At 64.8% G+C, this 115343-nt stretch carries 100 protein-coding genes and 2 pseudogenes (2 of these 102 running past the window's edge); 41 read left to right on the top strand and 61 right to left on the bottom strand.

All coding sequences use genetic code 11. From position 1 onward, the window contains the following. From BTH42_RS07715 to BTH42_RS07655, 13 genes and pseudogenes are all read right to left on the bottom strand, one after another. Nucleotides 1-512 carry the start of a LysR family transcriptional regulator gene (locus BTH42_RS07715; protein WP_178392132.1) on the bottom strand. It extends 865 nt beyond the left edge of the window, so 512 of the gene's 1377 nt are visible here — the first part of the coding sequence; it begins with the start codon at nt 510-512; its stop codon lies off the left edge, out of view. Nucleotides 513-590: 78 nt separating this feature from the next. Then, nucleotides 591-1451 carry a fumarylacetoacetate hydrolase family protein gene (locus BTH42_RS07710; RefSeq protein WP_075297527.1) on the bottom strand — a complete coding sequence of 287 codons (861 nt, stop codon included), beginning with the start codon at nt 1449-1451 and terminating at the stop codon, nt 591-593. A gap of 12 nt (nt 1452-1463) precedes the next feature. After that, the gene (locus BTH42_RS07705) at nt 1464-2243 is read right to left on the bottom strand and encodes an SDR family oxidoreductase (protein WP_075297525.1); all 780 of its coding nucleotides are present in this window, start codon (nt 2241-2243) and stop codon (nt 1464-1466) included. 47 nt (nt 2244-2290) lie between these two features. Continuing rightward, nucleotides 2291-3319 (bottom strand): amidohydrolase family protein, encoded by a 1029-nt coding sequence (locus BTH42_RS07700; RefSeq protein WP_075297523.1) that lies wholly within the window; start codon nt 3317-3319, stop codon nt 2291-2293. Between the two features lie 41 nt (nt 3320-3360). Then, on the bottom strand, nt 3361-4284 hold the full coding sequence (locus BTH42_RS07695; RefSeq protein ID WP_075297521.1) for a VOC family protein: 924 nt from the start codon (nt 4282-4284) through the stop codon (nt 3361-3363). An 82-nt stretch (nt 4285-4366) separates the two neighbouring features. Continuing rightward, nucleotides 4367-5263 (bottom strand): phosphate/phosphite/phosphonate ABC transporter substrate-binding protein, encoded by an 897-nt coding sequence (locus BTH42_RS07690; RefSeq protein WP_143751994.1) that lies wholly within the window; start codon nt 5261-5263, stop codon nt 4367-4369. Between the two features lie 16 nt (nt 5264-5279). Beyond that, complete coding sequence (locus tag BTH42_RS07685) at nt 5280-6269, bottom strand: ABC transporter substrate-binding protein (protein ID WP_075297519.1); 990 nt, start codon at nt 6267-6269, stop codon at nt 5280-5282. Nucleotides 6270-6288: 19 nt separating this feature from the next. Continuing rightward, entirely contained in the window at nt 6289-7155 is an 867-nt protein-coding gene (locus tag BTH42_RS07680) for an HpcH/HpaI aldolase/citrate lyase family protein (RefSeq protein ID WP_075297517.1), read from the bottom strand. Between the two features lie 22 nt (nt 7156-7177). Next, nucleotides 7178-8218, bottom strand: a complete 1041-nt coding sequence (locus BTH42_RS07675) for a hypothetical protein (RefSeq protein ID WP_075297515.1) — start codon at nt 8216-8218, stop codon at nt 7178-7180. 384 nt (nt 8219-8602) lie between these two features. After that, a complete protein-coding gene (locus BTH42_RS07670; protein ID WP_075297513.1) occupies nt 8603-8938 on the bottom strand; it encodes a DUF4148 domain-containing protein in 336 nt (111 codons plus the stop codon). 170 nt (nt 8939-9108) lie between these two features. Then, a pseudogene (locus BTH42_RS07665) lies at nt 9109-9905 on the bottom strand (YhcG family protein); the annotation flags it as partial. A gap of 390 nt (nt 9906-10295) precedes the next feature. Further along, the gene (locus tag BTH42_RS07660) at nt 10296-10631 is read right to left on the bottom strand and encodes a hypothetical protein (RefSeq protein WP_075297502.1); all 336 of its coding nucleotides are present in this window, start codon (nt 10629-10631) and stop codon (nt 10296-10298) included. Nucleotides 10632-10811: 180 nt separating this feature from the next. Continuing rightward, nucleotides 10812-12107, bottom strand: a complete 1296-nt coding sequence (locus tag BTH42_RS07655) for an adenylosuccinate synthase (protein ID WP_075297500.1) — start codon at nt 12105-12107, stop codon at nt 10812-10814. Nucleotides 12108-12250: 143 nt separating this feature from the next. Here BTH42_RS07655 and gcvA point away from each other — a divergent pair, with 143 nt between their 5' ends. Continuing rightward, nucleotides 12251-13150, top strand: a complete 900-nt coding sequence (gene gcvA, locus BTH42_RS07650) for a transcriptional regulator GcvA (protein ID WP_075297498.1) — start codon at nt 12251-12253, stop codon at nt 13148-13150. Between the two features lie 264 nt (nt 13151-13414). On the opposite strand, the gene BTH42_RS35360 is transcribed toward gcvA, so the two are convergent. Continuing rightward, nucleotides 13415-13552: a hypothetical protein gene (locus tag BTH42_RS35360; protein WP_178392131.1), complete on the bottom strand. Its 138-nt coding sequence runs from the start codon at nt 13550-13552 to the stop codon at nt 13415-13417. Between BTH42_RS35360 and BTH42_RS07645 the strand changes: the two genes are divergently transcribed. Next, nucleotides 13551-14789 carry a porin gene (locus tag BTH42_RS07645; RefSeq protein ID WP_075297496.1) on the top strand — a complete coding sequence of 413 codons (1239 nt, stop codon included), beginning with the start codon at nt 13551-13553 and terminating at the stop codon, nt 14787-14789. The two genes, BTH42_RS35360 and BTH42_RS07645, sit on opposite strands and share 2 nt — an antisense overlap. Before the next feature lie 103 nt (nt 14790-14892). On the opposite strand, the gene BTH42_RS07640 is transcribed toward BTH42_RS07645, so the two are convergent. The 9 genes from BTH42_RS07640 to BTH42_RS07600 form a co-directional block, all read right to left on the bottom strand. Then, nucleotides 14893-15867: an ABC transporter substrate-binding protein gene (locus tag BTH42_RS07640; RefSeq protein ID WP_075297494.1), complete on the bottom strand. Its 975-nt coding sequence runs from the start codon at nt 15865-15867 to the stop codon at nt 14893-14895. 147 nt (nt 15868-16014) lie between these two features. Next, nucleotides 16015-17082, bottom strand: a complete 1068-nt coding sequence (locus BTH42_RS07635; protein ID WP_075297492.1) for a LacI family DNA-binding transcriptional regulator — start codon at nt 17080-17082, stop codon at nt 16015-16017. A gap of 131 nt (nt 17083-17213) precedes the next feature. Continuing rightward, nucleotides 17214-17606: a RidA family protein gene (locus BTH42_RS07630; RefSeq protein WP_075297490.1), complete on the bottom strand. Its 393-nt coding sequence runs from the start codon at nt 17604-17606 to the stop codon at nt 17214-17216. Beyond that, the gene (locus BTH42_RS07625; protein ID WP_075297488.1) at nt 17603-18193 is read right to left on the bottom strand and encodes an NADPH-dependent FMN reductase; all 591 of its coding nucleotides are present in this window, start codon (nt 18191-18193) and stop codon (nt 17603-17605) included. Before BTH42_RS07625 ends, BTH42_RS07630 begins: the two co-directional genes overlap by 4 nt. 75 nt (nt 18194-18268) lie before the next feature. Next, nucleotides 18269-19444 (bottom strand): ABC transporter substrate-binding protein, encoded by a 1176-nt coding sequence (locus BTH42_RS07620; RefSeq protein WP_075297486.1) that lies wholly within the window; start codon nt 19442-19444, stop codon nt 18269-18271. Between the two features lie 55 nt (nt 19445-19499). Continuing rightward, entirely contained in the window at nt 19500-19856 is a 357-nt protein-coding gene (locus BTH42_RS07615; RefSeq protein WP_075297484.1) for a cupin domain-containing protein, read from the bottom strand. Then, a complete protein-coding gene (locus BTH42_RS07610; RefSeq protein ID WP_075297482.1) occupies nt 19853-20830 on the bottom strand; it encodes a zinc-binding alcohol dehydrogenase family protein in 978 nt (325 codons plus the stop codon). Before BTH42_RS07610 ends, BTH42_RS07615 begins: the two co-directional genes overlap by 4 nt. A 55-nt stretch (nt 20831-20885) precedes the next feature. Beyond that, nucleotides 20886-21659, bottom strand: a complete 774-nt coding sequence (locus BTH42_RS07605; RefSeq protein ID WP_075297480.1) for an SDR family NAD(P)-dependent oxidoreductase — start codon at nt 21657-21659, stop codon at nt 20886-20888. Nucleotides 21660-21672: 13 nt separating this feature from the next. Further along, the gene (locus tag BTH42_RS07600) at nt 21673-22560 is read right to left on the bottom strand and encodes a dioxygenase (protein ID WP_075297479.1); all 888 of its coding nucleotides are present in this window, start codon (nt 22558-22560) and stop codon (nt 21673-21675) included. A 367-nt stretch (nt 22561-22927) separates the two neighbouring features. On the opposite strand from BTH42_RS07600, the gene BTH42_RS07595 reads away from it, so the two are divergent. The 5 genes and pseudogenes from BTH42_RS07595 (at nt 22928) to BTH42_RS07575 (ending at nt 28179) form a co-directional block, all read left to right on the top strand. Continuing rightward, a complete protein-coding gene (locus tag BTH42_RS07595) occupies nt 22928-24475 on the top strand; it encodes an LVIVD repeat-containing protein (RefSeq protein ID WP_075297477.1) in 1548 nt (515 codons plus the stop codon). 82 nt (nt 24476-24557) lie between these two features. Further along, the gene (locus tag BTH42_RS07590; protein WP_075297475.1) at nt 24558-25925 is read left to right on the top strand and encodes an FAD-binding oxidoreductase; all 1368 of its coding nucleotides are present in this window, start codon (nt 24558-24560) and stop codon (nt 25923-25925) included. A 147-nt stretch (nt 25926-26072) separates the two neighbouring features. Further along, nucleotides 26073-26954 (top strand): 3-keto-5-aminohexanoate cleavage protein, encoded by an 882-nt coding sequence (locus tag BTH42_RS07585; RefSeq protein WP_075297473.1) that lies wholly within the window; start codon nt 26073-26075, stop codon nt 26952-26954. Nucleotides 26955-27064: 110 nt separating this feature from the next. Next, a pseudogene (locus BTH42_RS07580) lies at nt 27065-27409 on the top strand (transposase); the annotation flags it as partial. Nucleotides 27410-27687: 278 nt separating this feature from the next. After that, entirely contained in the window at nt 27688-28179 is a 492-nt protein-coding gene (locus BTH42_RS07575) for a thioesterase family protein (protein WP_075297469.1), read from the top strand. Nucleotides 28180-28232: 53 nt separating this feature from the next. Here the strand turns inward: BTH42_RS07575 and BTH42_RS07570 are convergent, their stop codons facing one another. Further along, on the bottom strand, nt 28233-29195 hold the full coding sequence (locus BTH42_RS07570; protein WP_075297467.1) for a response regulator: 963 nt from the start codon (nt 29193-29195) through the stop codon (nt 28233-28235). Between the two features lie 569 nt (nt 29196-29764). Here BTH42_RS07570 and BTH42_RS07565 point away from each other — a divergent pair. Next, entirely contained in the window at nt 29765-30520 is a 756-nt protein-coding gene (locus BTH42_RS07565) for a hypothetical protein (protein WP_075297465.1), read from the top strand. 99 nt (nt 30521-30619) lie between these two features. Here BTH42_RS07565 and BTH42_RS07560 read toward each other — a convergent pair whose 3' ends face one another. Continuing rightward, entirely contained in the window at nt 30620-31294 is a 675-nt protein-coding gene (locus BTH42_RS07560) for an HAD family hydrolase (RefSeq protein ID WP_075297463.1), read from the bottom strand. A gap of 482 nt (nt 31295-31776) precedes the next feature. Between BTH42_RS07560 and BTH42_RS07555 the strand changes: the two genes are divergently transcribed. Further along, nucleotides 31777-32937, top strand: a complete 1161-nt coding sequence (locus BTH42_RS07555) for a porin (protein WP_075297461.1) — start codon at nt 31777-31779, stop codon at nt 32935-32937. A 44-nt stretch (nt 32938-32981) separates the two neighbouring features. On the opposite strand, the gene BTH42_RS07550 is transcribed toward BTH42_RS07555, so the two are convergent. Continuing rightward, nucleotides 32982-33863: a LysR family transcriptional regulator gene (locus tag BTH42_RS07550; RefSeq protein ID WP_075297459.1), complete on the bottom strand. Its 882-nt coding sequence runs from the start codon at nt 33861-33863 to the stop codon at nt 32982-32984. 124 nt (nt 33864-33987) lie between these two features. On the opposite strand from BTH42_RS07550, the gene BTH42_RS07545 reads away from it, so the two are divergent. Further along, nucleotides 33988-34740: a TerC family protein gene (locus BTH42_RS07545; RefSeq protein ID WP_075297457.1), complete on the top strand. Its 753-nt coding sequence runs from the start codon at nt 33988-33990 to the stop codon at nt 34738-34740. Between the two features lie 169 nt (nt 34741-34909). Here BTH42_RS07545 and BTH42_RS07540 read toward each other — a convergent pair whose 3' ends face one another. From BTH42_RS07540 to BTH42_RS07525, 4 genes are all read right to left on the bottom strand, one after another. Next, on the bottom strand, nt 34910-35677 hold the full coding sequence (locus BTH42_RS07540; RefSeq protein ID WP_083654701.1) for a DUF2894 domain-containing protein: 768 nt from the start codon (nt 35675-35677) through the stop codon (nt 34910-34912). Between the two features lie 103 nt (nt 35678-35780). Continuing rightward, a complete protein-coding gene (locus BTH42_RS07535) occupies nt 35781-36443 on the bottom strand; it encodes an OmpA family protein (protein WP_075297455.1) in 663 nt (220 codons plus the stop codon). After that, nucleotides 36440-39580, bottom strand: a complete 3141-nt coding sequence (locus BTH42_RS07530; RefSeq protein WP_075297453.1) for a DUF802 domain-containing protein — start codon at nt 39578-39580, stop codon at nt 36440-36442. The genes BTH42_RS07535 and BTH42_RS07530 overlap by 4 nt, the downstream gene beginning before the upstream one ends. 10 nt (nt 39581-39590) lie before the next feature. Further along, nucleotides 39591-40589 carry a DUF3348 domain-containing protein gene (locus tag BTH42_RS07525; RefSeq protein WP_075297451.1) on the bottom strand — a complete coding sequence of 333 codons (999 nt, stop codon included), beginning with the start codon at nt 40587-40589 and terminating at the stop codon, nt 39591-39593. A 251-nt stretch (nt 40590-40840) separates the two neighbouring features. On the opposite strand from BTH42_RS07525, the gene BTH42_RS07520 reads away from it, so the two are divergent. The 4 genes from BTH42_RS07520 to BTH42_RS07505 all read left to right on the top strand — a co-directional run bounded on the left by BTH42_RS07520 (nt 40841) and on the right by BTH42_RS07505 (nt 46216). Continuing rightward, complete coding sequence (locus BTH42_RS07520) at nt 40841-42073, top strand: FAD-binding oxidoreductase (RefSeq protein WP_075297449.1); 1233 nt, start codon at nt 40841-40843, stop codon at nt 42071-42073. Nucleotides 42074-42477: 404 nt separating this feature from the next. Further along, nucleotides 42478-44727, top strand: a complete 2250-nt coding sequence (locus BTH42_RS07515; RefSeq protein WP_075297870.1) for a TonB-dependent siderophore receptor — start codon at nt 42478-42480, stop codon at nt 44725-44727. Continuing rightward, a complete protein-coding gene (locus tag BTH42_RS07510; protein WP_083654689.1) occupies nt 44727-45536 on the top strand; it encodes a tetratricopeptide repeat protein in 810 nt (269 codons plus the stop codon). Before BTH42_RS07515 ends, BTH42_RS07510 begins: the two co-directional genes overlap by 1 nt. Further along, complete coding sequence (locus tag BTH42_RS07505; protein WP_075297448.1) at nt 45533-46216, top strand: Fe2+-dependent dioxygenase; 684 nt, start codon at nt 45533-45535, stop codon at nt 46214-46216. Before BTH42_RS07510 ends, BTH42_RS07505 begins: the two co-directional genes overlap by 4 nt. Nucleotides 46217-46334: 118 nt before the next feature. Here BTH42_RS07505 and mctP read toward each other — a convergent pair whose 3' ends face one another. Then, nucleotides 46335-47816: a monocarboxylate uptake permease MctP gene (mctP, locus tag BTH42_RS07500; protein WP_075297446.1), complete on the bottom strand. Its 1482-nt coding sequence runs from the start codon at nt 47814-47816 to the stop codon at nt 46335-46337. After that, complete coding sequence (locus tag BTH42_RS07495; RefSeq protein WP_075297868.1) at nt 47813-48010, bottom strand: DUF3311 domain-containing protein; 198 nt, start codon at nt 48008-48010, stop codon at nt 47813-47815. Before BTH42_RS07495 ends, mctP begins: the two co-directional genes overlap by 4 nt. A 238-nt stretch (nt 48011-48248) precedes the next feature. On the opposite strand from BTH42_RS07495, the gene BTH42_RS07490 reads away from it, so the two are divergent. From BTH42_RS07490 to BTH42_RS07460, 7 genes are all read left to right on the top strand, one after another. Next, entirely contained in the window at nt 48249-49667 is a 1419-nt protein-coding gene (locus BTH42_RS07490; protein ID WP_075297444.1) for a cache domain-containing protein, read from the top strand. Beyond that, entirely contained in the window at nt 49664-50314 is a 651-nt protein-coding gene (locus BTH42_RS07485; RefSeq protein ID WP_075297442.1) for a response regulator transcription factor, read from the top strand. The genes BTH42_RS07490 and BTH42_RS07485 overlap by 4 nt, the downstream gene beginning before the upstream one ends. 41 nt (nt 50315-50355) lie before the next feature. Then, on the top strand, nt 50356-50898 hold the full coding sequence (locus BTH42_RS07480; RefSeq protein ID WP_075297440.1) for a hypothetical protein: 543 nt from the start codon (nt 50356-50358) through the stop codon (nt 50896-50898). A gap of 120 nt (nt 50899-51018) precedes the next feature. Beyond that, nucleotides 51019-52995 carry an arylsulfatase gene (locus BTH42_RS07475; protein ID WP_075297438.1) on the top strand — a complete coding sequence of 659 codons (1977 nt, stop codon included), beginning with the start codon at nt 51019-51021 and terminating at the stop codon, nt 52993-52995. A gap of 7 nt (nt 52996-53002) precedes the next feature. Next, nucleotides 53003-54085: a formylglycine-generating enzyme family protein gene (locus BTH42_RS07470; RefSeq protein ID WP_075297436.1), complete on the top strand. Its 1083-nt coding sequence runs from the start codon at nt 53003-53005 to the stop codon at nt 54083-54085. Beyond that, nucleotides 54082-54876, top strand: coding sequence for a MetQ/NlpA family lipoprotein (locus BTH42_RS07465; protein ID WP_075297434.1), 795 nt, complete (start codon nt 54082-54084; stop codon nt 54874-54876). Before BTH42_RS07470 ends, BTH42_RS07465 begins: the two co-directional genes overlap by 4 nt. Before the next feature lie 56 nt (nt 54877-54932). Then, complete coding sequence (locus tag BTH42_RS07460; RefSeq protein WP_083654688.1) at nt 54933-55838, top strand: hypothetical protein; 906 nt, start codon at nt 54933-54935, stop codon at nt 55836-55838. A 65-nt stretch (nt 55839-55903) separates the two neighbouring features. Here the strand turns inward: BTH42_RS07460 and cls are convergent, their stop codons facing one another. The 6 genes from cls to BTH42_RS07430 all read right to left on the bottom strand — a co-directional run bounded on the left by cls (nt 55904) and on the right by BTH42_RS07430 (nt 61596). Beyond that, nucleotides 55904-57178: a cardiolipin synthase gene (cls, locus tag BTH42_RS07455; protein ID WP_075297430.1), complete on the bottom strand. Its 1275-nt coding sequence runs from the start codon at nt 57176-57178 to the stop codon at nt 55904-55906. Nucleotides 57179-57394: 216 nt separating this feature from the next. Then, the gene (locus BTH42_RS07450) at nt 57395-57901 is read right to left on the bottom strand and encodes a hypothetical protein (protein ID WP_075297428.1); all 507 of its coding nucleotides are present in this window, start codon (nt 57899-57901) and stop codon (nt 57395-57397) included. Nucleotides 57902-57923: 22 nt separating this feature from the next. Then, nucleotides 57924-58742 carry an H-NS histone family protein gene (locus tag BTH42_RS07445; protein WP_075297426.1) on the bottom strand — a complete coding sequence of 273 codons (819 nt, stop codon included), beginning with the start codon at nt 58740-58742 and terminating at the stop codon, nt 57924-57926. Between the two features lie 510 nt (nt 58743-59252). Beyond that, complete coding sequence (locus BTH42_RS07440) at nt 59253-60326, bottom strand: DUF6765 family protein (protein WP_075297424.1); 1074 nt, start codon at nt 60324-60326, stop codon at nt 59253-59255. Between the two features lie 353 nt (nt 60327-60679). After that, nucleotides 60680-61141 carry a DUF488 family protein gene (locus BTH42_RS07435; RefSeq protein ID WP_075297422.1) on the bottom strand — a complete coding sequence of 154 codons (462 nt, stop codon included), beginning with the start codon at nt 61139-61141 and terminating at the stop codon, nt 60680-60682. A 104-nt stretch (nt 61142-61245) separates the two neighbouring features. Beyond that, a complete protein-coding gene (locus BTH42_RS07430) occupies nt 61246-61596 on the bottom strand; it encodes an FKBP-type peptidyl-prolyl cis-trans isomerase (RefSeq protein WP_218641995.1) in 351 nt (116 codons plus the stop codon). A 152-nt stretch (nt 61597-61748) separates the two neighbouring features. On the opposite strand from BTH42_RS07430, the gene BTH42_RS07425 reads away from it, so the two are divergent. From BTH42_RS07425 to BTH42_RS07400, 6 genes are all read left to right on the top strand, one after another. Continuing rightward, nucleotides 61749-64403, top strand: coding sequence for a ligase-associated DNA damage response DEXH box helicase (locus tag BTH42_RS07425; protein WP_075297418.1), 2655 nt, complete (start codon nt 61749-61751; stop codon nt 64401-64403). Next, nucleotides 64400-65062 carry a ligase-associated DNA damage response endonuclease PdeM gene (gene pdeM, locus BTH42_RS07420; RefSeq protein ID WP_075297416.1) on the top strand — a complete coding sequence of 221 codons (663 nt, stop codon included), beginning with the start codon at nt 64400-64402 and terminating at the stop codon, nt 65060-65062. Before BTH42_RS07425 ends, pdeM begins: the two co-directional genes overlap by 4 nt. A 309-nt stretch (nt 65063-65371) precedes the next feature. Beyond that, complete coding sequence (locus BTH42_RS35355; protein WP_178392130.1) at nt 65372-67339, top strand: hypothetical protein; 1968 nt, start codon at nt 65372-65374, stop codon at nt 67337-67339. A gap of 1346 nt (nt 67340-68685) precedes the next feature. Then, nucleotides 68686-70074, top strand: a complete 1389-nt coding sequence (locus tag BTH42_RS07410; RefSeq protein ID WP_075297414.1) for an FAD-binding oxidoreductase — start codon at nt 68686-68688, stop codon at nt 70072-70074. A gap of 340 nt (nt 70075-70414) precedes the next feature. Next, a complete protein-coding gene (locus BTH42_RS07405) occupies nt 70415-71005 on the top strand; it encodes a YSC84-related protein (protein ID WP_075297412.1) in 591 nt (196 codons plus the stop codon). 382 nt (nt 71006-71387) lie between these two features. Then, nucleotides 71388-72875, top strand: coding sequence for a SulP family inorganic anion transporter (locus BTH42_RS07400; RefSeq protein ID WP_075297410.1), 1488 nt, complete (start codon nt 71388-71390; stop codon nt 72873-72875). Here the strand turns inward: BTH42_RS07400 and BTH42_RS07395 are convergent, their stop codons facing one another. Both BTH42_RS07395 and BTH42_RS07390 read right to left on the bottom strand, forming a co-directional pair. After that, a complete protein-coding gene (locus BTH42_RS07395) occupies nt 72876-74438 on the bottom strand; it encodes a methyl-accepting chemotaxis protein (protein ID WP_075297408.1) in 1563 nt (520 codons plus the stop codon). 133 nt (nt 74439-74571) lie between these two features. Next, complete coding sequence (locus BTH42_RS07390; protein ID WP_075297406.1) at nt 74572-75111, bottom strand: YbaK/EbsC family protein; 540 nt, start codon at nt 75109-75111, stop codon at nt 74572-74574. Nucleotides 75112-75326: 215 nt separating this feature from the next. Between BTH42_RS07390 and BTH42_RS07385 the strand changes: the two genes are divergently transcribed. Both BTH42_RS07385 and BTH42_RS07380 read left to right on the top strand, forming a co-directional pair. Continuing rightward, nucleotides 75327-76667, top strand: coding sequence for a YihY/virulence factor BrkB family protein (locus BTH42_RS07385; protein WP_075297404.1), 1341 nt, complete (start codon nt 75327-75329; stop codon nt 76665-76667). 472 nt (nt 76668-77139) lie between these two features. Then, nucleotides 77140-78324 carry a porin gene (locus tag BTH42_RS07380; protein ID WP_075297864.1) on the top strand — a complete coding sequence of 395 codons (1185 nt, stop codon included), beginning with the start codon at nt 77140-77142 and terminating at the stop codon, nt 78322-78324. 114 nt (nt 78325-78438) lie between these two features. Here the strand turns inward: BTH42_RS07380 and BTH42_RS07375 are convergent, their stop codons facing one another. From BTH42_RS07375 to BTH42_RS07315, 13 genes are all read right to left on the bottom strand, one after another. Continuing rightward, the gene (locus tag BTH42_RS07375; protein WP_075297402.1) at nt 78439-79311 is read right to left on the bottom strand and encodes a proteasome-type protease; all 873 of its coding nucleotides are present in this window, start codon (nt 79309-79311) and stop codon (nt 78439-78441) included. 259 nt (nt 79312-79570) lie between these two features. After that, on the bottom strand, nt 79571-80371 hold the full coding sequence (locus tag BTH42_RS07370; RefSeq protein WP_075297400.1) for a transglutaminase family protein: 801 nt from the start codon (nt 80369-80371) through the stop codon (nt 79571-79573). Nucleotides 80372-80383: 12 nt separating this feature from the next. Beyond that, nucleotides 80384-81334 carry an alpha-E domain-containing protein gene (locus BTH42_RS07365; RefSeq protein WP_075297398.1) on the bottom strand — a complete coding sequence of 317 codons (951 nt, stop codon included), beginning with the start codon at nt 81332-81334 and terminating at the stop codon, nt 80384-80386. A gap of 90 nt (nt 81335-81424) precedes the next feature. After that, entirely contained in the window at nt 81425-82834 is a 1410-nt protein-coding gene (locus BTH42_RS07360) for a circularly permuted type 2 ATP-grasp protein (protein ID WP_075297396.1), read from the bottom strand. A gap of 473 nt (nt 82835-83307) precedes the next feature. Next, the gene (locus tag BTH42_RS07355) at nt 83308-83760 is read right to left on the bottom strand and encodes an HU family DNA-binding protein (RefSeq protein WP_075297394.1); all 453 of its coding nucleotides are present in this window, start codon (nt 83758-83760) and stop codon (nt 83308-83310) included. A gap of 388 nt (nt 83761-84148) precedes the next feature. Continuing rightward, entirely contained in the window at nt 84149-85639 is a 1491-nt protein-coding gene (locus BTH42_RS07350) for a PLP-dependent aminotransferase family protein (RefSeq protein WP_075297392.1), read from the bottom strand. Between the two features lie 39 nt (nt 85640-85678). Next, entirely contained in the window at nt 85679-85978 is a 300-nt protein-coding gene (locus tag BTH42_RS07345; RefSeq protein ID WP_075297390.1) for a hypothetical protein, read from the bottom strand. A gap of 71 nt (nt 85979-86049) precedes the next feature. Beyond that, a complete protein-coding gene (panE, locus tag BTH42_RS07340) occupies nt 86050-86985 on the bottom strand; it encodes a 2-dehydropantoate 2-reductase (protein ID WP_075297388.1) in 936 nt (311 codons plus the stop codon). A 237-nt stretch (nt 86986-87222) separates the two neighbouring features. Continuing rightward, nucleotides 87223-88689, bottom strand: a complete 1467-nt coding sequence (locus tag BTH42_RS07335; RefSeq protein ID WP_075297386.1) for an efflux transporter outer membrane subunit — start codon at nt 88687-88689, stop codon at nt 87223-87225. Nucleotides 88690-88708: 19 nt separating this feature from the next. Then, on the bottom strand, nt 88709-90352 hold the full coding sequence (locus BTH42_RS07330) for a DHA2 family efflux MFS transporter permease subunit (RefSeq protein WP_075297384.1): 1644 nt from the start codon (nt 90350-90352) through the stop codon (nt 88709-88711). Between the two features lie 7 nt (nt 90353-90359). Continuing rightward, on the bottom strand, nt 90360-91472 hold the full coding sequence (locus BTH42_RS07325) for an HlyD family secretion protein (RefSeq protein WP_178392129.1): 1113 nt from the start codon (nt 91470-91472) through the stop codon (nt 90360-90362). A gap of 127 nt (nt 91473-91599) precedes the next feature. Then, a complete protein-coding gene (locus BTH42_RS07320) occupies nt 91600-92022 on the bottom strand; it encodes a MarR family winged helix-turn-helix transcriptional regulator (protein WP_075297382.1) in 423 nt (140 codons plus the stop codon). Nucleotides 92023-92107: 85 nt separating this feature from the next. Then, the gene (locus BTH42_RS07315; protein ID WP_075297380.1) at nt 92108-92530 is read right to left on the bottom strand and encodes a MarR family winged helix-turn-helix transcriptional regulator; all 423 of its coding nucleotides are present in this window, start codon (nt 92528-92530) and stop codon (nt 92108-92110) included. A gap of 325 nt (nt 92531-92855) precedes the next feature. On the opposite strand from BTH42_RS07315, the gene BTH42_RS07310 reads away from it, so the two are divergent. Genes BTH42_RS07310 through BTH42_RS07295 form a run of 4 tightly spaced genes read left to right on the top strand, consistent with a single transcriptional unit; the run spans nt 92856 to nt 97049 of the window. Continuing rightward, a complete protein-coding gene (locus tag BTH42_RS07310) occupies nt 92856-95201 on the top strand; it encodes a TonB-dependent receptor (RefSeq protein ID WP_075297378.1) in 2346 nt (781 codons plus the stop codon). Nucleotides 95202-95222: 21 nt separating this feature from the next. Then, nucleotides 95223-95855, top strand: coding sequence for a MotA/TolQ/ExbB proton channel family protein (locus BTH42_RS07305; RefSeq protein ID WP_075297376.1), 633 nt, complete (start codon nt 95223-95225; stop codon nt 95853-95855). Between the two features lie 2 nt (nt 95856-95857). Next, a complete protein-coding gene (locus BTH42_RS07300; RefSeq protein WP_075297374.1) occupies nt 95858-96256 on the top strand; it encodes a biopolymer transporter ExbD in 399 nt (132 codons plus the stop codon). 10 nt (nt 96257-96266) lie between these two features. After that, entirely contained in the window at nt 96267-97049 is a 783-nt protein-coding gene (locus BTH42_RS07295; protein WP_075297860.1) for a TonB family protein, read from the top strand. 255 nt (nt 97050-97304) lie between these two features. Here BTH42_RS07295 and BTH42_RS07290 read toward each other — a convergent pair whose 3' ends face one another. Together BTH42_RS07290 and BTH42_RS07285 are read right to left on the bottom strand one after the other, a co-directional pair. Beyond that, complete coding sequence (locus tag BTH42_RS07290; protein WP_075297372.1) at nt 97305-98393, bottom strand: porin; 1089 nt, start codon at nt 98391-98393, stop codon at nt 97305-97307. Nucleotides 98394-98551: 158 nt separating this feature from the next. Continuing rightward, the gene (locus tag BTH42_RS07285) at nt 98552-99907 is read right to left on the bottom strand and encodes an MFS transporter (protein ID WP_075297370.1); all 1356 of its coding nucleotides are present in this window, start codon (nt 99905-99907) and stop codon (nt 98552-98554) included. Nucleotides 99908-100339: 432 nt separating this feature from the next. On the opposite strand from BTH42_RS07285, the gene BTH42_RS07280 reads away from it, so the two are divergent. Continuing rightward, nucleotides 100340-101368, top strand: a complete 1029-nt coding sequence (locus tag BTH42_RS07280; RefSeq protein WP_075297368.1) for an AraC family transcriptional regulator — start codon at nt 100340-100342, stop codon at nt 101366-101368. A gap of 33 nt (nt 101369-101401) precedes the next feature. Here BTH42_RS07280 and BTH42_RS07275 read toward each other — a convergent pair whose 3' ends face one another. Both BTH42_RS07275 and BTH42_RS07270 read right to left on the bottom strand, forming a co-directional pair. Further along, nucleotides 101402-102292, bottom strand: a complete 891-nt coding sequence (locus BTH42_RS07275; protein WP_143751991.1) for an META and DUF4377 domain-containing protein — start codon at nt 102290-102292, stop codon at nt 101402-101404. Nucleotides 102293-102513: 221 nt separating this feature from the next. Next, nucleotides 102514-103023 carry a hypothetical protein gene (locus BTH42_RS07270; RefSeq protein WP_075297364.1) on the bottom strand — a complete coding sequence of 170 codons (510 nt, stop codon included), beginning with the start codon at nt 103021-103023 and terminating at the stop codon, nt 102514-102516. Nucleotides 103024-103160: 137 nt separating this feature from the next. Here BTH42_RS07270 and BTH42_RS07265 point away from each other — a divergent pair, with 137 nt between their 5' ends. Beyond that, nucleotides 103161-104078 (top strand): LysR family transcriptional regulator, encoded by a 918-nt coding sequence (locus BTH42_RS07265; RefSeq protein ID WP_075297362.1) that lies wholly within the window; start codon nt 103161-103163, stop codon nt 104076-104078. Here the strand turns inward: BTH42_RS07265 and BTH42_RS07260 are convergent. Beyond that, nucleotides 104075-104992 (bottom strand): LysR family transcriptional regulator, encoded by a 918-nt coding sequence (locus BTH42_RS07260; protein ID WP_075297360.1) that lies wholly within the window; start codon nt 104990-104992, stop codon nt 104075-104077. The two genes, BTH42_RS07265 and BTH42_RS07260, sit on opposite strands and share 4 nt — an antisense overlap. A 208-nt stretch (nt 104993-105200) precedes the next feature. Here BTH42_RS07260 and BTH42_RS07255 point away from each other — a divergent pair, with 208 nt between their 5' ends. Together BTH42_RS07255 and BTH42_RS07250 are read left to right on the top strand one after the other, a co-directional pair. Then, a complete protein-coding gene (locus tag BTH42_RS07255) occupies nt 105201-105950 on the top strand; it encodes an SDR family NAD(P)-dependent oxidoreductase (protein WP_075297358.1) in 750 nt (249 codons plus the stop codon). A gap of 361 nt (nt 105951-106311) precedes the next feature. After that, nucleotides 106312-107319, top strand: a complete 1008-nt coding sequence (locus tag BTH42_RS07250) for a glycosyltransferase family A protein (protein ID WP_075297356.1) — start codon at nt 106312-106314, stop codon at nt 107317-107319. A 173-nt stretch (nt 107320-107492) separates the two neighbouring features. On the opposite strand, the gene BTH42_RS07245 is transcribed toward BTH42_RS07250, so the two are convergent. After that, complete coding sequence (locus BTH42_RS07245) at nt 107493-108911, bottom strand: sensor histidine kinase (RefSeq protein ID WP_075297354.1); 1419 nt, start codon at nt 108909-108911, stop codon at nt 107493-107495. Beyond that, the gene (locus BTH42_RS07240) at nt 108908-109579 is read right to left on the bottom strand and encodes a response regulator (RefSeq protein WP_075297352.1); all 672 of its coding nucleotides are present in this window, start codon (nt 109577-109579) and stop codon (nt 108908-108910) included. The genes BTH42_RS07245 and BTH42_RS07240 overlap by 4 nt, the downstream gene beginning before the upstream one ends. A 139-nt stretch (nt 109580-109718) precedes the next feature. Here BTH42_RS07240 and BTH42_RS07235 point away from each other — a divergent pair, with 139 nt between their 5' ends. The 4 genes from BTH42_RS07235 (at nt 109719) to BTH42_RS07220 (ending at nt 114857) form a co-directional block, all read left to right on the top strand. Then, entirely contained in the window at nt 109719-110807 is a 1089-nt protein-coding gene (locus BTH42_RS07235; RefSeq protein WP_075297350.1) for an ABC transporter substrate-binding protein, read from the top strand. A 103-nt stretch (nt 110808-110910) separates the two neighbouring features. Next, nucleotides 110911-112680, top strand: a complete 1770-nt coding sequence (locus BTH42_RS07230) for an iron ABC transporter permease (RefSeq protein WP_075297348.1) — start codon at nt 110911-110913, stop codon at nt 112678-112680. After that, nucleotides 112673-113740, top strand: a complete 1068-nt coding sequence (locus BTH42_RS07225) for an ABC transporter ATP-binding protein (RefSeq protein WP_075297346.1) — start codon at nt 112673-112675, stop codon at nt 113738-113740. Before BTH42_RS07230 ends, BTH42_RS07225 begins: the two co-directional genes overlap by 8 nt. A gap of 43 nt (nt 113741-113783) precedes the next feature. Next, entirely contained in the window at nt 113784-114857 is a 1074-nt protein-coding gene (locus BTH42_RS07220) for a porin (protein ID WP_075297334.1), read from the top strand. Nucleotides 114858-115128: 271 nt separating this feature from the next. On the opposite strand, the gene BTH42_RS07215 is transcribed toward BTH42_RS07220, so the two are convergent. Continuing rightward, nucleotides 115129-115343, bottom strand: the 3' portion of a protein-coding gene (locus tag BTH42_RS07215; protein ID WP_075297858.1) for a hypothetical protein. It continues 43 nt past the right edge of the window; 215 of the gene's 258 nt are visible here — the last part of the coding sequence; the start codon falls outside the window, past its right edge; the stop codon is at nt 115129-115131.

Below are 115343 nucleotides of genomic sequence, written 5' to 3'. Positions count from 1 at the left end.
CTGCCCACTTCGGTCGTATTGATGCCCGTCGACGTATGCCGGTACAACTGGCCGCCGAGATTCTGTTCGAGCGTGCGCGCCGCGCGCTGCAACGACGCCTCGGTAATGCCGAGCATCCGCGCGGCCGCGCGAAAAGAACCGCACTCCTCGATCGCGATCAGGCAGCGCATCTGCGTGCGCGTGATGCTGCCGGCCAGCGCGAGCGGCGACACCTTGCGGGTGCTGCCCACCAGTTGCGCGGCTTCCTCGGCGAATTGCAGGATCTTGCGCGTTCGCACCAGCGCGGCGACCCCGACCGGCGTCAGATAGGTGCCGGTCGGCGAGCGTTCGAACAGCGCGACGCCGAGCATCGCTTCGAGCGTCGCGACGCATGACGTGGTGGCCGGCTGCGAGCGCAGCAGCTCCTGCGATGCCTGCGTGACGTTTTCATGGCGCGCGACGGTCTCGAAGACCCGCAACTGCCAGATGCTCGGCAGGTCTTTCTCGGACGCAGTGGTCTCGATTCGTCGCATCGCCATTCCTGATTCAAATAAGCCAGATCAATTGACCGAAAGGACCGTCACGCTGTTACCGCGCTATTCGCGCTGCCTCTATTCGCGGCTCACCGCATTGCGCAGCGTGCCGATCCGGTTGATCGAAATCTCGCACACGTCGCCCGGTTTCATGAACACCGGCGGCGTGCGCGAAAAGCCGACGCCGCTCGGCGTGCCGGTCGCGAGAATATCGCCGGGGTACAGCGGCGCGATCGTCGACACGTACTCGATGAAACGCGGAATCTTGTGGATCATCGCGCTGACCGCTTCGTCCTGCATCACCTGGCCATTCAGCGTGGTGCGGATACGCAGTTGATCGACGTCCTCGATTTCATTGCGCGGCACGATCCACGGTCCGATCGACCCGCTGCGGTAGAAGTTTTTGCCCGGTGTGATCTGCCGCGTGTGGAACTGCCAGTCGCGCACGCTGCCTTCGTTCATGATTGTAAAGCCGCCAATATGGTCGAACGCATCCTGCGCGGCGATCCGGTAGCCGCCCTTGCCGATCACCACCACCAGTTCGCCTTCGAAGTCGAACTGCTCGCTCACGCCCGGATGCAGCAGCGTTTCGTTGTGACCGACCAGCGAATCGGCGGCGCGCGCGAACAGCGCCGGCGACTTCGGCAGTTCCTGCACGCGGCCCGCGCTTTGCACTTCGTTATGGTGCTCGGCGTAATTCAGCGCGAGGCACCAGATATGCACGGGCGCCGCAATCGGCGGCAGAAAACGAATCTGGTTGAGCGCGTAGTCGGCCGGCTCGTTGGCCGCGGCCGCGACGTGCTGCGGAAAACCGGCGGCGACCAGCGCCTTCAGGTCCGCGTACTCATGGCCGAAACGCTTGCCGAGATCGACGACGCCATCACCGACCACCACGCCATAAGTACTGCGTCCGTCGATTTCAAAGCTGGAATATTTCACTTCACTTCTCCGTTAGACGAGGCCGGCATACGAGCCGCCATCCAGTTGCAGGTTCTGTCCCGAGATGTAGCCGGCCTGCGCGCTGCACAGGAAGGCGCACGCGTCACCGAATTCCATCGGGTCGCCGAGCCGTTTCGCGGCGATCGTCGCGGCGATCCGCTGCTTCGCCTCGGCCATCGTGATGCCGTCCTTCTTCACCATCCGCTCGGCCATGAAGACCTGACGGTCGGTGTCGAAGCGCTCCGGCAACAGGTTGTTGATCGTCACGTTATCGACCACGCTGTCGCGCTGCACCGATTTGCTGAGCGCGGTCAGCGCCGCGCGCACGGCCGCCGACAGACCCATCATCGCGCTCGGCGACTTGACCATCGCCGACGTGATATTGATGATCCGGCCGAAGCGGCGCTCGCGCATGCCCGGCACGAATGCCTTGATCAGGAAGATCGGCGCGAGCATGTTGCCCTCGACCGCCGCGAGCCAGTCCTCGCGGCTCCAGTCGGCGATCTTGCCCGGCTCCGGGCCGGCGTTGTTGTTGACCAGAATGTCCGGCGCGGGGCACGCTTCGACGAGACTCGCGCGTCCCTGCTCGGTATTCAGATCGGCGACCACGATATGCGGACGCCGGCCCGCGACCGCCTCGATTTGCGCAGCCGCCGTTTCCAGTGCATCGCGATTGCGGCCGTTGATATAGACCTCGCAGCCCTCGCGCGCCAGCGCGGTCGCGCACGCGAGCCCGAGGCCTCGCGACGACGCGCACACCAGCGCCTTCTTTCCGGCGATTCCCAGATCCATGAGTTGTCCTTTATGACTTCGTTGATTGCCGAGCTTCTCGCCCGTGCTTAATGGGCCTTGTCGGCGAGTGCCGCGAGACGTTCTTTCAGGCGCGGATAAAGCGTCAGTGCATTGTCTGCAAGCACCTGCTGCCGTTCGCGCTCGCCCAGGTTCGGCGTCGCGACGAGATAGCGGCCGGTGTCGTCGTAGTGGTGACCGGTTTCCGGATCGATGCCCTTCACCGCGCCGATCATCTCCGAGCCGAAAATGATGTTGCGAGTCGGGATCACCCTGGTCAGCAGATCGATACCCGCCTGGTGGTACACGCAGGTATCGAAGAACACGTTGTTCAGCAGGCCCTTGTCGAGCATTTCGAAGCCCATGTCCTGCGCGAGCCCGCGATAACGCCCCCAGTGATACGGCACCGCGCCGCCGCCGTGCGGAATGATGAAGCGCAGCGTCGGGAAATCCTTGAACAGTTGCGGCGCGAGCAGCATCTGCATGAACGCGGTGGTGTCGCCGTTCAGGTAGTGCGCGCCGACGTGATGGAAGCACGGATTGCACGAACTGCTGACGTGAATCATTGCCGGCACGTCGAGTTCGGCCATCTTCTCGTACAGCGGGTAATAGATGCGGTCGGTCAGCGGCTTGTCGGTCCAGTAGCCGCCGGACGGATCCGGATTCAGATTGCAGCCGACGAAACCGAGTTCGAGCACACAACGCTCGAGTTCCGCGGCCGACGCTTCGAGGCCCTGCCCCGGCGATTGCGGCAATTGGCACACGCCCGCGAAGTTCTCCGGATACAGCGTGCAGACGCGGTGAATCAGATCGTTATTCAGGCGCGACCATTCGATACTGTTCTCCAGCGTGCCGAGGTGGTGCCCCATCTGTCCGGCGATCGGCGAGAACAACGTGAGGTCGAGACCGCGCGCGCGTTGCGCTTTCAGCTGACCGTTTTCGAGCGAGTCGCGCAGTTCTTCGTCGGTAATTTCCAGCGGCGCGCCGTAAAAGCCGCCGCCATTTTCCAACTGACGCTTGCGCCATTCGTGCAGCGTCTTCGGCACTGTCGTGAAGTGCCCGTGGCAATCAATAATCATCGTGTTTTACCGTGTTGTTCGAGGCAAAGAACGCATGCGCGTCAGGCACCGGCTTCCGTCGGCCACGGCACCATCTGCGTGGCCTGCTTGACGAAGCGCTCGGGCGGCTTCTCGCCGGTGTCGTAACTCATCCCCTCGCCGATCTGGATGCGGTTGAAGCGGCTCGTCGCATTGAGCTTTTCCTGCGAGATCCAGTGCTCGTGCATCTGCTCGAACGGGCTCATCCAGTAATCGAAAATCTGGCTGCCGAGCGCGTGCCGGCCGATCCCGCGCACATGGTCGTGCGAGCGGTGCGCCATGTGGTCGTAGCCGAAGAAAATATCGTCGACACCCTCGACCTGATACGACACGTGATGCATGCCGGCGCGTTGACCGCGCAGCAGAAAGATCACGTGGTGATCGACCAGCTCGTCGCCGCGATCGACGCGATTGAATTGACCGATCACGTTGCTCGTGTCGCCGACGAACAGTTCATCGGTCGGCAGCAGCCCGAGCGTGCGTTGATACCAGCCGATCGTGTCGGCGAGATTCGGCGTCGCGTACGCGGTGTGCGCGATTCGCACCACCCGCGCCGGACCGAGCGAGCGGCTTTCGCCTTCCGGCCCGCGTACCAGCACGCGCGGCGCCAGCGGCTCGACCCGTTCGCGGCCCGTTACCAGTTCGAGCCAGAAACCGTTCGGGTCCTGCACCCGCACACGCCGGCCGCCGCCCGGCACGTCGGGCGATTCGATTCCTTGTGCGCCGGGCAGCTTCGCGAGCGCGCCGAGATCGGCGTCGTCGCTCAGTTGGTAGCCGAAGCTGATTGCGCCGGGCGCGCCGAGTTCGGTCACGTGCAGAAACGGCGTGTCGCCGACGCCGCGCATATACAGACGCTTGGCGTCGCGATGCGCGAGCACCATCCCGAAGTCTTCGAGAAACGCCTGCATGCGGCCGAGATCCGGCGCACTCAGCCGGACGTATGACATTCCTGTGATCGGTGAAGCCACCGTTGTCTCCTGTTCAAACTATCTGTTGCGACGATCGGGTCGGGTCCGTGCGCGCCGCGCGTCAGTCCAGAATCTTCGCGACGTTGCCGTACAGTTGCTCGACCGTATATCGTTGCGCGATCAACTTCTGTTCGTACGCATACCGGATCACCGTTTCGAGTGCCGGACGCAGCGCGTCGAAACCAACCGGCTGCAAATCCGGGCCGTTCGCGCTCGCCGTGTCGCCGCTCGCGTCACGGCTCCTCTGTAGCATATGGAACACTTCGCGCACGAGGTCAATCCGGGTCTGCGCGATCTCGCTGCGAATCACCACCACGTGATTGATCGGCACCACGTTCGTGCGGCGATACGAGGCCGCCGCCGCTTCCTTCGGCTCGGGGATCAGCGTGCGAATGCCCGGGTCGCCGGACAGCGCGCCGCCCGCGATGATCGCGTCGACCTCGCCCGCGCGCAGCATGTCTTCGAGGCTCAAAGTCGAATCGATGCGGGTGACGAACTCCGGGTCGCGGAACTCGGCGACGTGTGCGCCTTCCTGAGTGAGCCAACGCACCTTGTCGAGTTCGACGCCGTATTCGTCCGACAAAATCCCGCGCACCCACGTCGGCGTGGTTTGCGGATACGAACGCATCGCGACCGTTTTACCTGCCAGATTCTCGGGCCGCAGATCGTCGTCGCTGCGGCACAGAATGCTCTTGTGGTGAAAGTTGCCGTTCATCACGAACGGCAGCATCACGTAAGGTTTGCCGGCTTCGAAAGCTTGCAGGAAGGTGACGACCGCCAGTTCGGCGACGTCGAACTTCAGCCCGCGCACCACATCCTTGAACGCCTTCTGCGCGGTGTCCACATCGGCGAAATCGAGCCGCAGCAGCGGCGAACTCACGCTGCCGTCTTTCAGCGGCGCGGTCTTTTTATACGTGCCCATCATCGCGGTGAGCGCGGTCATGTCGGTCTGTTTCATTGGCGCTTTCATCTCGTCAGGTGCGGCTCGCGGTGGCCAGCGCGTCGCGTTGCGCGTCGCGCATGCCGGCGCCCGGGCGCGGATCGTGGAACACCTCGTGCAACGGCGGCTCGGTCGGAATCAGCCGCTGCCGGTACGCGTAGCGCACCAGCGCCGCGAGCGATCGCGCGTTTTCGTCGAAGCCGTACGGCAACGGGTCGCCGACCCATGCCGACAGTTCGCGATAACGCCGGTCTTCGGCGCCGTCCGCCTCGCCGCTGCGAATCCGCTCCAGGTAGTTCGCTTTCGCCTGTGTGAACGCGTCGAACAGCGCGGCCGCTAGTGTCGGATGCCGTTCGAGCACGTCGTTGCGTACGACGATCATTCCGTGGAGCGGATAGATGCCGGTGCGCTCGAACCAGTCGCGCTCGCGGGCCTCGGCATCGGCGACGATCTCGACGAGTTCATCTTCGAGCTGGTTGCCCGCGCCGGCGAGTCCGCCGAACGCCGCTTCCAGTTCGCCGCGTTGCATCAGCTCCGCGAGCGACTGGCCCTCGGGCAGCCGCTGCACGTTCGGCGGCGTCGCGAAGCTTGATACGTTCTCCTCTTCTTCGGTCAGCCACGTGATCCGGTCCGGATCGACGCCGTACTCGTCGGCGAAGATCCCGCGCGTCCACACCGCGGCGGTGACCGAATAGGTGCGCACGCCGACGCGCCGCCCTTCCAGATCTTTCGGTCCCCGAATCGTCGACGCGCGCAACCGTTGCATGCCCGCGTGACGGAAACGCCGCGTCATCGGAATCGCCAGCGCGGTAATCGGCGCGCCGGCCGCGACCGCCATCAGATACGAAGTCGGCGCCATTTCGCAGATGTCGTACGGCTGGCTGCGCGCCATCTCGCGATACGCGTCCGGCATGCGCTTCTTTTCGATGAAGTCGAGATCGAACCCCTCGACACGCACCGTGCCGTTGCGCAGATCGCGCACCTGGCCGTGCGGGCCCAACACGATCGACAGTTTCGCTGTCATGGTTTCTCCGTGCGTCGCATCAGGCCGCCGAACGGCCAGAGAGTTGCAGGCCCTTGTCGAGTGCCGAGAAATCGCGCTTCGGGTAGGTCATCAGAAAGCGATAACCCTGCTCGATCACGCGGCCTACGTTCTGATTGGTCACATGCGGATGGCCGACCGGAATGTCGAACGCTTTGCCGACTTCCAATACGTGATCCATCATGCGCAGCAGTTCCGGGTTGTCGTACTGGCGCGGACAGCCGAGCTCCTGAGTCAGATCGCCCTCGCCGATCAGCAGCACGCCGATGCCCGGCACCTGCCTGACGATCTCTTCGAGGTTTTCGATCGCCCGCGTGTCCTCGATCATCAGCACGACCAGCACTTCGCCGTCCGGCGCGAGCGGCCACACGTCGGCCTTGCGGTAGTACTCCTGTTGCGACACACCCCAGTAACGCGCGGCGGGCATCGGCGCGTCGCCGCGCAAGCCGGCCGGTTCGTACAGCGGCGCGCTCGGCAGACGCGGATAGCGACATGCGGCGACCGCGTTATATGCCTCCTCCGGCGTGCTGATGCGCGGCCACACAATCCCGTACGCGCCGAGATCGAGCGCCTGCTTCGCGAACCACTGATTCATTTCGCTGCCGCTCGGCGGAATCCGCACCAGCGGCGTCATCTGGCAGGCCAGCGACTGCGCTTTCGCAATACGCTCGCGCAGCAGCAGGAATTGCATCGATTCGCGCAGCGCGCCGATATCCCAGGGTGTGTGTTCGAGTTCGAACACGACGCCGTCATTCGACGACTGCGCGAATGCGACCGCGGATTCCACTTCCGCCTGAATGAACGACGTGAATGCGATACGGCGTCCGGTTTGCAGCGCGCGAATCACGCCGTTGAGTCTTTCTGTCATGGTGTGCTAATCCTTGTTTCGCTCACAGCATCGCCGCGCAGAACGCATCGCCTGCGCCTTGCGGAAGAGGTTTTTCGGTCCAGCTCTCGCAGCCGTCGGTGGTGAAGAACACCTGACCGCCACGCGTCACGCTGATCACGCCATTCGGATCGCTCAGGTGCACGCCGAAGCCGAGCATCGTGCTAGCCGGATTCACCTGCGAATCCGCGCGATACCAGCTCTTGCCGAGGTCGTCGCTCGCGTACAGCGCGCCCGCTTCGCTGCGCGACGAGATGCTGAAGCACGCGTACATCTTGTTCGGGTTATCGCAAACGAAGCGGCAGTCACGCGCATAGGAGAACGGCGCGAACTTGCCGACTTCGAGATCGCGGAACGTCTTGCCCTTGTCGCGGCTTTCGAAAACGCCGAGGCGGCAGATATAGAACAGCGCGTCCGGGTCGGCGCTGGTGGTGCAGACCGCGTGCGCGTCGAACACGCCTTCGGCGTCGTCGTCGGTTTCAATCCTGCTCTTCAGATGCGGCAGCTTCGCGAGTTCGAGCAGACCCTGCGCTTCACTGCGCCACGTGTCGCCGCCGTCTTCGCTGACGAGAAAACCGTTGATCTCGGCGACCGCGTACATCACGTCCGGATTCAGCGGATGGAACGCGATGCGCATTACGCGCGAGTCGCCGAACGAAATCTTGAAGCGCTCCGGATGGTCGGCCTTGCATTTGCGCCACGTGTCGCCGCCGTCGTCGCTGCGATAGATGCTGACCGGGCCGCCCGCCGCGAACAGCGTATCGGGACGGGTCGGATGAATCACGACGCTCCAGAACTGGATCGTCTCGCCGGTCACATTCAGGCGCGCCCACGAATCGCCGCCATCGGTCGAGCGATACACGCCCTTGCGCGTCGCCGCGAACAGCAGCTCGGGGCGTTGCGGATGCGGGGTGATCGCCTGCACCGACGCGTCGTCGGGGAAGTCGGTGAGCTTTTCCCACTCGCCGCCGGGCCGCAGGCGATACATCGAACCAATGGCATTCGGACGATTGGCGGCCGTGCCGACCAGCATCAACTCTTTCATAAGGTCTCCAAATGAATGGTGTGTCGAGCGCCGCCGCGTGATCGGGTGCCGGCGTTCAACAGCAGTTCGGAATGCAGTGTAAGTGCCACCGGCTACGCTTTGTTATTCAAAATCTGCGGGGGCAATAGAAATTTGCTTAGTCGCGGAAAACACCGCTGGAGAAGGGAAAAACGCGGGGGAAATGAGGATGACGACGGCTGCGGGAACTAGTGATTACCCGCAATTGGTCGATGCGATGGGTTTGGGTTGCTCGCGACGTAGCAACCCGGATGTGCGAATGGCCTGCGTCACGTTGGAGTGACAGCAGGCCATTCGTGTTCAAGCTGAATCGACAGCACGCATGATCTTTTGCGGATCAGCGGCGGCCCTCGGGCCTCGCGCGCATCAGCGCACGTACTTCACCACCGGTACCGAATAGGAACTCGCGGCGGTATCCGGGCGGCTGCCCGCTTGCGACGAGCCAACGGCCGGTGCGCCATAGCCGCTGGTCCGCGCTGCGTCGTGCTCAGCTACGACACGCGCTTCGGCGGCCTGAAGGTTGGCCGGATAGTTGTGTGTGTCGGCCGATGACGGCCGGTAGCCGGCATGTTCGAACTGAATCAGTTCGGCGCGCACCTGCGCGCGGGTCAGCGGCTCACTGGTCTGATTCGATTGAGCGAACGTCGCGAGCGGCGTGGCAATGAGAGCGGCGATGACAACAGCTTCGATCAGCGACTTCATGATTTCCTACCTCCAGAGTTTGCTCGATGCGGATACCGCGGAAGCTCGATGTGAACTGAGACCTCCGCGGCGATGGAAGGAGTGTAGGAGGCGGGTTATTCACGGTAAACGCGTGCGCGAAGAATTCACTGTTGCGCTGGTCGGGACAATGCCCGGGTCAGTTCGGTCTCTCAACTCAGGGAGCCGCTGCCGGGGAGCATCGGGTGCTGTGCCTCCCATTCGCGGCGGGTCTTGGCCAGTTCCTCCGCAAGCAATCGTTCGTCGGGCAGCACGGTGTGGTACTCCGCGGCAAGTACCTTGTTGGCCAGGCCGTCAAGCGCATAGCGCGCGATGGCCGCGTTGGTGCGGGCGCACAGGATCAAGCCGACGGGTGGGTTTTCGCCGGGCAGCGTCCAGTGCTCCTTCGCGTAGTTACAGTACATGTGCATCTGCCCGACGTCGGCATGGTTAAGCTCTGTCAGTTTGAGATCGACGATCACAAGACATCGCAGCCGCCTGTGGAAAAGAGCAGGTCCACGCGAAACCAGCTGTCGCCGATTCGCAGCCGCTTTTGCCGTCCGACAAACGTGAAGTCGCCACCCAGTTCGAGCAGAAAGTCCTCGAGACGATGGATCAGCGCTTCTTCCAGGTCACTCTCGGAATATTCGTCCTTCAGGTCAAGGAACTCGAGTACATACGGATCCTTGATCGCTTCCTCCGGCGTCACCGTGTCGCCCAGCTCTGCAACGGCACCCTTTTCCAACATCGCACGTTTGTCTTTCGACATGAGCGTGCGGGTGTAGAACTGGCTGCCGAGCTGGCGTTCAAGCTGCCGTACACTCCAGCCGCCTCGCAATGCCTCAGTCTCGTAAAAAGCCCGCTCCTCGGATGAACGGGTCCGTCGCATCAGCCTCACGTAATGGGTCCACGACAAGGGAAAGCGTTCGGCCAGCTGTGGAAGCCGAAAAATCCGAATCGGTGATTCGGATTTTGGCAGACAGGATACCCGACTGCGGCGACCGGATACCGCCCGTTGTCCCGCTTACGAGGCCTACGCTTTTCGGCCGTATGCAGGCTCAGCGGCCAATCACGCATCGACCGGCACCACAACAAAAAACCCCACGTCCACTCCGGATCATGGGGTCATAAATTCCTGAAAACGCCGGCCTCGTCATCGAAGCCGGCGGCGACGCGGCAAAAAACACCGCGTATGAAGCGCATCAACTTAGAACGACTTGCGAACCTTCAGCGACACAGTCTGGTTCGTGAAATTCGAGCGCGCCTGGATATCGTAGCGCCGCCCCTTACCCTTCAACCAACAACGAACGAGAAACCCACGAACCTGATCCGTGCCCGTTCGCCAACTTCTTCAACCGTGCTATTGCCCCGCCGCCGGCGACTTCACGCTCGGCGTCGCCAGCGTGTTATTGCTCTTCGGCGCGCTGTCGTCGGACTTGGTATTGCTGTTCATACTCGGCAGCCCCGAATTCGGCGCCCGGGTCGACATGCCGCTATCCGAACCGGTATTGCCCGGCGTGCCGTAGCCGCCCGCCGCGGCGCCGCCGGGCGCACCGTTCACCTGGTTCGTCGGGCTAGCCGTGCTGCCGGTCGACCCGGTCCCCGCGCCGGCCCCGCCTCCGGCGGCCTGGGCAAAAGCGCCACCCGACAGCGTAAGTGCGGCGACTGCGATTAACGTGCTGGTCAGCTTGCTCATGATCCGTCCCTCCATGATCGGGTTGAAATGGACACAGACGGGTTTCGTCTGCTCGATCGTGAATGTCGCAAGGGCCGTGCCGCGTACCGTTTTTCGCGGTCGATGCGCAGCGCCGCGAACGCCGCGAATCGGCGCCGAAAACCGCCGTCACGCCTGCCAGCAGGCGCTTTGTCAGACTTTTCAGCCGTTCGCGTCCTCGAATGGCGAGCGCAAAACAATCGCATCGTCACGCTCGGGACCGGTGGTAACCATTGCCACCTCAATGCCGACTTCGTGTCGAATTGCTTCAATCAGCGCCGCGGCTTGCGGCGGCAGCTCACTATATGAGCGCACGCCGCGCGTCGTACCTTGCCAACCGTCGAAGCGCCTGAGCACCGGTTGCAGACGCTGCTGTTCGGCATCGCTGGCCGGCATGTAGTCGATGCGCTCGCCATCGAGCTCGTAACCCACGCACAGATACACCGAGTCGAATCCGTCGAGCACGTCGAGCTTGGTCAGCGCCAGCAGATCGATGCCCGCGACCTTGCTGCTCTGACGCAGTTGCACGGTGTCCAGCCAGCCGCAGCGGCGCGGCCTCCCGGTGTTCACGCCATACTCGCCGCCACGCTGCCTGAGCAGGTCGCCGAGCGCGCCATCCACTTCCGACGTGAACGGACCTTCGCCGACCCGCGTCGCGTACACCTTGCTGACGCCGAGTACCCGTCCCAGCTTCGACGGAGCGATGCCCGCGCCGCTAGCCGCGCCGGCGGCAATGGTGCTCGACGAAGTCACATACGGATAGCTGCCCCAATCGATGTCGAGCATCACCGCTTGCGAGCCTTCGAAAACCACGCGCTTACCCGACGAATGCGCATCGTCGAGCAGTTGCCAGACCCGCGCCTTGAACGGCAGGATTTTCGGCGCCATCGCCAGCAGATCGCTCAGCATCGGCTCACGCTGGAAAGGCTCCAGACCCAAACCGCGCAACCACGCGTTGTGGTGTTCGAGCAGCACGTCGAGCTTCGCGGCGAGCAGTTCCGGCTCGGCAAGGTCGCAGACCCGCAAACCGCGGCGGCCGACCTTGTCTTCGTAGGCCGGGCCAATGCCGCGCAGCGTGGTGCCGAGCGGCTTCGCGCGCAGGCGCTCCTGCGCGGCATCGATCGCGCGATGAATCGGCAGCACGAGCGTGGCGGTCTCGGCGATGCGCAGCACGTCGGGCGTCACATGAACACCGAGCGCCGCCATCCGGCCGATCTCCGCCAGCAGCGCCTCGGGGTCGAGCGCGACGCCGTTACCGATCACGCCGAGCTTGCCGCGCACGACCCCGCTCGGCAGCAGCGCGAGTTTGTAGGTCCGGCCATCGACAACCAGCGTGTGCCCGGCATTGTGGCCGCCGTTATAGCGGGCGACGATGTCCGCCTTCTCGGCCAGCCAATCCACGATCCGGCCTTTGCCCTCATCGCCCCACTGCGCGCCAACCACGACGACATTCGACATTCGATACATTCCTGGTGAATTAATCAAACAGATCCGGAACCGGCTCTGCTGCGACCGGGCTCACTATAGAGATGCCGGGCGCCCCCGAAAAGCGATATATACTCATCATCCTTGTCAGGAAAAATCACATAGGAATTGGCGTTATGGCGCGTCGTCTGCCTCCGCTGAACGCGCTGCGCGTGTTCGAAGCCGCCGCCCGGGTCGAAAGTTTCTCGGCCGCGGCCGACGAGTTGTGCGTCACGCACGGGGCCGTCAGCCGGCAGGTGGCGCAACTCGAAGCATGGCTCGGGCTCAAGCTGTTTGAACGGCGCGGCCGCAGGGTCGTGCTGACGGTATCGGGGCGCGCTTACCTGGCCGAAATATCGGCGGCGTTCGACCGCATCGCGCTCGCCACCACCGAGCAGCTTCGCAGCACACGCCAGCAGATCGTGCGGGTCAACGCGCCGACCACGTTCGCTCTGCGCTGGCTATTGCCGCAACTCTCCAACTTCCAGTTCACCAATCCGGCGATCGAAGTCCGGTTAACTACGTCGGACGAGCCGATCGAAAAACTCGGCGACACCTGCGACGTGGCGATTCGCGGCAGCGAGCAGAAATCGGCCGGCTATCAGGTCTCCGAATTTTTATCGGAAGTGCGGCTGCCGGTGTGCTCGCCCAAGGTGTTCGAGTCTCATCCGATCCGCACTGTGGCGGACCTCGCGCAGCACACGCTGCTGCACACGGCGACCTATCCCGGCCTGTGGACCGAATGGCTGGCGGCGAGCGGGCACGCCGGGCTGGTCCCGCGTCAGTCCCAGCAGCTGGACCATTTCTATCTGACGCTGCAAGCGGCCATCGACGGTCTCGGCATCGCAATGGGGCCGACCGCGCTGGTGGCGCTCGATGTCGAAGAAGGCCGGCTGGTGTTTCCGTTCGACGGCCCCGCGTTGCCGGCATGGCGCTACTGCAGCTATGTCCGCGACGCACGTCGCGAAGACCCAGCGATCGCCATCTTTCTGACGTGGCTGCGCGAACTCGGGCAGCGCTTTTCACGTCATGCGTAGAGACGTTGCTGATCTTGCATCGCGTCTAATACCGCAAAACAAACGATTGCAAAAATAATTCAGTAATGGTTGCGATACACGTCCGCGAGCCGCTCTCAACCCACCTGTCTTAATTCGCAGCATTCGCCGGTTATATCGACGTTTCTACCAATTCCATCCGAAATGACTTGACGCACAAATATCGTCAACTTATTTTGCAATCGATTGCATACGGTCTTCGGCATACACGGGTCAGGCACTGCAACCGGAGCCGGCAATCTGCAATTAAGCAGTCAACCGCAAAGCCGTCGTCATCAAGAAGCCGGCCACGCGGTCGACATACATAGAAGAAATACAGATAGGCAGCGCGACTTCGCCCGACAGCATCTGTCGCGTGTCGATCACGAATTGGAGAGACGTCATGAAGAAGTTGCTGGTCGCAGTGGCGGGAACGTGCGCGGTGGCGGGGATGGCACGCGCGCAAAGCAACGTCACGCTGTACGGCCTGATCGACGCGGGCGTGAACTACACCACCAACGTGCAGACCTCGAAACCCGCGAACCGTCCGCCGGTCGGCGGCTCCCAGGTGGCGATGCTCGACGGCGGGCTCGGCGGGATCAGCGGCAGCCGGTGGGGCCTGAAAGGCGCGGAAGATCTCGGCGGCGGCTGGAAGGCGATCTTCCAGCTGGAATCGGGGATGAACATCAACAACGGCTCGCTCGGCCAGGGCGGCGCGATGTTCGGCCGCCAGGTATTCGTCGGCATGTCGGGCGCGCCCGGCACGCTGACACTCGGCCGCCAGTACGATTCGCTGCGCGACTTCGTGCAAAGCTATGCGGCCACCGGCCAGTTGAGCGGCGTGATGGGCGCGCGCCCCGACGACCTCGACAACCTGGCCGATTCGCGTCGCCTGAATAACGCGATCAAGTACACCAGCCCGAAATTCAGCGGCTTCACGTTCGGCGGCATGTATAGCCTGGGCGGCATCGCGGGAGCGACCGGGCGCAATCAGTTCTGGTCGGTCGGCATGAACTACGTGAACGGACCGTTCGCGTTCGGCACCGCGTACGTGAATGCGCGCAATCCGAACCTGTCGTACTTCGGCACCAATCCGAATTCATCCACCAGCCCCACCAGCAACAACATGGGCTTCGCGGGCAGCGCGACGGCGGCTCAGTACAACCCGGTCTATGCGGGGTTCGCGTCGGCTCACACGATGCAGATTTTCGGCGCGGCCACGACTTACGACATCGGCAACTTCACGCTCGGCGTCAACTACACGCACACGCGTTTCGACGACCTCGGCGATACCGCGACGTCGGGCCCGAACCCGTACAACTACAGCGGCAATGCGGTATTCGACAGCCCCGAAGTCAATCTTCAATACCAGGTGACACCGGCATTGCGACTGGGCGCGGCGTACAACTACACGCATCTGAAGCGGGCCAACTACGGCGACACCGCGAACTACAACCAGTACTCGGCCGGCGCCGCTTACGCGCTGTCCAAGCGCACCGTGCTCTATGGCGTCGCGGTGTTCCAGACCGCCGGCGGCACTGACTCGCTGAACCAACCCGCGGTCGCTTCGATCGACGGTCTCACGCCGTCCGCGACCAGCCGCCAGGCATCGTTCCGGCTCGGCTTGCGGCATTACTTCTAGGCTTTTACGGCGCGAAAAGAAACGGAGCGGCGATTCCGCCGCTCCGTTGTCATTCAGGTCTTTGGCACGCTTATTCCGTGCTTATTCGGCGCTTATTCGGCGCTTATTTAGCCCCCTCCCACGCGGCATGCTCGCGCGCACGTCGCAAGTACTGCAGATCGATGCAGGCGGGCAAATCGCCGCTGCTCGCGAATGACGTGTAGTGATCGCGCAATTGCAGCACCTGGCGCGCGGCGGCCTCGGGTATGTCCATATCGCGAATCAAACCGTGCACCGGGTCGGTCAACTCGTCGTACACCGCGCTCGCCGCGGCCGGTTCGAGACCCGCAAACTCGGCCATCAACACCGCCACGCACTCCTGACTATTAGCCGGATCGAAGATCCAGTTCAGCGCGCGACGATAGCCGAGCAGAAAGCCCTGCAACGCGTCCGGGTTCGCATCCGCCCATGTTCTGCGTACCGCGCCGACGGTCCCGAGATAGGCCGGATAGTGATCGCGCGAACGGCGCAGCGGCACGAAGCCTTGTTGCCGCGCCAGCGTGTCGAACGGCGAGCGCACGAGGGTCGCGTCGTGCCGTCCCGCGATCAGTTCGCGATAACGGTTGCCGGTCCCGCCGGCCGCGACGAACGTGACGTCGTCCTGTGCCACCGCGTGCTGCGCGAGCATGTCGCGCAGCACGAACGCGAAGCCGGTCGTCATCGCATCGACCGACAACGTCCGCCCGCGCAACGCGTCGATCGAGCCGAGACCGGGCCGCGCCACCAGCGCGAGAAAGCCCGCGTCGCCGCCCATGAACGCGGTTAAGTCCTGCATCCGGCCATCGTCGGTTTCGCCTTGGCCGCGCGTGTACGCGAACACATTGTCGATGCTGGTCAACGCCAGTTGCGCGCTGCCGTCCTGCAGCCGGTTGATCATATCGACGGAGCCTTTGGTGTAGTCCATCGTCACCGTCACGCCCTGCTGTTCGAACAGAGCGCGCCGCTGTGCAATCCAGACCGGCAAATTGAACGCGCCTTCGAAACACAGCAGCGTCAGCGGCTGGCCGGCAACATCAGTCGTTACTGGAATTGAAGTCATGAAAGCCCCGCAAAGGCCGGCGTGGGCCCGTGCCTCGCGCCGGCATCTGATGAATGGAATCGGCGCGCACTGTGCGGCGCGCAATGGCATCGATAAAACAGCAGCCCGCCTGTACGCGGGCGCCTTACTGCGGACCGCACCGATCGATCAGGCCTTTTTCTTTCTGCCGGCGCCGGCTTTTGCCGACGCGAGCCGGCGCGGCGCCGCGGTGGACCCGCGCACGACGAGTTCCGGTTTCAGGCGCACTTCGAGCGGCTCGCTCTCGCCCTCGTCGATCGTATTGAGCAGAATCCTCGCCGACTGAAAGCCGAGTTCGCGCTGCTTGATGCGAACCGTCGTCAGCGGCGGATCGATCACGTCGGTCAGCGGCGTGTCGTTGTGACCGACAAGCGAGATATCGGCCGGACACGCAATGCCGCGCTGATGAAACACATCGAGACAGCCGATCGCGATCAGATCGTTGCCGGCGATCACCGCGGTTACGTCCTCGAATTGCGTCAGCAATTCCTCGCACGCAAGCACCCCGGCCTCGCGCGTATACGCGCTGCTTTCGACTTCCATCCGTTCGTCGAACGGCAGCCCCTGCGCGATCAACGCAGTCTGGAAGCCGAGATGGCGGTGATAGCTGGTCGACACATTGAGCGGCCCGACCACATGACCGATCCGCGTATGACCGAGCGCCACCAGATGATCGACGGCGAGCCGGATACTGAGCACGTCGTCGTTCACCACGCACGACACCCGCCCCCGCTCTTCCGAACGATTGACCGTGACGACCGGCAGATCCTGCGCGAGGCAATATGAAATCAGCGGATCGTCGCGCTCAACCGACGCCACGATCAGCCCATCGATCTGGCGTCCCTGCATCTGCTCGACGATATGCTGCTGCTTCGCATAGCCGCTGCCCGCGTTGACCACCAGCGCGGTATAGCCGGCCGGCCCCAGCGCTTCCTCGATACCGAGCAGGATCAGCGGAAACATCGGGTTGGTGATGTCGGGCAGCAGCACGCCGATCAGATTCGAGCGTTTGGTGCGCAGCGAAGCGGCAATGCTGTTCGGCCGGTAGCCCAGTTCCTGCACCGCGGCCAATACCTGCGCCACGACTTTTTCGCCGACCAGTTGGCGGGTTTTCGGATTGATGGCGCGCGACACTGTCGAAGGGTGGACCCCAAGTCGCTTCGCCAGATCGCGCAACGTGATCTTCGTGGTGGACATGCAACCAATTCCCGGCAGCGCCTGTTATAAACGTGAGGCCGTATTTTATCCCCGCTGCAATACGAGCGGCTTACTCGTGCCCGCCCGGATGCCGCCGAGTCAACCCGGCCGCCATCCGGCGGGCCGCCGGTTCAATCGACCACCGCGATACCCTGGACTTCCACCAGCATTTCCGGCTTCGCGAGCCCCGCGACCGTAATCAGCGCGCTGGCCGGAAAGTTGTCGCCGAAGATCTCCTTGCGCAGCTGCGTGAACGCATCGCCGAAGCGCGCGTCGGTGATCGACACGGTCATCGTCACCAGACTCGCCAGCGTGCCGCCGGCCTGCTCCAGCGTGGCGCCGAGCAGCGCGAAGATTTCACGCACCTGGCCTTCGAAATTACCGGCCAGCGAGCGGCCTTCGCGATCCGCGACCACGGTCTGTCCGGCCAGCCACACGATGCGGCCGCCCTGCGTGACGACCGCCGGCGAATAGGCGCGCGCCTGCGCGTTATCGCGCTTGATATAGCTGCGTTGATGCGTCATGCCACCACCTCCTTCAGTTGTTGTTCTGTGCGCGTCTGCCGTTCGATCCAGTCGCCGAAGCGAGCCATGAAAGCAGTGAGAACATCGCGCGTGGGCGCATCGGTCAATTGACCTTGCGCGTCGAAACGCGACCAGGTTTGCGTAACCAGCACCTCGGGTTTGTTCAGCGTGACCATGTCGAGCGCCTGGCAAACCAGCCGCAACTGCGCTTGCGCACGCGCCGTGCCGAAGCCCGCGCCGGCGCCGACGATGCCCGCCGGCTTGCCGGCGAGCGGCGTTCCGCTGCTGGGGCGCGAGAGCCAGTCCAGCGCATTTTTCAGGACCCCTGAAAACGAAAAATTATATTCGGGGGTCGCGAGCAATACCGCGTCGGCACGGCGGATTTTTTCGCTCAACGCGGTCACCGCGGCCGGTACGCCGGCTTTTTCGACATCTTCGTTGAAGAACGGCAGATCGCCGAGCTCGACGATTTCCAGCTCCATGCCGTCCGGCGCGAGCTCGCGCGCGGCGCGCAACAGCGCGGTATTGGTCGAGGCTTTGCGCAGGCTGCCCGACAAGGCAATCACGTGGATGGTTTTCCGATTCATGAATCGCGACTCGCTAGAGAAAAAGAAACTTCGGTGTATTGACGGAGGCCGCATGAACGCGGCCTAACCGGCTGCTTACTTCATCGCACACTGGTCGGCGCCGCGATTGCGATAGTCGACCTTGATTTTCGAGCGGGTGGTCAATTCGGCGCCCGCCGCGTTCTTGACGACATCCACGCGATAGAAATCGACCAGACCGAACTGGTTGGTATCGAACTTGAAATTGCCGCGCACCGATTTGAAATCCGCTGTCTTTAGCGCGGCGCGCAACGCGTTCTTGTCCGTAACGTTGCCGCCCACCTTGCGCATTGCGACATCGAGCAATTGCGCGGCGTCGTACGACGCAGCCGCGTACATCGACGGGATACGGCCGTACTTCTCCTTGAACGCGGCGACGAATTGGCGGTTCTGCGGATTGTCCAGATCGGGCGAGTACGCGGACGCGGTGATCGCGCCGACCGCCGTGTCGCGCAACGCGGGCAACGTGGTGCCGTCGACCGTCGCCACCGAGATCAGCGGCAGCTTGCCCAGCAGGCCGGCCTGCCGGTACTGCTTGATGAAGTTCACTGCCTGCCCGCCCGGATAGAACACATAGACCGCGTCCGGATTGGCGGCTTGCAATTGCGCGATTTCCGCGGAGAAATCGAGCTGGTTCAGCGGCGTATAGACTTCGTCGACCGGCTGTTGCCGGTACGTGTGCTTGAAGCCCTCGACCGCGTCGCGCCCAGCCTGATAGTTCGGCGCCATCACGTAGACGCGCTTGTAGCCGAGGTCTTGCGTCAACTGTCCGCCCGACTCGTTGATCTGGTCCATCGTGCCCGACGAAACCGAGAACATCAGCGGCGTGCAACCGTCGCCGGCCAGCGGCGCCGGGCTCGCATTCGAACTAAGCAGCACCACGCCCGCCGACGTGATCGGCTTGGCCGCCGCCATCATCACGTTGCCGTAGGTCATGCCGGTAATGATCGAGACCTTGTCGTCCTCGATCAGCTTGCGCGCCGCCTGCACCGCGAGGTCGGGACTGAGCCGGTCGTCGGCCTTGACCACCTGAACCGGCACGCCGCCGAGCTTGTTGTCCTTCTGCGCGAGCGCCAGCATGAAGCCGTCGTATTGATCCTGCCCGAGCGCGCCGCCCGGACCCGACAACGTGCCGAGAAAACCGATCTTCACTTGCGCGCTCGCCTGGGCGGCGGCCAGCACGGCACCGAGCAGCACCAGCTTGAGATACCTTGTTCGCGTGTTCTTCGTCACAGCCACCTCCAGATAAAGATTCGTTGAACTATCTTCTGCGACCTTCCCGGCACCGTCACTCTTTCGGCGAGACCCTCGTTTCGTACGGCATCGTCAGCAGAATCGCGGCGGGCAGCGCGCTATCGTTGCGCAACTGCCGCGACTCGCCGGGCGCCAGATAACAGCTGTCGTACGGGCGCAATACCGCTTCTTCGCGGCCGTCGCCGATCGTCACCTCGCCCGCCAGCACCAGATACAGCTTTTCCACCGTCGATGCGGCCAGCGAGGTCCGCCCGCCCGGCAGCAGCCACGACAGACCTTGCCAGCCGAGTTGCGCGGGCGACACGTCATGGCCTTGCACGCGCCGGCAGTGCATGCCGTCGTGATGCGCCGCTTCGTAACGCGGCATCTCCGTGTAGCGGATCACCTTCATGGCGTCAGCACAACGCGCTCGCGCGCGCCCGCCGCGACCTGACGATAGGCGTCGTGCGCCTGCGCGAGCGGATAGACGAAGCCGGGCTTGACCGGGAACGGCCGCAGCACCTCGCGGGCGAAACCGTCGGCCAGCGCATCGAAGATCGCCGCGCATCCGACATGATCGAGCGCGAGCGTGTCGATACCGACATACGTGTGCTGGCCACGATAGAACGTGAAGATATCGAACGGCACGCTACGCTCGAGCGTCGAAATGAATATCTGGGTCGCGCCCTTCGCCATCGACGCATTGCCCGCGTCGAAATACGGACTGCCAACCGTGTTGAACACGATGTCCGCGCCGCGGCCGTCCGTGCACTCGCGCACGCGCTCGGCCACCGGCGTGGTGCTGGCGTCGATCAGTTCGACCTGGCCGTTCGCATGCCCCTGGTACGCTTCGCCATTGCGAGTGACCGCGATCACTTTCACGCCCTGCGCGCTCGCGAGCTGGATCGCCGCTTGCCCGACCTTGCCGTTGGCGCCGAGCACCAGCACGCTGCGCGTGTCGCCCGACAAGCCCGCGCGGCGCAGGCCCTCGTACGCGGTGACGAACGGCACGCCGACTCCGCCGGCCTCCAGTAGCGGCACCGCTGCGGGCTTTTCGCGCACCCCGGCTTCGTCGACCACCAGATATTTTGCGTGGCTGCCATCGCGCCGGATTCCCAGCTCGCCGCCGCTGCCCCACACCTGTTTGCCGAGCCACTCCGCGGGGCCCTCCAGCACGGTGCCGGCGTAGTCGCGGCCAGGCACGCGCGGCCAGACCGCGTGCGGCATCAGACCCAACGCGGCCTTCACATCGCTCGGATTGACCGCGGCGCTGTTCACTTCGATCAGCAGTTGCCCGGGCTTCAGCGCCGGCGGCGTGCACTCGGCTAATTCGAGTTGCAGCGCGTCGACGGTGTCGACCGCCTGGTACAGTTTCAATGCCTTCATGCAGCGTGTTCCTTCAAAGTAATTTTTTCGAGTGCGCGGCCCACGGATTGCGGCATCACAGCTGCCGACCGCCGTCGACCACGATGGTCACGCCGGTCGAAAAACGCAGCCGCGTCGCGCACGCTTCGATCGCGGCGGCCACATCGTCAGGACTGCCAATCCGGCCGAGCGGCGTGCGCGCGCCGACCTGCTGGTTGAAATCGGCGCTGCGCCCCGGCACGAAACCGGTATCGACGACGCCCGGACTCACACCGAGCACGCGAATCTGCGGCGCGAGCGCACGGCCCAGCGCGCGGGTCATCGTGTCGAGCGCGGCCTTCGCCGAGCAATAGGCGATATTGCTGCCGACCGCGGTACTCGCCGCGATCGACGACACGTTGACCACCAGCCCGCCGTCGCCCTCGCGCAGCAGCGGCGCGAACGCGCGCACCGCGGCGAACGCGCCGCGATAGTTGATCGCGAAGATCTCGTCGATCATCGCGTCGCTCAGACCGTCGAGATCGGCGTGCGGCACCGCGTAGGTCTTGCCGGCGGCATTCACGAGGATGTCCGCGCGCTGCCACTCGGCGGCGACGGCCGCGGCGAGCCGGGTCAGCGACGCGCTATCGGTCAGGTCTGCCAGGAAAATCTTGTGACCGTTGCCCGGCAAGACCTGCAGCACCTCATCGGCGCTCGCATCGTGCCGGTGGGTCACCAGTGCGATCGTCGCGCCGGCCGCCGCGAGGTGCCGCGCAGCGGCGGCGCCGATGCCGCCGTTGCCGCCGAGGACAACGGCCACCTGGCCGTCGAGAGGAGTGCTTGAGGAGGATGCGTGGGTTGACGTGTTCATCGGATTGCCGTGCTCACTTGATGGGCGGTTTCGGAAAAGTGCGCGTGCCGGCTTGCAGCACGAAGTCGTAATCGAGCGTGTAGCGCGCGGGCAGGTCCGCTTCGGCCGGATGTTGGACGAGCCGGCCAACGGTGCTTTCGGTCGCGCCGAACACCACGTCGCTGTCGAGATACTCGGCGTCGTCCGCGAAGATCTGTGTGATCAGCGTTTTGCTGCCGTCGCGCGACACCATGAAATGCAGATGCGCGGGCCGGTACGGATGGCGCCGCTGCGCCGCGAGCAACTCGCCGACCGGCCCGTCCGTGGGCACCGGATAACCGCGTGGGCGCACCGTGCGAAAGCGGAACCGGCCCGCGTCGTCCGTGACGAACCTGCCGCGCAGGTTCATGTCGGGTTGTTCGGCATCCTGATTCTCGTAGAGGCCGTGAGGCGACGCCTGCCACACGTCGACCAGCGCACCGGCGAGCGGCTGCCCTTCTGGATCCAGCACGCGACCCGCGACGAACAACGGCGCGGCGTCGATCGGCGCGCGCGCAATGTCGGCGCCGGCCTCGCACAGCGGCGCGTCGGCGCGCCAGAACGGCCCCAGCAATGCCGCCGCCGTCTGCCCCTGCGCGGCCGGATTGCAGCGCAACGAAACCAGCGTCGAAATACCCAGCACGTCCGCCGCGAGCACCGCTTCGTTATGGCTGTCATGCGTCGACTGGCCGATCCGCACCAGGAAATCGAGCGCCGCCTCGAGTTCGCGCTCGCTCAGGTCCACCTCGCGCACGAACGCATGCGCATGCCTGACGAGTGCCGCCATCAGCGTCTTCAGACGCAGGTCCTGGGTATCTTCGAAGGCTTTGATGACCGTGTCCGTCAGGGATCGCTCATCGCCGACCAAACCGTGCGCTACCATGTCGTCTCCGCAATTTGTTTTGCAATCGATTGCATGCTAGCCAGCGATAAAGTTAGCGTCAAGTACTTGTTGTCGATGTCCGCCGGCACAGCGCGGCACACGCATTGAGGCCCCCTCGGGAAAACCCCCAAACACCTTTGTTTATAGCTACTTTCCGTTTGCTTATAGCAGGACCGCCAAAGGCCCGCCCAGCAAGCGATTCAGGCGTTTTCGCGACCGCCGCGCACGCCGGCGAAATAATTTGACAGTCAGATTTCGGCTGTTAATAATGCAATCGATTGCATAACTTCTTCGCCGTTCCCTACCTTGATGCTTCAGCCCGCGTTCCCCGCTGAAGCTCCGCAAGCTTGATGGAGGAGGCAGCACCATGTTCGAACCCGCCGATATTCGAGGCGCCCGCGAGCCGTCGCACGTATCCCCGTCGAGCTACGGCATCGACGCGTCGAGCGGCCAATTCATTCATCCCGACGCCGCACCGTTCTATCCCCATGCGCGCCCGCTCGCAGGCAGTCTCGACTATCTGGAGGACCGCGAGTACCGCCATAACATGACGGTGCACGCGCACTGGCCGATCGTCGTGAGCCCTTCGGTCTGCTGGCAGCAGATCATCGACTGGGATGGCCGGCGCTATATGTACAACTACTTCAAGACGCGCCTGAACATCTACGACATCACCGATCCGCGCGAACTGAAGGTGCTGGCGGACCGGAAGTTCGCGCCGGGAGAAACGTTCGGCGCGTCGACCATCGCGTTCAACGCGAAACTCGGCAAGTGGCTGATGCTGCAGTCGGCAGAAGTGCCGCGCGGCCTCAACGTGATGGGCGACGGCGGCAAATACGCGGAGCCGGACCGGATTGCCGAGCTGATGGCCAAACCGATGTTCCGCGGCTTTCGCGTGTTCGAACTGACGAGCCCGACCGAATGGCATCTGCTCGCGGAAGTCAGCACCGATGCGCTGCATCCGCACGCCCGCGTGCAACAAGGCTCCGGCGCGCTCGACGTGCCGACCTATCACGGCGGCCGCTACGCGTTCATCGCCGCGGCGCCCGACAACACCTTCGTCAATCAGGAATATCCGAACTACGTCTATTCGCCGGGCCATTTGATCTACGACCTCGAAGATCCGACCCAACCGCGCCTCGTCTCCGCGTGGTGGGTGCCGGGCCAGCGGCTCGGCGAGGACGACGCGTATCGCAAACTGCGTCAGCACGGCAACCGCACGTCGTGGCTCGGCGCGCGCATGCCGATCGCGGTCAATCCGCCGCTCGAACAGGGCGGCCGCTACGGCTACGCGGTGATGGGCGGGCTCGGCTTTCACGTGATCGATCTCGCCGACCCCGCCAATCCGGTCACCGTCGGCAGTCTCGATCTGCCGGTGAATGTCGGCGGCGTGGAGGGCGACAACGTCGATGCGTCGCGCGCCGCCGATCAGGGCATCGTGCTGGTCAACGGCTACCCGATGAACGAGGACGGCTACGAGCCGTACAAGGACATCTTCGTGATCGACGTGAAAGAGCCGACGCGCCCCGCGATCATCGGCGTGCTGCCACGGCCCATGCCGCCCGCGGACGCGCCGTACGCCGACTTCGCGCTGCGCCGCGGCAAGTTCGGCCCGAAGCGTCCGGGCTACTACTTCCAGCCGGGCCACGCGCATCCGGGCATCGCCATTTACCCGTTCATGAACGCCGGCATCCAGGTGTTCGACATCCGCGACCCGGCCCACGCAAGCATCGCCGCGTATTTCGTGCCGCGCATGACCGGCGATCTGGCCGATCCGCACTCCTACGCAACCCCGATGGAAAACGTGTTTATCGAATGGGACCGCAAGCTGATCTGGGCCTTCGGCAACACGGGTATCTATTTGCTGAGCACCCCCGCACTGGGCGAGCCCGACTTCGGGCCGCCCCGCGACTGACGCCGGACCCTGGCGGCGATGCCTGGCATCGCCAATCAATTTCTGAATTGCGTCTACGGACGCGTTGCTTCGAGGGATAAAAATGAACAGCAGTGTCGTCAAGGAAATCGAACAGATCACTCACCGCCCACTGCATCTGGCGGGCAGCCAGGCGTTTCGCGAGGCAACGCGCCTGTACGGCTTTTCCGCGGCGCCCGCGCATCCGGTGCCGCTCGGCGTGATCCAGTGCGAGAGCGCGCAGGACGTGGTGGCCGCGATCAAGGCCGCGCGCGCGGTCGGCGTGCCGCTGTCGGTGCGCGGCGGCGGCCACAATGCATTCGGCTTCGCGCTGTGCCAGGACGGCATCGTGCTCGACATGCGCCTGATGCGCGACGTGCAGGTCGATCCGGCGCGTCAGCTGACCCGCTGCGGCCCCGGCACGACGTGGGGCGTGTACGACGCGGCGACCCAGGTGCACGGTCTGGCCAGCCCGGGCGGGGTGGTGTCGTCGACGGGCGTGGCCGGTCTCACGCTCGGCGGCGGGATCGGCGCGCTGCGCGGGCTGCACGGCCTCGCGTGCGACAACCTGCGCTCCGCGCAAGTAGTGCTGGCCGACGGCAGCATCGTCACCGCCGATGCGAATCGCGAACCCGATCTGTTCTGGGGCCTGCACGGCGGCGCGAGCAACTTCGGCATCGTCACGTCGTTCGAGTTCAACGTGCATGCGGTCGGCACCCGAACCGTCACCGGGCCGATCTACTTCTCGTTCGACGAAGCGGTCAAGGTGATCGCCAACTTCCGCCGGATCGCGCCGGAATTGCCGGACGCGTGCGCGACCGAATTCAATTTCGGCCGCAACAAGGACGGCCGCACGCAACTGGGCATCATGGTGCGTTTCATGGGCGACATGGCGGCGGCCGAGCCGACGCTCAAGCGGATTCGCGCATGCGGCACGCCGATCGCCGACATGGCGGTCGAGCTGCCGTACTGCCAGGCGCAGCGCCTGCTCGATCCGAAGGCGCCGTGGGACGATCGCCACTACTGGAAGACCCAGACGCTCAATGGTATGCATGACGAACTAGTCGAAGCGGTCGTGCATTTCATCGAAACCAGCCCGTCGCCGCTCGGCAAGATCGTGATCGAACGGCTGGCCGGCGAGATCAGCCGCATCGATCCCGCCAGCGCCGCGATCAATTTCCGCCATGCGCCGTATAACGCGATGATCGTCGGCGAATGGAAAGACGTCGCCGACGACGAAGCCAACCACGACTGGGTCAAACGCTTCGCGGCGGCGCTCGCGCCGTTCAACGCCGGCGGCGCGTACACCAACTACATGGCCTCCGACACCACCGAAGCCGACATTCGCGCGGCGTTCGGCGAAGCGAAGTACCGGCGTCTGCAGAGCATCAAGGCTTCTTACGACCCGGAGAACTTCTTCAACCGCAATCAGAACGTGCAGCCCGCACGCTAATGCGGTCCGCCGGCGGCGCATGCTCCGCCGGCAATTCACCCCTTTCGAGAACCCTCGGCGCGGCCTCGCGGCACCGCGGGCGCCGCCGCGCGTCCGCGCGTGCGCACGCTGAAGCCGCGCCGGGCAGCCACTCTTCTGCGAACCGATATGCAAGCGCGAAAAACGATTCTGACCTGCGCGGTCACGGGCAATCTCACGAAGCCGGAACAGCATCCGGGTCTGCCGATCACACCGCAGCAGATCGCCACCGCCTGTCTCGATGCCGCGAAAGCGGGCGCGGCGGTCGTCCATATTCACGTGCGCGATCCGCGCACCGGCCGCCCTTCGATGGACATCGCGCTGTATCGCGAAGTGATCGAACGGATCAGGGCGGTCGATGCCGAGCTGATCATCAACCTCACCACCGGACCGGGCGGCCGCTTTATCCCGAGCGACGACGACCCCAAGGTCGCTGCGGCCGGCACGACGCTGATGGCGCCCGAACAGCGCGTCGAGCACATCCTGCTGCTGCGCCCCGATATTTGCAGCCTCGATCTGAACACGATGAATTCCGGCAACGACGTGGTGATCAATACGCCGAAAAACGTCACGCGGATGGCGGCGATCATTCGCGAGGCCGGCGTGAAGCCCGAGCTGGAAATCTTCGATTCGGGCGACATCCATCTCGCCCGCGATCTGATCGACGCGGGCGTGCTCGACGGCCCCGGGCTATGGACCTTCGTGCACGGCGTGAAGTACGGCTTCGCGGCCACGCCGGAAACGCTGCTGTACGCACGCAGTCTGTTGCCGGCGGGCGCGACGTGGGCGGCCTTCGGGATCGGCCGGCACGAGTTTCCGATCGTCGCGCAAGCGTGGCTCGCGGGTGGGCATATTCGCGTCGGTCTCGAAGACAACCTGTATCTGTCGAAAGGCGTGCTGGCGGAAAGCAATGCGGCGCTGGTCACGCGGGCGCGCGAGATCGTGACCTCGTTGGGAGGCGAGCTTGCGTCGGCCAGTGAAGCGCGCGAGATGCTCGGCCTGCGGGGATGATGTTGGGCCTGCGGTACTTGCCCGCCCGCTAAATCCTCGCCCGGCGGTCTCCGTTCGCGGGTGACCGCTGGATCAACACTGCGTCAGTGGCACACACCAGGTGGAACGTGATGGGCGTATCGACACCCCCGAAGCACCGGCGGCGCTGGACCGCGGAACAGAAGCTGGCCATCGTGCGCGAGAGTTTCGCGCCGGGCAAGTCGGTCGCGATCGTCGCGCGTGAGCACGGCGTGAATTCGCGCCAACTGTTCCAGTGGCGCAAGCTGTATCAGCAGCAAGGCGCGCCGGCGATAACCACCGTGGCGAAAGCGGTCGCGGCGCCGGAGCTGGCCAGCGCGCTGGGACAGGTGCGAAAACTGCAGCGCCTGTTGCGGCAGAAAACCAGGGAGAACGAAGTGCTGCGCGAGGCCGTCGAGTATGGCCGGGCCAACCGGTGGCCGGGCGGCTTGCCGTTGCCGTCGGAGGATGATTGAGGAACGCGCTGCGCGTTCGCGGCACGCGGTAAGCGGTAAGCGGTAAGCGGTAAGCGGTAAGCGGTAAGCGGTAAGCGGTAAGCGGTAAGCGGCAAGCGGCAAGCGGCAAGCGGCAAGCGGCAAGCAGGAAGCTAGCAAACCAGGAGCCCCCGCTGCCTGGCGCACCGCAGCCGCGTCACCTACACTACTCACGCCAGAACGAAGCAATCTCACGCGCCGCACGCGTCCCCCACCGCCTTCGCTCCAGGAGACCTCCGCCCATGCCACAGCCCGTGGTTCTCCCCGCCTATCGCGACACCGTCCACGCCGAATGGGTCGACTACAACGGCCACATGCGCGACGCGTTCTACCTGCTGATTTTCAGCCTCGCCACCGACGTGCTAATCGACCTGATCGGCCTGACCGCCGAGGTTCGCGCAGCGCGACACCGCTCGATCTACACGCTCGAAGCGCACGTCAGCTATCTGCACGAAATCAAACAGGGCACGCCGGTGCGCGTCGACATGCGCGTACTCGCGCACGACGCGAAGCGGATTCATCTGTACTTCGAAATGTTCACGGAAGACGGCAAGCGGGCCGAGCCGGTTGCCGCCGGCGAGCAGATGCTGCTGCACGTCGACACCAGCGGACCGCGCGGCGTCGCGTTCGATCCGGACGTCGCCGCGCGCGTAGCTGAACTGGCGCACGCGCATCGCGAGTTACCGCCGGCTCGCTACACGGCACGCACGATCGGCTTGCCGCGCGCCGCCTGAAGTCCAGTGAGCCTCACTGAACTTCACTGAGCGTCAAACGGCGCCGCCATGCATCAGCGGTTACGCTCCGCGCGCCACTGCGCGAAGGTCACCAGATCGATCCCGACTTCGGCCGGATCGATGCGGGTCCAGCCGTAGAACGCGTCGTCCCAGCCGGGAATACTGGTCGGCGTCAGCTCGCGGAACGTCATGCCCGCGCGATACGCGAGATCCGGCCAGAACAGCGGCATCATCTCGCGCACCGCGAGTTTGCGCAGCAAGTCGGACGGACCGCCCTCGTCGGCGACGATCTCGCCCTGGGAAATCCAGTCGTTCTCCGCCCACGCGACGAACACGCTCGGGTTACCGGCGGCGTCGAACATCAGGATCACGTTCTGCTCGGGCCGCCAGTAATACTCGACGATGCCCTGCTCGGCCACCACGTCCTCGATCACCTTGCGGGTGCGCGGATCGCAATAGGTCATGCCGTTTTCGCCGAGCGCGAGCCAGCCCGATTCCGCGCAATGACGGCTCTTCGCGTCCTTCAGGAAATGCACGAGGCGATTGGCCGAATCGGGGTCGGTCTTGCGCAGATACAGATCGACGATGCCGGCATTGAACGCCTTGACCGCGACCGTTTCATCCGCGACGCCCGTCAGCAGCACCTTCGCGCAGCGCAGATGCGAGATCGACGACAGGAAATCCACGCCGCCGATGCCCGGCATGTCGTAGTCGACGATCACCGCCGCCACTTCCTCGAAGCGCGACGGCCGCGCGACGATATCGCGTTCCGCCGAGGTCTCGACAAAACGCTCGACGCCCGGCTCGCTCAGGCATGCGGAGCCGGCTGCGAATTCCAGCGAATTTTCGCGCGCGTGCTGCCGGATATAGCTCAGCGCCGCTTGTGGCCGCGTGAAAAACAGGTTCGTGGACGTGCCCGGGAAAAAGCGGCGCAGCGCATCGAGGTAGCTGTCGTTATCGTCGACGAAGACAACCGTGGACGGGTAGAAAACGGGGGGTCGAATAAAGTTGTTCATCTTTTCAAGTGGTTCTCACGCCGCCACTACAGGTCCGGAACCGGTCGATCCGGATTGCATCTGACGCCGCGACAGCCCAACGAATGCCGGACGAATCTCGCCCGCGGTCTCGCATGGTCAATGGGTTTGCCGTACTTCCAGTTACCACCGGCGGGCGCCGCTGCTGACGGCCTGCCGGCCTGCATCGTGCCGGTGCGCGGGCCGCGGATGCGGCAGGAATCGATCTTGCACGCAGGTAAGCGCAGCGCGGCTGCCGCTCGTCTCCAACGGTTCGTATAGTACAGGCTCCGCGCGCGAATAGTACAAGCCGGTTTGCATGGCCGGCGGCGTATACCGGCTCCATGCGCGACGGTTAATCTGGTCAAGAATGAATATCGAAGCAAGCACAAAATGGGCGTTGGTGACGCGCGTGTATTACGTTCGCGACAGTCGTGGCCCCGCCCGGTACGACGGGCGTATGCGAAACGCAAAAACGGCGATTCGAGGCGTCATCTGATGACTACCGGCGGCGCATCCGGTGTCGTCGTATATCATGACCCCTCGCATTTCATGAACACTGTTGCTTAGATATGACGAATACCGGCAAATTGCTGATAGTCGGCCTGCTCGTGATCGATGCGGGCATCGCCGGCTACCTGCTTTTCCCCAAAGACGACGAACGCACGCCCAGCGCGGCCAGCGAGGTGATCGGCAGGATCACCGGCGCGACGGATTCCGACGCGGAGCGCGGCGCGGCGCGTGTCGCCGGCGGCAACGTGATGGCGGTGACACCGGTGCCGAGCGCGCCGCCGGCAACGGCGACGGTTACCGTGCCTGCCCAGCCCGCCCCCTCCACGACGAATCAACTGGCCGTGACGCCGCAATCCGCCCAGCCGCAGGCCGCCGCCACCTTGCCGCAAACCGGCGCGCTCGCGCAGCCGTCCGTCGCGGCGACAGCTGCGGTGCCGGGCCTTGCCGTGCCCGATGCCGGCCAGGCCGCGGCCGCCCGGGCGAGACAGCCGGCGCAGCCGGTCGCGCAACAGAGAGCGCAAGCGAAGGCGCTGCCCGGCCCGCGGATCGATCAGGCACAGACCCGCCGGCGCGACGACACGCACCCGAACGGCTCGAACCCGGTCGCGGCGATGTTGACCGACCAGTTGGTCAAGGAATCGGCGAAGCCCGATCCGTCGCTGCCGATGCCCACCGGCGTAACGGTGCCGCTATCGCAGGAGCGCACGACCCCGCCGTCGGTCGGCTCGGCGATGACCGATCAGCTGGTGCGCGAATCGTCCCGGGTGACGCCGATGACACAGCCGGCGCAACCGCCGATCCTCAAGCCGCAGTAACGCCGTCAATAGCGTCCTCGGCAACATCCTTCGTCTCACCGGCCCACGCGCGAAGCCGTGCCGGCGCGGCCAACCCGCGCCGCGCGGCAGCGCCGCCCGTCAGGGCCGCGACGCGACTTCGTCCAGATGCGCGAGCAGATCGGCGGGGTCGTCGTAGACGCGCAGCGCGCCCGCGCGCTCCAGCTCCTCGGTCCCATAGCCGCCCGACAGCAAACCGACGCCTAGCGAGCGGCAGCGGCGCGCGGCCAGCATGTCCCAGATGCTGTCGCCGACCACCACCGTATGTTCGATCGGCACGCCGAGCCGCTCGGCCGCGGCGACAAAGAGGTCGGGATCGGGCTTCGCGTATTTGACGTCGTCGCGGGTCACGACGACCGCCTTGGCCGGATCGACGCCGAGCGCCTCCAGATTGAGCGCGGCGGTTTCCATCCGGCCGCTGGTCGCGACCGCCCACGGCGTGCCGGCCTGGCTCAGCGCCGCCAGCAGTTCGCGGGCGCCGGGCAACGGACAAACCTGCGCGCGCATCCGCTGATACGCGGCCGCATGCGCGTGACGCAGCCGCTCGCCGCGTTCGACGCTGATCTCGCCATGCGTCTCGCGCAGCAGCTGATGCGTGAACAAGCCGCCGCTCATGCCGATCTTGCGATGAATTCGCCACACCGACAGCGCAATGCCCTCGCTGTCGAGCGCTTCTTTCCACGCCAGCACGTGCTGATAGACGCTATCGACGAGCGTGCCGTCGAGATCGAACAGAAAAGATGTCTGGATACGCATCGCTGTCTCCGGTGATCGCGGGTTCGGTCAATATGCCATGCATTGATGAAGTGCTCGGGACGGCGGCCCGCCGCCGTTCGCGTGGTTCGTGCGGGTCGTGCGGGTCGCAACGAGGGCCCCGGTGTGGCGGCTGCCCCACGCTTTGCCGCGCATTCGCCGCGTCCTCTCCCGCCGTGTGCCTGAACAAGGTAAGCTTCGGGCCCTCGTGGTTTTAGCCGTTACGCCGCTTTTCGAAAAATCCCCGCCTGATTTTCCCCGCTGCCCGGCCGGCGCGCGCCGTTGCCCGTCGCTGAAGGGCCGAGCACACCGCGTGCTTGCCGCCGCTTAGTCGCTTAGTCGCTTAGTCGCTTAGCCGCTTAGCCGCTTAGCCGCTTAGCCGCTTAGCCGCTGATCCGCACGCCCGCGCAGTCCGGAAGCCCCCGCGCCGCGCCCGCCACGAGCCCGAATCACCCAAACACGTCGTTACCAAGGAATCATCCGCCATGAACAAGACCCTGCTCGCCGCCGCGCTGTGCGGCGCCTTCACGATTTCCGCGCACGCGCAAAGCAGCGTCACGCTGTACGGCCTGATGGACGCCGGCATCGTCTACACCAACAACCAGTTCGGCCACAGCAACTGGCAGCTCGCGAGCGGCACCACGCAGAACACGGTGTTCGGCCTGAAGGGTTCCGAAGACCTCGGCGCCGGCCTGCACGCGGTCTTCAAGCTCGAGCAGGGCTTCATGATGAACAACGGCGCGCAGGCGTTCGCCGGCAGCGCATTCGGCTCGCAGGCGTGGGTCGGTCTGCAAAGCGATTCGTTCGGCACGCTGACGTTCGGCCGCCAGTTCGACGTGCTGAACGACCTCGTCGGCCCGCTCTCGGCCAGCTGGAACACGTGGGGCGGCAGCCTCGCCGGCCATCCGTTCGAGAACGACAACCTCGCGGCGAACTCGGTCGTGATCAACAACTCGGTCAAGTACGCGAGCCCGCTGTACCACGGCGTCACGCTCGAATCGATGTACTCGTTCAGCAACAAGGCCGGCGCGTTCGCGAACAACCGTTCGTACAGCTTCGGTCTGTCGTACGCGCAAGGTCCGTTGAACCTCGCGGCCGGCTACCTGCAGTTCAACAACGCGGGCAACGGCGCCGGCGCGGTGACGAGCGGCGACACCAGCGCGAACTTCATCGCCGAACGTCAGCGCATCTGGTCGCTCGGCGGCAACTACACGTTCGGCCCGGCCACCGTCGGCCTGCTGTGGAGCCACACGCAGATCGATAACGTCGCGGGCGTGTTCTCGTTCGGCACCGGCGGCTACCTCGGCGCGGGCAGCGACGGCACCGGCACGCTCGGCGGCTCGCTGCGCCTCGACAACTATGAAGTCAACGCGAAGTACTCGCTGACGCCGGCATGGAGCGTGTCGGGCGCGTATACGTACACGCATGGCGCATACAACGGTTCGTCGCCGGCATGGAACACCGCGATGCTGCAAACCGGCTACGCGCTCAGCAAGCGCACCGACTTCTATCTGGAAGGCGTGTACCAGAACGCGCACGGCGCGCCGGCCGATTCGGTGCTGTCGCACGCGATGATCAACACGCTGTCGCCGTCGTCGACCAACAAGCAGCTCGCGGTCACCGCCGGCATGCGCCACGCGTTCTGACGATGTTATGAGGCCAGGCGGCGGGCGCGCTTCAGCGCGCGCCGTCACGGCTGCGCGGCCGCGATCACCTGCGATGCCAGCGCATGATGCTGGCCGCGCCGCGAGCGGATCGCGTGAATCTCCTCGATCACGCCGTCCGCGCGGCCGAGCCAGCGCAAACCCCGCAACAACGTCAATTCTTCCGCGCCGAGCTCGGCGAGCGGAAACACCCCGAGCCCGCGCGCCGCGAACACCGCCATCAACGCGCTGTCCTCGAATTCGCCGACGATGCGCGGACTGATCCCCTGAGCGTCGAACCAGCGATCGAGCCGCGCGCGCAACGCGCCGTGGCGGGTCGGCAGCAGCACCGGCAGGTCCGCCAGCGCCTGCGGAAAACCGGCCCGCGCCGCCTTGCGCACGAGCTGCGCGGGCCCGTACCAGTCGACCGGCGATCCGGCGACGCGCTGGCTCACCACCCTCAAATCCGCGCCATGCGGCGCCGGCTGACAAGCGAGCACCAGATCGAGCCGGTGCAGCGCCAGCTCCGACAGCAGTTCCGCGGGCTCGCCCTCGTGGCACAGCAGCCGCAGCGACGGCGTGGCAAGCACCGGCGCCAGCAGCGCATGCGCGGCGAGCTTCGAAATCCCGTCCGACAATCCCACTGCGAAGCGCACCGCCCCGGTGCCGCTGGCCTCGCGCATCTCGTCGAGCAAGGCCTCGCCGAGTTGAAAAATCTGCTCGGCGCGAGCAAACGCCTGTTCGCCGGCCTCGGTCATCGCGACGCCGCGCCCGGCCGGCTTCAGCAGCTGACGTCCGAGCGACTTTTCCAGTTCGCGAACCTGCGCGCTGATGGTCTGCACGGCCATCTCGAGCCGCGCGGCCGCGCGCGCAAAACCGCCCTCCTTCACGACGATCCAGAAATAGTACAAATGGCGATAGTTGAGCATGCGAACTTGACACTTCGAAAAAATCGATTATTCATTCAGATTAACACTGGTTTATCCGAACCGCGAAGAGGTCGATGATGGCGGTTCCGCCGCACCGGCGCACAGTCACTTTTTTCGATCCCCTATGGACTCTCTGCTCACACTGTTCGCCGATCCCGCCGCCTGGGCCGCGCTCGTCACGCTGATCGTGATGGAAATCGTGCTCGGCATCGACAACCTGATCTTCATCTCGATTCTCAGCAACCGGCTGCCCGAAGCGCAGCGCGCGCGCACCCAGCGCATCGGCCTCGCGCTCGCGCTGATAATGCGGCTGATGCTTTTGGGCACCGTCGCGTGGATCGTGCAGCTGACCCAAGTCGCGTTCACGGTGTTCGATCACGGCTTCTCGTGGCGCGATCTGATCCTGCTCGCCGGCGGCCTGTTCCTCGTGTGGAAGGCGACCGGAGAAATCCGCCATCACGTGACGCACGAAGACGACGTCGCCGCGAAGGCCGGTTCGAGCGTGCAGTTGTCGGTGGCGGCCGCGATCGGCCAGATCATCATGCTCGACATCGTGTTTTCGGTCGACAGCATCATCACCGCGGTCGGCATGACCGAACATATGCCGATCATGTTCGGCGCGGTGATCGTGTCGATCCTCGTGATGATGTTCGCCGCGCAGCCGCTCGCGCGCTTTATCGATCGCAACCCGACCATCGTGATGCTCGCGCTGAGCTTCCTGCTGGTGATCGGTATGACGCTGATCGCCGAAGGTTTCGGTACGCACGTGCCGAAGGCTTATATCTACGCAGCGATGGCGTTCTCGGCGTTCGTCGAGGGGATGAATATGTGGGCGCGGCGCACGAAGGCCAAACGGGTGGGCAGTGTGCGGGAATGATGTCGCGCTGACATCCTGAGTTTGGGTTTGGGTTCTGGCGAGCCCGGCGGGCCGGCGGTTACACGCCGGCCCGCGTGCGTTTGGGGTTCAGCGTTTGGGGGCTGCGTTTTGGGTGGTGGCTTTCGGCGTTTGGTGCGCCGCAGTGCCCGGCTGCCGCCGGGCCTGTGCGCTAGCGCGCCTTCCGGCGCGTGCCCTTGCCGGCCGCCGCCGCGCGCGGCGCTTCCTTCTCCGCCGGCGCGCCGCCGTTCATCTGCTCGAGCCACGAAAGCGTATCGACGTACGACAGAAACTGCTTCAGATACCCCGGCGACAACTCACTCATCAACGACAACGCCCGATGCACGAGGCTGCTCGAATTGAGCGGCCCGGCGTTGCCCGACACCGGCGCGAGCGACTGGCGCAACTGCTTCTCGGTGCGCACTTTCGCCCAGACATCGCGGAAGTAGTCGAGCGCGGGGAGTTCGGGATAGGTGCCCGCGTGAGGGGCGTCCGCGCGGGAATGGTGCTGGCCCAGGTGTTCGACCAGAGCCGCGAGCGTCGCGCGGTCCGCTTCGTCGGCAATGGAGCCGGGCGCGTTGCGCGCTTCGCTGGCAGCGGCGCGTTCGACCTCGGCTGCATATTCGCCCAGCAATCCTGACAAGCGCTCATCGAGCACACGCCGCGCGGCGCCGCTGTGTTGCTGCGCCCGCCGCGCGAGCGCGTCGAGCAGATGAAAGCGCGTCGGGTCGAGCCGGTCCGCGCCGCTCTCGCGCCATGCGTCGAGCGTCGCGCTGGCGGGGTGCGGCGCGGTAGTGTGGGTGGCGGCGCTGGTGGCGCTGGCGTCGGCGGCGCTGTTGGCGCTGTTGGCGCTGTTGGCGCTGTTGGCGCTGTTGGCGCTGTTGGCGCTGGTGGCGCTGGTGGCGCTGGTGGCGCTGGCGTCGGCGTCACTGGCGTTGATTGCTTCGCCGACGCTGTTCGCGTCAACCGCGTCGCCGGCGCTGCTCGCATCGATCACGTCGATCGCAGCGCTAGCGTCGCCGCCGGATTCATCGCGAACGTCGTCAGCCACCGGCCTTCTCCGTCGCGGTCGTCGCTGTCCCGCTCGACGGCCGCGGCACCGGCGCGATTTCGACGCGGCGGTTCTTCGCGCGCCCCGCCTCGTCCGCGTTCGAGCCGACCGGCTGCTGCGAGCCGAACGCCGCCGCGAACACCGACGCCGCCGGCACGCCGCTGTCGATCAGCGTCCGCGTGACCGTCAACGCGCGCTGCGCGGACAGCTCCCAGTTATCGGCGAAGCGGCGATTGCCTTCGCGCAAACGCTGGTCGTCGGTAAAGCCGCTGACCATCAGGATCTGGTCGCTCGCGCGCAGATACGCGGACAGCGGCTCCGCCAGACTCTTCAGCAGCGCGCGGCCCTCGGGCTGCAGCTGATCGGAGTTCAGCGCGAACAGCACGTTGCCGCTGATGCCAATGCGGCCATTGACGAGCGTCACGCGCCCGGCCGCGAGCGGCCCGGCGAGCGCCTGTTCGAGCGTCTTGCGACGCTGCGTTTCGGCCTGGCGCTGCTTCACTTCCTGTTCGAGCTTGCTGGACAGTTCGAGCTGCACGCCGATCACGCCGACCAGGATCAGCACGAACGCGCCGAGCAGCACCGACATCAGATCGCCGAACGCGGCCCAGATCGGCGCGGCGGTTTCGACGCCGCCGTCGAGGTCCTCGCTCATACGGCGTCAGCTCCGGCGCGCGCGCGCTTGGCGGCCAGCACTTGCAGATCTTCGACGATCTGCTTCTGCGACATCACGCTGAGGTCGACCACGTCACGCGCCTGCGCGACGTAGTACGCGAGCTGTTCGTCGCTGCGGGCGAGCGATTTGTCGAGCGCCGTCTCGATCCGTTCGAGGTGCGAGACGAGCTTGTCGTTCGCTTCGCCGAACACGCGCACGGCCGCGCCGAACGCATCGCCGAGGCTCGCCACTTCGACCGCGCTGCCGGTGACCTGGGCGGCCACGTCGCCGAGCTTGCCGGTCTCGTGCTCCAGATGATCGGTGAAGCGCTTGCCGACCCGTTCGAGCAGGTCGGCCGAGGTCGTGACGAGACCGTCGACCGCCGCGCGCTGTTCGGTCGACGCATGATTCACCGCGTCGAGCAGCGTTTCGAGCGTCGCCAGCAGGCGGCTGCGCTCGTCCAGCATCGCGGTATCGCGGACCATGCTGTCGGACAGTTTCTGACGCAGCTCCGCGATCACGTCGGCCGCGGCCTTCGGCGCTTCCGACGCCGCCTGCACCAGACGCTCGATCTCGGCGATCGTCGCGTTCGCGTGCGTTTGCGTCTGCGTGGAGATATCGCGTGCGGTTTGCGCGAGCGCGTCGCAGATTTCCTGTTGACGGGTCGCGGTCTGCGAACCGGTCTGCTGCCACTGTTCGGTCAGCTTGGCGGTCAACGCGCCGAGCGTGTCGGTCCACGAGGTGAAGCGCTGTTCGTCGCGTGCGGCGAGTTCCGCTTGCAGGTTCGCGGCGGCCTTCGGTGCATCGGCGGCGACTTGCACGAGGCGGTCGATTTCGGCCAGCGTCGCGCTCGCATGCGTTTGCGTCTGCGTGGAGATGTCGCGCGCGGTTTGCGCGAGCGCGTCGCAGATTTCCTGCTGACGTGTCGCGGTCTGCGAACCGGTCTGCTGCCATTGTTCGGTCAGCTTGGCGGTCAGCACGCCGAGCGCTTCGGTCCACGTGGTGAAGCGCTGTTCGTCGCGTGCGGCCAGTTCCGCTTGCAGGTTCGCGGCGGCCTTCGGTGCGTCGGCGGCGACTTGCACGAGGCGCTCGATTTCCGCCATCGTCGCGCTGGCGTGCGTTTGCGTCTGCGTGGAAATGTCCCGCGCGGTCTGCGCGAGCGCGTCGCAGATTTCCTGTTGACGCGTCGCGGTCTGCGAACCGGTCTGCTGCCATTGTTCGGTCAGCTTGGCGGTCAGCGCGCCGAGCGCTTCGGTCCACGTGGTGAAGCGCTGTTCGTCACGCGCCGCCAGTTCCGCTTGCAGGTTCACCGCCGCCTTCGGCGCGTCGGCCGCCGCCTGCACGAGACGGTCGATTTCCGCCAGCGTCGCGCTCGCGTGAGTCTGCGTCTGTGCGGAGATATCGCGCGCGGTTTGCGTCAGCGCGTCGAAGATCTCCTGCTGGCGGCTCGCGGTCTGCACGCTGCTCTGCTGCCATTGTTCGTTCAGTTTCGCCGCCAGCGCGCCGAGCGTGTCGGTCCACGTCGCGAAGCGCTGCTCGTCGCGCGCGATCAGTTCGGCCTGCAGGTTCGCCGCGGCCTTCGGCGCGTCGGCAGCCACCTGCACGAGGCGCTCGATCTCGGCGAGCGTCGCGCTCGCGTGGGTTTGCGTCTGCGCGGAAATATCGCGCGCGGTTTGCGCGAGCGCGTCGCAGATTTCCTGCTGACGGGCCGCGTGGTGCGCGCCGCTTTGTTGCCACTGTTCGTCGAGCTTCGTGCTCACCGCGCCGAGCGTGTCGGCCCATGCGGCAAGGCGCTGCTCGTCGCGCGCGGCCAGTTCGGTTTGCAGGTTCGACTGCGAGCGGCCGACCGCTTCCAGCAGCGCGGCCGAATGCCGTTCGAACGTCGCGGCGGCGCCGGCGAGCGCCTGTTCGTTGTTCGCGGCGAGCTTGTCGGCGGCGCCCTGCTGCTGCGCCAACGCGTCACCCCACGCCTGCGAGATCCCGCTGGCGGTCGCGTCGAGGCGCGCGGACACGCCGTCGAGCAACGCGGCCGAGCGCTGTTCGAACGCTTCGGCGACACGCTCCAGCGACGCGCTCTGCTGCGTGGCCAGCGCGTCGCTGGCCTGGCGGTGGCCGGCGAGCGCATCGGCGCAGATCGTCGCGACGTTCGCGCTGGTCGCCGCGAAGCCGCTCGTCATCCCGTCGAGCTGCCGCTGCACCGCCTGCGTCACCGACTCGTGCAGCGTAGTGGTCTCGCGCGCGAGACCGGCCAGCGTCGCCTGCACGACCGGCTGCAATGCCTCGCCGGCGGCGCGCGCGCTGCCGGTCACGCTGTCCTTCAGCGACTGCTCGATCACGCCGGCCAGCCGCAGATACGCGGCCTCGGTGCGGCCGTAGAACGCGTCGAGGCTAGCGAGCTGCCGTTCGTTCGACGCGGCGCTCTGCTGTTCGAGCGCGCTCATCATCGTCTGCAGACGATCGACCAGCAGCGGCGTCGCATCGGCCTGGCGTTGCAGCAGCTTGAAACTCTCGTCGCGCTGATGACCTTGCGAATAGATGCGCAGCGTCGTCGCGATCTTCAGATCGAGCTGCTGTGCGGCTTCGAGCCGTTCGCGGCGGCACAGCGCCGACAGCAGGCCGAGCATCGCCGACGTCGAAACCCCCGCGATCGACGTGCCGAACGCGAAGCCGAGGCCCTTGACCGGCGCCGCCAACGACGCGCGGATCGCCTGCAGGTCGCTCGCGCTTTCCAGCGCGAGGCCGGTGCCGCGCAGCGTCATCACCATCCCGAGCAGCGTGCCGAGCATCCCGAGCAGCACCAGCAGGCCGACCAGATACGGCGCCAGCGCCGGTCCGGGCAGCGCCGCGCGCTCGCCTTCGACGCGCAGCCGCACCGGATTGCGCAGGCTCGGATGCACGCCTTCGAGAAACGCGGCGAGGCTCGGCGGCGACGCGGACAGCCTGGCGAGCGCGCCGCTCAGCGTCGCGGTGGCCTGGCTGTAACGGCGCAATTCGAGTGCGCCGAGCACGTAGAACACGCCGATCAGCAGCGTGACCGCGAACGCGAGCGGGTTGGCGACGGCATAACCGACGGCGATCCAGCACGCCGCGGCGAGGCCCGCGAGAAACACAACGAGATCGATACGATATCTGGACATGGGGTCCCAGTTAGCAGGCGCGAAGGGCCGCGAGCAGCCCTTCGACCGGTTGAAAACGAACATCCAGTTCGGCAAGCAAAACGCTCTGCATGTCCTTGCGGAATACGTCGAGCCACGCGTCGGGCGCGGAAAGCGCGACGTGGCTCGGGGATGCGGTTGCCACAGCGGGTTGCGAGGTCGCTGCGCCCGCGGTGGCGGCCGGAGCCGGCGCGGTGGCGTCCATGGGCTCGGCTTGCCGCGCGCTGGCGTCGTCTACTGCTCCGCCTTCGGCCGCTCCGCCGTCGGCCTGCTTCTGCGCGGCGGCGGCCACGGCCTGCGCTTCAACCGCTTCAAGCTCGGCCACCCGCCGCTGCTCCGCCTTGCGCAGCCGCTCGAAATGGCCGCCCAGCAAACCCGGCACCGCGCCGAGCAAACTGCGCTCGCGCTCGGCGAGCGCCCGCTCCATCACCGCGTCGACCACCGCGAGCCGCGCGAGCGCCGGCGCCTGGGTGGCGAGCAGCGCGCGCAGCCGGCTGCGCAACGTGCCGATTGCGGTTTCCATCGACTGCTGAAGAGCGAGATAGCGCTGGCGGAACACCGCGTAGTCGGCCTGCGGGTTCACGTCGAGCAGCGCGGACGCACGGGCCGACGCGGGTCGTGCGTTCATCGGCGCATTCATCGGCGCATTCATCGCCGCGCTCGTCGCCGCACTTCGCGGCGCCGGCACCGCCCCGCGCCGCCGCGAGCTGGCGAACAGCGCATCACCGGCGATCGAACTCACCAGCGCGCGCCGCACGCGGGTGCATTCGTCCTCCTCGGCACGGCCGAACGGCCGCGCGCCGCCGGCCACCGCGGGCGGGCCGCCGCTCAACGCCGACGACAACGCGATCGCATCGGTCCAGCCGAGCCACTGGCTCAGCCGGTCGGCCAGCGACTGCGTCGATTCGGCGACGTCGGCCTCGCCCAGACGGGCCAGTAAACGAACGAGCGCGAGCCCGCTGAGGGCGCTGCGCTGAGGGGCTTGCGACATACCACCGGAAGCAAAAAAGTCAGCAGTTTACACGCTGGCGGGTACGACACCGAAGTGCCCCGTTGCAACGCCTGTTTAAACCCGCCGTTCGAATACGAAGTTAACGGCGCCGGCACACGTTTTCCCGAGCACGGTTTTTTGCCGATAGCTAAGCAGCCCCATCCCTGTATAAGATGAAAGCTCGCGACTCGCCGCGCGCTGACTCGCGGCAGCGCTTCACACGCAGTGAACACATAAGACGGACAGGGAGCATGAAATTCGATACCGTGGTGCTCGGCGCCGGCATTGTCGGTGTCTGCGTTGCCGTGCATCTACAACAGCGCGGGCGCCAGGTCGCGCTGATCGACCGCAAGCAGCCCGGCAACGAAACCTCGTTCGGCAATGCCGGGCTGATCCAGCGCGAAGGCGTCTATCCATACGCGTTTCCGCGCGGGCTCGGCACGCTGCTGCGCTACGCGCGCAACCAGTCGCCCGACGTGCGCTATCACGCCGATGCACTGCTCGAAGTCGCGCCGTTCCTGTGGCGCTACTGGCGCAATTCGCATCCGGCGAAACACGCTGAAATCGCGAAGTCCTACGCGACGCTGATCGAGCATTGCGTCAGCGAACATCGCGCGCTCGCCGCCGCCGCGCATGCGAGCGATCTGCTACGGCCGATCGGCTGGATCAAGGTGTTTCGCAGCGCGGCCGCGCGCGACGCCGAAACCCGCCTCGCCGAGCAATGGCAGCGCGAATACGGCGTCGAATTCGAAACGCTCGACGCGCCGCGCCTGCAACAGCTCGAACCCGATCTCGACAAGCGCCTGCAAGGCGGTCTGCGTTATCCGCAAGCCGATTCGGTCAACGATCCGAACGCGCTCGTCAACGCATACGCGCGCTATTTCGAAGCGCTCGGCGGCCGCTTCTATAACGGCGACGCCGACACGCTGCGCGAAGGCTGGCAGGTCGATACGCTGGAAGGCACGCTGACCGCGAGCTCGGCGGTCGTCGCGCTCGGCCCGTGGTCGGGCCACGTGTGCGAGCGGCTCGGCTACCGGTTGCCGCTCGCGGTCAAGCGCGGCTATCACATGCATTACGCGCCGCGCCAGAGCGCGCAACTCAATCATCCGGTGCTCGATGTCGAACACGGCTACGTGCTCGCGCCGATGGCGCGCGGCATCCGCCTGACCACCGGCGCCGAAATCGCGCGCGCCGAGGCGGCCAAGACGCCGGTGCAACTCGACGCGGTCGAGCCGATCGCGCGCACGCTGTTCCCGCTCGGCGAACGTCTCGATGCCGAGCCGTGGATGGGACGCCGCCCGTGCACGCCGGACATGATGCCGGTCATCGGCCCGGCGCCCAAACATCAAGGCTTATGGTTCGCGTTCGGTCACGCGCATCACGGCCTCACGCTCGGTCCGGTGACGGGCCGGCTACTCGCCGAAATGATGACCGGCGAGCCGACGCTGGTCGATCCGCGACCATTCCGGGTCGAGCGGTTTTAGCCCGCTCAGGCTGTAATTTCCAGAAAGCTTTGAGACAGCCGGACCGCCACTGACGTGTCGGTCCGCCGTCCTCAATGTGCGGTTTTTGCAACACATGTTGCACTCAGCCCACGTCCCGAGCACCAATTTTTTGCGCGTCGTCAAACTTCCCGCGAATCGCTCTTCAGAGCGCAAGCAGTCGGTAATTTTCGCCTTTGACCGTCCTACACGCCTCTTCGCACCCTCAAACCCACCGCCTCCCGCACCCTTTCCAGGCCTTATCTCTTTAAACACTGATTGAGAACGCTTCTCAATTACTACGAGTTTGCATAGAATCCGTCCCGCAAGAACTTTGTAATAAACATGGAATGTCGGGGTAAGGAGACCACACCCGACCCGGCGTCCTGAACTTGACGGGGATGAACATGAAGTTGCGGTCCGACGATCCTAAGCTGAGCAAAATCAGCACGACACTGTGCGGCGTACTGGCTGCCGGCCCTGCCCTCGCGCAGAGCACCACCGCTGCCGCGCCGCCCGACCGGGAAGGCCAACTCGCGCCGATCACGGTGCAGGGCCAGTCGGACGACGGCTTCAAGGTCGATCAATCGTCCTCGGTCAAATTCACCGCGCCGCTCGTCGATACGCCGAAGTCGGTCACCGTGATTCCGCAGGAACTGATCCGCAGCACCGGCGCGTCGACGCTGACCGAAGCGCTGCGCACCGTGCCGGGCATCACGTTCGGCGCCGGCGAAGGCGGCAACCCGCTCGGCGACCGGCCGTTCATCCGCGGCTACGACGCGCAGGGCAGCACCTTCGTCGACGGGATGCGCGACGTCGGCGCGACCACCCGCGAAGTGTTCAACATCGAAAACATCGAAGTGACCAAGGGCTCGGACGGCGCGTTCGGCGGGCGCGGCGGCGCGGGCGGCAGCATCAACCTGATCACCAAGACCCCGCACCTGGGCACCACCGCCGACGGCAGCGTCGGCCTCGGCACCGACCGTTACCGCCGCTTCACCGCCGACGGCAACTGGCAGATGGCCGATCACGCGGCGTTCCGCCTGAACGTGATGAGCCACAACAACGACGTGGCCGGCCGCGACGCGGTCAACAACGAACGCTGGGGCATCGCGCCGTCGTTCACCTACGGTCTCGGCACACCGACCCGCATCACCGCAAGCTACTACCACCTGCAAACGGACGATCTGCCGGACAGCGGTATTCCGTACTACTACACGACCACCAACAAGCCGGCCAACGTCGACACGATCTACCCGGCGCCCGTGGACCGTCACAACTTCTATGGCCTGATCGACCGCGATTTCCGCAAGACCACGTCGGATGTCGGGACCGTGCGCATCGAGCACGACATCAACCGCGATCTGACGATCCGCAACACCACCCGCTACACGAAGTCGACCCAGGACTACATCTGGACCCAGCCGGACGACAGCCAGGGCAACGTCGTCAACGGCATGGTGTGGCGCCGCGCGAATACGCGGGCCGCCGACGTCTACAGCCTCGCGAACCAGACCGAGCTGTTCGGCGAGTTCAAGACGGGCTTCCTGAAGCACAGCTTCACGACCGGTATCGAGTTGTCGCGCGAAACCAGCGTCAACGATGCGTACACGGTCGCGACCGCGACCGGCGCGATCTGCCGCACCAACGGCATCGGCGCGGCGTCGGGCTACAACTGCACGAGCCTGTGGAACCCGAATCCGAACGATCCGTGGGCCGGCTCGATCAGGAAGAACGAAGACCCGAGCGAGCAACGCACGGTTACCAAGTCGATCTACGCGTTCGACACGATCGAGCTGACCAAACGCTGGCAGGCCAACGTCGGGCTGCGCGTCGACGACTACTCGACCGACTTCCGCAACACCGCCGCCAACGGCTCGACCCGCGTGTCGCGCGACGACACGCTGTTCAACTACCAGGTCGGCCTCGTGTTCAAGCCGGCTTCGAACGGCAGCATCTATACGTCGATCGCAACCTCGTCGACGCCGGCCGGTTCGCTGCTCGGCCAGGGCAGCGAAACCCAGTCGCTGACCCCGGGCCGTAACGGCGTCGGCCTGAACGCGGCCGACCTGTCGCCGGAAAAGAACCGCAGCATCGAACTCGGCACCAAGTGGGACGTGCTGAACAACAAGCTGTCGCTGACCGGCGCGATCTTCCAGATCGACACCACCAATGCGCGCGTGACGTTGCCGGACAACAGCTACGCGATGGTCGGCAGCAAGCGCGTGCAAGGTTTCGAATTCGGCGTAGCCGGCCAGATCACGCCGAAGTGGCAGGTGTTCGGCGGCTACACGTATCTGAAGAGCGAGCTGCGCGACAACGGCAAGACCACCGCGGATAACGGCAACCAGTTCCCGAACACGCCGAAGAACAGCATCAGCCTGTGGACCAATTACGAAGTACTGCCCAAGTTTACGGTCGGCGGCGGCGCGTTCTACATGTCGCAGGTCTACGGCGACACCGCGAATCTGCGGGCAGTGCCGTCGTACTGGCGCTTCGACGGGATGGCCACGTATCGCGTGAACAAGCATCTCGATCTGCAGCTGAACGTGCAGAACATCTTCAACCGCACGTATTACGACCAGGCGTATGCATCGCACTACGCGTCGATCGCGCCGGGACGCTCGGCGTTCCTGACGCTCAACGCGCACTATTGATGCAACGCGCGACGACCGGCGTCTCGGTGCAGGCGCTCGCCAACGTGTCGCGCGACGAGTTCGCCGCGATCCTCGCCGGCCCGCCCGAACGGGCGGCCGAGTGGGTCGCGGCGGCCGCGCATAACGGTATCGTCGAAGCCCAGGCGGTGTATGGCCAGTATCTGCTCGACGGTCATGGCGTGGCGCGCGACGTCGGCGCCGCGTTCGTCTGGTTCAGACACGCGGCGCGCCGCGATCATCCGATGGCGATGAACATGCTCGGGCGCTGCTACGAGCATGGCTGGGGCACCGCCCCGTGCGCGCCGGTCGCCGTGTACTGGTATCGGCTCGCGGCCCAGGCCGGGCTCGACTGGGGGATGTACAACTACGCTTCGGCGCTTACGCTCGGCAATGGGATCGACTGCGATCGCGTGGAGGCGTTGGTGTGGTTCCGGCGCGCGGCCGAACTCGGTCACGCGAAGTCGCTGAACTTCATCGGCAGCTTTTATGAAGACGGTTGGACTGTCGACGCCGATGAGGACACCGCGCTCGACTTTTACCGGCGCGCGGCCGAAGGCGGCGATTTTCGCGGCCAGTTCAATTACGCGCGGCTACTCGCGGCGCGCGGCGAAATCGATGCGGCGCTGCCGTGGTTGCAACAGGTGCCGCGCACCGCGACCGTCGCGTTCGTCGCGAAGATGCGCGAGTGGCTGGCGGCCTCGCCGGTCGACGCGTTTCGGGCGTTGGAGCGCAGTCTCGGCGCTGGGCCACAACACCTCGCCGCGCCGCCACGCGCGGCGACGAATTTCATGCAGGAATCCCGCTCATGATGCTGCATCTGCAAAACGTGCTCAGCAAACAGCAGGTCGCGCAATGCCGCGAAGTACTCGACGCCGCCGAATGGATCGACGGCAATGCGACCTCCGGTCAGCAGTCCGCGCAAGCGAAGCGTAACCAGCAACTGCCGGAAGGCTCGCCGGCCGCGCGCGCGATCGGCGATGCGATTCAGGACGCGCTTGGCCGCAGCCAGCGGTTCTTTTCCGCCGCGCTGCCGCTGAAGGTATTTCCGCCGCTGTTCAACCGCTATGCGGGCGGCGACGGTTTCGGCACTCATGTCGACAATGCGATCCGCCAGCTGCGCGGCACCGATTTCCGGATTCGCAGCGATCTGTCCGCAACGTTGTTTCTCGCTGAGCCTGATACCTACGACGGCGGCGAACTGTGTATCGAAGATACCTACGGCGTGCATCGCGCGAAACTGCCGGCCGGCGATATGGTGCTCTACCCCGCTTCGAGCCTGCATCACGTGACGCCGGTCACGCGTGGGGAGCGAGTGGCGTCGTTCTTCTGGATCCAGAGCATGGTGCGCGACGACGGCCAGCGCGCGACGCTGTTTCAACTCGATAACGATGTGCAGACGCTGGCCGCCGAGCGCGGCTCGAACGATCCGACCGTCGTGAGTCTGACCGGGATCTATCACAATCTGCTACGTCGCTGGGCGGACGCGTAACAGACGCGCAAAGCGACGCGAATTCGCAGAACCGCCGGAACAAATAAAAACGCCGCGAAGCTAAGCACTCCGCGGCGTTTTCGTTCAGGCAGTCAGGCCGCCTTCAGTCCGGTTCAAATCAAGCCGTCACCGCCGCGCGGCGCGGCGACACCGCCGACACCGCGAAGCTCACGACGATATTCGCCGCCAGCGCGATCAGCCCGATATAGAGCGGATAGTTCTCGTGGCCGAAATGCAGCCCGTACACCGGCTTGAGCCCCTGCGAGATCGCCAGACCCGTGCCGAGCACGATGCCGACCAGCCAGCCGAGGAACAGACCCGGCGTGTTCAGCCGGCGCGTGTACAGCGTAAACACGATGGCCGGGAAGATCTGCAGAATCCACACGCCGCCGAGCAGTTGCAGGTCGATCGCGTACTGCGTCGGCAGGAACACGATGAACAGCAGCGCGCCGAACTTGACCACCAGCGACACGATCTTCGCGTTGGCCGCTTCCGCCGCCGGCGAAATGTTCGGCGACACCAGCGGACGCCACAGATTGCGCGTGAACAGATTGGCCGCGCCGATCGACATGATCGCGGCCGGCACCAGCGCGCTGATCGCAATCGCAGCCGCCGCGAAACCGACGAACCACGACGGGAACAGCGTGCCGAACAGCGCCGGCACCACGTCGCTGGCGGACTTCACGTTCACGCCGGCGGCGATCGCCATATAGCCGAGCAGCGCGATCAAACCGAGCAGCACCGTGTATGCGGGCAGGAAGATCGCATTCTTGCGCACTGTCTTCGCCGACGCCGACGACAGCACCGCGGTCATCGTATGCGGGTACATGAACGCGGCAAGCGCCGAGCCGAGCGCGAGCGATGCGAACGCGGTGTACTGGGTCGGCTTCAGCAGAATGCCGGTCGCGCCGCCCTTCGCCTGGAAGTGCGCGTCGGCCATCGCGAACACGTGGCCATAGCCGCCGAGCTTCACCGGAATCAGCCACACCGCCGCGATCACGACGATATAGATCATGATGTCCTTGACGAACGCGATCATCGCCGGCGCGCGCAGACCGCTCGCATACGTGTACAGCGCGAGAATCACGAACGCGACGATCAACGGCAATTCGCCGCTGACGCCGAGCCCCTTGATCACGACCTGCATACCGACCAGCTGCAGCGCGATATACGGCATCGTCGCGACGATGCCGGTCAGCGCGATCGCCGCCGGGAACCACTTGCCGCCGTATTCGCCGTGCACGTAATCGGCCGCGGTAATGTGGTTTTTCGCGTGCGCGACCTTCCACAATTTCGGCATTACCGCGAATACGAACGGATAAACGATGATCGTGTAAGGCAGCGCGAAGAAACCATATGCGCCGACCGAATAGACCAGTGCCGGCACCGCGATCACCGTGTAAGCGGTGTAAAAATCACCGCCCACCAGGAACCACGAAATAACCGTGCCGAATTGACGACCGCCGAGACCCCATTCGTGCAATTGCGTGAGATCGCCGCGTTTCCAGCGCGCGGCGAAAAAGCCGATCACCGTGACGAGCACGAAGAATGCGATGAAGACCGTCATCGCGACCGGGTTCACAGGATTGAGCTCGCTCATTTGATACCTCGATACACGATGTAAATCAGCAGCGAGGTCAACGGCACCCACAGAAACTGATACCAGTAGAAGAACGGAAAGCCCATCAGCGACGGATAGCTGTGGTTATAGAACGGCAGCCACAGTAGCGCGATATACGGGATCAGCAGAATCAGCCAGCTCCATGAACGGCCGGCGGAGGTGGAGGTCTCCACGAACATCTCCTTGTCTATTATCGACATCGCGCGTGACGGCTCGTGGCCGGCGTGCGGATGTCCGGTTGCCTGGGCTCAGGCGGAAGGTGCGGGAAGCGGCGGGCGTCGCGCGCCAGGCCCCGCTAAGCGCGGTATGCCGCGGGCATGTAGTATTCGCCTTCACGAGCGCGCCCACAAGCGCGCAACTACGTAAGCCGTCTACGTAATAGTACGTAGCCCGCCGGCCGTTTTTTCGACGATGAAACTCAAAGCAAAGATTGTGCTGCTGGCGATCGTGCCCTTTCTGGTCGCGATCGCCAGCATTGAAATCGGCGTGCGCCGCGAGGCCACCGCGCTCGCCGAGCGACAGCACGCGACCACCCAGGCCGCCTATATGGCGAGCAAACAGGTCGAGCTCAAACATTACGTCGAGCTTGCGACCACCGCGATCGCGCCGCTCTACGAAGCCGACCACGACAACGCGCGCGACGATGCGCTGCTGCGGCTGCGCGCGCTCGACGTGCTCGAAAAAATGGATTTCGGCAAGGACGGTTATTTCTTTGTCTACGACCTGCACGGCCGCGCGCTGATGCATCCGCGCGAACCGCAACTGGTCGGCCACGATCTCTGGTCGCTGCGCGACAGCCACGGCGTGCCGACAATCCAGCAGTTGCTCGCCACCGCCGCGCGCGGCGGCGGCTACGTGCGCTACCTGTGGCACCGGCCGTCGACCGGCAAGGTCGCATCGAAACTCGGCTACGTGGTGCCGCTCGAACGCTGGGGCTGGATGCTCGGCACCGGCATCTATCTGGACGATGTCGACACGACGCTCGCGCATATCGACGAACAGGCGGCCGCCAATATCGCCCGCACGATGAGATGGATCGACGCGATCGCGCTGGCCGGGCTCGCGGTGATCGCACTGTGCGCGCTGGTGCTGAACGTCACCGAATACCGCAGCGCCGACGCGAAACTGAAGCGTCTCGCGCGGCAGGTGGTCGAATCGCAGGAACAGGAACGCGCGCGGCTGTCGCGCGAATTGCACGACGGCATCAGCCAGATGATGGTGTCGGCGAAGCTGCTGCTCGAATCGGCGCTCGCGCGGTTCGAACGCGGCAACGCGCGCGAGCCCGCCGCGGAGGCCGCACTGTCCACCAGCCTGACGCGGCTCGGCGATACGCTGCGCGAAGTGCGGCGCATCTCGCACGCGCTGCGTCCGTCGATGCTCGACGATCTCGGCGTCGCCGCCGCGCTCGAACAACTGACGCGCGAACTCGGCGACGAGTCCGGCATCGCGATCGGCTTCACGCAGATCGCGCACACGCATGCGGCGACGCTGCCCGATGCGGTCAACACCGTATTGTTCCGGATCGCCCAGGAAGCGCTGACCAATATCGTGCGGCACGCGCAGGCATCGAGCGCGGCACTTACGCTGGAACTGTCGCACGACGCGGTCACGCTGACGATCGCCGACAACGGCCGCGGCTTCGACGTCGCCGACGCGTTCGTCGGCCGCCGCGACGGCGTCGGTCTGCGCAACATGCGCGAGCGGCTCGAAGCGCTCGGCGGCACGCTGTCGTTGAGTTCGCAGCCCGCGCATACCGTCGTCATCGCGCGCGTGCCGCTACAACCCGGCGCTCAAGCCGCCGTCGCGCCTCTGCGGGAAACCACTTTATGAATCACCACGCCACGCCATCCATTGCGCGCCTGCTGCTGGTCGACGATCACCCGCTGGTGCGCGACGGTCTGCGCGCGCGCCTCGAAGCGGTCGGCCAGTTCGAAGTGGTCGGCGAAGCGGGCAACGCGCAACAGGCGCTCGCGCTCGCCGAAACCGAAGCGCCGCATCTCGCGCTAATGGATGTCGGTATGAACGGAATGAACGGCATTGCGCTCGCGAATCTGTTTCACGAGCGCTTTCCGGCGATTCGCGTTTTGATGCTGTCGATGCACGACAATCTCGAGTACGTGACCCAGGCGGTGCGCGCGGGCGCGAGCGGCTATGTGCTGAAGGATTCGCCCGCGCTCGAGATCATTCAGGCAATCGGCGCGGTACTCGCCGGCAATACATACTTCAGCGCGCAATTGAGTGCGCGGCTGATTCACGCGTCGGCGACGCAATCGCCGGTCGAACGTTTGACGCCGCGCGAACTCGATATTCTCGATGCACTCGCCGATGGTCTGTCGAGCAAGCAGATCGCGCAGCGCACCGGGTTGTCGGTGCGGACTGTGGAGACGCATCGGCTGAATCTGAAGCGCAAGCTCGATATCGAAGGTCAGGCGGAGTTGATCAAGTTCGCGGTCGAGCATCGGCGTACGCGGCGCTAGAGTTTCAAAGAGCGCTGTTCAACGAATGGAGCGGCATCGGCATGAAACGTTTGTTCGGACTCCAGCTTATTTTTCCGCTGCTGTGCGCGGCCACCGCCCACGCGCAAACGGACCCCACCCGCGTGAATCGCGGCCACGATCCGTTCATACAAATTTCTAAAGCGATTGCCGATTGCCCGGTACCGCTCGGGCCGTTCGAAACCGAAAAGGAATGGCTCGACGACAGCCATTACCGGATCGAGCGCGGCAATAGCTGCTGGATCGAAGGCCGCTGCCGTTTGCCGAATGCGTATCTGTACGACAACGAAATCGCCGACAGCGTGCAGCGCCGGCTCGCGAATCTGAACGTCGCAACGCACTGGCGCGAACAGTCGTCGCTATGGCTGACGCTGCAACGCCGCTTCATTTATGTCGAAGGCTGCGTCGCGCCCGGTTTCGACAAGAAGACCTTCCTCACCGAACTCGCGAAAACCGCCGATGTGGAACGCGTAATCGACAACACGGTCACCGATCCGCACGCCGCGCAACTGCCGTACCGCACTCAGGCGGCACCCGACAAACCGGTACTCGAACCCGGCAATTAACGCCGCGCGAACGGCGGCGGCCTATATCGACAAACGTCGATAGCAACGCAGAAATCGTTCTTTTGGTCTTTGTAATGCCATTGCTAACATCGGCGGCCCAACCTAACGGTCCGCACAACAATGACAACACATCGATCCCGCCGCTCCGAGTTTCCCGTCTTCCGTCTTGCGCTGATCGGCGCCGCCGTCGCGAGCCTCGTCACGCTCGCGTCCTGCGGCGACAGCACCGTGCCGAGCGCGCAGGCCGCCGCCGCGACGCCCGCGTCCACACCGGTAGTCGCGCAGAAGCGCCCGAACATCCTGTACATCATGGCCGACGACCTCGGCTATTCCGACATCCACGCGTTCGGCGGCGAGATCAATACGCCCAATCTCGACGCGCTGGTGCAGTCGGGCCGCATCCTGACCAATCACCACACCGGCACGGTCTGCGCGATCACGCGTTCGATGCTGATCTCCGGCACCGACCACCACCTGGTCGGCGAAGGCACGATGGGCGCGGCGACCGACGAGCGCAAGGGACTGCCCGGCTACGAGGGTTATCTGAACGACCGCGCGCTGTCGGTCGCGCAGTTGCTGAAGGACGGCGGCTATCACACCTATATGGCCGGCAAGTGGCACATCGGCTCGGGGATCGTCGGCAGCGCGAGCGGCAGTGGACAGACGCCGGACCAGTGGGGCTTCGAACATAGCTATGCGCTGCTCGGCGGCGCCGCGACCAATCACTTCGCGCACGAACTGGCCGGCTCGAAGAACTACACCGAAGACGGCGCCTATGTGCAGCCCGGTCAACCCGGCCAGCCGGGCGGCACCGGCGGCAGCCCCGCGGTGTTCTATTCGACCGACTTCTATACGCAGAAGCTGATCGCGTACATCGATTCGAACAAGGGCGACGGCAAGCCGTTCTTCGCGTACGCGGCCTATACGTCGCCACACTGGCCGTTGCAGGTGCCGGAACCTTATCTGCACAATTACGCCGGCAAATACGACGCGGGCTACGACGCGATTCGCGACGCGCGGATCGCGCGGCAGAAAGCACTCGGGATCATTCCTCAGGACTTCGTACCGTATGGCGGCGCGTCGGAAACGCTGACCGCGAGCGCCGCCACTTCGAACAACGGCACCGTCAACGCGAAATACGTGAGCGCCGTGCATAGTGCCGCGCAGGGTTATACCGACTACGGTCCCGGCACCGTGAACAAGAAGTGGGACAGCCTGACGCCGGCCGAGAAGAAAGCGCAGGCCCGCTATATGGAAATCTACGCGGGCATGGTCGAGAACCTCGACCACAATATCGGCCTGCTGATCCAGCATCTGAAGGACATCGGCGAATACGACAATACCTTCATCATGTTCCAGTCGGATAACGGCGCCGAAGGCTGGCCGATCGATTCGGGCGCGGACCCGACCGCGACCGACACCGCGAACGCGGCCGAGCCGACCTATTCGCAACTGGGCACCGACAACGGCAAGCAGAATGCGCAGCGCCTGCAATACGGTTTGCGCTGGGCGGAAGTCAGCGCAACGCCGTTCCGGCTGACCAAGGGCTACTCCGGCGAAGGCGGCGTGTCGACTCCGTTGATCGTGCATCTGCCGGGCCAGACCACGCAGAAGACCACGTTGCGCGAGTTCACCCACGTGACCGACAACACCGCGACCTTCCTCGCGATCGCGCAGGTCACGCCGCCGACCACGCCCGCGCCCGCGCTGCTCAACACGCTGACCGGCGTCGACGAGAACAAGGGCAAGGTGGTCTACAACAACCGCTACGTGTATCCGGTCACCGGGCAATCGCTGCTGCCGGTATTGAACGATCAGAGCACGGCGCCGGTGCACAGCGCGTACTTCGGCGACGAAGCATATGGGCGCGGCTATCTGCGCAGCGCCGACGGCCGCTGGAAAGCGTTGTGGACCGAACCGCCGCTCGGCCCGGTCGACGGTCACTGGCAGCTGTACGACATGAACGCCGATCGCGGCGAAACGACGGACGTGGCCACCGCGAACCCGTCGATCATCGACGGCCTCGTGCAGCAGTGGAACAGCTATATGAGCAGCGTCGGCGGCGTCGAGCCGTTGCGTCCGCGCGGTTATTACTGAGCGTCCAATGAAGTCGAGATTCAAGCTCACTAGCGGCAAGGTGCTGTACGGCACCTATGCCGCGATCGCAGCCGCCGCATTTGCGGCGGCGTTTACGGCAGCGTCCGCCGCATCGTCGGCATTCGGCGGCGGCACGCCTGGCGCGTTCGATTCATTGAACCGCTCGCGGCCGCTCGCCGCGCTCGGCTCCGAGCAGCAATGCGCGCGTTACTCGGGCTTGCCGGCGCGCTGGCGTGACGATCCGCAAGCCGGCATGGTGCATCTGCGTGGCGGCGAATTCGTGTTCGGCAGCAAGCTCGGCTATGAAGACGAACGGCCGGCCGGCGACGGTAAAACTCATGTCGCCGGTTTCTGGATCGATCAGACCGACGTCACCAACGCGCAATTCGCGGCGTTCGTGAAGGCGACCGGCTATGTCAGCGATGCGGAGCGCCAGGGCGGCGCGGTCGTATTCCATACACCGACGCGCGACGAGATGAACGCGCGCGATCTCGCGTGGTGGAGCTGGGTCAAGGGCGCCGCGTGGAATCATCCGCGCGGCCCCGGCAGCAACCTCGACGGCCTGCTGAACCAGCCGGTCACGATGGTCACGCAGGCCGATGCATTCGCGTACGCGCACTGGCTCGGCCGCGATCTGCCGACCGAAGCCGAATGGGAATACGCGGGCAAGGCCGGCCACGACGGCGCCGATCTCGACACCGCGCCGCGCGATGTCAACGGCAAGCCGAGCGCGAACTACTGGCAAGGGGTGTTTCCGGTACTCAATTCCGGCGAGGACGGTCATGTCGGACTATCGCCGGTCGGCTGCTACGCGGCGAACGACTACCAGCTTTACGACATGATCGGCAATGCGTGGGAATGGACTCGCGACGTGTACACCGGCGCGCACCAGTCGCATACCAACGGCGACACCGCGCTGGTTGCGCCGCTGAGCCGCCGGCACGACACGCCGATGGTGATCAAGGGCGGCTCGTTCCTGTGCTCGCGCGACTATTGCGTCAGGTATCGCGCGGCGTCGCGCGAGCAGCAGGAAGCGGATTTGCCGGCCTCGCATATCGGCTTTCGTACGGTGTTGAGGGATGCGTCATGACGCGGCTCTCGATTGCTTTGCTGGCGGGACTGTTGTTGCTGGCCACGCCGTTTCAAGTCGCGCTAGCCGCTGCGCAGACGATCAGGGTCGGCGTAACGCCGGGCGCGCAGGCGGAGATCATGAACGAAGTGCGGCGCGTCGCGGCGACCGAAGGGCTCGCGCTTGACGTGGTCGTGTTCGATCAGCCGGCGCGCATCGACGCGGCGCTCGCCGCGAAGCAGATCGACGTGGCGAGCTTCGAAGACGCAGCGGCGCTCGATGCGCAGCGCAAGCAGCACGGCTATGCGCTGAGCAGCGTCGCCACCACCGTCACGTTTCCGGTCGCGCTCTACTCGCGCAAACTGACTCATCTCGGCCAGTTGCAACGCGGCGCGACGATTGCGATTCCTGACGATCGCGACGGCATCGCCCGCGCGCTGATCCTGTTGCAGAACGAAACGCTGCTGACGTTCAGGGACGGCGCGGGCCTGCACGCAACGCTTGCCGATATCACCGGCAATCGTCTCAACCTGAAGATTCGCTCTCTGCCGCGCGCGCGTCTGTACGATTCGCTCAATAGCGTCGCATTTGCGGTGATCGACAGCGACACGGCCGCGCGCGCGGGTCTGCAACCGGCGCGCGACGGTCTCAGTCTCGAAGACGCGCGCTCGCCGTATGCGAACGTGCTGACCGTGCGCGACGCCGATCGCGGCAACCCGTGGGTCGCGCAACTGGTCGCCGCGTATCACTCGAACGATGTCGCGCATTTCATTCTCACGCGCTATCAGGATTCGGTGCGCCGGCCGTGGTGAAGACGTTTTCTTTTTCTTGCACCGCGTGCGGCCAATGCTGCAACAGCCCGCCTTCGATGACGCTCGCGGAACTGTTTCGTCATCCCGACCGTTTTATCGGCTGCATTGCGATTGGGCGGGTTGCGCGGCGGCGGCCGGGTGACCGGCTGCGTGTCGGCGGATATGAAACCGTGCTCGACGACAGCGATTGCGCTGAATTCGACGCGCTTGGTGAAGCGTTGCTATACCGTGCCGGCGACACGTTCAGCATCGTCGCGCAAGGTTTCGACTATCCGTCGCTCGCGCGCTGCCCCGCCCTCGCGGACGATGGCCGTTGCGCGATTCATCTGCACGGCAAGCCGCTGACCTGCGAAGTGGTGCCGCTCGATCCGCTGGTGCCGGATAGCCTCCAATACCTGGTATTGGCCGAGCGCGCGCGAAGCGCGGTGTATCTCGGCAGCGCGTGCATTCAGGAAGGCAAGCGTGACGATGCGCCGTTGCTGGTGGACCAAGGGCACGTCGCCGACCGCGACGCGCGGGAAGCGCTCGCACGTCGTCGCCGCGCGCTCGAACTTGAGCGCGAAGTTTGGACGCAAGCGGTGTTCGACGCGCTGCGCGCCGACCTGTTCGACTCTCCCGCCGCGCTCGCGCGCATTCCATCAGGCGGTTTTCTGACGATTTCGCTGGTGCCCGCATTGCTGACGGTCGCTGCGGCGTCGGAGCGCAGCCGGCAGTTGTGCATCGACTATATCGACAGCCAGCTTCGGTTGATCGAGCGCAGCATCGCGCAGGCGTTGACGCGGCGCCGGCTCGACGACCGGCCGGTTACGCAACAGTTGCGCGGCTTTGCGAATGCCTATCGGCATGCGAAAGAGCGTCTGGAGCGAGCGGCGGTCTCTTCAGAAGACGGAGTCCGAAGCAATGTCATGCCGGCACACACTGGCATCGACGCGTATCTGAGCGGCGCGACTTCCACTCATTAATCCGCGCTACCACTCATCCGCTCACTGTTCTTCCTCACGATCCTGTCGATCAACGCATCCCCGTTTCAAAGCTGCGTATCCAGTAGCCGCACGAACTTTTCGACAAGCTTCTCCGTCAGCGAACGATGCATCCATGCGTCGAGCGTCACGCGCTTCGAGCGGGCGATGTCGTCGTCGAATGCAGCCGTCTGCTGGCTGGCAAAGTCGCGGTCGTAGATGTTCAGGTTCGCTTCGTCGTTCAGCTTGAACGAGCGGCTATCGAAGTTCGTGGAGCCGACCGAGACCAGGTATTCGTCGACCACCAGCAATTTGCAATGGAACATCGTCGGCTGGTACTCGTAGATCTCGACGCCCGCTTTCAGCAGATCGCCCCAGCAGCCGCGCGATGCTTCGCGCACCGTGTGCGTGTCGATCCGTTTGCCCGGTGTGATGATCCGAACTTTCACACCGCGTTTCGCGGCTTCGACGATCGCATTGATGGTCAGCTTGTCGGGCACGAAGTACGCGCTCGCCAGATCGAGCGTGTGGGTCGCGGCGGTGATCGCCATCAGATACATCAATTGCATGTCGTCGCTGCCGCCCGATGGCGAGCTGCTGAACATATGCGCGAACCCCTCGCCCGCGCCTTTGATTTCCGGCTCGATTTGCGGAAAGTACTCGGGACCGTGCGGCACGTTGCCGGTCGCCTTGATCCAGTTGTCCATGAATACCGCCTGCATATGACCGACCACCGGACCGGTGACGCGAAAATGGGTATCGCGCCAATGCTTGTCGTCCTGCGCATCGCCGGTCCATTCGGGCGCAATACCGACACCGCCGGTAAAACCGATCAGCCCGTCGATCACCAGCAGTTTGCGGTGAGTCCGGTCATTCATCCGGCCGAGCCCGGTCCAATGCGGTTTATGAAATTTGACGACCATCGCGCCGCCGTCGCGCAGCATATCCAGATAGCGCTTGTCCATTTTCGACGAGCCGACCCAGTCGAGCAGAACATGCACGGCGACGCCTTCGCGGGCCTTGTCGGCGAGCGCCCGCGCAAACTGTTCGCCGATCTCGCCGGACCAGTAAATGAACGTTTCAAACGTGATGGTTTTGCGGGCCGCGCGAATGCCTTCCAGCATCGATGGAAAAATGCGGTCGCCATTCAATAGCATCTCGAAGCGATTGCCGGCGACCACCGGCGGCCCCAATAGCAAACCCATTGAACGCAGAAATTGCGGATCGTCGCTCCGATAGAGCCGTTCGATCTTGTGCTCGATTTTCTTCTCGCCGCTCGACAGATTGGCGATGATCAGAACAATCATGAGCGTGACGAACGCGGTAAGCGGAATAGTCAGCATGCGTGGCCTCGATGCGAAGCGGCGGGATCCGCATGGGCGTCCGGATTCGATGGACGGTGCGTGATCTGCCTGACTTCTATTATCGCCACCCCATGCACGGCGCGTGCCCGTTGCGGGGACCGCGGCTTGCTACTCAGCGTTCTATTAGTACTTCGCGGCCCGCCCGGGATTGCTCCCGGGCGGACGCGGTATGGCCGCTATTTGATTACAGCGCCTTTATCTGACCAATGCGAAGGCCTCGCGGCTCGCGATTTCGCCGGCGCCGAATACGCCAATGACCGTGTAATCCGCGGCCACGCATTCAAACGTCGACGCTTGAAACGTAATGACGAAATGACGCCGGGACGATGACATTTCTGTCATCGACGCATCGCTTTCGGGCAAGCCGGCAAGCTCCGCGCACAGCGACGAATTGACGACCTCATGTACGCAATCGCGGCAAAGGCCTTGCTCGGCCAGCGGGTGAATGGCGAGATCCGCTTCGCCCGGTGGGCCGAGCCGATGAAACGAGGCGTCGGCGAACAGCACCGCGCAATAGGGATCGTCGTCGGGATCGAATGGTCCGAACCGTTCGAAGTCCGCCTCCGCGATCGGATACGTGAGGATCACGCGGCGATCGCTGGCGACGATGAACGGTTCGGCGGCATCGGCTGCCGGATGAGGAGCATCGCCCAGCAGGACGACCTGGTCTTCCTGCTGGGATGCGTTGCAAGTACTAACCATCTACTTCGCGACTGCGCCGCCCTTAGGCCGCGCTGCCCTGCGCCGCCGGTGCTTGCGACGCCGCCGGAGCGGCGCTCGGGACGCTCTTCGCGGCAGCCTTGCGGCCCGGCGTCTTGCGCGCGGTCTTCACCGCGCCCTTGCGGCCGACGGTCTTCTTCACCGCGGCTTTGCGGCTAGCCGGCGTCGCTTTTTTCGCCGCCGTCTTGCGAGTCGCGCTGGCTTTTTTCGCCGCGCTCTTGCGGCCTACCGCGCCGGCCGTTGCTTTCGCTTTGCCGGCTTTAGCCGCCGGTTTAGCCGAGGCCGAAGCCGCCGCGCCATCGATCAGGAATTTGCTGCGGTCTTTCACCGTGGCGAGCCATGCGGGCGCCGGACCGCGGCCGCTCCAGGTCGCGCCGGTTTTCGGATTCAGATACTTCGCCGGCTGCGCGCCTTTCGGCTGACCTTTGCCGCGCCTGGCCGGCGCCACCGCCGCTTTCACTTCGCTCGCGCCTGCGACCAGGTACGCGGTGCGGTCCTTAACAGCGGCGATCCAGCCGGGCGCGCGGCCGTGACCGGTCCACGTCGCGCCGGTTTTCGGGTCGCGGTATTTGACCGGGCTCGCGGATTTGGCGGCTTTAGTCGAGCCGGCGGGGCGGCCCGGGCCGCGCTTGGCGACGCCATTGAGCGCGCGAGCGTTACGCCGTGCTTTCGCCTGTGCTTCGATATCCGCAGTAGTGAGACCGTGTTTGATCATCAACTCGCGAATCTGATCGACAGCGGCCTGGGCTTTTTTCGCAATGAGAACGTCAGCCTGGGACTGGAGCTTCTTAAGCTTTGCCTGGATTTGCTCTAACGTAGGCATCTGGTTACTCCTTGTGTGGTAATCGTCAAACTATGCCATGAATAACGGAAGAAAGGCAGTCTATTAAGCTATCCGGACCATCAACAAATTGAGAAAGCGACGATCCGATGCGCGGGTACAACGCGTTAATACAAAACTTTCAGGTACTCGCCCTACTCTTTCTGTCCTTTTGCCCTTCCGTTGTTGTTGATGGTTTTTTTCTGTTTCGGTTCCACACTCTCAGATCGGGGTAAAGACGACGACACTCTCTCTCCGTCACCGAGATGGTCTCTGCCGTGTCACTGGCAATAACCGCTTCTACTATAGGCAAGCATTCGAATATTCAAAGGAGAGTAGTTCATTTTTATTCGCAAACGGTCCTTTTTGGGACAAGCGAGCGGACAGTAGCTTCGGGGAAAAATGCCGGCGCACGCCAATTTCGACCACTCGACAGGACAGCCACCCGGCGTGCGCAGATGAGAATGCAATAGAGTGTCACGCGGGCAGACGCCCGCGCCGCGACCCGCTCATTTACGCGATCCGTAATCCGCGAGCGGGCAGAATTTCCTGAGTCGTGACGAAGCGGTGCTGTTTGACCGCGTCATGAAAAAGACGGTAATCGCTCTTTTCGAATGCGTGGCTCCACTCCGGTCTGTCCCCGGTGTCGTCATCGCACAGCAGACCGGTTGCCTGGTATTTCCACGAATCCCGTCCTTTGCCGATATAGCCGGGCACCGCTTCTTTCAAACCGGGAATACGGCCGGCCTTTACCCATTCGCGTACCGTTCGCAAACGCTGGTTATCGTCCGGATTGCGGCTCGTATCGAGCAGACGGGACACCGCGTTTCTGACGTCGTCCGGCAGACCGGGCTGAGTTTCGAAATCTTCCCGCCCCGCCAGAAAGCCGCGCACCGCGCGACACGCCATTTCGGCCGCCTGAACGAAATCCGGCAAATTGTGTCGCGAAATGAGGTTATTGCGACCGTCGATGTAATGCCAGCGCGCCCACGGCTGGTCGGGATAATGCAATGCGGCGCCGTGGCCGACCGGTAGCGCGATCGTCAGAATGTCCGCTTCGATATGTTCGAGCAGATGGCCGGCCGCGCTCTCGAGGCGGGCAAGCCAGCTTCTGTGCGTGCAATCCTGGGCTTCCAGGAAATGCACGCGATTCCACGGACTTTCGATCCCCGAGAAGCCCTGATGCGCCCACGTATCGACATAGGTATGCAGCGTCACGCCGAGCCGGTGCAAACCGGTCTCCGAATCGCGCTGGCGGATCGCGCGGCGCACCACTTCGCGCGCAACTTCGCTATCCGGCCGGCAAATCGCCTTTTCTTCGAGGGTTATCCCTTCTCCGGCCGGCAGGAAATGAAACGGCGTCCAGACCAGCCGGTTCTGGTCGTTCTCGGTATTCGCGTAATCGAATAACTTGTGCGCGCTGGCGAAGCGCTCGAAGGTCTCGCCGCCTTTGAAACGCAGTATTCCGCTCGTCGTCGCGTCGTCCACATACTGGCACGCGTGCGCGACGATCCGCGCATCGGCGGCGGTCATTCCGCCGATGCGCGCGGCGATGTAGATCACCCCGTAGTGAAAGTCGATATTCATGGCAGCCGCTCCTCGCTCGCGCGGGAAGATAGCCGGACCGGTCGCCGGCGCAAAGACGAGGTATTTCTGGGGCCCACGCGCGAATAGACATTAAACGAGCGAGCCGGCCGTATTTTGAAAGCATCGAAGCGCGCCGCGGGTTTTCCAACGTTTCACGCGATGCAAACTTTCGGGCTATTGAGGGAAGGAGAAGCGAAGGCGAGAAGGAAAGCCGAGAAGTGCAGCCGAAAATCATCGTCTGGACCCACACGGCCGGCGACCGGCAGTACTACGGGGAAATACCGATAAAGCACCCGCCGGCCGGCGCGGCGGGTCGCCGCAAACCGGGGGGCGCGATTCAGCTCAGACCGGATTCAGGTCAGATGCGTGATGGAAAGACGGTTATTCCAGTGCTGGTTCAGATACTCGAGCGCGAGCGACCGGTGACAATGATGCGGTAAATGTTCACTGCAAAGCAGACAGCCGGATTCGAATAGCGCTATATCCAGATTGCTTTCCACCCGGCGTTTCGCGATCAGGTCGAAATACGCGTCGCGCAGGTTCTCCCAGCTCATTTCCTTGCGCTGGTAGCGTTTCAGCATGTCCGGCTCGGGAGCCAGTTCCGGCACTTCCACATACTTCGCATTGCACAGGTGTTCGAGAAAGTACGGCAGATCCTGTTTCTTCGCGAAGCCCGCGAGTTGCGACGTGTTATTGAGGCGAATGTCGAGCACCGTGCTTACGCGCGCCTCTTTTAACAGGTCGAAGAACTTGTGCGCGGTCTTGCCGGTGAAGCCGATACTCGCCACCGGCACGGTTTTTTTGTCGTGTTTCATCGTGTGTCCCCTGACCGGCAATTGGGCCGAGCCGCGCCCAAAAAACAGCAGGCCTCGCTACGATTGCCGGAGCGAGGCCTGTATTTCAATGCATTGGTATGCGCTTACTTGACGATGTCGACCAGTTCGACTTCGAAAGTCAGATCGGTATTCGGCGGAATCGGGCCGACGCCGCGCTCACCGTAAGCGGTTGCCGCCGGGCAGGTCAGACGCGCCTTGCCGCCGACTTTCATCTTCTGTACGCCTTGCGTCCAGCACGGAATCACACGATTGAGCGGAAACGTTGCCGGGCCGCCGTGCTTCGCGGAGCTGTCGAATTCGGTGCCGTTCGGCAGCGTGCCGCGATAATTGACCTTGACGACGTCGGTTGCGGCCGGTTGCGGGCCCGTGCCTTGCGTCAGGTGTTCGACGACGACGCCGGACGGCAGCTTTTCCGTGGTCGGCGCAGCGGCCATCGCGGTCGAGGAGAGAACGGTTGCGGCCAGCAAAGCAACGAGTGATTTCAAAGCAAGTCTCCAGTGGGGTGAGTCGGGCCATTGTAGCGGATTGGCCGCGGGCGATTCGCCGGCCTATTAATGCAATGCATCCGTAATCAGGAGCGCTTTCGATGACCGAGCCGGCCGATCCCGACGCCCCTCTTTCGCCCATCGAGAATGCGAGTTCCGGTGCCGACGCCGAAGCACCGCGCCGCGCGCCGCGTCCCCGGCGAATTCCGCGCAGCCGCGCGCAACAGGCGCGGCTCGATGCACGCAAAGCCGCTTTCGAGCCGCTGCCGTTTCCGGCTTATCGACCTGACGACGCCGCCGCGCAGCGTCCATTCGCGGACAAACTCGACGCATGGTTCGCCGCGCGCGGCTGGCAGCCGTTCGCGTTTCAACGCGAAGTCTGGCGCGCGCTCGGCGACGGCGCGAGCGGCCTGCTGCATGCAAGCACCGGCGCCGGCAAAACCTGGGCGGTCTGGTTCGGCGCGCTCGCCGCGTTCGCGCGCGACGTGCCGGCCGCGCGCAAGCATCCGGAGCCGCTGACCGTGCTATGGATCACGCCGATGCGCGCGCTCGCCGCCGACACCGCGCGCGCCCTGCAAAGCTCGGCCGCCGAACTCGCGGTGCCGTGGAGCGTCGGGCTGCGCACCGGCGATACTTCGTCGTCCGAACGCGAACGACAGAACCGGCGCATGCCGTCTGCGCTCGTCACGACACCCGAGAGCCTCACGTTGATCCTCACGCGAGCCGACGCGCGCGACGTGCTTGCGCATGTGCGGCTCGTGATCGTCGACGAATGGCACGAACTGCTCGGCAACAAGCGCGGCACGCAAACCCAGCTCGCACTCGCGCGGCTCACGCACTGGCGGCCCGCTTTGCAGGTGTGGGGGCTGTCGGCGACGCTCGGCAATCTGGCGTTCGCGGCTGAGGTTCTGCTCGCGCCGGTGACGACGCCGCGCGTCAGCGTGCACGGCGCGCTGCCGAAAACTTTGATCATCGACACGATCATTCCGGACACGATCGAGCGCTTTCCGTGGGGCGGTCATCTGGGAACGCGCCAGGTCGATGCGGTTGCGCGCGCGCTCGACGACGCGCGGACCTCGCTCGTCTTCACTAATACGCGCTCGCAATGCGAGCTGTGGTATCAGGCGCTGCTCGACGCGCGTCCCGAATGGGCCGGACTGATCGCGCTGCATCACGGCTCGCTCGATCAGGCGGTGCGCGAATGGGTCGAACTCGGCCTGAAAAGCGGTTCTTTGAAAGTCGTTGTGTGTACTTCGAGTCTCGATCTCGGCGTCGATTTTTTGCCGGTCGAGCGGATCTTCCAGATCGGTTCGCCGAAAGGCGTCGCGCGTTTGATGCAGCGCGCGGGCCGCTCCGGCCATGCGCCCGGCTTGCCGTCGCGCGTGACGATCGTGCCGACGCATGCGCTCGAACTGGTCGAGGCGGCCGCCGCGCGCGAGGCGGTCGAACAGCGGCAGATCGAAAGCCGCGATACGCCGGAGAAACCGTTCGACGTACTGGTCCAGCATCTGGTGACGGTAGCGATCGGCGGCGGCTTCGATGCGCGCGAGCTATTCGACGAAATTCTGCATACCTATGCGTATCGGCATCTGACGCAGGCGGAGTTCGATTGGGCGCTCGGCTTTGTCGAGGGTGGCGGCGCGACGTTGCGCGCGTATCCCGACTATCATCGCGTCGCGCGCGACCAGGACGGCCTTTATCGGGTGCCGCGCAACGATCTCGCGCGGCGGCATCGCAACAATATCGGCACGATCGTCGCGAACGGCACGCTGAATGTCGCGTATCTGTCGGGCGGCCGGATCGGCGCGATCGAAGAGTCGTTCATCGCGCGGCTCAAACCCGGCGACGTGTTCACGTTCGGCGGCCGCGCGCTCGAACTGATCCGCGTACAGGACATGACCGCATGGGTGCGTCGCGCGAGTTCGGCGCGCGGAGCGATGCCGCAGTGGGCGGGCAGCCGGATGCCGCTGTCGTCGGAGCTCGCGGATGCGACGCTGACGATGCTCGCGCGCGCCGCGCACGGCATTTACGACGAACCTGAAATGCGCGCGGTTCAACCGCTGCTCGAATTGCAGCGGAAATGGTCGGCATTGCCCGAACCGGGCCTGCTCGTGATCGAATTGCTGAAGTCGCGCGAGGGGCACCATTTCTTCTGTTATCCGTTCGCGGGACGGACCGCGCATATCGGTCTCGGCGCGCTGCTCGCGTGGCGGGTCGCGCGCGATAGTCCGGGCACGTTTTCTATTTCGATGAACGACTACGGTTTCGAATTGCTGTGCTCGCAGGCATTCGATTGGGAAGCGCAATTGCAGAGCGGTCTGCTTTCTCCAGAGGGACTCGAACATGACATTCTCGCGAGCCTGAATTCCTCCGAGCTTTCATTGCGGCGCTTTCGGGAAATAGCGCGGGTCTCCGGACTCGTGTTTCAGGCACACCCGGGACAGCAGAAAAGCGCGCGGCAATTGCAGGCGTCGAGCGGACTTTTCTATGAGATCTTCCGGCAACACGATCGCGGCAATCTGCTGCTCGGCCAGGCCGATACCGAAGTACTTCTACAGGAACTCGACGTGCGGCGCATCCGGATTGCACTCGAACGGATGAATGCGAGTCGCGTCGTGCTGACCCGGCCGAAGAAACCGACGCCGTTTGCGTTTCCGTTGATCGTTGGACGCCTGCGGGAAAAAGTGAGTACCGAGAAGCTCGCGGACCGGGTCGAACGAATGCTCGCCGAACTCGAAAAGGCGGCGCAGCGATGACGCCGGGGTCGCTCGCAATTGAAATCGCCTCGCATCCGCTCGTGCTGTCGAGCTTGCGCGCGAGTTTCGATCCGCGGCTGCGCGCGCTCTTTATCGCCGATGCGCATTTCGGCAAGGACGCGGTATTTCGCGCCCGCGGCATTCCGGTGCCGACGGGTTCGACCGCGGAGAACCTGCTGCGAATCGATCGACTGATTGCCGAGTTCGAACCGGCGCTGCTGGTGTTTCTCGGCGATCTGCTGCACGCGCGCGAATCGTTGTCGACGCTCACGCTCGATGCATTGCACGCATGGCGCGCGCGGCATCCGTTATTGCGGGTGGTACTGGTCGAGGGCAATCACGACCGGCATGCGGGTCGCTTACCGTTCACGCTGGACGTCGAGCATGTGCGCGAGCCGTGGCTTATCGGGCCGTGGGCGTTGTGTCATCACCCGCGCGCGGTCGATCACGCGTATGTGCTCGCCGGGCATGTGCATCCGGTTTATCGGATCGCGACGCGGACCGATTCGGTACGAGTGCCGTGCTTCCGTTTCGGCAGTGGTTGCGGGGTGCTGCCCGCGTTCGGGAGTTTTACCGGAGGCGCGCGGGAAACCGGACGGGTTGCCGGTGAGCGCGTTTTTCTGGTGGTACAGGAGAAGGTGATCGAACTGCCGGGATGAGTGGACGGGCGCGGCCGTCCACATGGATGACTGGTTCGGACTGCTTTGGGTGCTGTATTGAGTGATTCTTTTAGGACTTCTTTTGGTCGTTCTTTTAGTACTTTGCTTGGTACTTCGTTTGGTACCTCGTTCGGTACTTCTTTCGATGCTTTGTTCGGTCGTTCTTTTGGTGCTGCCGTTGCCGCAGTCTGATTGCCGCGCTGCTCTGGGTGGAGTGGCGCGGAGGCCGGCTTGCGCCGGTCTCCGCGTTCGCCGGAAGCCCCGGGATGCAGGGGGCTTCCGGTACACCGGTTAGTGGTTGCTGCCGCCGTGGCCGCCGCCGTAGCCGCCACCGCCGTGGCCACCGTTGCCGAAGCCGCCGAAACCGCCTCCGCGACCGCCGTTGCCGAAGCCACCGAAGCCGCCGCCGAAGCCTCCACCGTGGCCGCCATTGCCACCGTTGCCGGGACCGCCGTTGCCTTGGCCTCCGCCCGGGCCGCCAGGGCCGCCGTTGCCTTGGCCGCCACCGTTGCCGCCTTGGCCTCCGCCGTTGCCCGGACCACCGTGACCGCCATGGCCACCGTGACCGCCATTGCCGCCCTGGCCTCCGCCGGGACCGCCGTTGCCCTGGCCGCCACCGTTACCGCCCTGGCCTCCGCCTCCGGGACCGCCGTTGCCCTGGCCACCGCCGTGGCCGCCTTGGCCTCCGCCGCCTGCACCGGCACCGCCGTTGCCTTGGCCGCCGCCGTTACCGCCTTGGCCTCCGCCGCCGGAACCGCCATTGCCCTGGCCGCCGCCGTGGCCGCCTTGGCCTCCGCCGCCGGCGCCGCCGTTGCCCTGGCCGCCGCCGCTACCGCCTTGGCCTCCACCGCCGGAACCGCCATTGCCCTGGCCACCGCCGTGGCCGCCTTGGCCTCCGCCTCCGGCACCACCGTTGCCTTGGCCGCCGCCGCTGCCGCCTTGGCCTCCGCCGCCGGAACCGCCGTTGCCTTGGCCGCCGCCGTTACCGCCTTGACCTCCGCCGCCGGAACCGTTGCCTTGGCCGCCACCGTGGCCGCCGCTGCCCTCGCCACCATTTCCACCGTGGCCGCTGTTGCCTTGGCCACCACCGTCTCCACCGTTCCCGCCGCTGCCCGGACCACCGCTGTGGCCATGGCCACCATCACCTTGGCCGCCATTGCCGTGGCCACCGTCGCCATTGCCGCTGTTGCCGTGACCACCGTCACCACCGCTGTGACCTTGACCGCCGTCGCCGTGGCCGCCATCGCCGCCGCTGTGACCTTGACCGCCGTCGCCGTGACCACCGTCACCGCCGCTGTGGCCTTGACCGCCGTCGCCGTGGCCGCCATCGCCGCCGCTGTGGCCTTGACCACCGTCGCCGTGGCCGCCATCGCCGCCGCTGTGGCCATGACCACCGTCGCCGCTGTGGCCATGACCACCGTCGCCGTGGCCGCCATCACCATCGCCGCCGTGACCTTGACCGCCGTCGCCGTGACCGCCATCGCCGCCGCTGTGGCCATGACCACCGTCGCCGTGGCCGCCATCACCATCGCCGCTGTGACCATGACCGCCGTCGCCGTGGCCGCCATCGCCGCCGCTATGGCCATGACCGCCATCTCCGTGGCCGCCGTCACCATCGCCGCTGTGACCATGACCGCCATCTCCATGGCCGCCGTCACCGTCACCGCTGTGACCATGACCACCATCACCGTGGCCGCCGTCACCGCCGCTATGGCCATGACCGCCATCTCCATGGCCGCCGTCACCGCCGCTATGGCCATGACCGCCATCTCCATGACCACCGTCACCATCACCGCCGTGGCCATGACCGCCGTCGCCGTCACCACCATGACCATGGCCGTGACCGCCGTCTCCATGACCACCGTCACCGTCACCGCCGTGGCCATGACCACCGTCGCCGTCACCACCACCATGACCATGGCCGTGACCACCATCTCCATGACCACCGTCACCATCACCACCATGACCATGGCCGTGACCGCCGTCTCCATGACCACCGTCACCATCGCCGCCATGACCATGACCATGACCGCCATCGCCGTCACCGCCATGACCGTGGCCATGATGTCCACCATGCCCGCCATCACCGCCACCGTTATCGCCGCCACCATCCCCACCACTACCACCATCACCGCCGCCATCACCACCGTTATTACCGCCACCATCACCACCGCTACCGCCCTTTCCCGACCCGTTATCACCGCCGCTGTCACCGCCACCGGCGCCACTGCCACCGCTCCCGCCGTTATCGCCCGAACCCACTCCGCCCGATCCTGAGTTCGCCGAACTATTCCCATTGCCCGCGCCCGCGCCGGCGCCCGCCGACGAGTTCCCGCCGAGCGCCGCCGCAACCGCCGTGGCGCTGCTCCCAGGCGTGGCGCCTCCCTGCGACGTGCAGCCGGGGCCGCCGCCCGACGGGCAACCGCCGCGCGCCTGAGCAACGACCATCACATTCGAATTGGCGGCCTCGCCGTCGGCGCCCGCTGTCGTGGTTTGCGCGCCCGCCATCGCCGCATAAAGACTGACTGCCACGGCCAAAGCCGCTCTGCGTGTCCCCAATATCCACGCATCCCCGCGTTGCTTTTTCATTTCCTTCTCCTAATTATTTCGTCCTTAACGACCGGTCCAATAACGAGTCAGATCTCCACTGAAAGGGAAAACGAAAACTCGAAGCCCGCCGACTTCGCTTCGCGCGAATTAACCCCGTCGCACTCCACTCTTCTCTCGCGGAAAATCCCCGGTCCGATTTGGCGTAATTCGAGAGAATCGGCTGGCTGTACGCGCGCTTCACCGATAGCGCGACACAGCAAGGCTTGATGGACGTTGAAGTTATGCGTAGCGCAACTGCGCGACCGTGCGCTAGCCCACGCAATGCAATAGCGCCGCGCCGCTCACGCGAGCGCCGCCAGCGGGCAATCCGGCATCGTTAATCGCAACATCGGCTGAAAAAGCCACGCAAAACTATCTTCATACATTCGATTAAAACTATCCGCACCGCAGCAATCGAATCAATCGCTTCTATTCAACCAGGCTTTCCCCCGGATGAAATCGTCGATTTATCGAACGCCGGTTTAATTCATGTGCTTTTCCGCACATAAAAAATAAAACGGGAAAAGCCAATGATCGCAATCCCACAGACAGCGCAGACAAAAACGTCGAAACGCGCGCGCATATCGCCGCGCGCCGGCAATTAATGGCGATGCGGATAAAAAACCCGTCATGTGATGTGCGTTGGCCCACACTCGCGGGGCGCCTCGAACGCGCGCGCCGCCCGCGCCGCGCCCAAAAAAACAGCCACTGCGCCGGCCGCGCGCGCAGCGCAAAGTGTTGCGGCCCGACCACCAGCACCGCGCACAACCAACACTGCTATTTCCGGAGTGCTTCCACCATCGGCGGCCACGCGCAGCGGCACGGCAACCGCACAGGCTCCGCAAGCCGGCCGGATGCGCACTCGCGCGGGATCGCCCGCGGCTGCGGGTATACCAGCGTTTGACTTCGGCGCGCCGCCCCGTTTACTGGACGCAGTCCAAGCTCTCGAATCGCTTACACGCATCTCCCGCCATTTAGTCTGGTCTGCTGATTACTTTCCCGCGAGCGTCTTCTTCTCTTCGACGAGGTACACCATGGTTACAGTTTCCAGCAGCGCGATCGACGAATTCAAAGCGGGCCTGCGCGGCCAGCTTCTGCTACCCGACAGCGCGGAGTTCGACGCGGCACGTCATATCTGGAATGCGATGATCGATCGTTCGCCGGCGATGATCCTGCGTTGCGCGGGCGTCGCCGACGTGCGCCGCGGCATCGAGTTCGCGCGCAGCAACGGACTGCCGCTGGCGATTCGCGGCGGCGGCCACAACATCGGCGGCAGCGCGTTGTGCGACGACGGGCTGGTGCTCGATATGTCGGCGATGAAATCCGTGCGCATCGATCCGCAAGCGCAACGCGCGTACGTCGAACCGGGCGCGACGCTGCACGATTTCGATCACGAAGCGCAGGCGTTCGGACTCGCGACGCCGCTCGGCATCAACTCGACGACCGGCGTCGCGGGCCTCACGCTCGGCGGCGGTTTCGGCTGGCTGAGCCGCCGCTACGGGATGACGGTCGACAACCTGGTCGGCGCCGATGTCGTCACCGCCGACGGCGAATTGCGCCGCGCGAGCGCCACGCAAAACGACGACCTATTCTGGGCAATCCGCGGCGGCGGCGGCAATTTCGGCGTGGTCACGCAATTCGAGTTCGCGCTGCATCCGGTCGGCCCGCTGGTCTACGGCGGCCTCGTGGTGCTGCCGTTCGCCGAAGCGAAAGCCGCGCTACTGAAATACCGCGCGGCTGCGCCCGCGATGCCGGAAGAACTGGCGGTGTGGGCGGTCGCGCGACTCGCGCCGCCGCTGCCGTTCCTGTCGCCCGACGTGCACGGCAAGCCGGTGCTGGTGTTCGCGATGTGCTTTAACGGCCCGGTCGAAAACGGCCCGGCGGCGGTCGAAGCGGTGCGCGCGTTCGGCACGCCGGTCGGCGAGCATCTCGGCCCGATGCCGTACGAAATGTGGCAACAGGCGTTCGATCCGCTGCTCACCCCGGGCGCGCGCAACTACTGGAAGTCGCACAATCTCGGCGCGATCGACGACGGTCTGATCGACGCGCTGATCCGGGCGATCGACACACTGCCGTCGCCGCAATGCGAGATCTTTTTCGGGCTGATCGGCGGCGCGACGCAGCGCGCGGCGTCCGATGCGACCGCTTATCCGAACCGTGACACGCTGTATGGGATGAACGTGCACGGCCGCTGGGATGACGCGCGCGACGACGAGCGCTGCATCGCGTGGGCACGCGCATTCTGCGACGCGACCCGACCGTTCGCGCTCGGCAGCGTGTACGTGAACTTCATGACCGAGGAGGAAAGCGGGCGCATCGCGGAAGCGTATGGCCCGAACTACGACCGGCTGGTCGAGGTGAAGAACCGCTACGACCCGCACAACCTGTTTCACCACAACCAGAACATCCGTCCGACGGTGTAGCGCCAACGCGGGAAGCGCCGCCAGCAGCACGAAAGCGGCCTGGCAACCGAAGGCCCGCGCCGCGCGCGGGCTGTTCTCCAACCGCTCGCCAACCCACGCCCGCAGTCGCGCGCCGCCCGCCCAGACGGCGCGCCGACGGGCATGCAACCTGCTGCGCCGACCCCGGCGCCCATGCGTGATGGGCGCCGCGGCGCGCTGTTGCCCCTGCGACAAGCGGCCGGCGTGCGGAACCTCCCGCACGCAAATGCGCACAAACGCAAGCGGGCGACACCGCCGCACACTCCTATAACGTACAAAAAGAACGTACAAAACGCGTTGGAAACGCAAAAGGAAAACACTCATGCGCAGACGACAGTTCATCATGACCGGCAGCGCTGCATTGGCCGTCGCGGGCCTCAGCCTCACCGGTTGCACGACGACTTCGCCGTCCTCGAGCGCCTCGCCCGCCGCCAACGCCGGCAAGCGCGACACGATCAACGCGGGCATCGACTCGACGCTCGCGCGTCTCTATGAAAACGTCGACGGCTCGCGCGAACTGGTCGCGAAAGCGCGCGGCGTGCTGGTGTTCCCGTCGGTGATCGCGGCCGGCTTCTGGGTCGGCGGTCAGTATGGAGAAGGCGGCCTGCGCGTCGGCGGCCGCACGGTCGGCTACTACAGCACCGTCGCCGGTTCGTTCGGATTGCAGATCGGCGCGCAGTCGAAGGCGCTGGTGTTCCTGTTCATGACCCAGGAGGCGCTCGACGAATTCCTGCGCAGCCAGGGCTGGGCCGTCGGCGCCAACGCGACCGTCGCGGTGCTGAAGGTCGGCGCGAACGGCGCGGTCGATTCGTCGACCGCGACCGGTCCGGTGCAGGCCTTCGTGCTGACCAACGGCGGGCTGATGGCCGGGGTATCGCTCGAAGGCACCAAGGTGTCGCGGCTGATTATTTGAGCCAGGCGTAAGTAAGCGGCCGCCGGGCCGAGGCCGAACGCGTGGTCCCGCGCCGCCGCCACGGGTAATGGCGTAACGGGGTAGCGGGCCCACGCGATACGCGCTCCCCGTCCCCGTTCTCACCATCACGCCACCCCGCGTCGCCCGCTCAGCCAGCCCCGCCTGCATCGCCAGCGATATTCATCGTACTGCTGTAAAATCCACGCCTTTCGCAAACCGCCCGCGCCCCGCGGACGCCCCCTTTGCGCAGCCCGTGCGCCGCCAGCCGGGGTCGCTGCGATGCCTGGGAATGCCATGCAATCCCGGCCAATCGATCGCAGCAGCCCACCAGCCCGACCCACGCCAGCCGCCAGCATCGCGCGCTCGCGCGCCCCACGACAACATGAACACCGCTAGTCCCCTCGCCGGTTCGCCCTCGCGGCTCGCCGGCATCCGCAGCAATGTGCTCGCCGGCCTGACCTCGTCGTTCGCGCTGGTGCCCGAGTGCATCGCGTTCGCACTGGTCGCCCATCTGAATCCGCTGATGGGCCTGTATGGCGCCTTCTTCATCTGCACCATCACCGCGCTGTTCGGCGGCCGGCCCGGGATGATTTCCGGCGCGGCCGGCTCGATGGCGGTCGTGATCGTGGCGCTCGTGGTCGAACACGGCGCGCAATATCTGCTCGCAACGACAATCCTGAGCGGTCTGCTGATGGTGCTGTTCGGCGTGTTGCGGCTCGGCAAGCTGATCCGCATGGTCCCGCATCCGGTGATGCTCGGCTTCGTCAACGGTCTGGCGATCGTGATCGCGAGCGCGCAGTTCGCGCACTTCAAGGAACTGACGCCGCACGGCGAGCAATGGCTGCACGGCGGCGCGCTCGCGACGATGGCCGCGCTGGTCGCGCTGACGATGGCAATCGTCTATCTGCTGCCGCGTCTCACGCGCGCGGCGCCGCCGGCGCTGGTCGCGATCGTCGGCGTCGGGCTGTTCACGCAGCTGCTGCATCTGCCGACCCGCACGCTCGGCGACATGGCGCACATCGCCGGCAATCTGCCGGTGCTGAGCCTGCCGGCCGTGCCGCTGACGCGCGACACGCTGCACATCATCCTGCCGTACGCGGTGCTGATCGCGATCGTCGGTCTGCTCGAAACGCTGCTGACCTTCAATCTGACCGACGAGATCACCGAAACGCGCGGTCAGCCGAATCGCGAATGCGTCGCGCTCGGCGCGGCCAATATCGCATCGGGACTGTTCGGCGGGATGGGCGGTTGCGCGATGATCGGCCAGACCATGATCAATCTGAATTCGGGCGGCCGCACGCGGCTGTCGGGGATCGTCAGCGGCGTGATGATCCTGCTGTACATCCTGTTCCTGTCGCCGCTGATCGAGCGAATTCCGCTCGCGGCGCTGGTCGGCGTGATGTTCGTGGTCGCGCAGCAGACCTTCGCGTGGGGCTCGCTGCGGGTGCTCGGCAAGGTGCCGCGCAACGACGCGCTGGTGATCGTCGCGGTGACGATCATCACCGTGTTCTCCGATCTCGCGATCGCGGTGATGTGCGGGATCGTGATCGCCGCGCTGAACTTCGCGTGGCAGCATGCGCGCGAAATTCACGCGCACGCCGAGCATCGCGACGATCACAAGACGTATGTGCCGCGCGGCACGCTGTTTTTCGCGTCGACCACGCGCTTTCACGAGCTGTTCGATCCGGTCGCGGATCCGGCCAGCGTGACCGTCGATTGCAGTCATCTGCTGCTCGCCGATCACTCGGCGCTCGCCGCGTTGCAGGGGCTGGCCGAGCGTTATCGCAAGGCCGGCAAGCAGTTGCGGATGAAGAATCTGTCGGAGCGCAGCCGGCAATTGCTGAGCCGCGCGGGGATCGCGTTGGTGTGATTACGCACGCTGCTCCGGCAGCGTAAATACCGCAATCGCCGCCGTCAGTTGCCCGGTCTGCGCTTTCAGCACATCGGCCGCGGCGCTCGCCTCTTCCACCAGCGCCGCGTTCTGCTGGGTCGTCTGATCCATGCTCGCGACCGCGATATTGACCTGCTCGATACCGGACGTCTGCTCGGCCGACGCCGCGCTGATCTCGCCCATGATGTCGTTCACGCGGCTCACCGCCTGCACGACTTCCTGCATCGTTTCGCCGGCGCGGCCCACGTATTCGGAGCCGCCCGAAATCTGCGCGGCCGACTCCTCGATCAGCGCCTTGATCTCCTTGGCCGCCGCCGCGCTACGCTGCGCGAGCGTGCGCACCTCGCCCGCGACCACCGCGAAACCGCGTCCTTCCTCGCCGGCGCGGGCCGCTTCGACCGCCGCGTTCAGCGCCAGAATATTGGTCTGAAACGCGATCCCCTCGATCACGCCGATGATGTCGCCGATCCGGTGCGACGACTGCGAGATACCGCGCATCGTGTCGATCACCTGGCCGACCACGTCGCCGCCGCGCGCCGCCGTTTCCGACGCGTTGTGCGCGAGCTGGCTCGCCTGGCGCGCGTTATCGGCGTTCTGGCGCACGGTCGCGGTGATCTGCTCCATGCTCGACGCGGTCTCGCCGAGCGCGGCCGCCTGCTGCTCGGTGCGGCGCGACAGGTCCGAGTTGCCGGCGGCAATCTCGTTCGACACCGACGCGATCAGCGTCGCGCCGCCGCGAATCTGCTCGATCGCGTGCGCGAGACGCTGCTGCATGCGGCGCATCGCGGCGAGCAGACTGGTGCTGTCGCCGGCCTTGGTGTCGACCACCACGTCGAGGTCGCCGTCGGCAATGCGCGCCGCGATCTCCACCGCGTAGGCCGGCTCGCCGCCGAGCTGGCGCAGGATGCTGCGCAGAATCACGCCGATCACCAGCGACACCAGCGCGCACAACACCGCCATCGCGATGATGTACTCGACGAGGGTCCGATAGAACAGCGCGTCGATGTCGTCGACATAAACGCCGGTCACGAGCACCCAGCCCCACGGCTTGAAAAAGCGCATGTAGTTGATCTTCGGCGCGAGCGCGGTCGAGCCCGGCTTCGGAAACTGCAGATGAACGACCGACTCGCCGTCGCGTTGCGCGAGGTCCGAGCCTTCGACGAACACGTGACGCCCGCTCGGGTCGACCACGCCGGTCATGTCCTGGCCTTCGAGTTCCGCGCGTACGCCGTGCATCAGCACCTTCGAGTGGCTATCCTCGATCACCACGTAGCCGCCGGCGCCGTTGTAGCGCATCACCCGCAGGTCTTCCATCGCGGCGCGCTGCGCGTCCGCGAGCGGCATCTTGCCGGCGGCGGCCTGCGTCTGATAACGCTCGATCACGCTCGTCGCGACGCTGATCACGCTGCGCAATTGCGCTTCGCGATCGGCAATCATCGTTTCGCGCGACTTGTACGCGCCCCACAGGCCGATCGCCAGAATGCCCATGCACATCACCGCGAGTGCGAGCCACAGCCGCACTTTCAGGCGAAACCGTTCCATCTTCCGTATCCCTCTCAGAATGGTTCGACGGCGCTCCGCGCGAGCGGAGGCCGCAAACGTTTTGTGTCGTTGCAGGGATTAACGGCTGGGCGACGGAAAACTTCAGGGCCGGCGCGTCACTCCGGCGGCAGCGTCACTCCGGCGGCAGCGTCAGCGCGGCGACCTCGCAGCGCGGCCATTGCCGCAGCAGCTCGGGCGCCAGCAGCAGCTTGGCCGCGCGCACGCCGGCGCCCATCACGACCTGTTGCCGCTCCATCACCGCGGCGTCGACCAGAACGCGCCAGTCGGCCGGCAAGCCGAACGCGGTGATGCCGCCGAACTCCATCGCGCTATGCTCGACCGCCGCCTCGCGCTTCGCGAACGACAGCCGCTGCGCGCCGAGCGCGGCCTTCACCGCGCCGTTGATGTCGAGCCGCCGCGAGCCGAGCGACACCAGCGCCGCGTAGTGCTCGCCGCCGTCCTTCTTGTAGCGGATCACGATGGTGTTCGCGCAGTCTTCGAGACCGAAGCCGTAGCGCTCGCTGAAGGCGGCGGTATCGGACGCGTCGTCGCTGACGCTGAACACCGTGACGCCCTGCGCGGGCAATTGTTCGACGACGTGCGCGGGCAAATGCGCGCCCCACTGCTCGGGCGCGATGACGTCCAGTTGCTGGATCAGTTCGTGCGAATGCATGGCGATATTAATGAGAGAGGAACCGCTGCATTCTAGCGGCCCGCGTGCCCCGCCGGCAGCGCCGTCCCGCGCCGCCGCGGGCCTGTGTGCAAGCGGACGGCGCACGCTGGTTAACTTGTATAGTGACGGGCACAAGCTTTGCGAAAGCCACGGAAGCAATAACGCCAACTCGAACGCCCACGAGGCAACGGCACCGACATCGTAGAGATACGCTCATGGACATCGACTCCCTTTCCCGCGAGAACCTGCAGCAGGTGGCTCGCCAGCAGGCCAACTGGGCGATCGGCGCATTCCGGCAATTTGCCGACAACCGCTGTCCGGCGCTGGCCGCGAGCATCGCGTTCTATGCGGCGTTCTCGCTCGCGCCGACACTCGTGATGGTGATCGCGGTGGCCGGCTGGTTCTTCGGCCCGGCCGCCGCGCGCGGCGAACTGTACGGCCATATCAACGGCCTGATCGGCGACCAGGCCGCGGCCGGCGTGCAGACCATCGTCGAAAACGCGCATCACGCGGGCGCCAAGGGCGGCATCGCGGCGGTGATCTCGTTCGCGCTGCTGGCGCTCGGCGCATCGGCGACGTTCTCGTCGCTCAATAGCGCGCTCAATATCGTGTGGCCGTACGAAGGACCGCGCACCTCCAGCGTGCTCGCGCTGGTGCGGGTGCGGCTGATCTCGTTCGGACTGGTGCTCGGCGTGGCGTTTTTGCTGATCGTGTCGCTGGTGCTCGATACGGTGATCGTCGCGATCGGCAACTGGCTATGGGGCGACTCGCCGTACGTGATCATCGGCAATCTGCTGCAGTTGGGCGTCGGGCTGCTGGTGCTGATGTTCGCGTTCGCCGGCCTGCTGAAATTCCTGCCCGATGCGCGCGTGCAATGGCGCGACGCGCTGGTGGGCGGGATCGTCGCGGCGGTGCTGTTTACCGCCGGCAAGAAACTGTTCGCGCTGTATCTCGCGCATGCCGGGATGGCCAGCTCGTTCGGCGCGGCCGGCTCGCTCGCGGTGCTGCTGATGTGGCTGTACTTCTCGGCGCTGGTGCTGCTGCTCGGCGCGGAATTCGCGGCGGCGCGCGGACGCCTGCACGATCCGCGCGGCGGCTGGGGGATGCAAACCAGTTCGCCGCCGGGCAGCCGCGCGAAGCTCGCGTCGGTGCTGGCGGCATCGACGGTCGGTTCGGCTGCGGGCGCGCGCGCGGAGGCGCTGGCCGGCCGGGCGGGTGCGCAGCGCGCGGCTGGGTCGACGGCTGACGCGGCAACGGCCGCGGCGGCCGGCGCTGCCGGCGCCTCATCCGCAGAGCTAGCCGCCGCGGCCTCGCGGGCTCGCGCGCGCAGCCGCGCTTCCACTCACGCGAGCGCTGTTGAGTTCGCCCGCAAGATGATCGACGCCGAAGCGCAGGCGACCCGGCTTGCCGCCACCGCGCTCATCGAAGCGCGCCGCCAGGCGCGAGCCGCCGACCGCTACGTGCGGCGCAACCCGTGGACTTCGGTTGCGCTCGCGGCGGCCGCAGGCCTGACCGCCGCCGCGGCGGTCGCGCGACGCACCGCAAGCAGGCGCTGAACCGTCAGCGCGTTCCCTCGGGCCGGGGATGGCGACACGGGTAACCCGGTCGCCCGCCTCGCCCCAATCCATCCTTGATCCCCCGCGACGGTTGCACCGCCCGCTGGGCACTGGTTGCGCCCACGCATAACGGGCCGCGTCTGTCCAGCCTGGCTAGTCATCCGCCCGCCAGATCCGTTTACGCGTTCGCTACCTCACCGCTCGCGTGACTAGACGACTAAATTACATTCGCCCTTCAATTTAGTGCCGCGAGCGGGGTCATTCATCCAGTCACTATCAACAAAACAACAATAATGCGGGTTATATCAACAAATGTTGCGCAAATAGAAATAATCCTTGATGAGCTTTAAATACAAGGCGTTGCGTGAGATGTCGGTTTTTAGAGACAGTCTTTTTTTTCCTCTACTGCCCGTTTGAAGCAGTGAGCTATTCTGCTTTCCGCAACAACGAACACTAATCGCGTGGAGAAATGATGAAACGAATCGCACTGTCTACCCTCTCGCTGGCGCTGCTCGGCGTCACCGGCATGGCACACGCGCAAAGCAGCGTGACCCTCTATGGCTTGATCGATGAATCGATCCAGTACGTGAACAACGCTACCCCGAACGGCGGTAGCCTCGTGCAACTGTTCGGCGGCAACCTCCAGGGTAATCGTTTCGGCCTGAAAGGCACGGAAGACCTGGGCGGCGGTCTGAAGGCAATCTTCCAGTTGGAAAACGGCTTCGACATCAACACCGGCCGTCTCGGCCAGGGCGGTCTGATGTTCGGTCGTCAGGCATACGTCGGTCTGTCGAGCGACGCGTTCGGTACGTTCACGGCTGGCCGTCAGTACGACCCGCTGGTCGACATGATCCAGCCGCTGACGGGCGACAACTACTTCGGCAGCACGTTCGCTACGCCGGGTGACGTCGACAACAACGACAACAGCTTCCGCGTCAACAACGCGATCAAGTACGTTTCGCCGGTGTTCTCGGGCTTCCAGGTCGAAGGCCTGTATGCACTGGGCGGCGTCGCGGGCTCGACCGGTTCGGGTCAGACGTGGTCGGGCGCGGCAACCTTCGCGACCGGTCCGCTCAGCATCGCCGGCGGCTACCTGCACGCCGACAACGCGCACTCGCCGGTTACCCGTGCTGCTGCTGGCGGCTGGGCAGGCACCGCGGGCGGTACGTTCGATTCGAACTTCCCGGCTGCAGCGGGCATCAACTCGGCTTACGCCGCATCGAAGTCGATCGGCATCGCTTCGGCAGCGATCCAGTACGTGACGGGTCCGTTCACGGGCAACCTGTCGTACAGCAACGCACAGTACAAGCCGGACGCAAGCTCGGGCTTCGCAACGACGCAGAAGTTCAACGTCGGCCGCGCTTACCTCGGCTACCAGCTCACGCCGGCAGCGCTGCTGGGCCTCGGCTACGCATACACGCGCGGCACGGGCGACGCAACGGCAACGTACAACCAGGTTTCGCTGGGCGCGGACTACTCGCTGTCCAAGCGCACCGACCTGTACGCAGTCGGCGCATGGCAGCATGCGAGCGGCGAACAGCGCAACCCGACGACCGGCGGCCTCGAGTCGGCAACGGCTTCGATCGGTTCGTACGGCAACCAGTCGAGCACCGACAACCAGGTCATGGTCAGCGTCGGTATCCGTCACAAGTTCTAAGCGGACTTTCAGCGGAATCTGCTGCGCGGCTGACGAGCCGCGTAGCCAGAAACCAGCCACGGGCATTGCCGGTGGCTGGTTTTTTTTCGTCCAGAGGTTTTTGGGGGTTCCGGCCTAGCGGCGCTGCGCCTTGCCTTTGTCGGCCTGCGCGAGGGTCTGCGCGGGCGCCAGATCGCGTTCGTGTTCGAGCCCGTCCGCGCCGACCGGCGCGTGATACAGCACCAGCGCGCGCTCCGGGTGCAGCGGCGCCGCGCCCAGCGACTCCTGCCAGTCCGGATCCGGAATCTCGGCGAACACCTGGCGCAGCCGCTCGCCCCACGTGCGGTGAATCATGTCGAAGTACGCGTTGTCGCGATCGATCGACACGAAGCGCGTGACGCGCAGCGCATCCTTCTCGTACACCAGCAGATCGAGCGGCAGCCCCACCGACAGGTTCGAGCGCAGCGTCGAGTCCATCGAGATCAGCGCGGACTTGGCGGCCTCGTCGAGCGGCGTGGACGGCGTCAGCACGCGGTCGATGATCGGCTTGCCGTACTTCGCCTCGCCGATCTGGAAATACGGATTCACCGCCGACGCCTCGATGAAATTGCCGGCCGCGTAGATCATGAACAACCGCATCCGGTTGCCCGCGATCTGGCCGCCGAGAATGAAGCTGCAATTGAAGTCGACGCCGAACTGCTGCAACGGGTCGGCCTCGCGCTGATGCACGCGGCGCACCGCGTTGCCGACCACGCGCGCGGCGTCGGCCATCGTCGGTACGCTCCACAGCGTCGGCTGGCCCGGCTCGGCGGGCTCGGACAACTCGTGCAGCACCGCCTGGGTCAGCGACAGATTGCCGGCGCCGAGCAGCACCAGCAGGCGCTCGCCCGGCTGCTCGAACACCGACATCTTGCGCGCGGTGCTGATGTGATCGACGCCCGCATTGGTGCGCGTGTCGGACAGGAACACGAGGCCGTCGTCGACGGCCATCGCTACGCAGTAAGTCATGAGGAATCCGCAGGGAAGCAAAGAGACGGGGTTATTGTAATGCGGCGTCCGAGCGCCTTTTATCCGTGTTTACGGCCTTATTTACGAGTTCTCGGCAGATCGGCGCGGGACGATTGCCAGGAATGTTAAATAGCCGCGCGTGTTGCGCGGTGCGCGGCGGGACCGGATGGCCGCGCCGCGCAACCCGCCGGTTTTCTTCTGCATCCCTACAGTAAATTCGCGCCATGCGTCGCCGCCCACGGCGACGCGTCCGCACGCGTTACTGCGCCTGCTCCCCGCTCACCGTGACCGCCACATCGAGCTCCTCTTCGAGCCCGCCGATGCGTCGCCCGCGTACCGGCGCCGCGGCTTCGTAATCGCGCGCGACCGCGAGCCGGCAGTAGATCTCGCTGGCGAACGCCGCATGCGTGACGTCGACCGAAATCCAGCCCTTGCCGGCGAGCCACACGTCGACCCACGCATGGCTCGCGCCGTGCGGAACGTCGCCCGGTTCGATATAGCCGCTCACGTAGCGCGCCGGCACGCCGCGCGCGCGGCAGCACGCGAGCATCAGATGCGCGTGGTCCTGGCACACGCCGTTGCCGAGCGCGAGCGCTTCGGCGGCGGTGCTGGTCACCGCGGTGACGCCCGGACGGTACTGCACCCGCTGGACGATCTGCTCGGCCAGCGCGAGCAGGCTCGCCTGGCTCGTGAGGTCCGGCACCGTCGCGGCCAGTTCGCGGATCGCCGGATCGGCGTCGGTCAGCCGGGTCGCGCAGGTGAAATGTTCGAGCGGGATCGGCCCGGGCGGCTCGCGCAGCCAGCCGTCGACGAGCGGCAGCGTGACCACCTCGCCGGTCACGTGCAGATGAATCTCGCTGTGCGGCTTGTTGATGACCAGCGTATGCAGCACGTTGCCGTACGCGTCGAGCGTCGCGTCGAGCTTGCCCGGCGCGTCGATGCTCCAGCGCCGCACGGTCTGCGCGGCGCCGCTCGCCGGTGTCAGGCGCAACTGTTGGATCGAATAGTGAACCGTCGCTTCATAGCGATACGAGGTGTCGTGGCGGATCGTCAGATTCATCGTAAAACTCCGTCAGGCCACTGGCAGCATCAGATAGGTCCGCGCGACCAGATTGCCGAGTTCGAACACGCGGGCGAGGAACTGGGTCAGATAGCCGTGCAAACCGCTTTCGAAGATCTGCCGGATATCCGCATACAACAGCTCGGCGCGCAGCTTGCCGGCGAAGCGTTCGCACTGGTTCGAGCCGGGCGTGCGCAGCATCGCCAGATTCGTGCAGACGCCGTCGAGCGATGCGAGCAGCGAGCGCGGCATCTGCTGATTCAGGATCATCAGCTCGACCACCCGCGCGGGCGTGACGACGTCGCGATACACCTTGCGATAGATTTCGAGCGCCGACACCGAACTCAGGATCGAGGTCCAGTAATAGAAGTCCTCCAGCTGGCGCGCGGCGTCGCGCGAATTGGGCTCGACATTGGCGAAACGCACGTCGAGAATCCGCGCGGTGTTGTCGGCGCGCTCCAGATAGGTGCCGAGCTGCGTGAAGAAAAACGCGTCGTCCTGCAACGCGGTGCCGAGCGTCACGCCGCGCGACAGATGCGAGCGGAACTTGACCCACTCGAACAGCGCGCCCGGGTTGCCGGCATCCTGCCCCGACGCGAGCCGCTCGTTGAATTCGAGCCACGTGTCGTTGATGGTCTCCCACCACTCGGTGGTCAGCGTGCCGCGCACCGCGCGAGCGTTTTCGCGCGCAGCCTGCAGGCACGAATGAATGCTCGACGGATTGCTCGCGTCGGCGACCATGAAGTCGAGCACGTGCTCGCGGGTCGCTTCGTCGTAGCGCTGTGCGAACGCGGTTTCGAGTTCGGAGATGCGCAGCACCGAGCGCTGCGCGCGGGCCTCCTGCTCCGGCGTCTGCGGCAGCAGTTGCGCCTTCAGATTGATGTCGAGCATGCGCGCGGTGTTCTCCGCGCGCTCCATATAGCGGGCCATCCAGAAGAGGTGATCGGCGGTTCGGCTAAGCATGATGGCGTTCCATATCGGTGAGCTGGGCGCGCGGTCCTTGCGTGGTTCGCGCAGGACCGGGCGGGTTATCCGGGCGCGGCGGCGGCCGCGTCAGTCGACCATCCACGTATCCTTGGTCCCGCCTCCCTGCGATGAATTGACGACCAGCGAACCTTCCTGCAACGCGACCCGCGTGAGCCCGCCCGCCACCATCGTGGTGGTCTTGCCGGACAGCACGAACGGGCGCAGATCGATATGGCGCGGCGCGATGCCCGACTCGACGAAGGTCGGACACGCGGACAGCGCGAGCGTGGGCTGCGCGATATAGCCGGCCGGCCGTGCGATCAGCCGTTCGCGGAACGCCTCGACCTCGGCTTTAGTCGACGCCGGCCCGACCAGCATCCCGTAGCCGCCCGCGCCATGCACTTCCTTGACCACCAGCTCGGGTAGATGCGCGAGCGTGTAGGCGAGATCGTCGGGCTTGCGGCACTGGTAAGTCGGCACGTTGTTCAGAATCGGCTGCTCGCCGAGATAGAACTGGATCATGTCCGGCACGTACGGGTAGATCGATTTGTCGTCGGCGATGCCGGTGCCCATTGCGTTGGCCAGCGCGACGCGGCCCGCGCGGTACGAGCTGAGCAGACCCGGCACGCCGAGCGCCGAATCCGGGCGGAATGCGAGCGGGTCGAGAAAGTCGTCGTCGACGCGCCGGTAGATCACGTCGACGCGGCGCGGCCCCTGGGTGGTGCGCATGAACACGTAGTTGTCGTCGACGAACAGATCCTTGCCCTCGACCAGCTCGACGCCCATCTGCTGCGCGAGGAACGTGTGCTCGAAATACGCGGAGTTGTACATGCCCGGCGTCAGCACCACCACGACCGGATCGTCGACGCCTTCCGGCGCGACCGAGCGCAGCGTGTCGAGCAGCAGATCGGGATAATGCGCGACCGGCGCGATGCGGTTCTGCACGAACAGCTCAGGAAAGAGCCGCATCATCATCTTGCGGTTTTCGAGCATGTACGACACGCCCGACGGCACCCGCAGATTGTCTTCGAGCACGTAGAACTCGCCGGCGTCGCCGGCTCGCACCACGTCGACGCCCGCAATATGCGCGTACACGCCGAGCGGCACGTCGACGCCCTGCATCTCCGGCCGGTACTGCGCATTGGTATAGACCTGCTCGGCCGGCACGATGCCCGCGCGCACGATGTTGCGCTCGTGATAGACGTCGTGGATAAACAGATTGAGTGCCTGCACGCGCTGGCGCAAACCGGCTTCGAGCGTCTGCCACTCGCTGCGTGGAATGATGCGCGGAATCAGATCGAACGGAATCAGCCGCTCGGTGCCGGACAGGTCGCCGTTCACCGCGAAGGTGATGCCGACGCGCCGGAACAGCAGGTCCGCTTCCGCACGCTTGCGCGCGATCGCTTCGTTGCCCTGCCGCTCAAGCCAGCGCTCGAAGCGCGCGTAATGCGGCCGTACGCCATCCTCGTGATGACGCATCTCGTCATAGCATCGCATCTCAGCCCCACTCTTGTTCTGTCAATTGAAGGCGAATGCCATGCGCATTCGGTACTCGCAATCGATCAAGCAAGCGTTATGCCATTGAAGCGATGCTGCTGCGGCACGCAGCGATGCACGTTAACAGCGCATCCGGGTGGCCTCGTGTCGCATCGATCGATCTGCCGTGGATCATGATGCGCCAGTGCGGTGCGCGTGCGCCATCGGGGCGCACACTATGAGAGCGCGAGCGTCGTTTCGCCGATGGCTACGCGCTTCGCTAACGAACTCGCTGTTACTCGTCTACGCCTCTGCATCGCTACGCCTCTACGTTTCTCCGCAGCGCGCGCATAAAAAAATCCCCGTGGATTCGCATCCACGGGGATTTCGGTGTGCCTGCAAGCAGGCGCTAAAACAAGCACTCAAACGTCAGGCAACGTCAAACCTCGCAAGGCCAACGCTATGCCGGCGCCCGAGTGGCGCATGCGGCGCGCTTAAGCTGCCGCTGCGTCCTTCAGCTTCTTCAGCGCGCGTGCCTTGATGCGCACGCTTGCCGGCTTGGCCGGGAACCAGCGCTCTTCACCCGTGAACGGGTCCTTGCCGAAGCGCTTCTTCTTCGCCGGCACAGCTTGCACGACGATCTTCAGCAGACCCGACAGCGTGAACTCGCCTGCGCCCTTCTTGTGAACCGAGCCGAGGATCGTGTCTTCGAGCGCGGCCAGCACGGCCTTGGCGGTTTTCGGTTCGACTGCGGCGCGTTCAGCAACGTGAGCTGCCAACGAGGCCTTCGTGAAGGTGTCCTTGATCGGCGACGGTGCGCTAGACGCCTTCACGGCGACCTTCTTGGCTGCGACGGCTTTCTTCGCAGGAACTTTCTTTGCAGCAACCTTCTTGGTCGGTACCGGGGCAGCAGCCTTCTTGGCCACCTTTTTTGCGGAAGTCGGCATGTTTCTCCTACCTGTTGTGGTCAGTGAATTGCACGAAGCGCACACCGTATGTGCACGCTTCAACGCCGGATTCTACAAGCGCTCAAGCGGTTTGCGTGATTCTTTCGCGCGCCGGATGCAAAAAATGTTGCGCGGCGCCGACTGCGCATTACGTTTTAGCCCCTGTTTTAGCGGCTAAAACGCACGCCGCAGGGTTTTCACCGGGACTACGTAACGCACGTTACAGTTCGTTTCGGGAAAGCTTTTGCGCCGTTCGTCTATAGCGTCGCGGTCTTTTCAGCCCTTGAATTAAGACACTTTTGTCATTTTCGCGATCGTGAAGCAGTTGCCGCGACGTGTAACGAGGTACCGCCGCTGTCTTTGCGATGCTGGCGGCACACTACGTTTTTCAGCGTGCGACACGCGACAGGATGTCGCCGAGTGTGTTCAACGCGGTATCGATATGCTCGGGCGCGATGCTGCCGTAGCCGAAGATCAGTCCCGCTCGCGGCGTGACTTTGCGGTGAAACGGCGCGAGTCCGTAGAGGCCGATCGACGCTTCGCGCGCGGCGGCAACCAGTGCCGCTTCGCCGCGCGACGCGAGCGGCTCCTTCAGATGCGCGGCCAGATGGATGCCGGCGGTCGGCACGATCGGGGCGAACCACGGCGCGAGCGGGCCTTGCAGATGTTCGAGCAGCAGCGCGCGACGCGCCGCGTACGCCTTGTGCATGCGCCGTAAGTGACGCGCAAAGTCGCCGTTCAGCATGAACGACGCGAGCGCGGTTTGCGTGAGCGTGCAGCCGTGACAATCGCCGATCTGCCGCGCTTTGAGCAGCGGGCCATGCAGCGAAGCCGGCGGCACCAGATAGCCGATCCGCAATTCCGGAAAGATGGTTTTCGAAAAAGTCCCGACGTACGCGACCAGCCCGGCGCGATCGAGGCTTTTCAACGGCTCCATCGGCCGGCCTTCGAAGCGGTATTCGCAGTCGTAGTCGTCCTCGATGATCACCGCGCCGCGTTGCTGCGCCCATTCGAGCAGTTCGACGCGACGCTCGAGGCTCATCGGCATGCCGAGCGGAAACTGATGCGACGGGGTCACGTAAATCAGCCGCGCGTTATCGGGCAACTGGCTGACGATCAGCCCTTCGCGATCGACCGGCACCGCCACCACGCGCGCGCCGCTCGCCATCAGACACGCATGCGCGGGCGGATAGCCGGGGTCTTCGACCGCCGCGACGTCGCCGGGACGCAACGTGATGCGCGCGAGCAGATCGAGCGCTTGCTGCGCGCCCTGAGTGACGATCACGTCTTCCCAATTACTCGACACCGCGCGGTTGAACGCGAGGTAGCGCGAGATCGCGAGCCGCAATTGCTGGTCGCCGGCCGGTTCACGATAGGTGCCGGGCGTGCGCGTTTGCGCCCGCAGCGCGTGATTCACGCAGCGGCGCCACACGTCGAACGGGAACAGCGACTTGTCGGTCGCGCCGCCGACGAAGTCTTGCGGCGAGTCCACCGACGGCCGCGGCAACGGCAGGCTGTCGGGCATCTGCTCCCACAGCGGTTGTGCGCGCGCCGCCGCCGGCGGATTCGCGGCGGCGACCGGTTCGCGCGCGCTGTCGGCCGCGCGCGCGTGCGCGGAGCGCTGGGCCGGCAGGCGTTCGAGTCCGTCGGCGACGAAGGTGCCCGAACCGGCGCGCGCGCTCAGATAGCCCTCCGACAGCAGCCGCTCGAATACGTCGAGCGTGGTCTTGCGCGATACGCCGAGTTGCGTGGCGAGATCGCGGGTGGACGGCAAACGCGTGCCGCCGGCCAGACGGCCTTCGAGAATGCCGGCGCGCAACTGTCGATAAATCTGTCCGGACAGATCGTGATGACCTTCGACCGCGATGTGAATGTCCATGCGGGGGTGGTTACCTTGAAGAACGGGGGAAAGCGGCGCTCAGAAGATCACCGAGATCGCCACCGCGAGCCACAGCCCGGTGACGCCGGCGAGAAACAGATGTCGCGCGATACGGATGCGGGAGTCGCTGCCTTCGGGCTCGACCGGACTCGTCGCCATCCACGGCACGAGGCCCAGGCACGCGAAGCCGCTCAGCGCGAGCACGAACACGACGACGTCGGCCGCGCGCCACGCGGTCGGCTCGTACATGCCCCAGTAGCCGAGAAACGCGATACCGATCGAGAACACCGTTGCCGAAGCGGCGCTGAGCGCGGGCACCGAGCCAATGGGAGCCGGCATGCTTGACCTCCGATCGTTGGACTGCGGTTCGACTGCGCCGCGCGCATGCGTGCCGCTTGCGCGGCGAACGCTCAGGACGTGCGGGCCTGCCGCGCTTCGTACGTCTTCAGATGACTATAGGCGATGCGCAGCAACGACAACGTCTGCTCGCTTTTGTGCACGTCGCCGCCGCGCGCGATCAGATCGCCGAGAATGTGATCCGCCTCGGTATGCGAGTGATTTTCGACGTCGCGCAGCATCGACGCGGTCAGCGCCGACGGCTTCAGCAGCATCTGCGCGGCGCGCGTGTCGAACGCCGCGTCCATCGTGAAGCCGTTGTGTTCGGCGACCGCGCGGCATTCGCCGAGCAGTTTTTCGACGATGCGCTTGCCGTCCGGCGCCGCCAGAATATCGCCGACCGAACCGCGCATCAAGCAGGTACTTCCCGCCAATGTGGCCAGGAACACCCACTTTTCCCACATCCGCAGCAGGATGTTGTCGCTGACCGCCACCTCGAAATTCGCGCCGGCCATCGCGTCGGCGATCTGCTGGGTGCGCTCGGAGGTGCCGCCCGCGAGTTCGCCGAACGTGATCGCCTGCATCTCGTTCAGATGCACGATGTGCTGCGCGGCATCGAGCGTCGCGGCGATCACGCACTGGCCGCCGAGCACGCGTTCCTTGCCGAAGCGCGCGCACAGCACGTCGATATGGCGCATGCCGTTGAGCATCGGCAGGATCACCGTGGATTCGCCGACCAGCGGCGCGAACGAATCGATCGCGTCGTCGAGACTGTAGGCCTTGCAGCTGAGCAGGATCAGGTCGAACGGCTCGGCGCTCACGCCGGCGAGAATCGTCTTCACGTCGCGCAGTGCGAGATCGCCGCGCGCGCTTTTGATGACGAGGCCGTCGCGTTGCAGCTTTTCCGCGCGGCCCGCGCGCACGAGGAACGTCACGTCCTGCCCGGCCGCCGCGAGACGTCCGCCGAAATAACCGCCTACCGCGCCAGCTCCCACTACCAGAATTCGCATCTTGAGCCTCTTCAAAGATTTCGATCTTGCCTGCCGGGTCACCGCTCGCGCGTCGCCGTTGTCGATGCGGTCGATGCGGCCGCTGCGGTGCTTGTTCAGGAATGTAGCAAAGATTGAAAATCGGTTCTGCTCTGGTTGAGGGGTGGCCGGCGCGATCGTACGTGGTGCACGGGTTGCGCGCGTTGCACGGGTTGCGCGGGTTGCGCGCTTCGCACGTGAACGTGCTGCGACGCAGCGTTAGCGCGCGGCGGATTGCGTGACCGCGGGTTGCGCGGCGGATTGCGTAGCCGCTGCCACCTTCTCGCTGTCGTCCCACCCGCCGCCGAGCGATCGGTACAACGCGATCGCCGCGAGCGCATGTTCGCGCCGCGCCTGATTCAGCGACTCCGAATCGCGCAGAAATGCTTCCTGCGCGGCCAGCACGTCGAGAAAATCGGTCGCGCCGCCCTTGTACAGCTCGGTCGACAGCCGCAGCGCGTGATTCGACGCATCGAGCGCGCCGCCGAGACGCTGCACCTGCGCGGCGCCGCTGACCAGATCGCTACGGTTGTCCTCGATCTCCTTGAGCGCCTGCAGCATCGTCTGTTGCAGGCCGAGTTGCGATTCGCGCATGCGGCTCTCGCTCGCATCGATATTCGCGGTGATGCGCCCGGCGTTGAAGATCGGGCTGGTCGCGCTCAACGCGGCGCTGAAGAGGTTATCGGTCAGCGTCGGCAGCCCCAGATACGACGAGGCGAGCAAGCCGTCGGCCAGATTGATCTTGAACTGCGGATAGCGCTGCGCCTTCGATACCCCCACCTCCGCCGCGCGCTGCTCGACCTGCGCATACGCGCTGCGCACATCGGGCCGGTGCAGCAATGCGTCGGACGGCAGCATCTGCGGCGCGCTTTGCGCGGGCACCGGAATCGCGCGCGCGTCGGCGAGCAGCAATGGGTCGATGCTTTCCGGCGTGCGCCCCGAATAAACGGCGATCAGGCTCATTTGATGCTGCACGGCCGACTGCATGCGCGGAATCTGCGCCTGCAAATCCTGCAACTGATTCTGCGCGCGAGCGACATCGAGCTGCGTGGATAGCCCGTAATGCAGACGTTCCTGCGTGAGCTTCAGCGCGCGGCTGCGAATCTGTTCGTTGTCGCCGAGGATCTGCAATTGCGCCTGGGCCCAGCGCAAATCGATGTAAGCCGCCGCCGTATTCGCGGCGAGCGCGAGCCGCAACTGCTGCAATGCCCCTTCGCTGCCGGACACTTTGGCCTGCGCGGCGAGTACCGCGAGACGTTCGCCGCCGAATACATCGGGCGTCCAGCTGGCGGCCAGACCGAAGCCGGCCTGGCGCACATAACCGAGCGGCGGCGGCGTGTTCTGCCGTTCGGTCGATGCGCCCGCATTCGCATTCAATTCAGGCAGCAATGCCGCGCGATTCTGCGTGACCACGTCCTGCGCCTGCTTCACGCGTTCGATGGCGGCCTGCACGTCGAGATTGCCGAGCAACACCGACTCGACCAGCTGATGCATCCGCGGGTCGCCGAACTGGTTCCACCAGGCATCCGCGCTCACGTTGTCTTGCGGCGCGTCGACGCTCCACGCGGCCGGCGCCAGCGTCTGCACCGTATGCGGTAAATCCGCGTGGGTGGCCGGCTGCACCGCGCAGGCCGCGAGCGCCAGCAATGCGGCGCTCGCCGCCAGTTTCATCACTATTCGTTTCATGTTGAGCTCCCGGCTCGGTTTAATGGGCATCCGGCGGCGGCGCTGTATTGCCAAACGGCCGCGAAAACAGCACGCTCACCAGGCCGACCACGAAGCACAGCGACACCGCGAGAAACGCATCGGAAAACGCCTGCACCAGCGCTTCGCGCATCAGCAGCGCATGCAGTTCGGCGAGTCCCGCGTGGGCCGCATCGAGTGCGTTGCCGCCGAGTGCCGCGAGATAACCGGCCTGTTTGTGCAGCAGCGCTTCGACCGCCGGACGACCGGCGTTCAGATGCTCGTCGAGCCGTTCGTAGTGCAGATTCAGGCGGTCGTTCAGCATCGTGCTACTGACCGCGATGCCGATCGCGCCGCCGAGATTGCGCATCAGATTGAACAGGCCGCTCGCGGAGCGCAGCCGCGACGGCGGCAACGCACCGAGCGCCATCGTGACGATCGGCGGAATGCAGAACTGCTGACCGATCCCGCGCAACGCCTGCGGAATCAGCAACTGCTGCCAGCCCCATTGATTCGTCAGCGGTACGTACAAATAGCAGCCGATGCCGAACAGCACGAGCCCGAACACCATCAGCTTGCGCATATCGACAAAGCGCGCGAGCGTCGAATACGCGCCCAGCGCGAGCAACTGGAAACAGCCGACCGACAGCAACGCGAGGCCGATCTGCAACGAATCGAAGCCGCGCACGCGGGCCAGAAACACCGGCGTCAGAAACACCGTGCAGAAGATCCCGATGCCGGTAATGAACGACAGCAGACTGCCGATCCCGAAGTTGCGCACCGCGAGCGCGCGCAGATCGACGATCGGTTCCTTCGCGGTGAACGCATGAACGAAAAACAGAAATCCGCAGATCGCCGCGACCCACGCGCATATCACAATCACATCGTCGCCGAACCAGTTCTTGCGCGGGCCTTCTTCGAGCACGTATTCGAGGCAGCCGAGAAAGCCCGACATCAGCAGGATCCCCAGGTAATCGCCCTTCTTCAGCAACGACAGATCGACCTTGTCGATATGCACGTACTTCGGCACCAGCAGCGTCACCGCCACGCCCGGCACCAGGTTCAGATAGAACAGCCAGTGCCACGACCATTGCGACGTGATCCAGCCGCCGATCACCGGACCGATGGTCGGCGCGAGCGACGCGAGCGCGCCGATCGTCGTCGAGGCGATCAGCCGCTGCTTGCCGGGAAACAGCACGAACGCGGTGGTGAACACGGTCGGAATCATCGCGGCGCCGAGCGCGCCTTGCAGACCGCGAAACAGGATCATCGAGTTGATGTCCCACGCGAGGCCGCACAGCATGCTGGTGACCGTGAAGCCGAACGCGGAAAACGTGAACAGCCAGCGCGTCGAAAACACCCGCGTGAGCCAGCCCGACATCGGAATCACGATGATCTCGGCGATCAGATACGAGGTCTGCACCCACGACAACTCGTCCTGGCTCGCGGACAGGCCGCCGCCGATATCGCGCAGCGACGACGCGACGATCTGGATATCGAGCGTCGCCATGAAGAAGCCGACGCACATCAGCGCGAACGCGAATACCTTGGTGCGGGTCGGCTGGTCGGCGGGGTTGTCGGTGAGGTGGGCGGCTGCGGTGGCGGGCGCGTTGGTGGGCGCGTTGGTGGGCCGATTGCCCGCGAGACTGCCGGTAGCGGTCGTCATGATCGGTTCATCCGCGCGAGGTGGGGTTACTGGCGGCATTGCCCGAATCGACGTGCACCTTCACCGTCGCGGACAACCCCGGGCGCAGCACGCCCTGCATATCGCGCGGCACGTCGAGGCGCACCCGCACCGGCACGCGCTGCACGATCTTCGTGAAGTTGCCGGTCGCGTTTTCCGCCGGCAGCACGCTGAAGGTCGCGCCGGTCGCCGGCGCGAGGCTTTCCACCACGCCATGCAGCGCGCGGCTCGACGCATCGAGTTCGACATCGACGCTGTCGCCCGCGCGCATCTTCTTCAGCTGGTCTTCCTTGAAGTTCGCGTCGATCCACAGGCCGCTCGCCGGCACCACCGTCAGCAGCGACACGCCGGTATTCGCGAGCAGCCCGACCCGCGCGCTGCGATTGCCGACATAGCCGTCGATCGGCGCGCGAATCGTCGTGTACTCGACGTTCAGCGCGGCGACGCGCTGCGCGGCCTCGGCGGTCGCGATGCGCGCTTTCGCGTCGCCGATCTGCGCATCGAGCACCGCGATCTGGCGTTGCGCGGCGAGCAGCGCCGCGCCGCTGCGATCGACCGCCGCGCGCGCCTTGCTCAGATCGGCATCCGCGCGCTCGACCACCTGATTCGATACCGCGTCGTCCTTGACCAGTTCGCGGTAGCGGGTCTGATCGGCGGCGCTGCGCGTCAACTCCGCGCCCGATGCGCGGACCTCGGCGGCCCGCTCGCTGATCGACGCCAGTTGCAGCGCCTTCTTCGCTTCGAGTTCGGTGACCGACGCCCGCGCGCTCTCGACCTCGGCATTGGCCTGCGCGAGGCGCGCGTCGTAATCGCGGGCGTCGAGCCGGATCAGCACCTGGTTCGCGTGCACGAACTCGTTGTCGCGCACCAGCACGTCGGTGACGAAGCCGTTCACTTTCGGCGCCATCACGGTGACGTCGCCGCCGACGTACGCGTCGTCGGTGGTCTCGATCAGGCGGCCGACGAAAAACCAGTACGACAGCGCGAGCGCCAGCGCGACGAGAACCGTCAGGACCGCGAGCAGCATCCACGGGATACGGCGCGCCTGACGGGCGGGTTGCAGCGCGCTCGGCGGCGCGACGGTCGAAGGGGTGGTGGACATGGTGTCGATATGTGCGTATGCACTCTTCAGGTTGAAAAAAACGGCGCGCGGCGCCGGCCTCCACTGCTTATGTCCTGCTGGTGTTCCGCTCGTGTTCTGTTGATGTTCTGTTTGTACTACCGCCCGTTCACAGCGAATCTTTAGTGATCGCAAACAACTCGCTGCGCAACGCGGCCGCGCGCTGTTCGCCGAAGCGGTCTTCGAATTCCGCCTGCGCCGCATACCAGTGCGCACGGCCCGCGCTCAGGCGCTGCTCGCCGGCGGCCGTCAGCGAGATCAGCAGCGTGCGCGCATCGGCGCCGAGCGCGTCGCTCGTCACCAGTCCATCGCGCCGCAGCGGCTGGATCGTGCGAACCAGCGTGGTGCGCTGCATGCGCATCTGTTCGGCGATCTGCTTCATCGTCATCGGACCGACGCGTTTAAGCCGGCCCAGCAGCGAGAATTGCGTGATCGTCAGCCCGACCTTCGACAGATGCCGGTCGTAAAGCTGCGATACGTGGCGCGCGGCCTGGCGGATCGCAAAGCAGTCGTCGTCGAACAGCGCTTCCATGTTGCGGTACGTCCTGGGTTCGTCAGTGCATATGCACATCAGGCGGCGCAACAAAACCCGCCGCGGCGGGTCTGCGCGCACCGGTTTAATCGGTGATGCTGAACAACTCGGCGCGCAGCGTCTTCGCGCGCGCGCTTCCGAACTTCGTTTCGAACTCTTCCTGCGCGGCTCGCCATGCGATCGCCGCCTGATCGAAGCGCGTCTCGCCCTGCTCCGTCAGGCTGAACAGCAGCGTGCGGCCGTCGTGCTCCGCCGGCTCGGCGGCGACCAGGCCGTCGCGCTGCAACGGCTTCATCGCGCGGACCAGCGTGGTGCGCTCCATCACCATCGAGTCGGCGAGGTCGGCGATCGGTTGATTCGGCGTGCGCGCGAGCTTTGCAAGGATCGTGAATTGCGCGGCCGTCAGGCCGACGCCGCCCAGATGGCGCTCGTAGATCTGCGTGACGTGCCGCGCCGCCTGGCGCAGCGCGAAGCAGTTGCATTCGTCGTAGGAGAGAGGACGGTTCATGCGACGAAGCATAGATGTGCATATGCACGCATTCAAGTTTTTTTGCGGCGGCTTCGCGCTGACGCATCGACGCTCGTGATTCGCCGGTCGTCCCCAGCCCGTGCCAAAGGCTTGTCAGCCGTGAATGTTATGTTATAACATCTCTCGCGTTGTTCGACCGCACCCGACTGCTTCGCGCCGATCAGTACACGGCAGCACAAAGCAGCGCACGCGCACGCCACCACTTTTCCGATCGCATGCTTGCCCCGCTCCGGGGACGAGGCAGGCGGGACTTCGCCGGTCGCAAAAGAACCATCAACGCATCGTCATCAAACGAGCCACAACAATGAAAAAACGCACACTGACCGCCCAGGCGGCGCTGCTGTTCTGCGCCGTCGCTTCGAACGCATGGGGAGCGTCAACTCAAGCAGTCCTGACGGGCTCGGTCTCCGATCCCGCCGGCCAACCGGTTTCGCACGCGAAAGTGGAAGTGCAGGACGCGAGCGGCGCGGCAATCGGCAGCGCGAGCACGGACACGGCGGGCCGTTTCGCGATCGACGGCGTCGCGCCCGGCACCTATGCGGTCGTCGTCAGCGCGCCCGGTTTTGCCAGCGGTAGCCGCATCGCAACCGCTGAATCCGGCGCTTCGGCGGCCATCGACGTGCAACTGCAAAAGAGCGATACGCTCGACGTGCAGGTCAACGCGCAACGTCTGAACGCGGCCCGCAACGGCCTGTTGCCCGAGACCGGCAGCAGCGTCTACCGCTTCAGCCAGGCCGATATCGCGACGCTGCCGGCCGGTGCGAACACGCCGCTCAACCAGGTGCTGCTGCAAGCGCCCGGCGTCACCAACGACTCGTACGGCCAGGTACACGTGCGCGGCGAGCATTCGAATCTGCAATACCGGATCAACGGCATCATCATTCCGGAGCCGATCAGCGGCTTCGGCCAGTCGCTCGATACCCGCATCATCGACCAGATGAATCTGCTGACCGGCGCGTTGCCCGCGCAGTACGGCTATCGCACGGCCGGCATCGTCGATATCCGCACCAAAACCGGCGACACCGGCAACGGCGGCTCGATCGACGTCTACGGCGGCAGCCATCAGACCATCCGCACCAGCGCCGACGTGTACGGCAGCGAGGGACCGTTCAGCTACTACCTGAGCGGCTCGCTCGGGATGAACAATCTCGGCATCGAGAACCCGACTTCGAGCGCGACCGCGATTCACAATCACACGCGCCAGGGCAATACGTTCGGCTATCTGTCGTATCTGCTCAATCCGCTCACGCGCGTGAGCGTGCTGTTCGGCGCAACCAGCAATCAATTCCAGATTCCGAATACGCCGGGCCTGCCGACCAACTTCGAACTCGCCGGTCACGACACGTTCGATTCGTCGCAACTGAACGAAAACCAGTCCGAGCTGAACAACTTCGCGGCGATCGCGCTGCAAGGAACCAACGGCGCCGCGTTCGATTATCAACTGGCGTTTTTCACCCGCTATACGCGCACCAAGTTCAATCCCGATCCGATCGGCGACCTGATGTTCAACGGCGTCGCGTCGGAGAACTTTCACAGCAATCGCGCCAACGGCGTGCAGGCGGATACGACGTGGCGGCTGAACGATCGCCATACGGTTCGCGCGGGATTGTTTTTCCAGCAGGAACGCGCGGTATTCGACGACAACGTCAGCGTGTTCGCCGCCGACGAGGACGGCAATCAGCTCTCCAACGTACCGTTCGACATTCACGACAGCAGCAGCAAAACCGGCTACCTGTACGGCCTGTACGCGCAGGACGAGTGGAAAGTCACCGACCGTCTGACGCTCAATTACGGGCTGCGCTACGACCGGATGAACCAGTACATCAGCGCCGGCCAGTTGAGTCCGCGCGTCGGCCTGCTCTACACGCTCACGCCGTCGACGACCGTGCACGCCGGCTACGCGCGCTACTTCACGCCGCCGCCGTTCGAACTGGTGTCCGGCGCGACGATCTCGAAGTTCGATGGCACGACTAATCAAAGTCCGTCGAGCCAGAACGATCCGGTGCGGCCCGAGCGCAGCCATTATTTCGACGTCGGCGTCACGCACAAACTGAATTCGGCCGTCACGCTCGGACTCGACGCGTACTACAAGCAGGCGCGCGATCTGCTCGACGAAGGACAGTTCGGTTCCGCGCTGATCTACGCGCCGTTCAACTACAGCTACGGCAAAACCTATGGGGTGGAATTCACCGCGAACTACAAAAGCAGCAACCTGTCCGCGTATCTGAATCTCGCCTATAGCCGCACCCGGGGCAAGCAGATCAACTCGGCGCAGTTCAACTTCGACGCCGACGAACTCGCCTACATCGCGGACAACTGGGTGTATCTCGATCACGACCAGCGGGTTACCGCGTCGTTCGGCGCGGCTTACGACTTCCGCAATACCACCTTCACGTTCGACGGCATTGTCGGCTCAGGCTTGCGCAGCGGCTTCGCCAATACCGAGCGGCTGCCGGTCTACGCGCAGGTGAATCTCGGCGTGATCCAGCATTTCAACGAACCGCTGATCGGCAAGGTCGACGCGCGGCTGGTCGTGATCAATGCGTTCAATCGCGTGTACCAGTTGCGCGACGGTTCCGGGATCGGCGTCGGCGCGCCGCAATACGGCCCGCGCTTCGCGGTCTACGGCGGCATCACCAAGTACTTCTAAGCGAGCGCACGGAGAATCATCATGGATGAATGGACGGGATTGGTCGCGGCGCTGCGCACCGGCGGATGGATCATGTATCCGCTCAGCCTGCTCGGCGTGCTCGCGTTGACGATCATTTTCGAGCGCGCGTATGTGTTTGCGCGCTTCGCGCGGGCGCCGATGGCGCTGCTCGAGCCGGATACACCCGATATGCCGGTGCAGGCCGCTGACGGTGTCGAGCGGCTCGCGCCGCAACACGCGTTTCGCCGCATGGCGGCGGCGTGGCGGCCCGACGCGGCCACGCCGCTGTGGCTGCGCGAAGCGTCGGCGCAGGCGATCGCCGCGCGCATCGAGCGCGACATGAGCCGCGGGCTGTGGCTGCTGGAGACGATCGTGACCGCGGCGCCGCTGCTCGGACTGCTCGGTACGATCGTCGGGATGATGCAGTCGTTCCAGCTGTTCGGCGGCGCCGGGCTCGTCGATCCGGTCGGCGTAACCGGCGGCGTTGCGCAGGCGCTGGTGGCGACCGCGGTCGGGCTGATCGTCGCGGTATTCGCGCTGTTCGCGTTCAACTATTTCTCGCGACGCCTCGAACGGCTGATGGACGAACTCGAACTGTTCGCGAACGCGCGCCTCAATGCGCTGCGCGTGCGCGACGAAACGGGCGGAGCGTGACGATGAAACTGCGCCGCTCGCGGACCTCGAAGCGAGGCCGCATCGAGATCATTCCGATGATCGACGTGATGTTCTTTCTGCTCGCGACCTTCATGCTCGCGTCGCTCGCGATGCAGCGTCTCGACGCGGTCCGCATCGATCTGCCCGCCGGCCGCGCGCAAACGCTGAGCGAGCACGAACCGCTGACGATCGCGGTCGACGGCAACGACGCGGTGTCGATCAACCGGCGGCCGGTGCGCGCGGAGCAGATCGAGGCGGAGGTGAAGCGTCTGCTGCGCGCGGACGGCAACGTCGTGATCGCCGCCGACGACCATGCGGGCCACGGCGCGGTCGTGCAGGCGATGCTGGCCGCGCGGCGCGCGGGCGCCGAGCACTTTCTGATTGCCGTGCATCGTGAATAGGGCCTGTTTCGTGGGGTTTTCCGAGCGCTGGGGGTACGCGCGGCGCAGTGCGATTGCGTTCGTGCTGGCGTTGGGGCTGTGGTTGAGTGTGCTCGCGGTGCTGTCGTCGGGGTTGGCGATGCGTGTGAGCGATGCACCGAGGCCAGCGGCTGCGTTGGATATGCGGGTAGTCGTGATGGACGCGCCGAGCGCGACAGGTGCCGCGCTAGCTGCGGAAAAAACGCCGGCCCGCGTGCAGCCTGCAGCAGAAACGCCGACGCCGCCCGCCAGGAGCAAATCAAAGCCGGTCAGCGTGCGGGAAGATGTTGCGCGTCACGACGCGCAACGTGCAACGCGAGAACAGCGAGTAAAGCCGGCCGTCACTTCAGACGCGCCACCGCACGCGCCCAAAGAACCCGTCGAGGTGCCGCCCGCGACTGGCCCTTCGGAAGGCACAACGCGGTCGACCACCACAAACGCCCCACCCTCCACTGCCACTTCAACCGCTTCGACCACTCCAACCGCATCACCCACCGCAACCGGCTCCACCACCACCGCCCGCACAATCGCGCAGCCTCTCCCAACGCTACCCGACGACCTGCGCGAACAGGCGTACCGCACGGTCGCGACCGCGCGCTTCACGATTCACGTCGACGGCTCGGTCGACGTCGAACTACTGCAGGCCACGCCGAATCCGCGCCTGAATGGATTGCTGCTCGAATCGTTGCGGCGCTGGCGTTTCTTCCCGGCATTACGCGACGGGCATGCGGTCGAAAGCACGCAGGACATCCGCGTACATTTCAACGTCAGTTGATGAGTTGCCAATAGGGAGTCGCGCGGAAAATGCGCAGATAAAACGCGGAAGAAGTACGCCGAATCCCACCGGACTACTGAAGATCGGGCGAATAATCCAGAAACTCGAACGGTGGAGCGGACGCCCAAACGCGCCCGCTCCACCGCCGGTGCCAACGCCATCGCTGCTGCCGCCTCGGCTGCCGAGGCCGGGACCGGAGCCGTTGCGGCTTCCGGTTCTGGCAACTCTCGCCGAACAGCGGCATGGCCCGGCCGCTTAGAACCGCTGCTGCAAGCCGGCCATCACGCCGACCTGATTCATGCCGGTGCCAACCGAGCCGCCCGCCGCGACCGTATTGGCCGCTTTGCTGCTATTGAACATATAGCCGAACGACGAATAGACCGTCGTGCGCTTCGACAGCAGATAGTTCGCGCGCGCGACCACCAGCGTCGAGTTCAAATTGTTCAGATCGCCGGTCGTGCGTTGCAGGAAGCGCGTGCCCTGGCCGTCGAGCGAGAAGGCCGGGGTCACGAACCACGTCGCGCCGCCGAAGAACATATCGGTCTGCAAATGCGTGAGCGCCGACTGGTTGCGGCGGATCCAGCCCGCGCCGACCTTCACCGGCCCGAACAACGCATAACCGTCGACGATATTGCGCGCGTCGGTGTACTTGCTGTTGTTCATCGGCGCGGTCGCGCCGGTGCCGCCGCGCAACAGGTCGTACGATGCGGCGACGCCGAAGCTCGCCGAATCGTACGCGAGCATCGCGGTGTACTGCTTGCACGCGCGGAAGTCGCCCGCCACCTGGCCGCCGCAGTTGGTCGCCGACGGACCCGCCGGGCCCGCTGCATCGCGGCCGAAGCTGTAGGTGCCGCCGACCGTCACGCCGCTGAATTTGCCCATATAGCCGATCGCGTTGTCGCTACGCGCGTTCGGCAGATACGAATCGAGATTGCTCAGCGCGTGGATCGACGGACCGATCACATCGGCATTCGCGAGCGCGTACATCGTCATGTTCATCTGCCGGCCCAACGTCAGCGAGCCGTAGCTGCTGCTCAAACCGACATTGGCCTGACGGCCGAACAGCCGGCCGCCATAGTTCAGCGCCCCGGTGCCCGGCTGAAAACCGCTTTCCAGTACGAAGAAAGTCTTCAGGCCGCCGCCCAGATCCTCGCTGCCTTTCAGGCCCCAACGCGACGGCACTTCGCCGGTCAGTGTCGGCATCCCGACAACGGAGCCGTGAGCCGCCGCATTGTTGTAGTACGACACGCCGGTGTCGATGATCCCGTACAGCGTCACGCTGCTCTGGCCATAAGCCAACCCCGTTGCGGCTGCGAGAAGTGCCGCGCTCCATTTCATTTTCATAGTGTCCCCTATCTGCTTCGAGTGTATTTATTGGGTGCCGTGAGGCGGAAAGGATTGTGCCGTACATGCAATCGACGCGCGACGGTGGTTCCCCCAGGCCTCGCAGACCACTGTCGCGCGAGTCGTCAACGTGATGACGAAACTGAAACCGGCTGCTCCTAGCTGCGCGCGGCCTGCTGCGCGGCGACCGGCGCGCTCACTTCGACCTGATGCGAAGCCGAGCGGCGATGATCGATCAGCGCGACCGCCGCCGCTGCAACTAGCGCGGGCAGACCGATCGCCATGAAGTTCTGCTGCAGCGGCAGGCCCATGCCGACCAGCACGCCGATCAGGATCGGCGCGACGATCGCGCCGCCACGGCCGACGCCCAGCACCCAGCCGATCCCGGTCGAACGCACAGCCATCGGATAGAACTGCCCGGCGTACGCGCAATTGACGATCTGCGTGCCGATCGTCGACGCACCCGCGAGACCCACCAGCACGAACAGCACAGCGGTCGGCATCGGGTAACCGAGCAGCGAGATCGACACAGCGGCAAGCAGGTACATGCCGACCAGCACGTACTTGATATGCAGCTTGTCCGCGAGCCAGCCGCCGCCGATCGCGCCGATCATCGCGCCGAAGTTCAGCACCAGCACGAAGGTCAGCGCCGAGCCCAGGCTATAGCCGGCGGACGCCATCAGCTTGGTCAGCCACGAGCTGAGCGCATAGACCATGAACAGGCACATGAACGTGCCGACCCAGAACATCAGCGTGCTGAAACCGCGGCCGTCCGCGAACAGCTGACCCATCGACGCCTTGCTCTGCTCCGCGCGGTTCAGCACGAAACGGTCGCCGCTGCGCTGCTGGTAGGTCGGATCGAGCCGGCCGGCAATCCGCGCGAGCTTGTCGGTCTCACCCTTGCCGATCAGAAACGCCATCGACTCCGGCATCCATTTGAGCAGCAGCGGCACCAGCAGAACCGGCGCGCCCGCGGCGACGAACACCGACGGCCAGCCGAAGCGTTCGATCATCCCCTTGCCGAGCACCGCCGCCAGCATCCCGCCGACCGAGTAGCCGCTGAACATCAGCGTGACCATCGTGCTGCGCAAACGGCGCGGCGCGTATTCGGTCATCTGCGCGATCACGTTCGGCATCACGCCGCCGATCCCGATCCCCGCGATAAAGCGGGCGAGGCCGAATTCGACCGGCGTCGCCGCAAGACCGGCCAGCGCGGTGAACACACTGAACAGCCCGAGACAGATCGCGATCGCCCAGCGACGGCCGATGCGATCCGCGACCGTGCCGAACACGATATTGCCGAACATCATCCCGAACAGCGCGGAGCTGACCATGAAGCCGGCCTTCGCCGGATTGACGCCCATCTCCTTCATGATCGACGGCAGCGCAATGCCGGCGACCGCGAGGTCATAGCCGTCGAAGATGATGATGAGTGCGCACCAGATCAGCACGATGTAGTGCAAAGGGCTGAGCTTCGCGTCCTCGGCGAGCGCGTGCAAATTGATTTCCCGCATGGGTGTCTCCTCCGTTTCAAAGCCTGTTCCGCGCTGTAGCACAGCCCGGTCGAACGTCGCCGCGTCGCTTCGGTTCGCTATCCGGTCCGCTATTAGCGGTTACCCGAAGCAAACCGCAGTCGGTGCGGCAGCGGTGTGTGTTCTCTATGTATGAATGGGCGCAGTGTATGAATCCAGAAAGGTTTGCACTATCCAGAAATTGCACATCAGCTATCCAGGTCAGTCCGCTTTTTTCCTTGCTGACATAAACTGGCTCCAACCCGTGTGGCGATATCAGTAGCTTTCCGAATTCAGCGCATTGGACAGCGAGGCTATGCTCGGCTCATCGCCACATCCGCACAGGACATTCACGCCCGCGAAAGAGGCCTGAGACAGTGCATTCCGTTAGTTCGGAATGCGACGGGAAGCGCACCAGGCCACATTGGAGACGGCATGACTTTGTCAACGAAATCTGAAGCGCTGTCGGCGCTGTATCGCAATTGCCTGTTCCGTTCCGACAACGCCGTCGACAGCCATGACCACGTCGCGCGTGAATTAAGCGACCATGTACTACATTGGAAAAACGGTGCGCCAGATACCGCGCTATTCAAGGCGGAGTTGAATCATCTGCGCATCTACGCGTTGCAATACGGTGCGGAGGTCGAGGTCACGCCGCGGCCATTCGATGGCTTTACGCTCGTGCATACGTCGTTGAGAGGGGGCGCGGAAATCGAATGCGACGGCACTGTGATGAGCGTCGCCGAGGGGCGCACCGCGGTGTTGTCGCCGCAACGAAGCGTGCGGCTGCGCTGGTTGCCGGGGACCCAGCAGTTCATCGTTCGAGTGCCGGACTCGTTGATGCTGGAAGTCGCGGGCCGCGCGCCCGACGATGAACTCGAGATGGTGCCGGGCCGGTTGCTGCCGCAATCGCTCGGCTCGCAGTGGGATCTGATCACGCAGTCGTTGCTGAACATTGCCGCGCAATCCGGCAGCGGCGCTCTGCGGCCCGAGTGGAGCGATCATTTCGAACGCAATCTCGCGCTGTTTCTGCTGATGCATCAGCTGCCGCAAGCGGCGCCGGCACCCGTATTAGCGATTGAATCAGCCGAGCCTGCCGGTTGCGGCGCCGACACGCGGCTGCACAACGGCGGCGCGAAACAGATGGAAGTCCTACTCGAATACATCGACTCGCGGCTGTGCGCGCCGATCTCGCTCGAAGATCTCGCGCGAGTGGCCGGGGTCAGTTTTCGCACGCTGAACGTGCTGTGCCGGCGCCATCATGGCGTGACGCCGATGGAACTGCTGCGCAACACGCGCCTCGAAGCGGCGCGCACCCGTCTGCTGACCGAGTCGGCGTGCAGCATCACCGATACCGCGCTCGCGTTCGGCTTCGGCCATCTCGGCCGCTTCTCCGCGTACTACTTCGCGCGCTTCAATGAATTGCCGAGCGATACGCAGAAGCGCCGGCAACGGTGTGCGTAGCGTTGCCGGCAAGACTGCGGTAATGGACGACGGTTACTGCCCGACCTTCTCCGACTCCACCACCAGATCGAGCACATACGCGACCGCCGGCGCATCGGCCGGCGGATTCTTCACGGTGAAACGTTTGACTCGCAACACGTTGCGAATGCCCGGCGTGTGCGTATAGCCGTCGATCGTCTGATTCAGCGGTTGCCACGGCCCGGGCGTGCCGCTCGCGAGACCCTGCTCGTCGAAATGACGCTCGCGCACCTGCAGACATTGCTGGTTGGCCATCAACGGATGGTTGCATGGCACCGTCTGCGGCGCGACCTCAAGGAACGCGATTTCGCCGGGACCGCCGTAGCGCGTTTCCGCGGTCGGCACGCCGGTAAAGCTCAGCGTATCGCCGCTATCGGTGACCAGTTGCAGGCTCGGCGCGTTGTCGCGCGCCAGCAGTTTGACCGCGGGGCTGCCGCGCAGACGCTGGGAAATCGCGTCGTCGAGCGCGGCGAGGCCGGCGTCGTGACAGGCCATCATCGTGCTCACCATCGGCCCCACCTGCAAACGCCCTTTCTTGACGCTGTAGCCGGCGCCCAGGTTGTTGCAGCTATTGACGACGTTCATGCGGTCCGCGCTGAAGTCCAGTTGCAACGGCTGATCGGGACGCACGAATAGCGCATCGATGCGGGTGCCCTTGCTATCGATCGCGTTGTTGAGCCGCCAGTGATAGCGGCTCAGCAGCTCGGCTCCGTTCGCCGCGGGCGCGGGCGCGCTCGCGGCGGCGGCCGCCGGTGCGTTCGCTGCGCTGCCGGCGGTTGGTGCGGCTGTTGCGCCTGTTGTGGTGGTGGCGGTCGTTGCAGTCGTTGCGGAAGCCGGTCCGGTCGCTTCCGGTGTTTGCGCGCAGGCGGCAAGCACCAGCGGCAGCAATAGCATGCGGTATTTCACGTCGGCACCTCTGTGGGTTCAGTGGATGATCCTGGCGTCTGGCCGCGTCGACAGCAAGTTCGACGCGCCGCGCAAATCGCTGGCAGGAAGGCTTGAGGAGCCGGTGAAATAAAACACCCGGCGGCATTGCGCCGGGTTGTTCGCACCTGCCCGTTCAGGCCGCCAGCCGCGACTTGACGACCGACAGCATAACGCAGGTGGATGACGCAAAGCGCGCGGGCTCAGTAGCCGGGCGCCGTCTGAAGCCGCAAGCGCGGCCGCAGCAGCAGATAAAACGCGGCCCCGTGCGTGATCACGAGCAAGGGCACGTAAATGATCGGAATTGCGTAGGTCGCGCCGAGTTCGCCCGCGTGCGCGGGAAGATCTGCCTGTATTGCATGCGCGTAATCGAGAATCAGATCGACCGCGCCGGCCAGATTGAATGCGACGACAAGCGACCAGAACAGCGGCCGGATCCGCGCGGTAAGGAGCGCGAGCATCGCGAGTAGACCGGTGATGAAGTCGCCGTACGCGGCGAACGTCGCGAAGCCGGCCGGCAACCCGTTACCGACCACACCCGGCAGCAGAAACACCAGCCCGAAAAAGCGGAAGCTATGCAAGGTGGCGATCGCGCGTTGCGCATCGAACGGGTTCATCGTCTTCAGTTTCGGCCATATGTAAGTGCCGAAACACAGCAGCCAGGCCACATAACCCAGCACCAGGTGCAATTGAAAAAGAACTCGCGGTGACATGTATCGTCTCCTGTCGGGGGTACTCCGGTCGTCACGGAAAGGAATGCGCGAGTGGCGGATCTACCGCTGTGGACGCGCTGATGACAGGTGTACCATCGTCACGCGCGAGCGACTATTCCTCACCAGGTTGACAGGCTATGAAGCAGAACTTCACAGTCAGGCAAGGCGCACTCGACGGCGTCGAAGTATTCCTGAGCGTCGCCCGGCACCGCAGTTTTCGCGGCGCGGCGGCGGAACTCGGGGTCACGCCGTCGGCGGTCAGTCAGGCTGTGCGCGCGCTCGAAGCGCGCCTCGGTGCCGCGCTGTTCGTGCGCACCACCCGCAGCGTCGGGCTGACCGAAGCCGGCGAGCGCTTTCTCGCTCGCGCGAAACCCGCATTCGAAGAACTGCTCGCGGCCAGCGAGGTTGCGCGTGGACTCGGCCAACGACCGGCCGGCCTGTTGCGGCTGTCGGTGCCGCGCGCGGTCATCCCGCTGCTGCTCGAACCGCTGATCGCGTCTTTCTGCAAGGCGAATCCGGAAGTCGAAGTGGAGCTGTCGGCCAGCCGCGAGCTGGTCGATATCGCGGCGGAAGGTTTCGATGCCGGCATCCGGCTCGGCCAGTTCGTCGCCGCCGATATGGTCGCGGTGCCGTTGACGCCGCCGTTCCGCTCGGTCGCGGTTGGTAGTCCCGACTATCTGGCCGCGCGCGGCACGCCCGCCACGCCGGACGATTTGCGCGAGCACGCGTGTTTGCGCTGGCGGCGCACCGACGGCGCACTCGCGCTGTGGTCGTTCAACGACCACGGCCGCGCGCTCGAGATCGCGGTGTCCGGCCCGCTGATCGCCAGTGATTTTTCGACGATGCTCGGCGCGGCCATCGAAGGCGTCGGCCTCGCGCAGCTACCCGCGCCGATGGCCGCCGCGGCGTTGAAGACGCAAAAACTCGTGCAGGTACTCGAAGCGTATGCGCCGATGATGCCCGGCGTGTTTCTGTTCTATCCGGACCGGCGCCAGATCATGCCGAAGCTGCGCGCGTTCATCGACCACGTCAAGCAGCACACGCAAGCCGGCTAGCGTTTATCAGTACCCCGTACCTTGTCGGGAAAGCATTCGAGCAGCCAGTCGATAAAGACCCGCAAGCGATGCGTGACATAGCGATTGTGCGGATAGACGACGTGAAACGGATAGGCCGGCGGCCGCCACTTCGCCAGAATTTCAGTTAGCGATCCTTCACGAAGCGCCGCTCTCGCGGTATGCGCGAAAGTTTGCACGATGCCGATACCGGCGAGCGCCGCCGCGAAATGCGCGTTGCTTTCGTTGATGCCGATCCGGTGCTCGACCTTGATCTCGATTCGCTCGCCGTTGTGCTCGAAACGAAACGGCATCGCCCTGCCGTTTTGCGACGACACGTAGCTGACCAATCGATGGCCGTTTTTCAGCTCTTCCGGATAGGCCGGTATGCCGAACTGCTTCAGATACGCGGGCGTCGCGCAGGTCACCATCACCGCATCGCCAATATGGCGCGCAATCAGCGACGAGTTGTCCAAAGGCCCGCCGCGAATCACGCAATCGACGTTGTCGCCGACCAGATCGACCGCGCGATCGGCGACACCCAGTTCGATGCGAATCTCCGGGTAGCGTGCGATGAAATCCGGCAGCAATGGAATCAGCACGTCTTTAGCGGTCAGCCCGCCGACGTCGATCCGCAGGTTGCCGCGCGGCTTGCCCCGCGCGACGTTGAACGACGAATCGATATCTTCGAGGTCGTTCAGAATGCGCGTCGCCTTTGCGTAGTAGTCCTGCCCCTCCGGCGTCACGGTGACCCGCCGCGTGGTCCGCTGCAACAGCTTCACGCCCAGATGCGCTTCGAGTTCCTGCACCAGCTTGCTCATCGTCGCGTTTGGCATATCGAGCGAATCGGCCGCGCGGGTGAAGCTGCCCGCCTCCACGACGCGGGCGAAAGCGCGCATCGCCAGCAACTGATCCATGTTGAGCCTCGGGTTGGGAAAGAACCGCGCCGATTATACACAGGGGTGGATAGTCATTTCATCGTTCGCTATTTATCAATAAACGACGAATCCCTAAAGTGACACCCATGCACTGCACGACACGCAGCAACGAACGACAAACGCGGCACCGTCGCGGCAGGCATCCAACCCGATTCAACTCAATTCAACTCAAGAACTGGAGCAGATCATGAACAAGCAACTGAACGGCAAGATTGCACTCGTCACCGGCGGCAGCACCGGCATCGGCTTCGCGGCGGCACAGGAACTGGCGGCTCAAGGCGCGCGGGTATTTATCACCGGCCGCCGCCAGGCGGAACTCGACGCGGCTGTCGAAGCAATCGGCCCGGCCGCCACCGCGATTCGCGCCGACGCATCGGTGCTGTCCGATCTCGATGCGGTGTATGCGCAGATCGCCAGCAGCGCGGGCAAGCTCGACATCCTGTTCGCCAACGCGGGCGGCGGCGACCTGCTGCCGCTCGGCGCGATCACCGAAGAGCATTTCGACCGCATCTTCGGCACCAACGTGCGCGGCGTGCTGTTCACCGTGCAGAAGGCGCTGCCGCTGCTGACCGATGGCGCGTCGATCATCCTGACGTCGTCGACCACGTCGGTGCAGGGCACCGCCAGTTTCAGCGTCTATAGCGCGAGCAAGGCCGCGGTACGGAATTTCGCTCGCTCATGGGCGCTCGATCTGAAGGACCGCGGTATTCGCGTCAATGCCGTCAGCCCGGGCCCGATCCGCACGCCGGGTCTCGGTGGGATCGTGCCGGACGAAGCGCGCCAGGGTCTGTTCGATGCGCTGGCCTCGCAAGTGCCGCTCGGACGCCTCGGTGAGCCGCAGGAAATCGGCAGCGTGGTTGCGTTCCTCGCGTCGGATGCGGCGAGCTTTATCAACGGCGCCGAGCTGTTCGTCGATGGGGGGATGGCGCAGGTGTGAGGGTGAGGTAGCCCGGGGCTGGAGTCTGTCCGGGCTTCGCTGTGCGCGGCGGTTCGCGCACAGCGTGATCGAAAACTAGCGGTAGTTGACCTCGGGGGGAGCATCATATGCCTTGAACACGAAATTACGGACACCCCCAGTGCCCTCTGATACTGTCCACCATTCACCAGCTTGCCGCCCTTTGCGGAACAAACCCAGTCCGCCAGCGTCTTTATGAAATCGACAATGGACGCGCCGCTTCGGATATGCCAACGCCATCATCCTTTACTGCCCCTTCACTCAGCTCCTTCGCATACATGGCATTGATAATCCCGTTCATCAATGCCTACACTCCCCATTCTCCGCAACTCTTGAGAACGCCATGCCATCCGCGCTCCCCCTCGTCACCGTCGTTATTCCAGCCTTCAACGCGGAACCCTTCATTCGCGAAGCGATTGTCTCAATCCAACGCCAGACCATTGACGACTGGCAGCTCATCGTCGTGGACGATGGCTCGACCGATCAAACCATGGCCGTCGCCACCCAGGCCGCCGGCAACGACGCGCGGATTCGCCTGATCCACCTCGACCAGAACCAGGGTATTACCGTCGCTTCAAACGTCGCCTTCGATGAAGCCGAAGGCGAGTTCATCGCCCGCCTCGACGCCGATGACAGAGCTCTCGCGCCAAGGCTTGCCACCCAGGTCGCCGCCTTTAAAGACAGTGATCTGCTGGCCGCCGTCGGGTCACACGCCAGAGTGTTCGGTGATGTCCCCGAGGGTGTCGCCTATTGCGCGCTGGGTGACGCCAATATCAAGGCCCGCCTCCTGGACGGTCTTAACACGATAAGCGGCGGCACCCTTATGGTACGGCGCTCCTTCATTCGAGAGCACCATATCCGGTTCGACGAACGCATGGCCAGCGCCGAAGACCTGGACTATCTCGCCTCGATCATGGCGGCTGGCGGCCAGCTCGCCAATGTCGACCAGGTTCTCACCGAGCACAGGTCCCATGCCACCAGTTTTACCGCCAGTCGGCACGACATAGGACGCCAGTACCTTCAAACCTTCCGCCGTCGCCTCCTGGCCATCTGGTACCCCCGTCTGGATCCACACGACCTCGATCTTATCGTCGAGATGTTTTTCGAGCCCTATCCACCCCATACCGAGGCCTTGCTCGAAACCGTGCGCGCGATTGACAGACTCATTGTCGCCAACGCTGACGATTACGGCCAGGACAGCTCCGTTGTCCACACCATCGTCCTCAAGCGCTTACTCAAAATGGCCGCCCTCTATCGCGACCACGCCCTCCTCAATGCGTCTCACCTGCAGGCTATCCGCTGCTTCGCTTCCTCCACTACTACCGCTGCCCTCGATCAACTCGGCCTCTAGCCCCAGGCGTGGCCGACAGACAGCCCTATTGGAAAGGCGAGAGTCGTGGCGACGAAAACAGGTATTTGGTCTGGTGGGCTTTGTCACGTTGGCGCCACGGCCGGTTATCGAACTCGATATCCTGCTACAGAAGCGGCGTGACAAAGCGTGACAAAGCGTGAACGCGTACGCCGTCACGCCGCATTGCGCACAGGAAACAGGACGCTGACCAACAGCCCACCGCCGCGCGCATCGCTCAGCGCAATCAGCGCGCCATGCACGCGCGCAATTTCCCGAACGATCGACAGACCCAGCCCGCTGCCTTCGACCGCCTGGGTCGCATCGCTCCGATAGAAACGTTCGAACACCGCCTCACGTTCTTCGCTCGCAATACCGGGGCCATTGTCGATCACCTGCAGCAAAGGCTGCTCGCGTTCGGACGCGACGCGCACGGTGATTACCGCGCCATCGCCCGAATAGCGGATTGCGTTGTCGATCAGATTGCCGACCAGTTCCGCAAGCAGATCGCCCTGCCCGGTCACCTCGACCCGTGCATCCTGTTCGAAGCCGAGATCGATGCCACGCGCACGCGCCACCGATGACCAGTCAAGCGTCACATTACGCGCCACTTCATGCAGAGGCAGCGCCGCGTGCCGGACTCTGTAGCCGCTGTCCGCGTCGAGCCGCGACAATGACAGCAACTGCTGGACAATGCGCACCGCCTGCTGCACAGCGCGGTTGAGCCGCTGTAAATGCACGCCTTGCCGCCGTTCGCCATTGATGTCTGCGTCCACGCCGTCAATATCGCGTAGCGCCAGTTCGGACTCCGCCTGAATCACCGCGAGCGGCGTCTTCAACTGATGCGCGGCGTCGTTGAAGAAACGCCGCCGCGATGACTGCATCGACTGTGTGCGGCCAATGTACTGATTGATCGAGTCGACCAGCGGCGCCACTTCGCTTGGCAAGCCGGCCGTGTCGAGCGGCGTCGGATCGTCGTCGGCACGCGCGGCCACTTTCGCCGACAGGCGGTTCAGCGGCTGCAACCCTCGCGCGACGCCGAACCACACAATGCCCAGCGCCAGCACGACCAGCAGACACTCCTGTTGCAGCGATCCGGTCAGAATCTCGCGCGCCAACGCCTGGCGCTGCTCGATCGTTTCGCCAACCCGCACCAGCACGACTCGCGTCTGCGCACTCGGCACGTCATGCACCGGCAGCCTGAGCGTCGCGATGCGCAGCGGGCGGCCGCGAAAAACGTCGTCGTAGAAGTGCACGCGGTAAGGCTCGGCAGGCTGCTTGCGCGGTTCCGGCAGATCGGCATAGCCCGTCACCACGCGGCCGCCCTCCTCCCGAATCTGATAGTAGATGTTGCCGCCGTCGTTCGATTCGAACATCTCCAGCGCGAGGTACGGCAGATCGACTTCAATCTGGCCGTCGCGCAAACGGATGGCGTCGCGTATCGACCGCAGAGAAAACTTCAGCGTGCGGTCGAAGGCGGCGTGCGCCGCATCCATCGCACGCTGATACGTGAGCCATGCGTCGAAAGCGAGCAGCAGGAGCACCGGCAACAGCAACCACAGCGCGACCCGCACGCGCAGATTCGGCCGCGTCATGCGTTGCGCGCTTCGAGCAGGTAGCCGAGGCCGCGCAGCGTCACGATGCTGACCGAACTGCGTTCGAGCTTCTTGCGCAGACGGTGCACGTAGATCTCGATCGCATCAGCATTCACAGATTCGTCGAGCCCGAAGATTTTCTCCGACAGCGTGTCCTTGTTGATCGCGCGGCCATTGCGTAGGAGCAGCACCTCCAGCACCGAACGCTCGCGCGGCGTCAACGCCAGCACTTCGCCGTCGAGCGTGAAGCCGCGATCCATGCTGTCGTAATGCAGCGTGCCGCATTGCGCGCGCAGCGGCTCCGCGCCGTGACCGCGGCGCAGCAGTGCGCGCGCCCGCGCTTCGAGCTCCGTCAGTGCGAAGGGCTTGGCGAGATAGTCGTCGGCGCCAAGATCGAGCCCGCGTACGCGCTCCTCCAACGAGCCGTGCGCGGTCAGCATCAGTACCGGCACAGCATTGCGACGCGCCCGCAGACGCCGCAGCACTTCAAGGCCGTCGAGCTTCGGCAAGCCGATGTCGAGAATCACCAGGGCGTAGTCCTGCGTACGCAGAACATGGTCGGCGGACTCGCCATCCCGCATGCAGTCGACGGTGAATTTCGCACCGGTCAGCGCATCGGTCAACGAGCGGGAAAGGATCGGATTGTCTTCGACGAGCAGTACACGCATGAGCAGAATCCCAGGGAAATCCATGAGGCGAATTCGGCCATTGTGCCGCATTTTATTCATTCGATGAAAGCATTCAGAAAGCAAACGTCACTTACCATTTACTTACGCAAAACAAACATCAAGCTTTCTGGAGGAAGACATGCACAATGCTTTAAAAGTACTCGCCGCAGCTATTGCAGTTACCGCAGTGCCAGTCCTGGCAGCCATTCCAGCCGGTTATCCCGATGCCTACCAGGCCACCGTCGACAAAGCGAAAAAGGAAGGCAAGCTGATCGTCTACTCGGTCACCGACACCGCGCTCGTGCGACCGCTCATTAAGGATTTTGAAAGCTTGTACGGCGTCAAGGTCGAGTACAACGACATGAACAGCACCGAGCTGTACAACCGCTACATCAGCGAAAACGCGGCCAGCAGCACCAGCGCCGACGTGCTGTGGAGCTCGGCAATGGACCTGCAGGTCAAGCTCGTCAACGACGGTCTGATGGCCACTTACGAATCGCCGGAAGCACGGCAGTTGCCGCAATGGGCGCAATACCAGAAGCAGGCGTACGGCACCACCTACGAACCGCTCGCGATTGTTTACAACAAACGCCTGCTGCCCGCGGGCGAAGTGCCGCAAACGCGCGCCGAACTGATCAAGCTGCTGCAGGCGAGGCCCGAGCAGTTCAAAGGCAAGGTCACAACCTACGACATCGAAAAGTCCGGCGTCGGTTTCAACTATCTGACTCAGGATGTGCGTGTCAATCCTCAGGTCACGTGGGATCTCGTGAAGGCGATGGGCGCCACCGGGCCGAAGCTGCAATCGAGCACAGGCGCGATGATGGAGCGCATTTCGTCGGGGGAGAACCTGATCGGCTACAACATTCTCGGCTCGTACGCGCTCACCAAAACGAAGAAAGATCCATCGATCGGCTACGTCTACCCGAAGGACTACACGCTGGTGGTGAGCCGCCTCGTGACGATCTCGAAGAAGGCGCAAAGCCCGAACGCCGCGCGGCTGTGGGTCGACTACCTGCTGTCCCAACGCGGCCAGACGCTGCTCGCGAATCACGCGAGCCTGTTCTCGATCCGCCCGGACGTGGCGGGTGACACGTCGATGGCCGGCCTGAGGAAGCAGCTCGGCGACTCGCTCAAGCCGATCCCGATCGGCTCCGGCCTGCTGGTCTATCTCGACCAGGCGAAGCGGCTCGAATTCCTCAAGCAATGGCAACAGTCGATCAAGCGCTGATCCTCGGCGTCTGACATCAGGGCATGCACGCCGCCACGCGCGCACGCCCGACTTTCCTTGAATACCTGTCGATGTGCGGCGCACCTGCCGCAGGGGGACACTCATGCTTTCCACTAGCGCAACTGGTCACCACGATGCCACGCAACCACCGGCAGACGGCGGCGCCATCGGCGCGCTGCCGCGCAGCGGCCTCGCGCCGATGGCGGAGGTGCTGCGCTGGATCGTCGTCGCGGTGTTGACCGTCGCCGTCGCGCTCCCGCTCGGCTTTATCCTGTTTCAAAGCGTGCTGGACGCACCGTTCTTCGACGCGAAGCGCACGCTCGGACTCACCGGCTTCCAGTTCATCTTCAGTGATCCTGACTTCTGGTCTGCGCTGAAGAATTCGTTCTTCATTGCGGGCGGGATGCTGTTCATCTCGATTCCGCTCGGTGGCATCCTCGCGTTCCTGATGGTGCGTACCGACCTGCCCGGTCGCCGCTGGCTCGAGCCGCTGTTGCTGACCCCGGTGTTCGTCTCGCCGATGGTGCTCGCGTTCGGCTACGTGGTAGCGGCCGGCCCGGTCGGCTTCTACTCGGTCTGGTGGAAAGAGCTGTTCGGCAGCGCCGAAGCGCCGTGGACCGTGTACTCGATTCTCGCGATCACAGTGATTGTCGGGCTCACGCATGTGCCGCACGTGTACCTCTATTCGTCGGCGGCGCTGCGCAATCTCGGCTCCGACGTCGAAGAGGCGGCACGCGTCGCCGGCGCGCGGCCATTTCGCGTCGCGCTCGACGTCAGCCTGCCGATGACCATGCCCGCGCTGCTGTTCGCCGGCGTGCTGGTGTTCTTCCTTGGCTTCGAAGTGTTCGGGCTGCCGCTCGTGCTCGGCGATCCCGAAGGGCACCTCGTGCTGGCCACCTATCTGTACAAGCTCACCAACAAGCTCGGCGTGCCCTCGTATCACCTGATGGCCGCGGTCGCGGTATGCATCGTCGCGATCACGTTCCCGCTCGTGCTCCTGCAACGCCGGCTGCTCAAAAGCGCGAGCCGCTTCGTCACTGTCAAAGGTAAAGCGGGACGTCAAACCGTACTGCCGCTCGGAGCGTGGCGTTGGGTCGCGCTCGCCATCGTCGCGCTGTGGCTCGCGCTGACCGTATTCGTGCCACTGTCGGGCATCACGCTGCGCGCGTTCGTCACCAACTGGGGCGAGGGCGTACGGCTCGCCGAAGTGTTGACGCTCGCAAACTTCACCGAACTGCTGGAACAGGACAACCTGGTCCGCGCGATTCTGAACACGCTCGGCATCGGCGTGCTCGGCGGTGCGCTGGCGGTTGGCTTCTATTCGCTGGTGGCGTTCGCCGGCCATCGCCGCAACGACTGGGCAACGCGTCTGCTCGACTACCTCGTGCTATTGCCGCGCGCGGTGCCGGGCCTGCTCGCCGGTCTCGCGTTCCTGTGGATCTTTCTGTTCGTGCCGGGCCTGAAAGAACTGAAGAACTCCATGTGGAGCATCTGGATTGCGTACACGGTCGTGTGGCTCGCGTACGGCATGCGTCTTATTCAAAGCGCGCTGCTGCAGGTCGGCCCCGAACTCGAGGAAGCGGGACGCAGCGTCGGCGGCACGCGCGCGCGCGTCAGTCTCGACGTGACGTTGCCGCTCGTGCGCTTCGGCTTGCTTGCGGCGTGGCTGTTGATCTTCATGATCTTCGAGCGCGAGTACTCGACCGCCGTCTATCTGCTCTCACCGGGCACCGAAGTGATCGGCGCGTTGCTGGTATCGCTTTGGGCGACCGGCGCGGTCGATCAGGTCGCGGCGCTTTCTGTCATCAACATCGCAATGGTCGGCGTCGGACTCGGCGTCGCCCTGCGCTTCGGAGTGAAACTGCATGGATAAGCTTTCGGTCGACAACCTCTTTCTCAGCTATGGCGACAACCCGATTCTCAAAGGCGTGTCGTTCGACCTGAACCCCGGCGAAGTGGTCTGCCTGCTGGGCGCCTCAGGCAGCGGCAAGACAACGCTGCTGCGTGCGGTCGCCGGTCTCGAACAACCGTCGTCGGGCCGCATCGAACTCGACGGTCGGGCGTTCTTCGACGGCGCTGCGCACGTCGACCTGCCGGTCGAGCAGCGCTCGCTCGGGCTGGTGTTCCAGTCGTATGCGCTGTGGCCGCATCGCACGGTGGCGGACAACGTCGGCTATGGGCTGAAGCTGCGGCGCGTGGCGGGTGCCGAGCAGAAAAAGCGCGTGCAGGCCGCGCTCGATCAACTCGGCCTCGGCCACCTCGCCGCGCGCTATCCGTATCAGCTCTCCGGCGGCCAACAGCAGCGCGTCGCGATTGCGCGTGCGCTCGTCTACAACCCGCCGGTGATTCTGCTCGACGAGCCGCTGTCGAATCTCGACGCCAAGCTGCGCGAGGAAGCGCGCGCGTGGCTGCGCGAGCTGATCGTGTCGCTGGGTCTGTCCGCGTTGTGCGTGACGCACGATCAGACCGAGGCGATGGCGATGTCCGACCGCATTCTGCTGCTGCGCGACGGCCGCATCGAGCAGGAAGGCACGCCCGCCGAACTGTATGGCGCGCCCCGCTCGCTCTACACCGCCGAATTCATGGGCAGCAATAACCGCATCGACGCGCGTGTCGCCGCGGTCGACGGCGAGCGCGTCACGCTGGCCGGCGATGGCTGGCAAATCGAGGCACAAGCGCGCGAAGCGCTCGCCGCCGGCCAGAACGCGCAGGCGGTGATCCGCCTCGAACGCGTCCAGGTCGCCGACGGTCCCGGCGCGAACCGTCTCGAAGCCGAACTCATCACGTCGATGTATCTAGGCGACCGCTGGGAGTACCTTTTCCACTGCGGCGCGCTGCGCCTACGCGCATTCGGCCACGTGCCGCACGCGGCTGGCCGCCACTGGATCGAATTCCCGGCCAACGACTGCTGGGCCTTCGCTCAGGCGAGCTGAAGCGGACGGAAAGGTGGAACTCATTCCCCACAGAAGACTGTTGATGAAGTGGAGCATGAGGAAGGCAACCCTCGGCATAACCTGCGCCGGACTCGCCGGTTTTGCAGCAGGCGCGCACGCGCAATCGAGCGTGACGTTGTACGGTATCGTCGACGCGGGCGTCGAATATGTGAACCGCGCGGAGCCAGACGGCGGCGCCACGCGTCTTGTCTCGGGCGGCAAGAACACCTCGCGCTGGGGGCTACGTGTCGAGGATCTGGGCGGCGGCCTGAAAGCGATCTTCCAGCTGGAAAGCGGCATCAACGCCGCGAACGGTCAGTTCGACGACGGCCCCGATGCGATCTTCGAACGGCGCGCGACCATCGGCCTGAAAATGCGCTTCGGGCAAATCATCCTCGGCCGCACCTTCACCACCACCTTCCACTACATGCTGCAGTTCGACCCGATGGGTTACGCGCCGAACTATTCGTGGGCAACCTCGTCAAGCGCGACGGGCGGCCGTAAAGACGGCCTGTTCGCGCGTTCGGCCAATGCGGTGCGTTACGACGGCATGTTCTCCGGCGTCAAGCTCGGCGCGCTGTACGGCTTCGGCAACGTGCCCGGCAGCATGAAGTCAGGTTCGAAGTACGACTTCGGTCTCGGTTACGAAAACGGATCGTTCGCCGCCGTCGTCACCTTCAACCGGCGGAACGGCGCGGGCGACAGCGTCAGCCCCGCGGATACCACTAACTACATTCAGGGCATTCACGCGGGCCTGAGCTATGACTTCGGCGCGGTAAAGACAATGGCGGGCTATCGAAACTACCGGCGCACATTCCACACCTCCGCGCCGACGCTGCGTAGCGACATGTACTGGGTCGGCGGTCAATACCGCGTGACGCCGTTCGTCTCGCTGTTCGCGGCCGTCTACCATCAGGACATCAAGGACGCGAGCGACGCCGATCCGACGCTGTTCTCACTGCGCGGGCAATACGCGCTGTCCAAGCGCACAGTGCTGTATCTGGCGGGCGGCTATGCGATGGCGAGGCACGACAACGCGATCAGTCTGTCGCGCGATCTGAGCGGCGCGGCAGACACGCAAACCGGTGTCACCGCCGGTATCCAGCGCCGCTTCTGACAGGTCGGCAGACGCGTTAGAAGCGGCGCAAACGACGCGGCGCGCAGGGCAGCAAAAGCGCCGCGCCTGCTACCTCGCCGTCCTGCTGTCACACACCGCGCCACCTGACGCCCTTTCCCTCAAAGCCCCTTGGCGCCGGGTCTGACCATGGCGGTTAAATCAAACCCCAAGTTCAACAGCTACAAAGTGTGTTCATCGCCTACCGCCATTTTTTTACGGGCAAAGGGGCACTGAAGGTGATCGTATTACCCGAGTGCCTCCGCGCACCGGACTACCGGTAGTTCACGAAGTTAATAATGTCGTTCAGAAACCAAGGCAGGATCAGTTGCGTGTCCGAATAGCTGGTGCCGACAGTCAGCCGCTGCGCTCTCTCAGCAGAAGCCGGCTTCGCGCCATCCGGCGTATGCAGCATGTAGGTATCCGTATCGACCGAAGGTGGGCGAGTCAATTGATCGTTCGCCGGCGACGAGGTCGAGGTACAGCCGG

Origin of the sequence: Burkholderia sp. SRS-W-2-2016 (assembly GCF_001931485.1) — a bacterium.
Lineage (GTDB): Bacteria > Pseudomonadota > Gammaproteobacteria > Burkholderiales > Burkholderiaceae > Paraburkholderia.
Note: the sequence above shows the minus strand (reverse complement) of the source record. Positions and strands in the feature narration are given on the sequence as shown.

Coding starts and splice junctions, on each gene's coding strand:
- BTH42_RS07705 (WP_075297525.1), bottom strand. CDS start 2,243: ATGGATCTGGGAATCGCCGGAAAGAAGGCGCTGGTGTGCGCGTCGTCG.
- BTH42_RS07700 (WP_075297523.1), bottom strand. CDS start 3,319: ATGATTATTGATTGCCACGGGCACTTCACGACAGTGCCGAAGACGCTG.
- BTH42_RS07695 (WP_075297521.1), bottom strand. CDS start 4,284: ATGTCATACGTCCGGCTGAGTGCGCCGGATCTCGGCCGCATGCAGGCG.
- BTH42_RS07690 (WP_143751994.1), bottom strand. CDS start 5,263: ATGAAACAGACCGACATGACCGCGCTCACCGCGATGATGGGCACGTAT.
- BTH42_RS07685 (WP_075297519.1), bottom strand. CDS start 6,269: ATGACAGCGAAACTGTCGATCGTGTTGGGCCCGCACGGCCAGGTGCGC.
- BTH42_RS07680 (WP_075297517.1), bottom strand. CDS start 7,155: ATGACAGAAAGACTCAACGGCGTGATTCGCGCGCTGCAAACCGGACGC.
- BTH42_RS07675 (WP_075297515.1), bottom strand. CDS start 8,218: ATGAAAGAGTTGATGCTGGTCGGCACGGCCGCCAATCGTCCGAATGCC.
- BTH42_RS07670 (WP_075297513.1), bottom strand. CDS start 8,938: ATGAAGTCGCTGATCGAAGCTGTTGTCATCGCCGCTCTCATTGCCACG.
- BTH42_RS07660 (WP_075297502.1), bottom strand. CDS start 10,631: ATGAGCAAGCTGACCAGCACGTTAATCGCAGTCGCCGCACTTACGCTG.
- BTH42_RS07655 (WP_075297500.1), bottom strand. CDS start 12,107: ATGTCGAATGTCGTCGTGGTTGGCGCGCAGTGGGGCGATGAGGGCAAA.
- gcvA (WP_075297498.1), top strand. CDS start 12,251: ATGGCGCGTCGTCTGCCTCCGCTGAACGCGCTGCGCGTGTTCGAAGCC.
- BTH42_RS07645 (WP_075297496.1), top strand. CDS start 13,551: ATGAAGAAGTTGCTGGTCGCAGTGGCGGGAACGTGCGCGGTGGCGGGG.
- BTH42_RS35360 (WP_178392131.1), bottom strand. CDS start 13,552: ATGACGTCTCTCCAATTCGTGATCGACACGCGACAGATGCTGTCGGGC.
- BTH42_RS07640 (WP_075297494.1), bottom strand. CDS start 15,867: ATGACTTCAATTCCAGTAACGACTGATGTTGCCGGCCAGCCGCTGACG.
- BTH42_RS07635 (WP_075297492.1), bottom strand. CDS start 17,082: ATGTCCACCACGAAGATCACGTTGCGCGATCTGGCGAAGCGACTTGGG.
- BTH42_RS07630 (WP_075297490.1), bottom strand. CDS start 17,606: ATGACGCATCAACGCAGCTATATCAAGCGCGATAACGCGCAGGCGCGC.
- BTH42_RS07625 (WP_075297488.1), bottom strand. CDS start 18,193: ATGAATCGGAAAACCATCCACGTGATTGCCTTGTCGGGCAGCCTGCGC.
- BTH42_RS07615 (WP_075297484.1), bottom strand. CDS start 19,856: ATGAAGGTGATCCGCTACACGGAGATGCCGCGTTACGAAGCGGCGCAT.
- BTH42_RS07610 (WP_075297482.1), bottom strand. CDS start 20,830: ATGAAGGCATTGAAACTGTACCAGGCGGTCGACACCGTCGACGCGCTG.
- BTH42_RS07605 (WP_075297480.1), bottom strand. CDS start 21,659: ATGAACACGTCAACCCACGCATCCTCCTCAAGCACTCCTCTCGACGGC.
- BTH42_RS07600 (WP_075297479.1), bottom strand. CDS start 22,560: ATGGTAGCGCACGGTTTGGTCGGCGATGAGCGATCCCTGACGGACACG.
- BTH42_RS07595 (WP_075297477.1), top strand. CDS start 22,928: ATGTTCGAACCCGCCGATATTCGAGGCGCCCGCGAGCCGTCGCACGTA.
- BTH42_RS07590 (WP_075297475.1), top strand. CDS start 24,558: ATGAACAGCAGTGTCGTCAAGGAAATCGAACAGATCACTCACCGCCCA.
- BTH42_RS07585 (WP_075297473.1), top strand. CDS start 26,073: ATGCAAGCGCGAAAAACGATTCTGACCTGCGCGGTCACGGGCAATCTC.
- BTH42_RS07575 (WP_075297469.1), top strand. CDS start 27,688: ATGCCACAGCCCGTGGTTCTCCCCGCCTATCGCGACACCGTCCACGCC.
- BTH42_RS07570 (WP_075297467.1), bottom strand. CDS start 29,195: ATGAACAACTTTATTCGACCCCCCGTTTTCTACCCGTCCACGGTTGTC.
- BTH42_RS07565 (WP_075297465.1), top strand. CDS start 29,765: ATGACGAATACCGGCAAATTGCTGATAGTCGGCCTGCTCGTGATCGAT.
- BTH42_RS07560 (WP_075297463.1), bottom strand. CDS start 31,294: ATGCGTATCCAGACATCTTTTCTGTTCGATCTCGACGGCACGCTCGTC.
- BTH42_RS07555 (WP_075297461.1), top strand. CDS start 31,777: ATGAACAAGACCCTGCTCGCCGCCGCGCTGTGCGGCGCCTTCACGATT.
- BTH42_RS07550 (WP_075297459.1), bottom strand. CDS start 33,863: ATGCTCAACTATCGCCATTTGTACTATTTCTGGATCGTCGTGAAGGAG.
- BTH42_RS07545 (WP_075297457.1), top strand. CDS start 33,988: ATGGACTCTCTGCTCACACTGTTCGCCGATCCCGCCGCCTGGGCCGCG.
- BTH42_RS07535 (WP_075297455.1), bottom strand. CDS start 36,443: ATGAGCGAGGACCTCGACGGCGGCGTCGAAACCGCCGCGCCGATCTGG.
- BTH42_RS07530 (WP_075297453.1), bottom strand. CDS start 39,580: ATGTCCAGATATCGTATCGATCTCGTTGTGTTTCTCGCGGGCCTCGCC.
- BTH42_RS07525 (WP_075297451.1), bottom strand. CDS start 40,589: ATGTCGCAAGCCCCTCAGCGCAGCGCCCTCAGCGGGCTCGCGCTCGTT.
- BTH42_RS07520 (WP_075297449.1), top strand. CDS start 40,841: ATGAAATTCGATACCGTGGTGCTCGGCGCCGGCATTGTCGGTGTCTGC.
- BTH42_RS07515 (WP_075297870.1), top strand. CDS start 42,478: ATGAAGTTGCGGTCCGACGATCCTAAGCTGAGCAAAATCAGCACGACA.
- BTH42_RS07510 (WP_083654689.1), top strand. CDS start 44,727: ATGCAACGCGCGACGACCGGCGTCTCGGTGCAGGCGCTCGCCAACGTG.
- BTH42_RS07505 (WP_075297448.1), top strand. CDS start 45,533: ATGATGCTGCATCTGCAAAACGTGCTCAGCAAACAGCAGGTCGCGCAA.
- mctP (WP_075297446.1), bottom strand. CDS start 47,816: ATGAGCGAGCTCAATCCTGTGAACCCGGTCGCGATGACGGTCTTCATC.
- BTH42_RS07490 (WP_075297444.1), top strand. CDS start 48,249: ATGAAACTCAAAGCAAAGATTGTGCTGCTGGCGATCGTGCCCTTTCTG.
- BTH42_RS07485 (WP_075297442.1), top strand. CDS start 49,664: ATGAATCACCACGCCACGCCATCCATTGCGCGCCTGCTGCTGGTCGAC.
- BTH42_RS07480 (WP_075297440.1), top strand. CDS start 50,356: ATGAAACGTTTGTTCGGACTCCAGCTTATTTTTCCGCTGCTGTGCGCG.
- BTH42_RS07475 (WP_075297438.1), top strand. CDS start 51,019: ATGACAACACATCGATCCCGCCGCTCCGAGTTTCCCGTCTTCCGTCTT.
- BTH42_RS07470 (WP_075297436.1), top strand. CDS start 53,003: ATGAAGTCGAGATTCAAGCTCACTAGCGGCAAGGTGCTGTACGGCACC.
- BTH42_RS07465 (WP_075297434.1), top strand. CDS start 54,082: ATGACGCGGCTCTCGATTGCTTTGCTGGCGGGACTGTTGTTGCTGGCC.
- BTH42_RS07460 (WP_083654688.1), top strand. CDS start 54,933: ATGACGCTCGCGGAACTGTTTCGTCATCCCGACCGTTTTATCGGCTGC.
- cls (WP_075297430.1), bottom strand. CDS start 57,178: ATGCTGACTATTCCGCTTACCGCGTTCGTCACGCTCATGATTGTTCTG.
- BTH42_RS07450 (WP_075297428.1), bottom strand. CDS start 57,901: ATGGTTAGTACTTGCAACGCATCCCAGCAGGAAGACCAGGTCGTCCTG.
- BTH42_RS07445 (WP_075297426.1), bottom strand. CDS start 58,742: ATGCCTACGTTAGAGCAAATCCAGGCAAAGCTTAAGAAGCTCCAGTCC.
- BTH42_RS07440 (WP_075297424.1), bottom strand. CDS start 60,326: ATGAATATCGACTTTCACTACGGGGTGATCTACATCGCCGCGCGCATC.
- BTH42_RS07435 (WP_075297422.1), bottom strand. CDS start 61,141: ATGAAACACGACAAAAAAACCGTGCCGGTGGCGAGTATCGGCTTCACC.
- BTH42_RS07430 (WP_218641995.1), bottom strand. CDS start 61,596: ATGGCCGCTGCGCCGACCACGGAAAAGCTGCCGTCCGGCGTCGTCGTC.
- BTH42_RS07425 (WP_075297418.1), top strand. CDS start 61,749: ATGACCGAGCCGGCCGATCCCGACGCCCCTCTTTCGCCCATCGAGAAT.
- pdeM (WP_075297416.1), top strand. CDS start 64,400: ATGACGCCGGGGTCGCTCGCAATTGAAATCGCCTCGCATCCGCTCGTG.
- BTH42_RS07410 (WP_075297414.1), top strand. CDS start 68,686: ATGGTTACAGTTTCCAGCAGCGCGATCGACGAATTCAAAGCGGGCCTG.
- BTH42_RS07405 (WP_075297412.1), top strand. CDS start 70,415: ATGCGCAGACGACAGTTCATCATGACCGGCAGCGCTGCATTGGCCGTC.
- BTH42_RS07400 (WP_075297410.1), top strand. CDS start 71,388: ATGAACACCGCTAGTCCCCTCGCCGGTTCGCCCTCGCGGCTCGCCGGC.
- BTH42_RS07395 (WP_075297408.1), bottom strand. CDS start 74,438: ATGGAACGGTTTCGCCTGAAAGTGCGGCTGTGGCTCGCACTCGCGGTG.
- BTH42_RS07390 (WP_075297406.1), bottom strand. CDS start 75,111: ATGCATTCGCACGAACTGATCCAGCAACTGGACGTCATCGCGCCCGAG.
- BTH42_RS07385 (WP_075297404.1), top strand. CDS start 75,327: ATGGACATCGACTCCCTTTCCCGCGAGAACCTGCAGCAGGTGGCTCGC.
- BTH42_RS07380 (WP_075297864.1), top strand. CDS start 77,140: ATGAAACGAATCGCACTGTCTACCCTCTCGCTGGCGCTGCTCGGCGTC.
- BTH42_RS07375 (WP_075297402.1), bottom strand. CDS start 79,311: ATGACTTACTGCGTAGCGATGGCCGTCGACGACGGCCTCGTGTTCCTG.
- BTH42_RS07370 (WP_075297400.1), bottom strand. CDS start 80,371: ATGAATCTGACGATCCGCCACGACACCTCGTATCGCTATGAAGCGACG.
- BTH42_RS07365 (WP_075297398.1), bottom strand. CDS start 81,334: ATGCTTAGCCGAACCGCCGATCACCTCTTCTGGATGGCCCGCTATATG.
- BTH42_RS07360 (WP_075297396.1), bottom strand. CDS start 82,834: ATGCGATGCTATGACGAGATGCGTCATCACGAGGATGGCGTACGGCCG.
- BTH42_RS07355 (WP_075297394.1), bottom strand. CDS start 83,760: ATGCCGACTTCCGCAAAAAAGGTGGCCAAGAAGGCTGCTGCCCCGGTA.
- BTH42_RS07350 (WP_075297392.1), bottom strand. CDS start 85,639: ATGGACATTCACATCGCGGTCGAAGGTCATCACGATCTGTCCGGACAG.
- BTH42_RS07345 (WP_075297390.1), bottom strand. CDS start 85,978: ATGCCGGCTCCCATTGGCTCGGTGCCCGCGCTCAGCGCCGCTTCGGCA.
- panE (WP_075297388.1), bottom strand. CDS start 86,985: ATGCGAATTCTGGTAGTGGGAGCTGGCGCGGTAGGCGGTTATTTCGGC.
- BTH42_RS07335 (WP_075297386.1), bottom strand. CDS start 88,689: ATGAAACGAATAGTGATGAAACTGGCGGCGAGCGCCGCATTGCTGGCG.
- BTH42_RS07330 (WP_075297384.1), bottom strand. CDS start 90,352: ATGACGACCGCTACCGGCAGTCTCGCGGGCAATCGGCCCACCAACGCG.
- BTH42_RS07325 (WP_178392129.1), bottom strand. CDS start 91,472: ATGTCCACCACCCCTTCGACCGTCGCGCCGCCGAGCGCGCTGCAACCC.
- BTH42_RS07320 (WP_075297382.1), bottom strand. CDS start 92,022: ATGGAAGCGCTGTTCGACGACGACTGCTTTGCGATCCGCCAGGCCGCG.
- BTH42_RS07315 (WP_075297380.1), bottom strand. CDS start 92,530: ATGAACCGTCCTCTCTCCTACGACGAATGCAACTGCTTCGCGCTGCGC.
- BTH42_RS07310 (WP_075297378.1), top strand. CDS start 92,856: ATGAAAAAACGCACACTGACCGCCCAGGCGGCGCTGCTGTTCTGCGCC.
- BTH42_RS07305 (WP_075297376.1), top strand. CDS start 95,223: ATGGATGAATGGACGGGATTGGTCGCGGCGCTGCGCACCGGCGGATGG.
- BTH42_RS07300 (WP_075297374.1), top strand. CDS start 95,858: ATGAAACTGCGCCGCTCGCGGACCTCGAAGCGAGGCCGCATCGAGATC.
- BTH42_RS07290 (WP_075297372.1), bottom strand. CDS start 98,393: ATGAAAATGAAATGGAGCGCGGCACTTCTCGCAGCCGCAACGGGGTTG.
- BTH42_RS07285 (WP_075297370.1), bottom strand. CDS start 99,907: ATGCGGGAAATCAATTTGCACGCGCTCGCCGAGGACGCGAAGCTCAGC.
- BTH42_RS07280 (WP_075297368.1), top strand. CDS start 100,340: ATGACTTTGTCAACGAAATCTGAAGCGCTGTCGGCGCTGTATCGCAAT.
- BTH42_RS07270 (WP_075297364.1), bottom strand. CDS start 103,023: ATGTCACCGCGAGTTCTTTTTCAATTGCACCTGGTGCTGGGTTATGTG.
- BTH42_RS07265 (WP_075297362.1), top strand. CDS start 103,161: ATGAAGCAGAACTTCACAGTCAGGCAAGGCGCACTCGACGGCGTCGAA.
- BTH42_RS07260 (WP_075297360.1), bottom strand. CDS start 104,992: ATGGATCAGTTGCTGGCGATGCGCGCTTTCGCCCGCGTCGTGGAGGCG.
- BTH42_RS07255 (WP_075297358.1), top strand. CDS start 105,201: ATGAACAAGCAACTGAACGGCAAGATTGCACTCGTCACCGGCGGCAGC.
- BTH42_RS07250 (WP_075297356.1), top strand. CDS start 106,312: ATGCCATCCGCGCTCCCCCTCGTCACCGTCGTTATTCCAGCCTTCAAC.
- BTH42_RS07245 (WP_075297354.1), bottom strand. CDS start 108,911: ATGACGCGGCCGAATCTGCGCGTGCGGGTCGCGCTGTGGTTGCTGTTG.
- BTH42_RS07240 (WP_075297352.1), bottom strand. CDS start 109,579: ATGCGTGTACTGCTCGTCGAAGACAATCCGATCCTTTCCCGCTCGTTG.
- BTH42_RS07235 (WP_075297350.1), top strand. CDS start 109,719: ATGCACAATGCTTTAAAAGTACTCGCCGCAGCTATTGCAGTTACCGCA.
- BTH42_RS07230 (WP_075297348.1), top strand. CDS start 110,911: ATGCTTTCCACTAGCGCAACTGGTCACCACGATGCCACGCAACCACCG.
- BTH42_RS07225 (WP_075297346.1), top strand. CDS start 112,673: ATGGATAAGCTTTCGGTCGACAACCTCTTTCTCAGCTATGGCGACAAC.
- BTH42_RS07220 (WP_075297334.1), top strand. CDS start 113,784: ATGAAGTGGAGCATGAGGAAGGCAACCCTCGGCATAACCTGCGCCGGA.